96 protein-coding genes and 2 tRNA genes (1 of these 98 running past the window's edge) are annotated in these 115,343 nt (G+C 61.4%); 39 read left to right on the top strand and 59 right to left on the bottom strand.

Translation table 11 applies throughout. The features are described 5' to 3' along the window. The first annotated feature begins 29 nt into the window (after window positions 1–29). The 4 genes from DQW91_RS04095 to DQW91_RS04080 all read left to right on the top strand — a co-directional run bounded on the left by DQW91_RS04095 (window position 30) and on the right by DQW91_RS04080 (window position 3,202). On the top strand, window positions 30–344 hold the full coding sequence (locus tag DQW91_RS04095) for a 2Fe-2S iron-sulfur cluster-binding protein (RefSeq protein ID WP_112662241.1): 315 nt from the start codon (window positions 30–32) through the stop codon (window positions 342–344). A gap of 69 nt (window positions 345–413) precedes the next feature. Beyond that, the gene (locus DQW91_RS04090; RefSeq protein WP_112662240.1) at window positions 414–1,454 is read left to right on the top strand and encodes an NAD(P)/FAD-dependent oxidoreductase; all 1,041 of its coding nucleotides are present in this window, start codon (window positions 414–416) and stop codon (window positions 1,452–1,454) included. Window positions 1,455–1,526: 72 nt separating this feature from the next. Continuing rightward, the gene (locus tag DQW91_RS04085; RefSeq protein WP_112662239.1) at window positions 1,527–2,765 is read left to right on the top strand and encodes an allantoate amidohydrolase; all 1,239 of its coding nucleotides are present in this window, start codon (window positions 1,527–1,529) and stop codon (window positions 2,763–2,765) included. Then, entirely contained in the window at window positions 2,762–3,202 is a 441-nt protein-coding gene (locus tag DQW91_RS04080; RefSeq protein WP_112662238.1) for a GNAT family N-acetyltransferase, read from the top strand. The genes DQW91_RS04085 and DQW91_RS04080 overlap by 4 nt, the downstream gene beginning before the upstream one ends. Here DQW91_RS04080 and DQW91_RS04075 read toward each other — a convergent pair. From DQW91_RS04075 to DQW91_RS04040, 8 genes are all read right to left on the bottom strand, one after another. Next, window positions 3,199–3,714, bottom strand: coding sequence for a GNAT family N-acetyltransferase (locus DQW91_RS04075; protein ID WP_112662459.1), 516 nt, complete (start codon window positions 3,712–3,714; stop codon window positions 3,199–3,201). The genes DQW91_RS04080 and DQW91_RS04075 overlap by 4 nt on opposite strands. A gap of 2 nt (window positions 3,715–3,716) precedes the next feature. Further along, on the bottom strand, window positions 3,717–5,348 hold the full coding sequence (locus tag DQW91_RS04070) for an HAL/PAL/TAL family ammonia-lyase (protein ID WP_112662237.1): 1,632 nt from the start codon (window positions 5,346–5,348) through the stop codon (window positions 3,717–3,719). 190 nt (window positions 5,349–5,538) lie between these two features. Next, window positions 5,539–6,609 (bottom strand): sn-glycerol-3-phosphate import ATP-binding protein UgpC, encoded by a 1,071-nt coding sequence (locus DQW91_RS04065; protein ID WP_112662236.1) that lies wholly within the window; start codon window positions 6,607–6,609, stop codon window positions 5,539–5,541. 105 nt (window positions 6,610–6,714) lie between these two features. Further along, entirely contained in the window at window positions 6,715–7,563 is an 849-nt protein-coding gene (gene ugpE, locus DQW91_RS04060) for a sn-glycerol-3-phosphate ABC transporter permease UgpE (RefSeq protein ID WP_112662235.1), read from the bottom strand. Then, complete coding sequence (ugpA, locus tag DQW91_RS04055) at window positions 7,563–8,444, bottom strand: sn-glycerol-3-phosphate ABC transporter permease UgpA (RefSeq protein WP_112662234.1); 882 nt, start codon at window positions 8,442–8,444, stop codon at window positions 7,563–7,565. The genes ugpE and ugpA overlap by 1 nt, the downstream gene beginning before the upstream one ends. Window positions 8,445–8,564: 120 nt before the next feature. Further along, the gene (gene ugpB / locus DQW91_RS04050) at window positions 8,565–9,875 is read right to left on the bottom strand and encodes a sn-glycerol-3-phosphate ABC transporter substrate-binding protein UgpB (RefSeq protein WP_245410886.1); all 1,311 of its coding nucleotides are present in this window, start codon (window positions 9,873–9,875) and stop codon (window positions 8,565–8,567) included. Between the two features lie 334 nt (window positions 9,876–10,209). After that, the gene (locus DQW91_RS04045; protein WP_112662232.1) at window positions 10,210–11,418 is read right to left on the bottom strand and encodes an NAD(P)/FAD-dependent oxidoreductase; all 1,209 of its coding nucleotides are present in this window, start codon (window positions 11,416–11,418) and stop codon (window positions 10,210–10,212) included. After that, window positions 11,415–11,843 carry an Lrp/AsnC family transcriptional regulator gene (locus tag DQW91_RS04040; RefSeq protein WP_112662231.1) on the bottom strand — a complete coding sequence of 143 codons (429 nt, stop codon included), beginning with the start codon at window positions 11,841–11,843 and terminating at the stop codon, window positions 11,415–11,417. Before DQW91_RS04040 ends, DQW91_RS04045 begins: the two co-directional genes overlap by 4 nt. A 118-nt stretch (window positions 11,844–11,961) precedes the next feature. On the opposite strand from DQW91_RS04040, the gene DQW91_RS04035 reads away from it, so the two are divergent. From DQW91_RS04035 to DQW91_RS04025, 3 genes are all read left to right on the top strand, one after another. Next, window positions 11,962–13,092: a saccharopine dehydrogenase family protein gene (locus DQW91_RS04035; RefSeq protein ID WP_112662230.1), complete on the top strand. Its 1,131-nt coding sequence runs from the start codon at window positions 11,962–11,964 to the stop codon at window positions 13,090–13,092. A gap of 203 nt (window positions 13,093–13,295) precedes the next feature. Next, window positions 13,296–14,852, top strand: a complete 1,557-nt coding sequence (amaB, locus tag DQW91_RS04030; RefSeq protein ID WP_112662229.1) for an L-piperidine-6-carboxylate dehydrogenase — start codon at window positions 13,296–13,298, stop codon at window positions 14,850–14,852. Between the two features lie 127 nt (window positions 14,853–14,979). Beyond that, window positions 14,980–16,659 carry a thiamine pyrophosphate-binding protein gene (locus DQW91_RS04025; RefSeq protein WP_112662228.1) on the top strand — a complete coding sequence of 560 codons (1,680 nt, stop codon included), beginning with the start codon at window positions 14,980–14,982 and terminating at the stop codon, window positions 16,657–16,659. 93 nt (window positions 16,660–16,752) lie between these two features. Here the strand turns inward: DQW91_RS04025 and DQW91_RS04020 are convergent, their stop codons facing one another. From DQW91_RS04020 to DQW91_RS04010, 3 genes are all read right to left on the bottom strand, one after another. After that, window positions 16,753–17,325: a cysteine hydrolase family protein gene (locus DQW91_RS04020; protein ID WP_112662227.1), complete on the bottom strand. Its 573-nt coding sequence runs from the start codon at window positions 17,323–17,325 to the stop codon at window positions 16,753–16,755. Between the two features lies 1 nt (window position 17,326). Further along, on the bottom strand, window positions 17,327–18,298 hold the full coding sequence (gene tal, locus DQW91_RS04015; protein WP_112662226.1) for a transaldolase: 972 nt from the start codon (window positions 18,296–18,298) through the stop codon (window positions 17,327–17,329). A 144-nt stretch (window positions 18,299–18,442) separates the two neighbouring features. Beyond that, the gene (locus tag DQW91_RS04010; protein WP_112662225.1) at window positions 18,443–19,333 is read right to left on the bottom strand and encodes a LysR family transcriptional regulator; all 891 of its coding nucleotides are present in this window, start codon (window positions 19,331–19,333) and stop codon (window positions 18,443–18,445) included. Window positions 19,334–19,430: 97 nt separating this feature from the next. Here DQW91_RS04010 and DQW91_RS04005 point away from each other — a divergent pair, with 97 nt between their 5' ends. After that, a complete protein-coding gene (locus DQW91_RS04005) occupies window positions 19,431–20,927 on the top strand; it encodes a CoA-acylating methylmalonate-semialdehyde dehydrogenase (protein ID WP_112662224.1) in 1,497 nt (498 codons plus the stop codon). A 7-nt stretch (window positions 20,928–20,934) separates the two neighbouring features. Beyond that, complete coding sequence (locus DQW91_RS04000) at window positions 20,935–21,540, top strand: hypothetical protein (RefSeq protein ID WP_157961333.1); 606 nt, start codon at window positions 20,935–20,937, stop codon at window positions 21,538–21,540. 236 nt (window positions 21,541–21,776) lie between these two features. On the opposite strand, the gene DQW91_RS03995 is transcribed toward DQW91_RS04000, so the two are convergent. Together DQW91_RS03995 and DQW91_RS03990 are read right to left on the bottom strand one after the other, a co-directional pair. After that, a complete protein-coding gene (locus tag DQW91_RS03995) occupies window positions 21,777–23,912 on the bottom strand; it encodes a sulfatase-like hydrolase/transferase (protein ID WP_112662222.1) in 2,136 nt (711 codons plus the stop codon). 44 nt (window positions 23,913–23,956) lie between these two features. After that, on the bottom strand, window positions 23,957–25,810 hold the full coding sequence (locus DQW91_RS03990) for a sulfatase-like hydrolase/transferase (protein WP_157961332.1): 1,854 nt from the start codon (window positions 25,808–25,810) through the stop codon (window positions 23,957–23,959). A 364-nt stretch (window positions 25,811–26,174) separates the two neighbouring features. Between DQW91_RS03990 and DQW91_RS03985 the strand changes: the two genes are divergently transcribed. From DQW91_RS03985 to DQW91_RS03970, 4 genes are all read left to right on the top strand, one after another. Further along, window positions 26,175–27,329 carry an isobutyryl-CoA dehydrogenase gene (locus DQW91_RS03985; RefSeq protein ID WP_112662458.1) on the top strand — a complete coding sequence of 385 codons (1,155 nt, stop codon included), beginning with the start codon at window positions 26,175–26,177 and terminating at the stop codon, window positions 27,327–27,329. A 77-nt stretch (window positions 27,330–27,406) separates the two neighbouring features. Continuing rightward, window positions 27,407–28,291, top strand: a complete 885-nt coding sequence (gene mmsB, locus DQW91_RS03980) for a 3-hydroxyisobutyrate dehydrogenase (RefSeq protein ID WP_112662220.1) — start codon at window positions 27,407–27,409, stop codon at window positions 28,289–28,291. 131 nt (window positions 28,292–28,422) lie between these two features. Beyond that, window positions 28,423–29,646 carry a peptide ABC transporter permease gene (locus DQW91_RS03975; RefSeq protein ID WP_112662457.1) on the top strand — a complete coding sequence of 408 codons (1,224 nt, stop codon included), beginning with the start codon at window positions 28,423–28,425 and terminating at the stop codon, window positions 29,644–29,646. Window positions 29,647–29,688: 42 nt separating this feature from the next. After that, window positions 29,689–30,858 carry a M20 aminoacylase family protein gene (locus tag DQW91_RS03970; protein WP_112662219.1) on the top strand — a complete coding sequence of 390 codons (1,170 nt, stop codon included), beginning with the start codon at window positions 29,689–29,691 and terminating at the stop codon, window positions 30,856–30,858. A 69-nt stretch (window positions 30,859–30,927) separates the two neighbouring features. On the opposite strand, the gene DQW91_RS03965 is transcribed toward DQW91_RS03970, so the two are convergent. Together DQW91_RS03965 and ribA are read right to left on the bottom strand one after the other, a co-directional pair. Further along, complete coding sequence (locus tag DQW91_RS03965) at window positions 30,928–32,622, bottom strand: L-lactate permease (RefSeq protein ID WP_112662218.1); 1,695 nt, start codon at window positions 32,620–32,622, stop codon at window positions 30,928–30,930. A gap of 112 nt (window positions 32,623–32,734) precedes the next feature. Further along, window positions 32,735–33,850 (bottom strand): GTP cyclohydrolase II RibA, encoded by a 1,116-nt coding sequence (gene ribA / locus DQW91_RS03960; RefSeq protein ID WP_112662217.1) that lies wholly within the window; start codon window positions 33,848–33,850, stop codon window positions 32,735–32,737. A 185-nt stretch (window positions 33,851–34,035) separates the two neighbouring features. On the opposite strand from ribA, the gene DQW91_RS03955 reads away from it, so the two are divergent. Then, window positions 34,036–35,010: a hypothetical protein gene (locus DQW91_RS03955; RefSeq protein ID WP_112662216.1), complete on the top strand. Its 975-nt coding sequence runs from the start codon at window positions 34,036–34,038 to the stop codon at window positions 35,008–35,010. On the opposite strand, the gene DQW91_RS03950 is transcribed toward DQW91_RS03955, so the two are convergent. Beyond that, complete coding sequence (locus tag DQW91_RS03950; RefSeq protein WP_245410884.1) at window positions 34,955–35,908, bottom strand: DMT family transporter; 954 nt, start codon at window positions 35,906–35,908, stop codon at window positions 34,955–34,957. The genes DQW91_RS03955 and DQW91_RS03950 overlap by 56 nt on opposite strands. Window positions 35,909–36,093: 185 nt before the next feature. On the opposite strand from DQW91_RS03950, the gene DQW91_RS03945 reads away from it, so the two are divergent. Beyond that, window positions 36,094–36,369 (top strand): hypothetical protein, encoded by a 276-nt coding sequence (locus tag DQW91_RS03945; RefSeq protein ID WP_112662215.1) that lies wholly within the window; start codon window positions 36,094–36,096, stop codon window positions 36,367–36,369. A gap of 99 nt (window positions 36,370–36,468) precedes the next feature. Further along, on the top strand, window positions 36,469–37,053 hold the full coding sequence (locus DQW91_RS03940) for an NUDIX domain-containing protein (RefSeq protein WP_112662214.1): 585 nt from the start codon (window positions 36,469–36,471) through the stop codon (window positions 37,051–37,053). 12 nt (window positions 37,054–37,065) lie between these two features. Here DQW91_RS03940 and DQW91_RS03935 read toward each other — a convergent pair whose 3' ends face one another. Further along, entirely contained in the window at window positions 37,066–37,530 is a 465-nt protein-coding gene (locus tag DQW91_RS03935) for a CAP domain-containing protein (protein WP_112662213.1), read from the bottom strand. A 153-nt stretch (window positions 37,531–37,683) separates the two neighbouring features. Between DQW91_RS03935 and DQW91_RS03930 the strand changes: the two genes are divergently transcribed. Both DQW91_RS03930 and recQ read left to right on the top strand, forming a co-directional pair. Beyond that, a complete protein-coding gene (locus DQW91_RS03930) occupies window positions 37,684–38,913 on the top strand; it encodes a TIGR03862 family flavoprotein (RefSeq protein ID WP_112662212.1) in 1,230 nt (409 codons plus the stop codon). 31 nt (window positions 38,914–38,944) lie between these two features. Further along, window positions 38,945–40,747: a DNA helicase RecQ gene (gene recQ, locus DQW91_RS03925; RefSeq protein WP_112662211.1), complete on the top strand. Its 1,803-nt coding sequence runs from the start codon at window positions 38,945–38,947 to the stop codon at window positions 40,745–40,747. A gap of 15 nt (window positions 40,748–40,762) precedes the next feature. On the opposite strand, the gene DQW91_RS03920 is transcribed toward recQ, so the two are convergent. From DQW91_RS03920 to DQW91_RS03905, 4 genes are all read right to left on the bottom strand, one after another. Further along, on the bottom strand, window positions 40,763–41,899 hold the full coding sequence (locus tag DQW91_RS03920) for a Gfo/Idh/MocA family protein (protein WP_112662210.1): 1,137 nt from the start codon (window positions 41,897–41,899) through the stop codon (window positions 40,763–40,765). Between the two features lie 158 nt (window positions 41,900–42,057). Next, on the bottom strand, window positions 42,058–42,843 hold the full coding sequence (locus DQW91_RS03915; RefSeq protein WP_112662209.1) for an ATP-binding cassette domain-containing protein: 786 nt from the start codon (window positions 42,841–42,843) through the stop codon (window positions 42,058–42,060). After that, a complete protein-coding gene (locus tag DQW91_RS03910; RefSeq protein WP_112662208.1) occupies window positions 42,843–43,982 on the bottom strand; it encodes an ABC transporter permease in 1,140 nt (379 codons plus the stop codon). Before DQW91_RS03910 ends, DQW91_RS03915 begins: the two co-directional genes overlap by 1 nt. 68 nt (window positions 43,983–44,050) lie before the next feature. Next, complete coding sequence (locus DQW91_RS03905; RefSeq protein WP_112662207.1) at window positions 44,051–44,989, bottom strand: sugar ABC transporter substrate-binding protein; 939 nt, start codon at window positions 44,987–44,989, stop codon at window positions 44,051–44,053. Between the two features lie 318 nt (window positions 44,990–45,307). On the opposite strand from DQW91_RS03905, the gene DQW91_RS03900 reads away from it, so the two are divergent. Beyond that, entirely contained in the window at window positions 45,308–46,126 is an 819-nt protein-coding gene (locus tag DQW91_RS03900) for a MurR/RpiR family transcriptional regulator (RefSeq protein ID WP_112662206.1), read from the top strand. Window positions 46,127–46,313: 187 nt separating this feature from the next. On the opposite strand, the gene iolG is transcribed toward DQW91_RS03900, so the two are convergent. Then, window positions 46,314–47,303, bottom strand: a complete 990-nt coding sequence (gene iolG, locus DQW91_RS03895; RefSeq protein WP_112662205.1) for an inositol 2-dehydrogenase — start codon at window positions 47,301–47,303, stop codon at window positions 46,314–46,316. A gap of 147 nt (window positions 47,304–47,450) precedes the next feature. Between iolG and DQW91_RS03890 the strand changes: the two genes are divergently transcribed. From DQW91_RS03890 to iolB, 4 genes are all read left to right on the top strand, one after another. Further along, window positions 47,451–49,364 (top strand): bifunctional 5-dehydro-2-deoxygluconokinase/5-dehydro-2-deoxyphosphogluconate aldolase, encoded by a 1,914-nt coding sequence (locus tag DQW91_RS03890; RefSeq protein WP_198411764.1) that lies wholly within the window; start codon window positions 47,451–47,453, stop codon window positions 49,362–49,364. Between the two features lie 79 nt (window positions 49,365–49,443). Continuing rightward, the gene (gene iolD, locus DQW91_RS03885; RefSeq protein ID WP_112662203.1) at window positions 49,444–51,291 is read left to right on the top strand and encodes a 3D-(3,5/4)-trihydroxycyclohexane-1,2-dione acylhydrolase (decyclizing); all 1,848 of its coding nucleotides are present in this window, start codon (window positions 49,444–49,446) and stop codon (window positions 51,289–51,291) included. A gap of 31 nt (window positions 51,292–51,322) precedes the next feature. Next, window positions 51,323–52,207: a myo-inosose-2 dehydratase gene (gene iolE, locus DQW91_RS03880; protein ID WP_112662202.1), complete on the top strand. Its 885-nt coding sequence runs from the start codon at window positions 51,323–51,325 to the stop codon at window positions 52,205–52,207. A gap of 12 nt (window positions 52,208–52,219) precedes the next feature. Beyond that, entirely contained in the window at window positions 52,220–53,023 is an 804-nt protein-coding gene (iolB, locus tag DQW91_RS03875; RefSeq protein ID WP_112662201.1) for a 5-deoxy-glucuronate isomerase, read from the top strand. 165 nt (window positions 53,024–53,188) lie between these two features. Here the strand turns inward: iolB and DQW91_RS03870 are convergent, their stop codons facing one another. The 5 genes from DQW91_RS03870 to DQW91_RS03850 form a co-directional block, all read right to left on the bottom strand. Next, window positions 53,189–54,298 (bottom strand): branched-chain amino acid ABC transporter permease, encoded by a 1,110-nt coding sequence (locus DQW91_RS03870; RefSeq protein WP_112662200.1) that lies wholly within the window; start codon window positions 54,296–54,298, stop codon window positions 53,189–53,191. Further along, entirely contained in the window at window positions 54,295–55,314 is a 1,020-nt protein-coding gene (locus DQW91_RS03865; protein ID WP_112662199.1) for a branched-chain amino acid ABC transporter permease, read from the bottom strand. Before DQW91_RS03865 ends, DQW91_RS03870 begins: the two co-directional genes overlap by 4 nt. After that, complete coding sequence (locus DQW91_RS03860) at window positions 55,311–56,036, bottom strand: branched-chain amino acid ABC transporter ATP-binding protein (RefSeq protein WP_112662198.1); 726 nt, start codon at window positions 56,034–56,036, stop codon at window positions 55,311–55,313. The genes DQW91_RS03865 and DQW91_RS03860 overlap by 4 nt, the downstream gene beginning before the upstream one ends. Beyond that, a complete protein-coding gene (locus DQW91_RS03855) occupies window positions 56,029–56,808 on the bottom strand; it encodes an ABC transporter ATP-binding protein (RefSeq protein WP_112662197.1) in 780 nt (259 codons plus the stop codon). Before DQW91_RS03855 ends, DQW91_RS03860 begins: the two co-directional genes overlap by 8 nt. A 116-nt stretch (window positions 56,809–56,924) precedes the next feature. Further along, on the bottom strand, window positions 56,925–58,115 hold the full coding sequence (locus DQW91_RS03850) for a substrate-binding domain-containing protein (RefSeq protein ID WP_112662196.1): 1,191 nt from the start codon (window positions 58,113–58,115) through the stop codon (window positions 56,925–56,927). Between the two features lie 247 nt (window positions 58,116–58,362). On the opposite strand from DQW91_RS03850, the gene DQW91_RS03845 reads away from it, so the two are divergent. Continuing rightward, window positions 58,363–58,439: transfer RNA gene (locus DQW91_RS03845), tRNA-Arg, on the top strand. Between the two features lie 173 nt (window positions 58,440–58,612). On the opposite strand, the gene DQW91_RS03840 is transcribed toward DQW91_RS03845, so the two are convergent. Continuing rightward, window positions 58,613–59,167 (bottom strand): hypothetical protein, encoded by a 555-nt coding sequence (locus DQW91_RS03840; protein WP_112662195.1) that lies wholly within the window; start codon window positions 59,165–59,167, stop codon window positions 58,613–58,615. Between the two features lie 1,945 nt (window positions 59,168–61,112). Then, window positions 61,113–61,838 carry a hypothetical protein gene (locus DQW91_RS03825; protein WP_112662192.1) on the bottom strand — a complete coding sequence of 242 codons (726 nt, stop codon included), beginning with the start codon at window positions 61,836–61,838 and terminating at the stop codon, window positions 61,113–61,115. Between the two features lie 396 nt (window positions 61,839–62,234). Here DQW91_RS03825 and DQW91_RS03815 point away from each other — a divergent pair, with 396 nt between their 5' ends. Continuing rightward, complete coding sequence (locus DQW91_RS03815; protein WP_112662190.1) at window positions 62,235–62,498, top strand: helix-turn-helix domain-containing protein; 264 nt, start codon at window positions 62,235–62,237, stop codon at window positions 62,496–62,498. A 184-nt stretch (window positions 62,499–62,682) separates the two neighbouring features. Next, window positions 62,683–63,576 (top strand): Abi family protein, encoded by an 894-nt coding sequence (locus DQW91_RS03810; protein WP_112662189.1) that lies wholly within the window; start codon window positions 62,683–62,685, stop codon window positions 63,574–63,576. Window positions 63,577–63,608: 32 nt separating this feature from the next. On the opposite strand, the gene DQW91_RS03805 is transcribed toward DQW91_RS03810, so the two are convergent. Continuing rightward, a complete protein-coding gene (locus DQW91_RS03805) occupies window positions 63,609–63,914 on the bottom strand; it encodes a hypothetical protein (protein WP_112662188.1) in 306 nt (101 codons plus the stop codon). An 807-nt stretch (window positions 63,915–64,721) separates the two neighbouring features. After that, on the bottom strand, window positions 64,722–66,530 hold the full coding sequence (locus tag DQW91_RS03800) for a DUF4209 domain-containing protein (protein ID WP_112662187.1): 1,809 nt from the start codon (window positions 66,528–66,530) through the stop codon (window positions 64,722–64,724). Between the two features lie 103 nt (window positions 66,531–66,633). On the opposite strand from DQW91_RS03800, the gene DQW91_RS03795 reads away from it, so the two are divergent. After that, entirely contained in the window at window positions 66,634–70,785 is a 4,152-nt protein-coding gene (locus DQW91_RS03795) for a HigA family addiction module antitoxin (protein ID WP_112662186.1), read from the top strand. A gap of 311 nt (window positions 70,786–71,096) precedes the next feature. After that, window positions 71,097–72,179: a hypothetical protein gene (locus DQW91_RS16540; protein ID WP_157961331.1), complete on the top strand. Its 1,083-nt coding sequence runs from the start codon at window positions 71,097–71,099 to the stop codon at window positions 72,177–72,179. 8 nt (window positions 72,180–72,187) lie between these two features. Here the strand turns inward: DQW91_RS16540 and DQW91_RS03780 are convergent, their stop codons facing one another. Beyond that, the gene (locus DQW91_RS03780) at window positions 72,188–72,490 is read right to left on the bottom strand and encodes a helix-turn-helix domain-containing protein (RefSeq protein WP_112662183.1); all 303 of its coding nucleotides are present in this window, start codon (window positions 72,488–72,490) and stop codon (window positions 72,188–72,190) included. 115 nt (window positions 72,491–72,605) lie between these two features. Between DQW91_RS03780 and DQW91_RS03775 the strand changes: the two genes are divergently transcribed. Then, entirely contained in the window at window positions 72,606–75,182 is a 2,577-nt protein-coding gene (locus tag DQW91_RS03775; RefSeq protein ID WP_198411763.1) for an FG-GAP-like repeat-containing protein, read from the top strand. A 73-nt stretch (window positions 75,183–75,255) separates the two neighbouring features. Here DQW91_RS03775 and DQW91_RS03770 read toward each other — a convergent pair whose 3' ends face one another. Continuing rightward, the gene (locus tag DQW91_RS03770) at window positions 75,256–75,918 is read right to left on the bottom strand and encodes a hypothetical protein (protein ID WP_157961330.1); all 663 of its coding nucleotides are present in this window, start codon (window positions 75,916–75,918) and stop codon (window positions 75,256–75,258) included. Window positions 75,919–76,218: 300 nt separating this feature from the next. On the opposite strand from DQW91_RS03770, the gene DQW91_RS03765 reads away from it, so the two are divergent. Beyond that, window positions 76,219–76,821, top strand: a complete 603-nt coding sequence (locus DQW91_RS03765; protein WP_112662455.1) for a recombinase family protein — start codon at window positions 76,219–76,221, stop codon at window positions 76,819–76,821. Window positions 76,822–77,774: 953 nt separating this feature from the next. On the opposite strand, the gene DQW91_RS03760 is transcribed toward DQW91_RS03765, so the two are convergent. Beyond that, window positions 77,775–79,298, bottom strand: a complete 1,524-nt coding sequence (locus DQW91_RS03760) for a site-specific integrase (RefSeq protein WP_157961329.1) — start codon at window positions 79,296–79,298, stop codon at window positions 77,775–77,777. A gap of 82 nt (window positions 79,299–79,380) precedes the next feature. Between DQW91_RS03760 and DQW91_RS16535 the strand changes: the two genes are divergently transcribed. The 3 genes from DQW91_RS16535 to DQW91_RS03750 all read left to right on the top strand — a co-directional run bounded on the left by DQW91_RS16535 (window position 79,381) and on the right by DQW91_RS03750 (window position 82,877). Then, window positions 79,381–79,454: transfer RNA gene (locus DQW91_RS16535), tRNA-Arg, on the top strand. 152 nt (window positions 79,455–79,606) lie between these two features. Then, window positions 79,607–81,073 (top strand): AAA family ATPase, encoded by a 1,467-nt coding sequence (locus DQW91_RS03755; RefSeq protein WP_112662179.1) that lies wholly within the window; start codon window positions 79,607–79,609, stop codon window positions 81,071–81,073. Window positions 81,074–81,425: 352 nt separating this feature from the next. Next, window positions 81,426–82,877, top strand: coding sequence for an alpha/beta hydrolase (locus tag DQW91_RS03750; RefSeq protein WP_198411762.1), 1,452 nt, complete (start codon window positions 81,426–81,428; stop codon window positions 82,875–82,877). 6 nt (window positions 82,878–82,883) lie between these two features. Here DQW91_RS03750 and DQW91_RS03745 read toward each other — a convergent pair whose 3' ends face one another. Next, a complete protein-coding gene (locus DQW91_RS03745) occupies window positions 82,884–83,957 on the bottom strand; it encodes an AI-2E family transporter (RefSeq protein ID WP_112662178.1) in 1,074 nt (357 codons plus the stop codon). 165 nt (window positions 83,958–84,122) lie between these two features. Between DQW91_RS03745 and DQW91_RS03740 the strand changes: the two genes are divergently transcribed. Then, on the top strand, window positions 84,123–84,632 hold the full coding sequence (locus DQW91_RS03740) for an acyltransferase (protein ID WP_112662177.1): 510 nt from the start codon (window positions 84,123–84,125) through the stop codon (window positions 84,630–84,632). Here the strand turns inward: DQW91_RS03740 and DQW91_RS03735 are convergent, their stop codons facing one another. The 12 genes from DQW91_RS03735 to DQW91_RS03680 all read right to left on the bottom strand — a co-directional run bounded on the left by DQW91_RS03735 (window position 84,633) and on the right by DQW91_RS03680 (window position 98,195). Further along, on the bottom strand, window positions 84,633–85,547 hold the full coding sequence (locus DQW91_RS03735) for an FkbM family methyltransferase (RefSeq protein WP_112662176.1): 915 nt from the start codon (window positions 85,545–85,547) through the stop codon (window positions 84,633–84,635). Next, on the bottom strand, window positions 85,540–86,970 hold the full coding sequence (locus DQW91_RS03730) for an O-antigen ligase family protein (protein WP_112662175.1): 1,431 nt from the start codon (window positions 86,968–86,970) through the stop codon (window positions 85,540–85,542). Before DQW91_RS03730 ends, DQW91_RS03735 begins: the two co-directional genes overlap by 8 nt. After that, window positions 86,970–88,106 carry a DegT/DnrJ/EryC1/StrS family aminotransferase gene (locus tag DQW91_RS03725; RefSeq protein WP_112662174.1) on the bottom strand — a complete coding sequence of 379 codons (1,137 nt, stop codon included), beginning with the start codon at window positions 88,104–88,106 and terminating at the stop codon, window positions 86,970–86,972. The genes DQW91_RS03730 and DQW91_RS03725 overlap by 1 nt, the downstream gene beginning before the upstream one ends. Beyond that, the gene (locus DQW91_RS03720) at window positions 88,106–89,113 is read right to left on the bottom strand and encodes an NAD-dependent epimerase/dehydratase family protein (RefSeq protein WP_112662173.1); all 1,008 of its coding nucleotides are present in this window, start codon (window positions 89,111–89,113) and stop codon (window positions 88,106–88,108) included. Before DQW91_RS03720 ends, DQW91_RS03725 begins: the two co-directional genes overlap by 1 nt. 32 nt (window positions 89,114–89,145) lie before the next feature. Then, window positions 89,146–90,261, bottom strand: a complete 1,116-nt coding sequence (locus DQW91_RS03715; RefSeq protein WP_112662172.1) for a DegT/DnrJ/EryC1/StrS family aminotransferase — start codon at window positions 90,259–90,261, stop codon at window positions 89,146–89,148. Further along, entirely contained in the window at window positions 90,258–91,304 is a 1,047-nt protein-coding gene (locus DQW91_RS03710) for a Gfo/Idh/MocA family protein (protein WP_112662171.1), read from the bottom strand. The genes DQW91_RS03715 and DQW91_RS03710 overlap by 4 nt, the downstream gene beginning before the upstream one ends. A gap of 8 nt (window positions 91,305–91,312) precedes the next feature. Then, window positions 91,313–91,834, bottom strand: coding sequence for an acyltransferase (locus tag DQW91_RS03705; protein WP_112662170.1), 522 nt, complete (start codon window positions 91,832–91,834; stop codon window positions 91,313–91,315). A 226-nt stretch (window positions 91,835–92,060) separates the two neighbouring features. Then, window positions 92,061–93,311 (bottom strand): glycosyltransferase, encoded by a 1,251-nt coding sequence (locus DQW91_RS03700; RefSeq protein WP_112662169.1) that lies wholly within the window; start codon window positions 93,309–93,311, stop codon window positions 92,061–92,063. 12 nt (window positions 93,312–93,323) lie between these two features. Continuing rightward, window positions 93,324–94,820, bottom strand: coding sequence for an O-antigen translocase (locus tag DQW91_RS03695; RefSeq protein WP_112662168.1), 1,497 nt, complete (start codon window positions 94,818–94,820; stop codon window positions 93,324–93,326). Between the two features lie 34 nt (window positions 94,821–94,854). Then, window positions 94,855–95,814 (bottom strand): glycosyltransferase, encoded by a 960-nt coding sequence (locus DQW91_RS03690; RefSeq protein ID WP_245410882.1) that lies wholly within the window; start codon window positions 95,812–95,814, stop codon window positions 94,855–94,857. Window positions 95,815–95,923: 109 nt separating this feature from the next. Continuing rightward, complete coding sequence (locus DQW91_RS03685) at window positions 95,924–96,847, bottom strand: glycosyltransferase family 2 protein (protein ID WP_112662166.1); 924 nt, start codon at window positions 96,845–96,847, stop codon at window positions 95,924–95,926. Between the two features lie 40 nt (window positions 96,848–96,887). Next, entirely contained in the window at window positions 96,888–98,195 is a 1,308-nt protein-coding gene (locus DQW91_RS03680; protein ID WP_112662165.1) for a polysaccharide biosynthesis/export family protein, read from the bottom strand. 226 nt (window positions 98,196–98,421) lie between these two features. Between DQW91_RS03680 and DQW91_RS03675 the strand changes: the two genes are divergently transcribed. After that, complete coding sequence (locus DQW91_RS03675; protein WP_112662164.1) at window positions 98,422–99,888, top strand: GumC family protein; 1,467 nt, start codon at window positions 98,422–98,424, stop codon at window positions 99,886–99,888. A 9-nt stretch (window positions 99,889–99,897) separates the two neighbouring features. After that, a complete protein-coding gene (locus DQW91_RS03670) occupies window positions 99,898–100,695 on the top strand; it encodes a CpsD/CapB family tyrosine-protein kinase (RefSeq protein WP_112662163.1) in 798 nt (265 codons plus the stop codon). 3 nt (window positions 100,696–100,698) lie between these two features. Here DQW91_RS03670 and DQW91_RS03665 read toward each other — a convergent pair whose 3' ends face one another. The 3 genes from DQW91_RS03665 to DQW91_RS03655 all read right to left on the bottom strand — a co-directional run bounded on the left by DQW91_RS03665 (window position 100,699) and on the right by DQW91_RS03655 (window position 103,408). Next, a complete protein-coding gene (locus DQW91_RS03665) occupies window positions 100,699–101,604 on the bottom strand; it encodes a right-handed parallel beta-helix repeat-containing protein (protein WP_112662162.1) in 906 nt (301 codons plus the stop codon). A 27-nt stretch (window positions 101,605–101,631) separates the two neighbouring features. Then, window positions 101,632–102,306 carry a class I SAM-dependent methyltransferase gene (locus tag DQW91_RS03660; RefSeq protein ID WP_157961327.1) on the bottom strand — a complete coding sequence of 225 codons (675 nt, stop codon included), beginning with the start codon at window positions 102,304–102,306 and terminating at the stop codon, window positions 101,632–101,634. Between the two features lie 187 nt (window positions 102,307–102,493). Then, on the bottom strand, window positions 102,494–103,408 hold the full coding sequence (locus DQW91_RS03655) for a class I SAM-dependent methyltransferase (RefSeq protein WP_157961326.1): 915 nt from the start codon (window positions 103,406–103,408) through the stop codon (window positions 102,494–102,496). A gap of 572 nt (window positions 103,409–103,980) precedes the next feature. Between DQW91_RS03655 and DQW91_RS03650 the strand changes: the two genes are divergently transcribed. Next, entirely contained in the window at window positions 103,981–105,210 is a 1,230-nt protein-coding gene (locus tag DQW91_RS03650; RefSeq protein WP_198411761.1) for a right-handed parallel beta-helix repeat-containing protein, read from the top strand. Between the two features lie 81 nt (window positions 105,211–105,291). Here the strand turns inward: DQW91_RS03650 and DQW91_RS03645 are convergent, their stop codons facing one another. The 5 genes from DQW91_RS03645 to DQW91_RS03625 form a co-directional block, all read right to left on the bottom strand. Then, window positions 105,292–105,657, bottom strand: coding sequence for a VanZ family protein (locus DQW91_RS03645; protein WP_157961325.1), 366 nt, complete (start codon window positions 105,655–105,657; stop codon window positions 105,292–105,294). Window positions 105,658–105,662: 5 nt separating this feature from the next. Further along, window positions 105,663–106,142 (bottom strand): hypothetical protein, encoded by a 480-nt coding sequence (locus DQW91_RS03640; protein ID WP_112662157.1) that lies wholly within the window; start codon window positions 106,140–106,142, stop codon window positions 105,663–105,665. Then, complete coding sequence (locus tag DQW91_RS03635; RefSeq protein ID WP_112662156.1) at window positions 106,120–106,998, bottom strand: hypothetical protein; 879 nt, start codon at window positions 106,996–106,998, stop codon at window positions 106,120–106,122. Before DQW91_RS03635 ends, DQW91_RS03640 begins: the two co-directional genes overlap by 23 nt. A gap of 9 nt (window positions 106,999–107,007) precedes the next feature. Then, window positions 107,008–107,328, bottom strand: a complete 321-nt coding sequence (locus DQW91_RS03630; RefSeq protein WP_157961324.1) for a hypothetical protein — start codon at window positions 107,326–107,328, stop codon at window positions 107,008–107,010. A gap of 140 nt (window positions 107,329–107,468) precedes the next feature. After that, complete coding sequence (locus DQW91_RS03625) at window positions 107,469–108,512, bottom strand: AraC family transcriptional regulator (protein ID WP_198411760.1); 1,044 nt, start codon at window positions 108,510–108,512, stop codon at window positions 107,469–107,471. Window positions 108,513–108,703: 191 nt separating this feature from the next. On the opposite strand from DQW91_RS03625, the gene wecB reads away from it, so the two are divergent. Further along, complete coding sequence (gene wecB / locus DQW91_RS03620; protein WP_112662453.1) at window positions 108,704–109,894, top strand: non-hydrolyzing UDP-N-acetylglucosamine 2-epimerase; 1,191 nt, start codon at window positions 108,704–108,706, stop codon at window positions 109,892–109,894. Here wecB and wecC read toward each other — a convergent pair. The 4 genes from wecC to DQW91_RS03595 form a co-directional block, all read right to left on the bottom strand. Further along, window positions 109,867–111,123, bottom strand: a complete 1,257-nt coding sequence (gene wecC / locus DQW91_RS03615) for a UDP-N-acetyl-D-mannosamine dehydrogenase (protein WP_112662153.1) — start codon at window positions 111,121–111,123, stop codon at window positions 109,867–109,869. The genes wecB and wecC overlap by 28 nt on opposite strands. Beyond that, window positions 111,120–113,126 carry a WecB/TagA/CpsF family glycosyltransferase gene (locus DQW91_RS16965; protein ID WP_245410881.1) on the bottom strand — a complete coding sequence of 669 codons (2,007 nt, stop codon included), beginning with the start codon at window positions 113,124–113,126 and terminating at the stop codon, window positions 111,120–111,122. The genes wecC and DQW91_RS16965 overlap by 4 nt, the downstream gene beginning before the upstream one ends. A gap of 155 nt (window positions 113,127–113,281) precedes the next feature. After that, on the bottom strand, window positions 113,282–114,196 hold the full coding sequence (locus DQW91_RS03600; RefSeq protein ID WP_112662152.1) for a glycosyltransferase family 2 protein: 915 nt from the start codon (window positions 114,194–114,196) through the stop codon (window positions 113,282–113,284). Between the two features lie 113 nt (window positions 114,197–114,309). Beyond that, on the bottom strand, window positions 114,310–114,483 hold the full coding sequence (locus DQW91_RS03595) for a hypothetical protein (RefSeq protein ID WP_157961323.1): 174 nt from the start codon (window positions 114,481–114,483) through the stop codon (window positions 114,310–114,312). Between the two features lie 474 nt (window positions 114,484–114,957). On the opposite strand from DQW91_RS03595, the gene DQW91_RS03590 reads away from it, so the two are divergent. Further along, a protein-coding gene (locus DQW91_RS03590) for a sugar transferase (protein ID WP_245410880.1) crosses the window boundary here: on the top strand, window positions 114,958–115,343 show its 5' portion. Its footprint extends 256 nt past the window's final position; 386 of the gene's 642 nt are visible here — the first part of the coding sequence; its start codon is at window positions 114,958–114,960; its stop codon lies off the right edge, out of view.

Below are 115,343 nucleotides of genomic sequence, written 5' to 3'. Positions count from 1 at the left end.
CCCAATTTTTTTCAAGGAATTCCTAGTTCATGGGCGTTATCCATGTGACCGACCGCGAAGGCGTGCGCCACACTCTCGAAGCAGTCGAGGGCTGGCGCGTCATGGAGATCATCCGGGATTGGGGCCTGCCCATCGAGGGCCTGTGCGGTGGGGCCTGCGAATGCGCGACCTGCCATGTCTTCGTCGCCGAGGAGTGGCTGGACAAGCTCTATCCGCCGACCGAGGAAGAGGAGGACCAGCTCGACACGGTGGTGACGCGGCCCAACTCCCGCCTCTCCTGCCAGATCCTCTGGACCCCGGAGCTGGACGGGCTCGAAGTAACGCTTGCCCCCACGGGCGGCTGACCTGCGCTCAGGCGCATTGCAAAATTCGGCGGAAAGTGCTTTTCCGGGGCCTCTCGAAGGAGCCTGTTCATGACCGACAATATCGAAACGGACGTCGTCATCATCGGCGCGGGGCCAGTGGGCCTTTTCGCGGTGTTCGAGCTGGGCCTCCTCGACATCAAATGCCACCTGATCGACATTCTGCCGAAGATCGGCGGCCAATGCGCCGAGCTTTATCCGGAAAAGCCGATCTATGACATTCCGGGCTTTCCGATGGTGACGGGCCAGGGCCTCGTCGACAATCTCATGGCCCAGATCGAGCCGTTCCATCCCTCCTTCCACCTGAACGAGATGGTGGAAAGCGTCGAGCCCCTCGGCACGCCCGAGGCTCCGCTGTTCCGGGTCAAGACGGACGCTGGCACCACCTTTACCTGCAAGGCACTCATCATCGCGGCGGGCGGCGGTTCGTTCCTGCCCAAGAAGCCGCCTATCGACAACATCGAGGCCTATGAGGGCACCGGCGTGTTCTATGCCGTGCGCCATATGCACATGTTCAAGGACAAGAAGGTCCTGATCGTCGGCGGCGGCGATTCGGCCCTCGACTGGACGGTGAACCTGCAGCCGCTGGCCAAGCGCCTGACCCTTCTCCATCGCCGCGACGTCTTCCGCGCCGCCCCGCACACGGTGGAGAAAATGCGCTCCCTCGTTGCAGCCAGCGAGATGGACCTGCACCTCGGGCAGGTTGTCGAGCTCAAGGGCGAGGCTCCCTTGCTCGAAAGCGTGGTGATCCGCCGCGACGACAACACGACCTTCGAGGTCGAATGCGACGTGATGCTGCCCTTCTTCGGGCTGACCATGAAGCTCGGCCCCATCGCCGATTGGGGCCTGAACCTGCGCGAGAACCTGATCCCGGTGGATACGGAGAAGTTCGAAACGAGCGTCCCCGGCATCTTCGCCATCGGCGACATCAACACCTATCCGGGCAAGCTGAAGCTCATTCTCTCCGGCTTCCACGAGGGCGCGCTGGCCGCACAGAAGGTGCACCGCTACGTCTACCCCGAGAAGAAGCTTCTCTTCCAATACACGACCTCGTCCTCGAGCCTGCAGAAGAAGCTCGGCGTCGCTGCGTAACTAACCCCACAAGGGTGAGGGGAACGAAGCGCGCCTCTTGCGGAGGGCGCGCGTTCCTGAAACTCTGGGGGCATGAAGCCTCTTTCCGATCTTTCCCTTGGCCAGCGCGTGATGGCGCTGATCGAGGACCTTTCCCGCCATACCGACGAACCCGGGCGCCTGACGCGGCTTTACCTCTCGCCCGCACACCGCGCGGCGGCGGAAGCAACGAAAGGCATGATGCAGGCGGCCGGTCTTGCCGCCCATATCGACGCCCTCGGTTCCGTCGTCGGCCGCCTTGACGGCAAAAACCCGCAAGCGCCCGCTCTCATCATCGGCTCGCATATCGACACCGTGGTCAATGCGGGGCGCTATGACGGCAATCTCGGCGTCGTGCTCGGCATCGTGGTCGCCGAGGCGCTGAAGGCGGAAGGCATCGTGCCCTCCTGTCCCATTGAAGTCATCGCGTTCGGGGATGAGGAGAACGTGCGTTTTCCGACCACCCTTTCCACGTCGCTCGCCCTGTCGGGAAGCTACGACCTCGCCTGGCTCAACGGGAAGGATGCGCAAGGCATCACCCTTCGCGAGGCGCTGCAGAAATTCGGGGGCGATCCGGACGGCATCGCGGCGCTGAAGCGCGATCCATCGCGGTATCGCGGCTATCTCGAAGTGCATATCGAGCAGGGACCGCAGCTCGAAGCTCAGAACCTTCCTGTCGGCATCGTCACCGCCATCAACGGCGCGACACGCGCGCGGATACGCGTGACGGGCGAAGCGGGCCATGCGGGCACCGTGCCGATGGCGATGCGCCGCGACGCCTTTGCCGCCGCCGCCGAAATGACGCTCGCCATCGAGCGCATCGGTCTTCTGCATCCCGACACGGTCGCGACCGTCGGCGTCGCCACGGTGCAGCCGGGCGCGGTGAACGTCATTCCCGCTCAGGTGGATTTCGCTCTTGACGCGCGCTCGCCCGACGATGCTCAGCGCCATGCAATGGTTGAGGCTATCGCGAGCGAGTGCCGCGCCATCGCCGCGCGCCGTCGCGTCGATTTCACCTTCGAACCCTTCACGGATTCACCCGCGATGCCGATGGATCGCGGCCTCATGGGCGAGTTCGAGAAGAGCGTGAAATCGCTCGGCTTCCCGGCAAGGCTCCTGCCCTCCGGCGCGGGTCACGATGCGATGGCTGTCGCCGCGCTCTGCCCTGTCGCGATGCTCTTCGTGCGCTGCAAGGGCGGCATCAGCCACACCCCGGCGGAATCGATCACCGTCGAGGATGCGGATGTGGCGGCGCGGGCGCTGCTGGAGACAGTGAAAAGAATCGTTGCATGAGCCTGCCGCAAGAGCCGTTGCTGTCCTTCGAAAACCCAGACGAATCCGCAAAGCTGCACGAGACGATCCAGCAAGGGCTGCGTGCCTTCAACCGCGCCCTGTTTCCCGCGCATCGCAACGGGCAGGACATGACCATCGCCATTCGCGATGCTGCGACGGGGGACGCCGTCGGCGGCCTTCTCGGGCGCACATCCGGCGGGTGGCTTGGCATCGAACTGCTGTTCGTGCCGGAATCCTTGCGCGGCGGGGGACTGGCCTCACGGTTGATCGGCATGGCGGAGGAGGAGGCGCGACGGCGCGGCTGTCATTCCGCATGGCTCGATTCGCTCAACGCGAAAGCCGTCGCGCTCTATGAGAAGCTCGGTTATAGCCGCTTCGGCGAATTGCAGGACTACCCTCTCGGCAACAGCCGCGTCTTCCTGCAGAAGAAGCTTTAAGCGGCTTTCCAATCCTCCGCCAGAACCGCCCAGCGCTCATGATCGCGCCACTCGCCGCCGATCTTGAGATAACGCGGGGAGTAACCTTCGAGGCGAAAGCCGACGCGCTCGGCCAATGCGCGCGAAGCGAGGTTGTCCGGCTGGATGTTCGCCTCCAGCCGGTGCAAGTCGAACTCTCCAAAGGCTAAAGCCGCGACGTGTGACAGGCCTTCGCGCATGAGGCCGCGCCCATTCATGCTCGCGATGCCGTAATAACCGACGAAGGCATTCTGGAAGAGACCGCGCACGACTTCGTTCAAGTTGATAACGCCGGCAATGTGCCCGCTCGCGCGCTCCCGCACGATGAAGCCGAGATGGCGTTCACCGTCGCATCGGTTGAGATAGGTCATGAAGCCGACCTGATCGCGGCAGGGAAAGACCCACGGCTCGTGCAGTGCGATGCTCGCGAGGTTAGCGGCGACCAGCTCCTCGCCATCCTCGAAGCGCACCGGCTGAACCGAGACGCGGCTCATCGTCATTCCAGCGCGCCGATGGCGCTCTCGACCGCTTCGACCACGGCACCGGAGCGCACGAGATCGAGCGCCTGACGCATCTCGGCGGCATACCAGCGGTCGCCATCGAGCGCCGGCGGAATGACGGCGCGGATCGCTTCCAGCGCCGCGCGCGTGCCCTTGCCGAGCGGGAAATCCTTGGCGATGGGATCGACGAGGGTCAGCGCCTGCGCCGCCATCAGCAATTCGCCTGCGAGGATCTGCTCGACATTCTCGACGATCGTGCGCGCCTTGCGGCCGCACCATGTGGAGTTCGACACATGGTCCTCGGCGTTGGACTTGCCCGGAATGGAATCGACGGAGCCCGGCGTCGCAAGGCCCCGGTTTTCCATCACCAGCGCCGACATGGAGCACTGCACCGTGGCAAAGCCCGTGTTGAGGCCGCGCTTGCCCGCAAGCAGGTTGCGCGGCAGGCCGTAGGACATGGTGGGATCGATGAGGCGCGCGAGGCGGCGCTCCGAAATAGAGCCGAGATCGGCCATCGCGATGGCAAGAACGTCCATCGCCTGCGCAACGTATTGCCCGTGGAAGTGGCCGCCGGAGATCGAGACATAGCCGCCCTTGCCGTCATCGAAGATGAGCGGATTGTCGGTGGCGGAATTGACCTCGGTGCCGATGATGCGCTCCACATATTCCACCGCCTCGACAGCGGGGCCGTGAACTTGCGGCGTGCAGCGCAGGGAATAGACGTCCTGCACGCGCGGGCTCGCGGGCGTGCCGGGCTGGCGCGGCTCGTCGGGGAAGACGACATCGCGTGCGGCCTGCGAGCAGCGCTTCGAACCCTCGAGAATCCGCAGGAGATTGCGCGCGACGCGCGCCTGCCCCGGATGCGGACGGGCCTTGTGCACGCGCGGATCGAAGGCCGCGAGTTCGCCGCGCATCGCCTCCAGCGAAAGCGACATGGCGATGTCGGCATGCTTGAGGAGCTTTCGCGCATCGAAGGCCGCGAGAGCGCCGAGCGCCAACGATGTGGTTGAACCGTTGATCAGCGCCGAGGCGTCCTTCGCGCCAAGCTCGAAATCGGGATCGAACCCGGCCTTGGCGATGGCCTCGCGGGCGGGCAGCCGCTTGCCCTTGTAGACCATCTCCGCTTCCTGAAAACCGCAGACCGCGCCCGCCATGTGCGCGAGCGGCGCAAGATCGCCGGATGCACCGACCGAGCCCTTTTGCGGAATGATCGGATGCAGCCCCGCATTGAGAAAAGCGATGAGGCGCTCCACCAATTCGACACGCGGGCCGGAATAATTCGAGGCGAAGGCGTTGGCGCGCAACAACATCATAGCGCGGGTCACGTCCTCGGCGAAGGGCTCGCCGACGCCCGTGGCATGGGCGTAAACCGTCTTCTGCTGATAGGCCGCCATTTCGGCGATGAGAACGCGCTGATCCTTGAACAGCCCGACGCCCGTGTTGAAGGCGTACATGAGCGGCGCGTCGTCATGCATCCAGGTGCGGTCGATATAGGCCCGCGTCGCGGCGATCTTCTCCCGCGCCTCGGGATGCAGGACGGCCTTCTCGAACCGTCCCTTGCCGTTGGGCCGCGCCACGCGCGCCACGTCCCGGATCTTGAGCTTTGCCCCGTCGATCTTGACCGTCATGGTAATCCCTCGCCTTTGAACGAGGGATAGCGGGGCTCAAGGTCGCGCGCAACCGTCGCGGAACTAGGCGACGCAGCCGGAAACTGACATCGAGCACACGCTCAATCGGCCCTCTCCCCCTCAAGGGGGAGGGGATTTGTGTGCTGCGCCTCAAAGCGCGCGGCGCGCCACAAGACGCGCCGGAAGACCATCAAGCCTTGCCGAGACGCTTCGTCGTCTGCGGGTCGAAGAGGTGGACGTTCGCGGGGTCGATGGAGAGCGAGAGCTGCTTCGCATCCGCCGCAATCTGGCCGGTGGGGGCTTGGACGATGAAATCCGCCCCGCCGAGCTTGCCGTGGAAGAGCTGGGTCGCGCCGAGCTCCTCGACGAAATCAACGTTCATCGACAGCTGGCCGGTCGCGCCGGCGCGGACGTCCTCGGGGCGCAGGCCCACTTCAATGTCGCTGCCGACAGCGAGGCCGTCACGCATGTCGGAGACGGAGAGGCTCTGCCCACCGATGGAGACGCGGCCATTGCCCTCGACCTTGCCGGGCAGAATGTTCATGGGCGGGGAGCCGATGAAGGTCGCAACGAAACGGGTTTCAGGACGGCGATAGACTTCCGACGGCGAGCCGACCTGCTCGATCTGGCCGCCGCTCATGACGACGAGCTTGTCGGAAAGCGTCATCGCCTCGACCTGATCGTGCGTGACGTAGATCGAGGTCACACCGAGAGCCCTCTGCAGGCGCTTGATCTCCACGCGCATCTGCACGCGCAGCTTCGCGTCGAGGTTCGAAAGCGGCTCGTCGAACAGGAACACCTGGGGCTTGCGCACGATGGCGCGGCCCATCGCGACACGCTGGCGCTGACCGCCGGAGAGAGCGCGCGGCTTGCGCTCGAGGAACGACTCGATAGCGAGAATGCGCGCGGCTTCCTTGACGCGCTTCTCGATCTCATCCTTCGGCGTTTTGCGGTTCTTCAGGCCGTAAGCCATGTTGTCGTAAACGCTCATGTGCGGGTAGAGCGCGTAGTTCTGGAACACCATCGCGATGTCGCGATCGGCGGGCTCGATCTCGTTGACCACACGGTCGCCGATCTTCACCTCGCCGCCGGAAATCGTCTCAAGCCCCGCGATCATGCGCAGGAGGGTGGACTTGCCGCAGCCCGAAGGGCCCACGAGCACGCAGAAGGAGCCGTCCTCGATCCCGAGAGACACGCCCTTCACCGCCTCGACATTGCCCGCGTAAATCTTGCGGACGGTATCAAGCGAAACGCCTGCCATTGTTTCAATCCTTCACATCAGCTTCGCACCGGGTGCGAAATGCGATCATCTCATTGTTACAAAAAGCCCCGCACAAAAAGCGCGGGGCGGGCGCGGTTTCGCGCGTTATTTCTCGGTCTCCACGAGGCCCTTCACGAAGAAACGCTGCATAAAGATCACCACGAAGACAGGCGGCACCATCGCCAGAACCGCCGTCGTCATGGCGATCTGCCATTCGGTCAGCGCGTCCTGCGTGGTCAGCATCTTCTTGATGCCGATCACGATGGTCTGCATGTTGTCCTTGGTCGTGATCAGGAGCGGCCAGAGATACTGGTTCCAGCCGTAGATGAACTGGATCACGAACAGCGCCGCCATCGTCGTGACGGAGAGCGGCAGAAGCGTATCCTTGAAGAAGCGGAACGCCCCCGCGCCGTCGATCTTGGAAGCTTCCAGAAGCTCATCCGGAATCGTCATGAAGAACTGGCGGAAGAGCAGCGTGCCGGTGGCGGACGCGATCAGCGGCAGGATCAGGCCCGTATAGGTATCGAGCAGGCCGAGATCCGCGACGATCTTGTAGGTCGGGTAGATACGCACCTCGACCGGCAGCATGAGCGTGATGAAGATGATCCAGAACGCCGTGCGGCGAAGCGGGAACTTGTAATAGACCACCGCATAGGCCGAGAGGATCGAGATCAGGATCTTACCGATCGCAATGCCCATCGCCATGATGAAGGAATTGAGCATCATCATGCTCACCGGCTCGCGCGTTGAACGCGACGCGCCGATGAAGAGCGTGCGGTAGTAGTTCTCGCCCGCCTGGTCGCCCGGCACCAGCGGCATGTTGCCGTTGATGATCGTCGCCGCGTCGAAGGTCGAAGCGAGGATCGCCAGATAGACCGGGAAGGCGACGATGAGGACGCCTACCGCAAGAACAAGATAGGCGAGGATGTTTCTGTAACGTCTGTTCTCGACCATCAGTACTGCACCTTGCGCTCGACGAACTTGAACTGGAAGGCGGTGAGCGCGATCACGATGACCATCAGGATCACCGATTGCGCGGCGGAACCGCCGAGATCGCCGCCGACGCGACCATCGGCATAGACCTTGTAGACGAGAGTCGTGGTCTGGCCGGCAGGGCCGCCGCCCGTCACCGCGTCGATGATGCCGAAGGTCTCGAAGAAGACGTAGACGACATTGACCACGATGAGGAAGAACGTGGTCGGCGAGAGCAGCGGGAACACGATTGTCCAGAAGCGGCGGATCGGCTTGGCGCCGTCGATGGCCGCGGCCTCGATCACGCTGCGCGGGATCGATTGCAGGCCCGCGAGGAAGAAGAGGAAATTGTAGCTGATCTGCTTCCAGGTGGCGGAGAGCACCAGGAGGGTCATGGCGTGGTTGCCGTTGAGAAGCGGGTTCCAATCAAGGCCGAGGGCGCGGATCGGCTGCGAGAGCGTGCCGAGGGAGGGGTGGAACATGAAGATCCACAGCACGCCCGCAATGGCCGGAGCCACCGCGTAAGGCCAAATCAGGAGCGTCTTGAAAGCCTCGCCGCCGCGCAGCTTCTTGTCGGCCTGCGTGGCCAGCAGGAGCGCGCAGGCGAGCGAGAGAGTGCCGACGGCGAGCGAGAAGACCACCGTGGTCGACATCGCCTTGTAATATTCCGGCTGTGCGAAGAGATGGCGGTAATTGTCGAAGCCGACGAATTCGGATGAAAGCCCGAAGGCATCCTCCATCAGGAAGGATTGCCAGATGGCCTGCGAGGCCGGCCAGTAGAAAAAGATGAGCGTGATCGCGAGCTGCGGAAGAAGCAGCAGATAAGGCACGGTCTTGCTCGAAAAATGAGCCCGTTTTTCCATGTGGTTCAGCCCCCAGTGCCGGCAGAGATCGTTGTTCGACCGATCCTGCGAGGCCCTCATAATAAGATCATCCCGGGCAATCGGAGACTGCCCGGGATGAATTGTCGATGCGATTAAGTTTTAGCGGGCAACCGTGCGCTCGAACTGGCGCAGGAGCTGGTTGCCGCGGGAGACCGCCGCGTCAAGCGCGTCCTTGGCCGACTTCTGGCCGGCGAGAGCCGCCTCGAGTTCTTCCGACCACACATCGCGCATCTGCACCATGTTGCCGAGGCGCAGACCGCGGGAATTCTCGGTCGGCTCCTTGTTGGTCAGCTCGATGAGGGGGGTCTGCAGAACCGGGTTCTTCTCATAGAAGCCCGACGCCTTGGTCTTGTCGTAAGCCGCCTTGGTGATCGGGAGGTAGCCCGATTCCTGGTGCAGCTTGGCCTGACGGTCGGTGTCCGAGAGGAACGCGAAGAACTTCGCGACGCCCTTGTACTCTTCAGCGGACTTGCCGCCCATCACCCACAGCGAAGCGCCGCCGATGATCGAGTTCTGCGGAGCGCCGGCGACGTCCGGATAGTACGGCATCGGAACCGACGTGAAATCGAACTTCGCGTTGGCCTTCACGTTGCCGTAGAAGCCCGACGAGGTGAGCATGATGGCGCATTCGCCCGAGGTGAAGCGGCCTTCACCCGTGTTGGCGCGACCCGAGTAGTCGTAGGTCTTGTCCTTCTGCAGCTCGATCAGCTTCTCGAGGTGCTTGACGTGCAGCGGCGAGTTGAACTTCAGCTCGGTGTCGAAGCCGTCGAGGCCGTTGGCCTTGGTCGACAGCGGCACGTTGTGCCAGGCCGAGAACTGCTCGATCATCGCCCAGGTGGTCCAGGCCGAGGTGAAGCCGCAGGTCGAGTGGCCGGCAGCCTTGAGTTTCTTGCCCGCCTCGAACACTTCCGGCCAGGTCTTCGGAATCTCATTGACGCCAGCCTTCTTCAGCTCGTCCTTGTTGATCCACATGACCATCGAGGAAGAGTTGAACGGGAAGGAGAGCATCTCGCCCTTCGCCGTGGAGTAGTAACCGGTGATCGTCGGCAGGTAAGCCTTCGGGTCGAACTTCTCGCCCGTCTCAGCCATCAGCTGGTAGACCGGCTTGATCGCGCCCTTCGCGCCCATCATGGTCGCGGTGCCGACTTCGAAGACCTGCAGAATGTGCGGAGCGTTACCGGCGCGGTAGGCCGCGATGCCGGCGTTCATGGCGTCGGCGTAGGAGCCCTTGTAGGCGACGACGACCTTGTAGTCCTTCTGCGAGGCGTTGAACTCCTCGGCCAGCTTGTTGACCACGTCGTTGTTGGCGCCGGTCATGGCGTGCCACCACTGGATCTCGGTCTGCGCGAAGGCCGACGTGCTCGTGGCAAGCCCCATGGCCAGAGCGGCGAGGACGGTCCTCTTCATCATCGTTAGTCTCTCCCTTGTCATCCCGGCGGGATGGTCTTGTCGTTCATGCTCATCCGGACGCGAAGGGCGGATGACATTGTTATGACAAATTCATGACAAGCATAGCCGGCTCTAAAATGGAAGCCCTTTTGATAGGCAGGTCTCAACGGCTGGGGATGACGTTGTCTGGAAATTGCATCCCCTTACGGCACCCTTGAAGGATGCCTTGCTGCACCCGCCTTGCCGCCCTCTTTAAAAGAGCCTGCAACGAAAAAGGCGGCCCACCGGAAGCGGGCCGCCCATTAGTCTAAAGTCTATCCTGTCGCCCGCCTGTGTTGCAGGCGACAGACAAGGATCAGATGATGTTGCGCTCCAGGAGCGGCCGGTTGGCGGCGACTCGCTCGAAGCTGAGTTCGGACAGATCGAGCGTCCTGTAGCCGCCGTGAACAATGAGTTCGGACAGGCCGCGCCCGATGGCGGGTGCTTGCTGCAGGCCGTGGCCGGAAAAGCCGTTGCAGAGATAGAAATTCTCGATCCCGCCCGCCTTGCCGATGAAGGCGTTGTGGTCGGTCAGGCTCATGTCGTAGGGGCCCGCCCAGGCACGACCCGGCTTGATGGCCTCGAAGGCCGGAACGCGGTGTGCGAGAGCCGGCCAGATGAACTCCTCGAAGAAGGAGAAATCGATCTCCTGCGAGGCCGGATCATCGTCAGACCAATCGGGATCGACGTCAGCTTCCGGCGACGCGCCGCAGATGAAGTTGCCCTCGCCTTCCGGCCGCACATAGGCGCCGGACGTGTCGATGAGGAGCGGGCAGTTCTCCACCTTCTCGCGGCAGGTGAAGGTGAAAATGTAGCGGCGCTTGGCCTGAACCGGAATCGACACTCCCGCCGCCTTCGCAACGGCGGTTCCCCCGGAACCGGCGCAGTTGACGAGCGCGCCGCAAGGAATGCGCGTGCCGTCCTTCAGCACCACGGCGATAACGCGGTTGTCTTGCTTTTCGACGGAGACGACCTCGCCCTGCACGTATTCCGCGCCGAGCGAGCGGGCCTTCTTGCGGAACGCCTGCAGCATCCCCCAGCCGTCGAACCATCCTTCGCCGGAATGGCCCCATGTGCCGGCCCTCAGGTCCTCCACATTGAGCCAGGGGAAGCGCGCCTTCAGCGCCGGCGGATCGAGATAGAGAATGTCCGCGCCCTCGGCGGCCTGAAGGGCATGGTTCTCGGCGAGGATGGCCGCGCCCGCTTCGGTCGCGCAATAGAGATAGCCGCCTTCGCGCAGGCCGATCTCGGGCCTGTCGCCATCCACCATGAGACGCTCGCCGATGCTGCGCAGGAACTGCAGGCCGTAGAGCGAAATCCGGATGTTCACCGCGCTCGAATATTGCTGTCTGATCGAAGCCGCCGAGAGCGCCGAGGCCGAGAGCGCATAGGTCGGGTTCTTCTCGATCACGACCACACGCCCCTTGAAATTCGGGTCCGCGAGAAGGTGGTAGGCCGTGGCAGAGCCCATGACGGCCCCGCCGACGATCACGACATCGGCTGCTGCAGCGGAGGAAGAGGTCATCGTTCGAACTTCGTTGAGAGGATGATGGAGGACTGCGTGCGCTCGACGCCTTCCAGCGCGCCGATCTTGTCGATGGCGGCGTCGAGCGACGGCACATCTTCTGCCTCTACCACCGCCAGCAGGTCAAACGCACCTGCAACAGAGTAAAGAGCACGCAATTCAGGCATGCGCTGCATCGCCGCTGCAACCGCGCCCGAGGCCTTGGGGGCCACAACGATGGTGACGTGAGCCCGCACCATGCGCCGGCTCACCTCCTCGGCAAGCCGCACGGTGTAGCCGACGACGACGCCCCGCCGCTCGAGGCTCTCGACCCGGGCCTGAACGGTGGTGCGCGAGAGCCCGAGCCGCCGCGCCGCCTCGGCATGGCCGATGCGGGCATTTTCACGCAAGAGCGCGATGAGGGCGCGATCCGTATCGTCAAGCATCACTATGACCAATCATAATGGCATTTCGCCGAAATGTACTCGGCTTTCCGTCAACTTGTCTATGGCGTTCTGCAAGCCTTTATGACTTTCTGACACCACAATCCAGGGAGGGTTTTCCATGCGTTCCATTCTCGTCATCGGTGCCGGCAAGATCGGCTCCACCATTGCCGACATGCTCCACGAGACCGGCGATTACGCCGTGACCGTCGCCGACGGCTCCGCCGCGGCCCTTGCCGCGGTGGCCACCGACGGCATCAAGACGATTCAGCTCGATTTCAACGACGCCGTCGCGCTCCAGGCCGCCCTCAAGGGCCACTATGCCGTGCTGAGCGCCGCGCCGTATCACCTCACCGCCCATGTGGCGAAGGCCGCGCGCCTTGCCGGCGTGAACTACTTCGACCTCACCGAGGACGTCGCCACCACCCGCATGGTGAAGGAACTGGCCGAGGGCGCTTCCACCGCCTTCATCCCGCAATGCGGCCTGGCTCCCGGCTTCATCTCCATCGTCGCGCACGACATCGCCAGCCGCTTCGACACCCTCGACACGGTGCGCCTGCGCGTCGGCGCGCTGCCGCAATACCCCTCGAACGCCCTGTCCTATAACCTCACCTGGAGCACGGACGGCGTCATCAACGAGTATATCGAGCGCTGCGAGGCGGTGGTCGATGGCAAGTTGCGTGAAGTCCCCGCGATGGAAGAGCTCGAGGAGTTCTCCCTCGACGGCACCCGCTACGAGGCCTTCAACACCTCCGGCGGCCTCGGCACGCTCTGCGAAACCCTCGAGGGCAAGGTCCGCGCCCTGAACTACAAGACCATCCGCTACCCGGGCCATTGCGGCCTGATGCGGGTGCTGCTCAACGATCTGCAACTGCGCAACCGCCGCGAAGTCCTCAAGGACATTCTCGAGCAGGCCGTGCCCGCCACCATGCAGGACATGGTCATCGTGTTCGTGACCGTGACCGGCCAGCGCGACGGCCGCCATGTGCAGGAAACCTATGCCCGCAGCATCCTCGGCCAGAAGGTCGCGGGCAAGCTGCGCACCGCGATCCAGGTCACCACGGCTGCCGGCATCTGCGCCATGCTCGACCTTCTCGTCGAGGGCAAGCTGCAGCAGAAGGGCTTCCGCCGTCAGGAAGAAATCAGCCTCGACACCTTCCTCGCCAACCGCTTCGGCCGCGTCTATGCCGGCGAGCTCCTGAGCGAAGTGCAGGACGCGGCAGGCAACAAGGTCAAGCTCAACGCTGCCTGATCGATCCCGGAGCGTGGCCCGATACCGGGTCACGCTCCATTTTTCGGAAACGGCATGATGTTATTCCGGAAAACCGGTTCCCAGATTTCCCGATCATGCTCTAAGACGGTGGCACGAGTGGCCGCCGTCGATTTTGTTTAAAGACAAGCGACGCGGTGGGCTCGAACCAGAGCCCGAAGACCCGCCCCCAGGGAGAATTTAAGATGTCCGCCCGAGATCAAGCTGCCTTGAAGACCGTCTCCGCCTCCGTCGCGGATGAGGCGCGCGCCCTTCTGAAGCGCCTTGGCGTTCCCGACAGCGCCTTCGCGCCCACGGGACGCCCGGCCTTCTCGCCCATCACCGGCGAGGTTCTGGTCCATGTGAAAGAGACGACGCCGGATGAGGCGAAGGCCGCCATCGGCCGCGCGCATGAGGCGTTCCTCGCCTGGCGCAAGATCCCCGCGCCCCGCCGCGGCGAGTTCGTGCGCCTTCTCGGCGAAGAGCTGCGTGCTGCCAAGGACGACCTCGGCCGTCTCGTGACGCTGGAAGCCGGCAAGATCACCTCCGAAGGCCTCGGCGAAGTGCAGGAGATGATCGACATCTGCGATTTCGCGGTCGGCCTCTCCCGCCAGCTCTACGGCCTCACCATCGCCACCGAGCGCGCCGACCATCGCATGATGGAAACCTGGCACCCGCTCGGCGTCTGCGGCGTCATTTCGGCCTTCAACTTCCCCGTGGCCGTGTGGTCGTGGAACTCGGCCCTCGCCCTCGTCTGCGGCGACTCGGTGGTGTGGAAGCCTTCCGAGAAGACCCTGCTCACGGCGCTCGCCACCCACGCCATCGCCCAGCGCGCGGCCAAGCGCTTCGGCGGCGTGCCGGACGGTCTTCTCGAACTGCTCCTCGGCGGCCGTGAGATCGGCGAGATCCTCGTGGACGACCACCGCGTGCCGGTTCTCTCCGCCACCGGTTCGACCGCGATGGGCCGTCAGGTCGGCCCCAAGCTCGCCGGGCGCTTTGCCCGTGCGATCCTCGAACTCGGTGGCAACAACGCCGCCATCGTGACCCCCACCGCCGATCTCGACCTCGCGTTGCGCGGCATCGCCTTTGCGGCCATGGGTACGGCGGGCCAGCGCTGCACCACGCTGCGCCGCCTGTTCGTTCACGAGAGCGTCTACGACAAGCTCGTGCCGCAACTGAAGAAGGTCTACGGCAGCGTGGCGATCGGCGATCCCCGCGCTGAGGGCACCCTCGTCGGCCCGCTGATCGACAAGGCCGCGTTCGACGGCATGGAGCGTGCGCTTGAAGACGCCCGCGCCGCCGGCGGCACGGTGCATGGCGGCGGACGCCACGGCACGGAAGGTGGCTACTACGTCAAGCCTGCGCTCGTCGAAATGCCGGAGCAGAAGGGCCCGGTTCTGCGCGAGACCTTCGCGCCGATCCTCTACGTGATGCGCTATTCGAACTTCGATGCGGTGCTCGCCGCCCACAACGCCGTCGGCGCGGGCCTCTCCTCCTCGATCTTCACCCTCGACATGCGCGAGGCCGAGACCTTCATCTCGGCGGCGGGTTCCGATTGCGGCATTGCCAACGTCAATATCGGCCCCTCCGGCGCTGAGATCGGCGGCGCGTTCGGCGGCGAGAAGGAAACCGGCGGCGGCCGCGAGGCAGGCTCGGATGCGTGGAAGGCCTATATGCGCCGCGCCACCAACACCATCAATTACGGCAAGACACTTCCGCTCGCCCAGGGCGTGAAGTTCGACGTCGACGGCGCCATCGCGTAAAGAATGACATCAGGCGGCCGGAGCGATCCGGCCGCTTTTTCCACGCTTTCTCCCCAGGATATCCTCAAGCTGTCCTGGGCTTCGTCCCAAGCCTTTCCATAGTTCTTCCCTACGCCGTGAGGCTCTCATGACTGCGCGTTCCCGCACCGGCGGCCAGATCCTGGTCGATCAGCTTCTCGTCCACGGAGTCGATCACATTTTCTGCGTGCCGGGAGAGAGCTATCTCGCGGCGCTCGACGCGCTGCATGATGCCTCGATCGAGGTGACCATCTGCCGCCAGGAAGGCGGCGCGGCGATGATGGCTGAAGCGCACGGCAAGCTTACCGGACGTCCCGGCATCTGCTTCGTCACGCGCGGTCCCGGCGCGACCAATGCCTCGGCGGGCATCCACATCGCCAAGCAGGATTCGACGCCGATGATCCTCTTCGTCGGCCAGATCGAGCGTGGCATGCGCGAGCGTGAAGCCTTTCAGGAACTCGACTACCGCGCCGCCTTCGGCCCCCTCGCCAAATGGGCGACGGAAGTGGACGACCCGGCGCGCTTTCCCGAAATCATTTCCCGCGCCTTCCATGTGGCGACGAGCGGTCGCCCCGGCCCCGTCGTCATCGCATTGCCGGAAGATGTTCTGACGGAGATGGCGGCGGTCGCCGACGCGCCCGCCTATGCGCCGATCGAAACGCATCCCTCCCTTGGCCAGATGGCGGAACTGCAGAAGCTTCTGCATGGCGCGAAGAACCCCATCGCCCTTATCGGCGGAAGCCGCTGGTCGCCTGTCGCGGTCGAGCAGTTCGTGCGCTTCGCGGAGCGGTTCGAGCTACCCGTCGCCTGCACCTTCCGCCGCCAGATGCTCTTTCCCGCCGATCATCCTTCTTACGCGGGCGATCTCGGCCTTGGCGTGAACCCGAAGCTTCTCGCGCGCATCAAGGAAGCCGATCTTGTTCTCCTCGTCGGCGGGCGCATGTCGGAAGTGCCGAGTCAGAGCTATACGGTGCTCGACATTCCCACGCCGCAGCAGACGCTCGTTCATGTGCATCCTGACAGCGGCGAACTCGGGCGCGTCTATCGTCCGCACCTTGCCATCAACGCTTCGCCCGTCGCGTTCTCGGCGGCGCTGGAGAGCGTGCATCCGCCCGCAACGCTGGCGTGGAGCGCGGGCACGAAGACTGCGCACGACAACTATCTCGCCTGGAGCGACCCGGCGAAGATCCGCCTTCCGGGCCGCCTGCAGATGGGCGAGGTGATGACGCATCTGCGGAAGGTTCTGCCGAAGGACGCCATCTTCTGCAACGGCGCGGGCAATTTCGCGACCTGGGTTCATCGCTTCTGGCCCTTCACCGCCTACGGCACGCAGCTTGCGCCGACATCGGGCTCGATGGGTTATGGCCTGCCCGCGGGCGTCGGCGCGAAGCGCGTTCAGCCGGACAGCACGGTTGTCGTCTTTGCGGGCGACGGCGATTTCCTCATGCACGGGCAGGAATTCGCCACCGCCGTGCAATATGACCTCCCCATCCTCGTCGTACTTCTCGACAACGGCATGTACGGCACCATCCGCATGCATCAGGAGCGCGAGTATCCGGGCCGCGTTTCGGCGACGATGCTCAAGAACCCCGACTTCGCAGCCTACGCAAAGGCCTTCGGCGGCTATGGCGAGCGCGTCGAGACGACAGAGGAATTCGGCCCCGCGCTTGAACGCGCGCTGACCTCCGGCAAGCCGGCGATCCTCCACTGCATCCTCGATCCGGAAGCCATCACGCCGAGCCTGTCGCTAAGCCAAATCCGCGAGCAGGCGCAGGCGAAGAAGAAGTGACCGGCGAAAGCAGGACGAATACACAGCCTCATCCTGAGGAGGGCCGCAAGACGAGCACTCCGCGACCTTCTCAGGACTGAAGCGGCACCACTCTTAAGCCGCCGCTCCGTTGTGGACGAAGGTCACATCCTTCGCAGGCATGACGGAAATCGTCGCCGCACCTGCACTGAACCCGTCGAGAAGCGCGTTATGATGCTCCACGAGCTGCTCGACAGTGAATACCCCGCTGTCACCTGTCGTATGCCCATCTGCGACGAGCGTCACGTCGTATCCAAGGCTGACGGCTCGACGACAGGTCGTATCGACGCAGTACTGCGTCATGAGCCCGACGATCATGAGATGGGTGATGCCCTGTCGTGCCAGGACCGATTGAAGATCCGTTTCATAAAACGAATCGCAGGCCGCCTTGCGAACAACCGTATCGCTCGAAACCCGGCCCAGATCCTCACAGATTTCCCATCCCGGTAAGCCGGTTTCAAGCCTGTGCCCCTGTGCCCCGTCATGCTGAATGAAGATGACCGGCGCGTCCGCGTGCCGCGCGGCATCGACCAGCCCCGCGATGCGCGCACGCACCGCGTCGAACCGGTCAAGAACCACTGGACGCTCCCCGCCGGGTCTGGCCAGAATGTTTTTCTGGACGTCGATGACGATGAGCGCCGTTGCCATTTTACGCCGCCTTCGCCGTGTCGAGGTGCTTCGCGACGAGCGCGCGGAGCGAGCGCAAATCCTTCACGAAAGCACGGATGCCTTCGCTGAGCTTTTCCGTCGCCATCGCATCCTCGTTCAATGCGAAGCGGAACGCCTTCTCGTCGAGGCGCGGCAATGGCGCGATCTTTGCCACGTTGTCGGCGGAGAGCTTGCGCGGCAACTCACCTTGCGCATTCGCCAGTTCGTCGATGAGCGCGGGCGAAATGGTGAGGCGGTCGCAACCCGCCAGCGCTTCGATCTCACCGATGTTACGGAAGGATGCGCCCATCACCACCGTCTTGATGCCTTGCGCCTTGTAGGACGCGTAGATGTTGCGCACGGAGAGCACGCCGGGATCGGTCTCGCCCGTGTAGGGGCCGCCGCCCGCCTTCACGTGCCAGTCGAGAATGCGACCGACGAAGGGCGAGATGAGGAAGACGCCCGCTTCCGCGCAGGCCTGTGCCTGCACCTGCGCGAAGAGCAGCGTGAGATTGCAGTCGATGCCTTCCTTCTGCAGAACCTCCGCCGCGCGGATGCCCTCCCAGGTGGAGGCGATCTTGATGAGGATGCGCTCGCGCCCGATGCCGTGCTCCTCGTAAGCCTTGATGATGGCCCGTGCTTTCTCCACGCTCGCCTGCGTGTCGAAGGACAGGTCGGCGTCGACCTCCGTCGAGACGCGGCCCGGCACGATCTTGGCAAGTTCCGCTCCAAAGGCGACGGCAAGCCGGTCGCAGATCGCCGCGACGACACCCTCCTTGGAACCGCCCTGCTTGCGCCCCCAGGCCAGCGCCTCCTCGACGATGGCGGCATAGGCCGGATTTTCGACCGCCTTGAGCAGCAGCGTCGGGTTTGTGGTGCAATCCTGCGGTTTCAGGCGGCGCACCGCGTCGAGATCGCCGGTATCGGCGACGACGACGGTCATGGCGCGCAATTGGTCAAGCTTGGAAGCCATCGGGGAACTCCATTTTTCTGCGACAGACTTAGACCGTTCGGCCCGGAAGGTGAAGTACTGCGTGCCCGAATGCGGCGCGACACTCATTCTCCCTCCTTGTGGGAAGAAGGCAGGCCGAGCGCCTCATGCAAGTTTTCGCAAACCTCACACAAACAACGCCCGGTTCGCCTTCACCCGCTCCAGCATGAACGCATGAACGGTCTCGATGCGGTGAAGGCTGCGCACGTCCGCGTGGGTGACAATCCAATAGGTGCGGGTGAAGGAAACCTCGGGCAACACGAGCTTCAGTTCCGGGTGCTGCCGCGCCGCGTAATCGTGGAGGATGCCGATACCGACGCCCGCGCGCACGGCCTCGAGCTGGGCGACCACGCTGGCGCATTCGTAGTGGCGCGGGCCGAATTTTTCGAGACCGACGGCATAATGCAGAACGGGGCTGTAAACGAGATCGGCCACATAAGTCACAAGCAGCCGACCCCCGAGATCCTCGAGCGTGCGCGGCTCGCCGTGGCGCTCCAGATATTGCGCGGAGGCGTACATGCGCAGGCGGTAATCGGTGAGCTTGCGCGAGACGAGCCGCCCTTCCGTCGGCTGTTCCACCGTCACGGCAATATCAGCCTCGCGCTTGGAGAGCGAGAAGGTGCGCGGCAGCGCGACGAGCTGGATCGTCAGTTCGGGGTGCCGCTCGGCGAGGCCCCCAAGCTCGGCGGCGAGAAAATACGTGCCCAGCCCGTCCGGCGCGCCGACGCGCACGGTGCCGCTGACGGCGAGGTCCGCCCCGCCGATCTCGCTGGCGGCGCTCAGGGCCTGGCTCTCCATGCTCTCGGCCCTGGCGAGCAGCCGCTCCCCCTGCTCCGTCAGGCTGTAGCCTTGGGGCCTGCGCTCGAAGAGCTTGGTTTGGAGCGCCTCCTCCAGCGCGGAAAGGCGGCGGGAAACCGTGGTATGGTCCGCCTCAAGGCGGCGCGCCGCCACCGTCAGCCGCCCGGTGCGGGCGACGGCGAGGAAGAAGCGGAGATCGTCCCAATCGAAGTGGCTCATATTGGCATTTTTGCACAGCGTCGCTTCGTTTTCACCTATGGAAGTGCGTTTTCGACAAAGGTAAAACAGAGCACCAACAATTCCGGAGGAGTATGCCATGCGCGAAGTAGGACATTTCATCGGCGGCAAGCACGTTGCCGGCAAGTCGGGCCGCACGACCGACGTCTTTCAGCCGATGACCGGCGAGGTGATCGCCAAGGTCGCGCTGGCCACCAAGGACGAGCTGCGCCAGGCGGTGGAGAACGCCAAGGCCGCGCAACCCGCCTGGGCCGCCACCAACCCGCAGCGCCGCGCCCGCGTGCTGATGAAGTTCCTCGAACTCATCGCCAAGGAAAACGACTCTCTGGCGGAGCTCCTCGCCCGCGAGCATGGCAAGACCATCGTCGACGCCAAGGGCGACATTCAGCGCGGCGTGGAAGTGGCCGAGTTCTGCACCGGCATTCCGCACCTGATGAAGGGTGAGTACACGGAAGGCGCGGGCCCCGGCATCGACATGTATTCGATGCGCCAGGCGCTCGGCGTCGTCGCCGGCATCACGCCGTTCAACTTCCCGGCCATGATCCCGCTGTGGAAGCTCGCACCCGCCATCGCCTGCGGCAACGCCTTCATCCTCAAGCCCTCCGAGCGCGCGCCCGGCGTGCCGATGCGCCTTGCCGAACTGATGATGGAAGCGGGCCTTCCCGCCGGCATTCTCAACGTCGTCAACGGCGACAAGGAAGCGGTGGATGCGATCCTCGACGACCGTGACATCAAGGCCGTCGGCTTCGTCGGCTCCTCGGCGATTGCGGAATACGTTTATTCCCGCGCGACCGCGACGGGCAAGCGCGCGCAGTGCTTCGGCGGCGCGAAGAACCACATGATCATCATGCCCGATGCCGATCTCGACCAGGCAGCCGATGCGCTGATCGGCGCGGGCTACGGCTCGGCGGGCGAGCGCTGCATGGCGATCTCGGTCGCGGTTCCCGTCGGCAAGGCCACGGCGGACGCGCTGATGAGCAAGCTCATTCCGCGCGTCGAGAGCCTGAAGGTCGGCCCCTCCACCGATCCGTCCGCCGATTTCGGCCCTCTCGTCACCAAGGCCCATCTCGACAAGGTGCGCGGCTATGTCGACACCGGCGTCAAGGAAGGCGCGAAGCTCGTGGTCGATGGCCGTAACTTCAAGATGCAGGGCTACGAGAACGGCTTCTACATGGGCGGCTGCCTCTTCGACGAGGTGAAGACCGACATGACGATCTACAAGGAAGAGATCTTCGGCCCCGTTCTCTCGGTCGTGCGCGCCAAGGATTACGAAGAGGCGCTGCGCCTGCCGACCGACCACGAATACGGCAACGGCGTTGCGATCTACACCCGCGACGGCGACGCCGCCCGCGATTTCGCGGCGCGCGTGAATGTCGGCATGGTCGGCATCAACGTGCCGATCCCGGTACCGCTGGCCTATTACACCTTCGGCGGCTGGAAGCGCTCCGGCTTCGGCGACCTCAACCAGCACGGCCCCGACGCGATCCGCTTCTACACCAAGACCAAGACGGTCACCTCGCGCTGGCCGTCCGGCATCAAGGAAGGCGCGGAATTCTCCATTCCGACGATGAAGTGAGTTGGGTTTGAAGACCCTGTCACGACATTCTCTCGCCGCCGCTCTCACCCTGGGAGCGGCGGTTTTCGCATGGCCGGTTCAGGCGTTGCAATGTCCGATCCCACCCTACTCGAGAGAGCTCAAATCCTTCGGGCAAGCCCCCAAGGCAGCTTCGGTATATGCCCGGGAACGCATTGCGGGAATGCAATCGATCTTTCTCGGCCGCGTTGCTTCTGCTGAATACATCCCCTTCGCGAACCGAGGTGGTGTCTATGCGATCACGTACGACGTCTTCGAATGGTTCAAGGGAGATGGCGGGCCCCATACCAAGATCGTCTGGTATCCCTCCATTCCCTGCGCGGAAGATTGCCCAGTTGAAGAGACGATCCGAAACTTTGAGGCGAGCAAAGCGACAGCTGTGTTTTTCGCGGCTTCAGTGAGCAAGATCATCAAGAGTGCGACAGGTGAAAAAACCGATTGGGATGGCGAAATCCCTCCCTGTTGGGACTTGCCCCCGCTGCAGCTGACTGATGAAGCTTTGCCAAGCCGCTCCGAGCTTGATTACGATTACGCGCTCTTCAGAAACGCGCTGAGACGGGAAATCAGAGCCCTCAAGAAGGCTCGGCGGCCTTGACCGGTCGCATCCGGCATCAAGGAAGGCGCGGAAGTCTCCATTCCGACGATGAAGTGAGAAAGGCCTGAAAGCCTTCTTAGGGAGTTTCTTCACCGCCGCTCTCACACCGGGAGCGGCGGTTTTCGTATCACTGGTCCGGGCTTTGCCGAGAACCTTCCGGGCAGGCAGTCATGTGACCGTACCGGAGCTGCCGAACCTGCAAGGTCCGACGCGATGCGCAGGCGCTTAAAGGCTGCCTATCGCGGCTTAACGATTATCTCTTGCACCTTGAATCCGGATTCCTTGTTCGGCTCGCTTGGGCCGCTCAAAGGTTCCAGAGACAACAGGATCTTATCGCCCTCACTCAGCGTCTCGCGCGGTAAGGCAACGGAAAATTCCTTGGCCCCTGCCTCATCGAAGGTCATGGTGCCAATCTTCGTTCCATTGACCCGCATCGAGACTTTCAGACCGGGTATTTTGCTCATAGCTGCGAGACGCAAGACAAGGTCGTCCTCATCGGCATCCGTCAGGCGGAACAGAATTTCCGATTTGGGGCCTCGCGCTGTCATTCCATCGTTGTCCATCCGGTAAGCCCAGCCTCGGCCTACGAATGCGCGCGCATTGCCGCCATTGCTGAAAAGAACGCGCTCATTGAGTGCGAGAGGATTTACGATCCGCTCCCAATTGGCGACGTCGAACAACGGCCCATCAATCTTGTACAAAACGATGTCGTTAAGAGCGTCCGCTCCCGTCAGCCCGCGCGCCCAGGTATAGGACAGGAACTGCCGCACCCGCGGAGCGTCATCCTCCGCGAAAACAGAGCGTCCAAAATCCGCCTCGCAATCCGACATCAGATCGCAAGCCGTCGCGGCGATATCGGTCAGGCTGGCCTGCCGGTTCGAAGTCTTCATCGGTCCCGTCGCACGAAGCGGCTTCACCGCCAGCGCCGGATTCGCGACACCAACGAGATAGGACCTGATATCCTCACTTCCCGGAGCCGAAGGATGCGGCCAGCCGCCGTGCGCCCCATGATCGGCGAGAAGGATGATTGCCGTGCGGTCGAACTGACCGTCGCGCTTCAGGTCCTCGACCAGAGAGGCAAAAGAGAGAAGCCCACATCTGACCTGGTTTTTGAAATTGCCGCGCCGTATCGGAAGCGGCTCTGAAACGAGCTCACATTTATCGTTATAAATGATCGGCAGATGCGTGCTCATCAGGTGGAAGAACTTCGCCGTCGGCACAGGCGAGTCCATTGCGGCGCTCTCACCCAGCTTTTCCATGATCCGGTTGCCGATAACAGCCTCTTGTGTGCTCTCCTGGGAATCGCCTTGCCCAAATGAGACACGCCAGTTGCCGCCGTTGTAGATGTACTCCTTCAGGGCGAGCGGCGCGGCACGGAACAGACTCAAGTTCAACAGCTTGGCTGCCTCGCCAAGCTTCTCGCTTTCCCAGCCATGCAGCGCGGCCGCGGATCCCACGCATAGGGCGGCCTCTTGCGGACATGTGCCGAGAAGGGGGCCGATCATGCTGGTCCTGTAACCCGCTTTCGCAAACCGATTGATGAAGGACCCCTCGACGACCGACTCTTTATAATGCTCGCTGATCGACGCCCCAATCGCGTATTCCGCGCCAGAATGGATGGTTGGTACGGCAAGATAGGTCGATGATGAGACGCCGGTCGTATCGGGGAAGTGGGTGAACCCTTCAAGCGCCTTTCCAATACGGATGTCTTCGACGGCCAGTTCTCCGAGAAAATCGGACTGCATCGAATCCAGCAAAATCACCAGCAGGTTCTTCTCGGGAGAAAAACTGTAAAGGCTCCCGGTTTGCGTCGATGTTCTCTCCTGCTTTGTTGCAACGCCGGTTTGAGCAAAGATTGCCGACACAAAAATCGCGGCAGCAAGAGCGCCAAGCCCGACAGCGAAAGGACCCGGGCGCCTTCTCGCAACGAGGATGGAAACCGCAAAGAGAAGAATCACACCGGCCGTTTCCACGACAAGGCGAGGCGTTGCCACCTCCATTGACCAGGATTGGCCGTCGAGGATGCCGAAATCATGGAGAAGGAAAGCGCTTTGAACCCAAACCATCGCGGACAAGGCGGCAATCGCCGCCGCAAGCCAGGGCATGACCCGGCGCGGCATCGCCAGAACCAAGGCCGATGGAACGAGCAGGCACGCCAATCCCCAAGGCACGAAGATCTCAAAGGACGAAGAAAGCGAATATGTAAATTCTTCCGCATTGCCGCCGTAAAGATCGGCCGGGCCTTGAAAGAACACGATCGTGCAGGCCAAGGCTGCACCCGACAAGGCCAAAGCGAAATATACCAGTCTATCCATGAAGTAGCGTCGCAATATTCTCACCTCGATCCGATTTTCGAGCTGTTCTCTCGACATGGCGATGATCTGAGCCCGGCGGCTTCTTGGATTGAAGTTCTTGACTACGTCCCCGAGAGCATCATCCAGCGCATCTTCAATCCCGAAGTCGCGCCGGCATCGTTCGGCCTGAGCTGAATGAACAGTTCGGCGTTCTCCTTTAAGGCTCCTACGGGTACGGTGAATTGAAACTCTTGCTCGTCAGTCGTATCGGCGAACCGCACCTCGCCGATCGCCTCGCCATTGACAGAGACGCTGAACCGTTGCCCCGGTTCTCCTCTCGCGGCGCGGAAATGCAAGCTGAGATTCTCTTTGGGGCTTTGCGCGAGGCGAAACATGACGTCAGACCTCGGCCCGTTCATGCGATAGCCTTTGAACGATGCATCTAAGACCCACCCTCGGCCGATGAATGCGCGAGCGTTCCCATCCTTCGCGAAGGAAATCTTGTCTCCCGGCGAGTACGGGTTCAAAAGCCGTGTCCAATTCGCAACGTCGAGCAACGGGCCCCGGATCTCGTACGTGACCATATCGGCAACCTCGTCCGCGTCGCCCATGTTCCGCGCCCAGGTATAGGACAGGAAGCGGCGAGTGCGGGGCGAGCCGTCCTTCAAGGCAGACCAGCCGAAATCCATTGTGCAGGCGGACATGAGATCGCAAGCGGTGGCCGCCACATCGATCATGCTGGCGGAATGGTCCGAGACCCGCATCGCTCCTTGAGCCTTCATCGGCTTTACGGCAAGCGTCGGGTTGGCGACGCCGACGAGATGCGAGGGAATGTCCTCGCTTCCATCGCTCTTCGTGTGATGCCATCCGCCATGCGATCCGTGATCGGAAAGCAGAATGATCGCTGTTTTATCGAAGATACCCTCCCGTTTCAGACCCTCCACCAGAGTCGAGAAGGCGAACAGCGCACAGCGGACCTGATCCTTGAAGTTGGCGCGTGTGACGGGTTGGGGCTTGGAGGTGTACTCGCAGCGGCCGTTAAGCACGATCGGCAGGTGCGTGCTCATGAGATGAATGAACTTGACCGTCGGTGCACCGTCATCGACTCGAAGACCGCCGCCGATCCCGGTCATGATACGATTACCGACAATGGCCGACTGGTAATCGGCGCCGGACAGCCCGCTCTCGAAGGCCAAACGCCAATTGCCGTCATTGTAGACGGCTGTCTTGAGCGGGAGGGGCGCGATTCTCAGAAGGCTCAAATTCAACAAAGTCGCGGCCTCTTCCCGCGCTTTGCTCTCCGCTCCATAGAGAGCGCTGCGCGTATCCGTGCAGCTTTTCGCCTCGCTGGGGCAGGCCCCCTTGTATGTGCCGACCACTGAAGATCGAAAACCTTCCCTCGCCAGTTTGTTGATGAAGGAGCCTTCGACGATCGTCTTGCGGTAATGCTCCGTGATCGACGCTCCTTCCGCATATTCCTGCCCGGAATGAATCGTCGGAACGGCAAGGTAAGTGGACGTGGAGACCCCGGCCGTATCAGGAAAGTACGTGAACCCCTCCAAGGCCGTCTTGATTCTGGGATCCTCCTCCGCAAGCTCCGCCAGAAAGTCGGATTGCATGGAATCGAGCAGGACCACCAGGAGATTCCGATCCCGCGAGAAGTTGTAAACTGCCTCCCGACCGTCGTCGGTCTTCCGGGAGGAAAGATCCTGCCGCCCGAGGCTGAGGATGGTGGTGGCAAGGGACGCCAAAAACAATGCCGAAAGTGCAATCGCGACGGGCCGTGGCCGCGCCTTCGCCAGGAAGAACCCGCCAATCAACGCCAGGACAAAGCCGAGCGTTTCCATCGCAAAGACGACAACCGGAACGTCCAGCGACCAGTTTTGACCGTCGAGCCTCCCGAAATCATTCACAAAGAAGGAATTCTGGATCCAGAACGCAATGGCCAGGCCCGCAAGAACGGACGCGGCCCACAAGGCCAGCCTCCGCGGGAGAAAAAACACCGCTAATAGGGGCGCAGAAACGAAAAGAGCGGCCCAATACAGGTAAAATTTAATCGCCGCGAGAACTGGATGAACAAACTCGGAGCTATTTCCGAGATAGAGCTCGACCGGGTTCTGAAAGAAGAACAGAGCCGCGATCAGTCCAGAACTTGAAAAAACCAGAAATGCCGGAACCAGGCGATTGCAAATGAATAGTCGAATCATAGCCCCTCGAAACCGATTCGCTATAGTATAGCTAGTTTATCCGACTACCCACATAAAAACTTCGTGGTTCCCTGCCCTAGATCCAAAGTCGGGGTGCCCGAACCGCCCATGTCGGGACGATTTTAGAACCATGATCCAGTTCTCTCTCACCGACGATCAAATCGCCATTCGCGACATGGCTCTCGCCTTCGCGGCGGACAACATTGCTCCTTACGCCCTCGAATGGGACGAGAAGAAGCACTTTCCCGTCGATGTGATGCGCGAGGCGGCGGCGCTCGGCATGGCGGCGATCTATACCCGCGAGGATGTCGGTGGCTCAGGCATGACGCGGCTCGATGCGGCCCTGATCTTCGAGGCGCTCGCGACGGGCTGCCCCGCCGTGTCGGCGTATCTGTCCATCCACAACATGGTCTCGTGGATGATCGACCGCTACGGTTCGGAAGAACAGCGCCAGCGCTTCCTGCCGACGTTGTGCACGATGGAGAAGATCGGCAGCTACTGCCTGACGGAGCCAGGCTCCGGCTCGGACGCGGCCGCCTTGAAGACGCGCGCGGTGCGCGACGGCGATCATTACATCGTCAACGGCGTCAAGCAGTTCATCTCCGGCGCAGGCGTCTCCGACATCTACGTGACGATGGTGCGCACGGGCGAGGATGGCCCTTCCGGCATCTCGACTCTCGTGATCGAGAAGGACACGCCCGGCGTCTCCTTCGGCGCGAATGAGAAGAAGATGGGCTGGAACGCGCAGCCCACCCGCGCTGTGATCTTCGAGAATGTGCGCGTGCCCGTCGAAAACCGCCTGTCAGAGGAAGGCATGGGCTTCAAGATCGCCATGTCCGGGCTCGATGGCGGGCGTCTCAACATCGGCGCGTGCTCGCTCGGCGGTGCGCAGGCGGCGCTCGACAAGGCGCTGACCTACACCGCCGAACGCAAGGCTTTTGGCAAGCGAATCGCGGACTTTCAGGCACTCCAGTTCCGCCTCGCCGACATGGCGACGGAACTTGAAGCGGCGCGCACCTTCCTGTGGCGCGCCGCCTCCGCGCTCGATGCCAAGACGCCAGATGCGACGAAGCTTTGCGCAATGGCGAAACGCCTCGCCACCGACACCGGCTTTACCGTCGCCAACGAAGCGCTGCAGCTTCACGGCGGCTACGGCTATCTTGCCGATTACGGCATCGAAAAGATCGTGCGCGACTTGCGCGTTCATCAAATTCTGGAAGGCACCAACGAGATCATGCGGCTGATCGTGGCGCGCGATCTCATAGGACGGGGGAACACTCCGCGATAACAACAAAGCGCTCATCCCTCCCTTTTGCGGGGAGGAAGCTGCGCAAAGACTCAACGCCATCAGCCCGGGAGGAAAGTGTGACCACCATCGCGTTCATCGGCCTCGGCAACATGGGCGGACCCATGGCCGCCAATCTCGTGAAAGCAGATCATGAGGTGATCGGGTTCGATCTCTCGCCCGCCTCGTGCGATCAGGCGCGGGCGGATGGGGTCACGGTCGTCGGCTCGGCGCTCGATGCCGTGCGCAATGCGGATGTCGTCATCACCATGTTGCCCGCGGGCACGCATGTACTCTCGGTGTGGTCCACCATCATCCCTATCGTTAAGGATGATGTGCTCCTGATCGATTGCTCGACCGTCGATGTGGACAGCGCCCGCAAGGCGCACGCTCTGGCGCGAGAGCGAAACCTTCTATCGCTCGATGCGCCGGTTTCCGGCGGTGTCGGCGGCGCGAAGGGCGCGACGCTCACCTTCATGGCGGGCGGCTCCGAGGCAGCCTTCGAGCGCGCGAAGCCTTTTCTCTCGCACATGGGCAAAAGGATCGTGCATTGTGGCGAGGCCGGAGCGGGGCAGGCCGCCAAGATCTGCAACAACATGATCCTCGGCATTTCCATGATCGGCGTCGCGGAAGCGTTCGTGCTTGGAGAGAAGCTGGGCCTCTCCCACCAGGCACTGTTCGACGTAGCTTCGACCTCGTCCGGCCAGTGCTGGTCGCTCACCACCTATTGCCCCGTGCCGGGGCCGGTGCCTACATCGCCCGCCAACAATAACTACCAGCCGGGCTTTGCGGCGGCGCTGATGCTCAAGGACCTCAAGCTCGCGCAGGACGCGGCCCTCGATACCGGCGCGGTGACCCCTCTGGGGGCCGAGGCGGCCCAACTCTATGCCCTCTTCAACGGCGACGGTCACGGGGGCGAGGATTTCTCCGCCATCATCAATTTCCTGCGGGGCCGCACGGCCTGAGATATTCGCTTCGGCGGTTGCGCTGGGAGGAATAAGGTCCCGGGAGTGTTGCAGCGCTCCTACAGCTTTCAGAGCGCGTCTCCTCTACGCTCGATTGAAGTCGCGTTCTAAAACCCATTTTGCTTCATCCGATGCCTCGTATTCCTTCCCAGGCCGACCCTTCCAGCGATGCCGCAGCGATCCTGCGGCGGCTCGGATTCGCGCTGCTGTTCTTCGTCGGACCGGTCGCCGTGCTGTTTGCGCGGCGCGCCATCGTCATTCTCGGGCCGGTCGCGATCATCCTTCTCGTGCTGGCGGCCCTTCTCGACGGGTCGTCGCGGGCCTCGCGCCAGCACCTCGCCCGCCTTGTCCGCTCCCCCGGCGGCATTGCGGGATTTGTCCTCCTGCTCTGGACGGCGCTGTCACTGATCTGGACGCCGTTCCTGCCCGAGGCCACGGAGCGGCTCTTCAACCTCATCGGCATGGTGGTGCTGGCCGCAGCCGGCTATCTCGCCCTGCCGGACAGGATGCGCTCGGCGAACCTTTACATGCTCTCCGTCGGCATCGCCGTCGCGGCCATCGCGGCGAGTATCGTCCCCCTGCTCGGCATGCCGCACACGGATCTGGACGAGCAAAACTTCGAGCGCGGCCTGACCCTTCTCACCCTCTTCGCCTGGCCCGCCGTCACATGGCTGCATTCGCGCGACCGCAATCTCGAAGCGATCCTGCTTGCCGTCGCCGTGGCGGTGGCAACCGTGCTCGCGCCTGGCGCGCTGCCCCTGCAGGGCCTCGCCGCGGGCGCCGCGATCTTCGCCGTGACGGCGATCAGCCCCGCCTTCGGCGCGCGCTTCACGGCTCTCGTCATGACAGGGCTCGTGCTGCTCGCGCCTGCGATCCCGTTCTTGCTCAAGCCTTTCGCGGGCCCGCTCGATCACGAATCCTCCCTCGCCATCTGGCGTTCGGTGATCATCGACGAGCCGCTTCGGCTGGTGACGGGGCACGGGCTCGAAACGGCCCTGCGCGGGCGCTTCGCCGGCCTGCTCGCGCCTTCCGCCCCCAGCACGTTCCTGTTCGAGGTGTGGTATGAACTCGGCCTCGTCGGCGCTGCCGCCAGCGCCATCGTGCTCTACACGTCCGCAACGGGTGCGGTCGGCGAGCGGCCGCTGCTGGTGCCCGGCATCATGGCGACCTTCGCTTCGGCTTTCGCGCTGGGATGCCTCGGCATCGGCACGGCGCAGGCCTGGTGGTTCACGGCGCTCGTGGTGACGATGCTCATGTTCGTCGCCATCGAGCGCGGCCAGTTCCGCACGCGGCGCCCGAAGGCGACCTTCCTGCGCCGCGAGCGCCCGCTCGTGCCGACCCGCAACCCGGCATGACGGGCGCACCTACGCTCCCTTCCCGCCTCGAAAAGGTTCATCATGCCCATCATAAACCGCATTGCCGATTTTGCCGACGAGATCACGAGCTGGCGTCGTGATTTTCACGAGAACCCGGAGCTGCAGTTCGACGTGCACCGCACGGCGGGCATCGTCGCGGAAAAGCTCAAGGCCTTCGGCTGCGATGAGGTCGTCACCGGCATCGGGCGCACCGGCGTCGTCGGCGTCATCAAGGGACGCCTGAACGGCTCCAAAAAAGTCATCGGCCTGCGTGCCGACATGGATGCGCTGCCCATCGAGGAAGCGACGGACGTTCCCTACAAGTCGAAAGTGCCGGGCAAGATGCACGCCTGTGGCCATGACGGCCACACCTCGATGCTGCTCGGCGCGGCGAAGTATCTCGCCGAGACGCGCAATTTCGACGGCATCGCGATCGTGATCTTCCAGCCTGCGGAAGAAGGCGGCGGCGGCGCGGATGTCATGGTGAAGGACGGCCTGATGGAGCGCTTCGGCATTCAGGAGGTCTACGGCATGCACAACATGCCGGGTATTCCCGTCGGCCATTTCGCCATCCGCCCCGGCCCGACCGCTGCCGCCGCCGACCGCTTCACGCTCGTCATCGAAGGCAAAGGCGGCCATGCCGCGCAGCCGCACAATTCGGTGGACCCCATTCTCGTGGCGAGCCACGTCATCACCGCGCTCCAATCGGTGGTCTCGCGCACCGTCGACCCGCTCGATTCCGCCGTCGTCTCGGTCTGCACCGTCAAGGCAGGCGAGGCTTACAACGTCATTCCGCACCAGGCCACGCTGCTCGGCACCGTGCGCTCGCTGACGCCGCAAGTGCGTGACTTGAGCGAGGCGCGCGTGCGCACCATCATCGAAAGCGTCTGCACCGCCTTCGGCGCGACCGCGAAGCTCGACTATGATCGCGGCTACCCTGTGACCGTGAACGACCCCGAGAAGACCGTCTTCATGGCGGAGGCGGCCCGCGCCATCGTCGGCGACACAGCCGTCGACACGAGCGTTCTGCCGATGATGGGCGCGGAGGATTTCTCCTACATGCTCGAGCAGCGCCCGGGCGCTTACATCTTCCTCGGCAACGGCGACACGCCGGGCTGCCACCATCCCGCTTACGATTTCAACGACAGTGCCACGCCCTACGGCGTCTCGCTCTGGGTCAAGATCATTGAGACGGGAATGCCTGCCCGCTGAGGTGAGCAACACATCAAAATAGAAACGCCGCCGGCTTTCGCACCGGCGGCGTTTTTTTGTCACAACGCTTCAGTGCACGACCATTGCCGTGAACGGGTGCACATAGGCCTGCAGCATCACGAGGCCGCCGACGAGTGAGGCCAGCGCGATGGAGTGCCAGAACACGAAGCGCAAAATCTCCCCTTCATGCCCGAACCAGTTGGTGGCGGTCGAGGCGACGACGATGGATTGGGCATCGATCATCTTGCCCATGACGCCACCGCTCGAATTCGAAGCGCACATCAGGATCTCGGACAGGCCCAATTGTCCCGCGGTGATTTTCTGCAATCCGCCGAACAGCACGTTCGAGGCCGTGTCGGAGCCGGTCAAGGCCACGCCGAGCCAGCCGAGGAGCGCCGCGAAGAACGGATAGAAGAATCCCGTCTGCGCGAAAGCGAGACCGAGCGTCGCATCGACGCCCGAATAGCGGGTGAGCGTGCCGAGCGCGAGCATCGCCGCGATGGTGATGAGCGAATAGCGCACCACCCAGAACGTCTCGCCATAGGCCTTAATGAGACGCAAGGGCGAATACCTCATCACGAAGCCGGAGACGATAGCGGCGAGGAGAATGCCGCTACCCGTCATGGTGAGAATGTTGAAGCCGAACACGGCGGCCTCCGGCGTCGGCTTCGCGACGACGGGTGGCACCTTCTGCACCAGGTTGTGCAGGCCCTCGAAGATCCACTTCGGGAAGTAGAGCGGATTGACGAGATCCTTGAAGGTCTGCGTGCCCCAGATGAACACGAACACGCACAGGATGATCCAGGGCAGCCAGGCCTTGAACACATCACCGCCGCTGTGTTTCGTGACGCCAAGGTGAGACGGCGTCGCGGCTGCACCGAGCGGCGAGGGATGCGCGGTCGGCGCGGGCGCGCCGCCGCTGCGCATGCTTGGGCTCGTCCAAATCTGCGTCGGACGCCAGATCCTCAGAAACAGGACGAGACACCCCATCGAGACGAGTGAGGCGACCACGTCCACGAGCCAAGGTCCGTGAAAATTCGAGACCAGGAATTGCGGCACCGCGAAGGCCACGCCGCACACGAGGATCGCAGGCCAGATCTGCAGCATCCCGCGCCAGCCCGCGAAGGTCCAGATCAGCCAGAACGGCACGATCAGCGAGAAGAACGGCAATTGCCGCCCCGTCATTGCACCGAGCGCGATGGGATCGAGGCCCGTCACCGCGCCGAGCGTCACGATGGGCGTGCCGAGCGCGCCATAGGCCACCGGAGCCGTGTTCGCGATCAAGGAGAGGCCGGAGGCCGCAAGCGGCGAGAAGCCAAGGCCGATGAGGATTGCCCCCGTCACCGCGACAGGCGTGCCGAACCCGGCCGCACCCTCGAAGAACGCACCGAAAGCAAAGGCGACGAGAAGGAGCTGCAAGCGCCGGTCCGCCGTGATGCCGGCAATCGAGTCCTGCAGGATCTGGAACGACCCGTTCTCCACCGTGAGCCGGTAGAGAAAGATGACGTTGAGGATGATCCACCCGATGGGGAACAACCCCGTGAGCGCGCCAAGACCGGCGGCCCTGAAAGCCATGCCCGTGGGCATGCCGAAAGCGACGATGGCGACGAGTAGCGAAACGACGAGCGCGAGCAACGCCGCCAGATGCGCCTGCATTCTGGCAAAGGCGATGAGACCGAGAAGACACAGGATCGGCAGCGTCGCAATGAGTGTCGAGAGCACCGGGCTCCCGAATGGATCGTAGACCTGACTCCACATGGGCATTCCCCCTTAACCCTAACGGTTGAGGCGGGCAGGCCGAAACGCTCTCTCCGCCACGGGGGGAGCTAGGTGAGTGTTTCGATGTGACAATATCGACTTGAGGAGAATACCGCGTTCAATCGGGCTTCGAGCAGGCCAGAGCGCCCTCAAGGTCGATGTAGTGGCCCGCGCGGTCGCGCTTAGCGGCGAGGTAGCGCACGTTCTCCGCCGTGCGGCGACCGATGACGCGATGGTCGGAGACGACCTCGATCCCGGCCTCGCGGACGGCGCTGATCTTTTCCGGATTGTTGGTCATCAACCGCACCGAAGCGACGCCGAGTTGCTTGAGCATCGCCGCCGCGAAATCGAAACGGCGCTGGTCCGAATCGAAACCGAGAACTTCATCGGCGTCATACGTGTCGTAACCTTGCGCCTGCAGCTTGTAGGCGCGGATCTTGTTGGCGAGGCCGTTTCCGCGCCCTTCCTGATCGAGATAGAGCAGAATGCCGCCCTCGTTCTCGGCCATGAAGCGCACCGTCTCGCGCAACTGGTCGCCGCAATCGCATTTGAGGCTGCCGAAGAGATCGCCCGTCAGGCAGGCCGAGTGCAGGCGCACCGGCACGGGTTTTTGGAAATCCGGCGCACCGACGACGATGGCGACCTGATCGCGCAGGCCCTCGCCGCCGCGAAAGACAATGAACTCAGTTTGCGGCGCACCTTCGAGGGGCACCGGCGCGCGGCTGACGATCTTGAGATCGGCGGCCTGCGCGCGGCGGTAGGCCCGCAGCGCCTCGCCCGAAACGCGCACGAGAGCGGGGTCGATTTCAGCTTCCCTGTCGAGGGGAACGACGATGACGCTCGGCAGGACGAGGGCAAGGCGGGCAAGCTCCAGCGCCTCCTCGTCGAGGCGGCCCACGGGGCTCACGGGGGCGTCGATCCGCCCTTCGACCTTCAGGGCCAGGTTTTCGATCCGCGCATGGTCCACGACCGGCAGCGCCACGACGCCGGGCGCGGCCCGTTCGATGCCGAGACGGCGAAGCCTTGCCGGCGGCAGAACGAGATGGGCCTTGCCGCTAGCCGCGGCTTCGATCTGCCGGCAGGTCGCCGCGTCGAGATCCTCCACCCCGATCACGAACGCGCGAGACTCATCACCGTCGATCACGACCGGGCGAGCGCTGCGAAATTCCATGATCGCCCGCTCGACCGCCACGATCGAGGGGTTCCCGGAAGGATTTAAGGCAAGAGGCGTCATCAATCGAACAACTGGACCGAATTGGAAGAGGGACCTTATCACAGGCCGGCGGCGAACCCTAACCCCAGATGGGATGGCAGCCATGCCGCATCAATGACCGAAGCCCAAGCTCGACGCCGGGACCGTGCCGGAGTATTTCTGCGGCGATCTTTGTGCCCGGTCCACTCTTTGAAGCCATTTTCGTGATGCGTCAGTCTTTCATCCTCCTTGCCGCCCTCGGCTGGCTTTCCGCCACCCCGGCCTTCGCCGCCACCCTCGATGGCCTCGCCGTCGACGTGACGAACACGAGCGAGCCCATCCTGTGCGCGGAAAAGGACAACGTGGCGATCAATTTCGCCTCGCCCGAGGTGCACAATTTCCAGATCGAGGCGGTGCACCCGGCCTATATCGGCAACCTCAGGCAGGACCGCTGGGAGCCGGACTGGACGGCCTGCGAGGACATTTCCGAGGAGACCTCCAAGGGGTCGCCGCCGCGCAAGGTGACGTTCTACGAGAGCGTCGACATGTGGCTGACGGGCTTCTCATTCCCCACGTTCTGGCGGCCGAGCGACGTGACCATGCGCATCGGCGACAGGGTCGAGCGCAATCTTCACATGGTGCAGCTCTGGGTGCGCCGGAACGAGCGTGTCGAGGAAGTGCTGGTGCTTTACCCCGCCGACGGCTACTGGCGCATCCGCCCGCTGCCGCCGCAGCATCTGGGCTGGAGCGCCTACGGCTCCTCGTTCCTGGTCGGGCCGGTGGAGTTCGATCAGCGCCCGGTGGTAAACCTCAAGGACGTCGCCTTCGATCCCAGGACCATGACCTTCACGCTGACCTTCGCCAATGGCGGTAAGGCCACGGTTTCCATCAAGACCCTCGACGACGAGCGCATGACGCTGGACGTCACCTTCGATCAGGCGGTGAAGGACAAACCCTTCGCAGCGCTTCGCTCGATGTACGTGACCGAGTTCAATGCCGACGTGGCGCGCCTCGCCGTGCGGGAGGAAAAAGCCAAGGCCTGGCGTGAGGAACGGATCATGGATTTCCGCAATGCTCGCGCCACCGATGTCTGGGCGGGCCGCCTCGTGCCTTCACGGCACAACACCAGCGCCCCGGACATGGTGTTCAACCGTTTCCGCCCGGCAAAGGACGCGCACCCGAAAGCCGCGCCAAAGCTTTGAGAACGCGCCCGTCCATCACCAGCAGCCCTGCGCCGATCAACGCCATGCCGATGTAGTGCTTGGGCTGCAGCACCTCTCCAAGGAAGAGCACGCCGAAGAGAATCGCGCTCACCGGGATGAGGAAGGTGACAAGGCCGGTATTCGTCGCCCCTGCGCTTGCAAGAAGCCGGAAATAGAGAATGTAGGCGAAAGCCGACGAGACGAGAGCAAGGCCGAGGATCGCAAAAACGGTGCCCAGATGCGGCGCGGGCAGGGTCCAGGGCTGATCGACCAGGAGCGCAATGGGAACGAGCAGCAGGCTCGACCCGGTGAGCTGCCCGGCCGCCGTCACGAAAGGCGGCACGCCCATGACCTTGAAGCGACGCCCGAACACGCCGGCAAAGGCATAGGAGATGGCCGCGCCGAGAATCGCGAGCTGCGCCAGCACGTCCGCGTTCAGCGCCTGCAAGGCCGTTCCCCCGATCATCACCGCGACGCCGATGAAACCGACGATGACGCCCGCCAGGCGGCGTCCGCTCAGGCGCTCGTCGCTTGTCAGGAAATGCGCGACGATCACGGTGAAAAGAGGCGTGGTCGCATTGAGGATCGATGCAAGCCCGCTGGCGATGTGCCGCTGCCCCCACACGATCAAAAGGAAGGGGATGAGATTGTTCAAGATCCCCATGCCGAGGAACGCGGCCCACACGCGGCGCTCGCGCGGGAAGGGCAGGCCCATGATGCGCAGTACGCCGAGCAAAGCCAGGGCAGCAATGGAAACCCGCAAAGCCACAATGGTGAAGGGGGGCAGCTCCTTCACGGCGATGCCGACGAAGAAGAACGAGCCGCCCCAGACGATGGAGAGGATAATGAGCATCGCCCAGTCGCGGGCGTTCATGGTGGAGCGGACAGTAGAGGTCATGCGGATCACCGGGCCATGCTTTCGAGCCCTTGTGTCGCCTATCCGGTCCGGGAGCGCCACCCGTTTTCTGCGGCTTGCCGGAAAGGTTTGATTTACCGCGATTTCAGGTCTCGCGGGCGCTTTACCTCCCGTTCACACCCCGGGTCCAAGACTGGCTGCGCAAGAACACCACCGCTCCTGAAACCATGCGCCCGACCAGCACCCTCCACCACCAAGCCGTCTCGATTCGGCCCGCCGACAGGCGAAAAGGACGGCCCCTGCCGGAAAGCACCATCCGTTTCGTGCATGTGGGCACGCCCGTCGACCGCAAGCGCGGCGCGGGGCTGGAAGAGCGTAGCGTGCGCACGCGCTCCATGCTGATCCTCCTTGAGCCCGACCGGCTGCATTGCTGGGCGCTGATCGTAGCGCTCGCCTCGTCGTTCACCGGCATGGCGCTTCTCATCTCGTCAGCTTTGAACTGAGTGCTCTTCGTCTGCGAACGAGTACTATCCAATTTTTTGAGGGTGCACCGCGCCGCGCCCCACTGTTCACTCCGGGCAGTGAACGAAGGCTTCTTGTCCATGACCCATCCGCATATCCGCAATCACACCTCCGAAATCCTGTCGGACGATTGGGCGATCCTGAAGAAGCATCGCTTCGAGTATTTGCGCCGGGACGGAACCTGGGAAAGCCAGGTGCGGCAGACCTACGATCGCGGCAACGGCGCGGTGATCCTACCCTACGATCCGGCCCGCGGCACCGTTCTGCTCACGCGCCAGTTCCGCCTGCCGGCTTATGTGAACGGCCATTCCGAGCCGCTCATCGAGGCGTGTGCGGGGCTCCTCGACAAAGACGACCCCGAAACCTGCATCATGCGCGAGGCGGAGGAAGAGCTGGGCTATCGCCTGCGCGAGCCGCAGCGGGTGTTCGAGGTCTTCATGAGCCCCGGCAGCGTGACCGAGCAGCTCGTGTTCTTCATCGCCTGCTACGCGCCCACAGACCGGATCGGCAGCGGCGGTGGAAACAGCGAGGAGGGTGAGGACATCGACGTAATCGAAACCACCCTCGACAACGCTCTTTCCATGATCCGCCGTGGCGAGATCATCGACGGCAAGACGATCATGCTGCTCCAGCACATCAAGCTCGCAGGCCTGATGGAGCGCTGATCGCGGCGCGCCTTACTGCCCGAGCACGAGCGCCCAGTAGCTTCCGTAGCCGCCGTCCGAATTGGCGCGGGCAAAGCCGATCTTGCGGGCCTGCGGCATCAGAAGATTGCTGTTGTGCCCGGACGAGTTTTTCCAGCGCACGATGATGCCTTCCAGATTCTCCCCACCGGCGGAGAGGTTCTCGGCGGAATAGCCGCGAATGCCGAACTCATCCATGCGCCCACTGAAATCGCCATGGCTGAGCTTGCCCGCTCCGGCCACGACCCGCGCCTGATGCTCCGCCGCCTCGTTGAGGCGCGAATCGACCGTGACCGCGCTCAAGCCCCGCGAGGCGCGGTAGGCCGAGATCAGGTTTGCAGCCGCGTAGGCATCCTTTGTCGAGCTGGCGAGAACCTTGTGGGTGGTCGGGAGCGACGATTGGGAGGCGCAACCCGCGAGCGCCAGCGCCGCAAGAGCGCATAATAACAGATGTCTCATAAAATCCCCTTCAGGCAATGGCGGCTTTAAGAATCGCCGCTCCTCTTGAAAAAGACGGTCCGGGCGGTCATGCAAGGACCCTCCCGTTCGAAGGACGTTGCATGGCACGCCAGCCAAGCTACGTCCATAAACAGATCCGCGTCAGCTCATCGCATGTCCGAAGCCCCCTCAACCTACGACGTTGCCGTGATCGGCGGCGGACCCGCCGGATTGATCGCGGCGGAGATCTTGAGCGGAGCGGGGCTCAAAGTCACGGTCTATGAGCGTATGCCCTCCGTCGGGCGAAAATTCCTCATGGCCGGTCGCGGCGGCCTGAACCTGACCCACAGCGAGGAATTTTCTCGGTTCATCACGCGTTATGGCAAGGCCGCGCCGCGCCTGAAACCGCTCCTCGAAGCCTTCGACCCCATAGCCTTGCGGGCATGGAGCGAGGGCTTGGGACAGGAAACCTTCATCGGCACGAGCGGGCGGGTTTTTCCCAAGGCCTTCAAGGCCTCCCCGCTCTTGCGCGCCTGGCTTTCCCGGCTGGAGCGGAACGGCGTGCGCTTTGCCCTGCGCCATGAATGGCAAGGGTGGGATGAGGAAGGCCGCCTCGTCTTCGCTCACGGGGGCGAATCACTGCGCGTGAAGGCCGATGCGACGATCCTCGCGCTGGGCGGCGCGAGCTGGCCGCGCCTCGGCTCGGACGGACGCTGGGTCCGGCCCCTGACCGCGCAGGGCATCGCCGTCGCGCCGCTGCAGCCCGCCAATATGGGCTTCACCATTTCCTGGTCGGATTATCTCAGGGATCGTTTCGCGGGTGAGCCGCTGAAGCCCCTAGCACTGACCTTCGACGGCAAGACCCTGCGCGGCGAGGCCATGATAACCCGGGACGGCATCGAGGGCGGCGCGATCTATGCCCTCTCCGCGCCCTTGCGCGAGGCCATCGCCCGCGATGGGCAGGCAACGCTTCTGGCGGATCTGCGGCCCGATGTTTCCCTCGCGACGCTGGCGCAAAGGCTCGCGACGCCGCGCAAGGGGCAATCGACCGCCACCTTCCTGCGCAAGGCGGCGGGATTGGGGCCGCTCGCCGTCGCCCTGTTGCGCGAAGGCGGACAACCCTTGCCCACCGAGCCGGAGGCGTTGGCCCGCCGTATCAAGGCACTGCCGCTCGTGTTGACGGGCGCAAAACCTCTGGAACGGGCGATTTCCTCGGCGGGCGGCATCGCCCTCGATGAGCTCGACGAGCACCTGATGCTGCGCCGCCTCCCTGGCGTGTTCGCCGCGGGCGAGATGCTGGACTGGGAGGCCCCGACCGGCGGCTATCTCCTGCAGGCCACCTTCGCCACCGGAATCGCTGCGGCAAAAGGCGTTCTCAACCACCTGATGCCAGCACGCGATTGACCGAATCTTGCGGCTCGGCCACAGGAGAATCGTGAGCGATCCCCGCAAAATCCTGCATGACGTCTTCGGCTTCTCCTCCTTCCGTGAGGGGCAGGAGGAGATTGTCCGCGCGGTGCTCGCCGGGGAAGACGTTCTCGCCATCATGCCGACCGGGGCGGGCAAGTCGCTGTGCTATCAGCTGCCGACGCTCGCGCGGGAAGGCCTTACCGTCGTGGTCTCGCCGCTCATCGCCCTCATGCGCGATCAGGTGGCGGCGCTGCGCCATTTCGGCATCGAGGCGGGGAGCCTGAATTCCGCAAACGACGCGGAAGAGAATCGCCGCGTGGTCGATGCGGTGCGCGACCGGACGATGCGGCTTCTCTATGCCTCACCCGAGCGCCTCGCCAATACGGGCACGACAGAATGGCTCGCCCGCTCCGGCGTCAGCCTCCTCGCCATCGACGAGGCCCACTGCGTTTCTCAATGGGGACATGACTTTCGCCCCGAATACGCGCTTCTCGGCGAGGTGCGCCAGCGCCTCGGCAATGTGCAGACCATCGCGCTCACCGCCACCGCCGACGTGGCGACGCGCGAGGATATCGCGCAGCGCCTCTTCGAGCGCGAGCCGCGCGCATTCATCCACGGCTTCGACAGGCCGAACCTTCGCCTCGCCATGCAGGCGAAGGAGCAGACCCGGCGTCAGCTCTTCACCTTTCTCGACAAGCACCGGCACGAAAGCGGCATCGTCTACTGCTCCTCGCGCAACGCGACGGAAAAGCTCGCCGATTCTTTAAGCCAGGCGGGCTACCGCGCGCTGCCCTATCATGCCGGCATGCCGCAGGCAGAGCGCGCGAAGAACCAGGACATCTTCCTGCAGGAAGACGGCATCGTGATGGTCGCGACCGTCGCCTTCGGCATGGGCATCGACAAGCCGGACGTGCGTTTCGTCGCCCATGCGGCTTTGCCGAAATCCATCGAAGCGTATTATCAGGAGATCGGCCGCGCGGGGCGCGACGGCGCGCCTGCCGATACGCTGACCCTCTACGGCCTCGACGACATGCGCCTGCGCCGTTCGCAGATCGAGGACAGCGACGCCTCCGACGAGCAGAAGCGCATCGAGCGCCAGCGCCTCAACGCGCTCGTCGCGTTGTGCGAAGCGCCGCGCTGCCGCCGCCAGACGCTTCTTGCCTATTTCGGCGAGACAACGGAACCGTGCGGCAATTGCGATCTGTGCATCGACGGCGTGATGTCCTTCGACGGCACCGTTGAGGCGCAAAAGCTCCTTTCCGCCATTGCCCGAACCGGCGAGCGCTTCGGCACGGAGCATCTCATCACCATATTGATGGGCGAAGAGACCGATGCGGTTCTGCGCTTCGGCCATAACAAGCTGAAAACCTTCGGCGTCGGCAAGGATCGCTCGAAGACCGAGTGGCGCTCGCTCCTGCGCCAGATTTACGCCGCCGGTCTCGTGGCGCTCGAACTCTCCGAATACGGGCGCTGGACCATTACCGATGCGGGCGATGCCGTCCTGCGCGGGCAGGAGCGGATCGAGCTTCGTTCTGATGTGCTGATGCAACCGCGCGAGCGCCGCCGCAAGCGCACGGCAATGGAAGCCCACGCCGTTGTGCCGGGAGACGATCCGCTACTTCTCGCGCTGAAAGGCCTGCGCACGACACTCGCGAAGGAGGAGGCCGTTCCGGCCTACGTCATCTTCTCCGACCGCAGCCTCATCGACATGGCCGCGAAGAAGCCGACATCGCGAGCCGGGTTTGGCGAGATCCACGGCGTGGGGCAGGCGAAACTGGAACGCTACGCGGATGCGTTTCTGGATTTGATCAAGGAACACGCGGCATAGCACCGCCGTTCCAGATCAACCCGTAAGCACCCTATCCCTCCTCACCTCGACCCAACGCCCCTCATGGGCGCTGCGCGCAATCGCATCCACCGTGCGCTCGATGCGGATACCATTCTCGAAGTCGATGAGCCGGGCCGTTTCTCCCGCAATGCGCCCGATCAATTGGCGGCATTCGATGATCTTCAATTCGTTGAAGCCGAGGCCGTGGCCGGGCGCTGGAAGAAACTTGTCGTAAGGCGGATGATGCGGGGCGGTGAGGATGGTGCGGAAGCCCTGTTCTTCTCTCGCCCCTTCCGCCACATAAAGCTGCACCTCGTTCATGCGCTCCTGATCATAGACGAGCGTGCCTTTCGATCCAAAGATCTGCACGAAGATGCGGCCCTTGCGGCCCCAGGCGGAACGGTTGAGGCAGATGATGCCGGACGCGCCGTTCTCCAGTTCCAGCATCGTCGTGGCGATGTCGTAGGTTTCGACGGCGCGGCGACCGCCATTCTTCAGCGGCCGATCCACATAAGGCTTCGCCATGTGGCCGCACACGCGCGCGACACCGCCGAAGAGGACCCAGAGAAGGCTCAGCGCGTGGACCCCGAAATCGTCGAGAGCGCCGTGGCCGGACGTCGCTTCGCTCTTCCAATAGAAAAGCTCCTCCGGATCGGCCATGAAGTCCTCGTCCATCTCGATGCGGACGTGGTTGACGGTGCCGATGCGGCCTTCCTCGATCGCCCGGCGCATGAGGCCGACGAGGGGGTTCTGGATGTAGTTGTAGCCGAGCGCCGCGACCTTTCCCGAGGCGTGTGCCGCAGCCAGCATGCGCTCCGCGTCAGTGAGCCTCACTGCCATCGGCTTCTCGCACCAGACGTGCTTTCCGGCCTCCAACGCCGCAATCGCCATCTCGGGATGAAAAGCGTTCGGCGTCGTGATCGACACCACATCGACGGCGGGATCGGCGACGAGAGAACGCCAGTCACCTGTCGCGCGCTCGAAGCCGAGTTCGCGCGCCTTTGTCTCGGCAAGTTCCTGCGAAGCCTCGGCCAGCATGGCGAGACGCGGACGCGGAACATCCCCGAACACAGAAGCGACCGCATTCCAGGCAAGCGCATGGCACTTGCCCATGTAGCCGGTGCCGATGAGGCCGACGCCGAGAGATTTCATGCGCCATTCTCCTGAATTCCTGACAAATCCACCGCCCTCATCCTGAGGAGCAGACGCAGTCTGCGTCTCGAAGGAGTTTTCGTGTGCGCTGGATCCTCCTTCGAGGCGGTCGCTCTCGCGACCTCCTCAGGATGAGGGCAACGCCATTCGAGAAGCGGCTACACCATCCCACCGAGTTCCTCCGACACGGCCTGCAATTCCTTGCCGCCCGCCATGAGGTTCTGCAATTCGTCGATGGCGATTTCTGATTTGCCGTAGGTGCCGAGTGTCTTGCCGCGATTGAGCACCGTGAACCGGTCACCCACCGCATAGGCGTGGCGCACGTTGTGCGTGATGAAGATGACGCCGAGCCCTTTCTGGCGCACCTGATGGATGTATTTGAGCACCATCGAAGTCTGCGCGACGCCAAGCGCCGAGGTCGGCTCGTCGAGGATCAGCACCTTTGCGCCGAAATAGACCGCACGCGCAATCGCCACGCATTGCCGCTCGCCGCCCGAGAGCGTGCCGACGGCCTGGTTGGGATCGCGCACGTCGATGCCGATCCTGTGCATCTCCTCCCGAGTCACTTCAGCGCAATGGTCGAAATCTACATAGCGGAAGGGCCACACGCCTTTCATGGGCTCGCGACCCATGAAGAAATTGCGCGTCACCGACATGAGCGGGATCATCGCAAGATCCTGATAGACGGTGGCGATGCCGGCATCGAGGGCATCGCGCGGGCTCGTAAAGTCCACCAGCTTGCCTTCGACATAATACTCGCCCGTCGTGGGCCTGTGGACGCCGGAGAGGGTCTTGATGAGCGTGGACTTGCCCGCGCCGTTATCGCCGAGAAGGCACATCACCTCACCGCGATTGACGGTCATCGAGATGCCGGAGAGCGCGATGACGGAGCCGAAATGCTTGACGACATCGCGCACGTCGATGAGTGGAGCTTGGCTAGACATCAGCGTTCTCCCGTCACTTTCTTGCGGATGAAGTTGTTGAACAGCACCGCGAGGAGCAGCATGGCCCCCAGGAAAACCTGGAACCAGTCGGAGTCGAAGCGGGTGTAGGTGAGGCCGATGGACACCATGCCGAAGATGATGGCGCCGAAGAACGCGCCGATGGCAGAGCCGTAGCCGCCGGTGAGCAGGCACCCGCCGATGACCGCCGCGATGATGGCCTCGAACTCCTTCTGGAAACCGCGCCGGGAATCGGTCGATCCCGCATCGAGCACGGTGAGGATGGCGACGAGCGTTGCCGCGCAGGCGGTGAGCATGAAGAGGCCCGTCTTCACCCGATCCACCGGCACGCCGGAATTACGCGCGGCGTTGGCGTCTCCGCCGACGGCGAAGATCCAGTTGCCGAGGCGGGTGCGCAGCAACAGCCATGTCGCCACAAGGGCAAAGAGAACGAACCAGACGATGGAGACGGGAATGCCCGTCACCGTCGGCACGCCGTTCGCGAATTTCGCGATGTAGTCATGCGCGGCGAGCCATGAGAACAGACCCTCCAAGGCATTGCCGGAAAAGATCTCGCGCACGATGCCCTCGCCCGCCGCATCGCCGATGCCGCGCATCTGCGTCGAGCCGCCCGTCGCCCATTTCAGGCCAACGAGGGAAAGGCCGCGCAGAATGAACAGGAAGGCGAGCGTGACGATGAAGGACGGCAGCCGCGTGCGGATGACGATCTGCCCGTTCAGGCCGCCGAGGAGCGCCGCAACGACGAAGGTCGCTGCGATGGCCAGAAGCAGGGGCCAGCCGGTCATGACGAGGAAGGAGCCGAAGATCAGACCGGAGAACGCCACCATCGAACCGATGGAAAGATCGAACTCGCCGCCGATCATGAGAAGCGCCGCCGCAATGGCGAGAATGCCGAGCTGCGAGGCGGGCGAGAGAATGTTCATCATGCCCGCCAGGGTGAACATCGACGGGTCGGCGGTGGCGATGAAGAAGATCGTCACGAGGATGAGGCCCGCCAGCGCGCCGAGTTCCGGGCGCCGCATGACCTTTGTGATGAAGGAAACTTCCCTCAGCCGCTCGTCCTGGATCTTCTTGATCTCTTCCGCAGGCGTGTGGCCCGCGACATGAGAAATGTCCGTCATGGAGCGCCTCCTTCAAACGCAACCGAAAAAGCGTGCCCGCGACTTGAGCGCGGGCACGCGGGTCATTTTTAGCGAATGCCCTTCGCGGAAAGATCGACCACCTGAGCGGCCTTGTCCTTCGTCACGAGGTTCGGGCCGGAGGGCACGTTGCCGCCGGGGATCAGGCCGTATTTCGCGTTGAGCGCCAGGAACACCACCGGCAGGTAGCCCTGCAGGTATTGCTGCTGATCCACCGCGAAGGCGGCCTCACCGGCTGCGATGCTCTTGAGGAAATTGGCGGACATGTCGAAGGACGCCACGCGGACGCCGGACTTGCCGGATTCCTTGACGGCGGCGGCAGAGGGCTCGCCCGCGAGCGCCGCGCCAAGCGCCATCACCGTGTCGATAGTGCCGTCAGCGGCAAGAGCCGCCTTCACCTTGGCGCGCACATCCGCCGGGTCGTTGGAGACGGGAAGCACCGTCACCTTGCCGCCGAAGCCTTCCGCAAAGCCCTTGCAACGCATGTCGAGCGAGACGTTGCCGACCTCGTGATTGACGCAAAGCCCGACCTTTCCGCCCATTTCCTTGAGTTTCGCACCCGCCGCGCGGCCGGCATCGACTTCGTCTTGCCCGACGTGCAGCAGCGCGCCGAGGCCCTTCGAGACGTCCGAGCCGGAATTCATGGAGATCACCGGAATGCCGGCGGCCACCGCCTTCTTGATCGACGGGCCGAGCGCCGAGGCGTCGGGGATCGAGACGATGAGGCCGGCGGGCTTCTGGTTCACGGCAGCGTCGATGAGCTGGCCCATCGCGACCATGTCGAAGGTCTCGGGGGCGCGGTAATCGACCTGGACATTCATGTCCTTGCCCGCCGCCGTCACACCGTTCTTCACCACCGACCAGAACGGGTCGTTGGCCTGGCCGTGGCTGACGACGATGATGCGGCCCTGCTGTTGCGCCATGGCGGGAACGGCGAGGCTGAGGGTCATAGCCGCTGCGGCGGCGAGACCGGTAACGAACGACTTCATTGGTTTTCCTCCCATAGGGTTCTCTTCGTTCGAACGACGGCGCGCTTCCGGCGCATCCGGCGGTCGCTTGCGGCGAGGGCCGCACGACGAGTTGGGCAGGAGGAAAGAGGCAGCGGGGCCAGCCTTTCGACCCCGTGGCGTCGCGACGTTTCCTCTGCCGATCCATCCACCGTTAAAACGGAATAGGCGGATCTTTTTCTTTTCATTTATGGAATATTTGTTCCATTTCCTGAAACAGGATGTCAAGATCCCGTTCACCACATCTAAGGTAGGGCGAAGCGACACAGGACAACGGGGGCAAAGGACGTGGCGTTGAGTATGGCACCGGCGGATTACGAGGGTTTGCGCAGCCTGCTTGCGAGCCGGCACGAGACCCTGCCGAAGCGTCTCAAGCAGATCGCCGCCTTCGCCCTGGAGCACCCGGAAGAGGTTGCCTTCGGCACGGTCGCCGAGATCGCCGAGCACGCGGGCGTGCAGCCCTCGACCCTGATCCGTTTCGCCAAGAGCCTCGGCTACGACGGCTTCTCGCACCTTCAGCAGATTTTCCGCGACCGCTTACGCGAGCGCTTTCCCGATTATCGCGAGCGCCTGCGCTCCTTACGTGAGACGGAAGGGCACCACGACCACGCCGCCTCCCTTCTGGAAGGCTTCGCGGAGGCCGCCGCCCTCTCCCTCGACCGGATGCGGGAATCGGTGCGGCTCGATGAATTCTCCCGCGCCATCGACACGCTCGCCAAGGCTGATACGATCTACCTCCTTGGCGCGCGGCGCGTTTTCCCCATCGCCGTCTATTGCGCCTATGCCTTCGGCAAGCTCGGCATCCGCGCGATCCTGATCGACCACATCGCCCAGCTCGGGCCTGAGCAACTGGCGAGCGCCGGCGAGCGGGATGCGGTTCTCGCCATCAGCTTCACGCCCTATGCGCCGGTGACGGCCGACCTCGCGGCATCGGCGGCGCGGCGCGGCATCCCGGTGGTGGCCATCACCGATTCAGCTTTCAGCCCGTTGGTCACGAGCGCCGATGTGTGGCTCGAAGTCGCGGAAGCCGATTTCGCCGCTTTCCGCTCCCTCGCAGCCTCCTTCGCACTCGCGATGGCGCTCGCCGTCGGCACGGCGGAGAAGCGCGCGGAGGGGTAGGCACTGCCCGCCACCTCTCCCTTGAGGGAGAGGTCGAGCGAAGCGAGGGTGAGGGGTTACAAGTCCCCCGGATCACGCACCCCCTCACCCCCAAGGGGGAGGTGGGCGAGCAGCCTTTCATTCGCTCATGCCGACGCAAAAATGGCCGGGACGAGCCCGGCCATCTCATACAAATTCCGATTGCCCTTTAGAGCTTCACCGGCTTGCCCGTCTTGGCGGACTCCGTCGCCGCATCAGCGAGGCGCTGGGCCTTGAGGCCGTCGACGCCGGTGGGGTCGCAGGCCTTGCCCGCCTTCACCGCGATGAGGAAGGCGTCGAGCTCGTCCTTATAGGCATCCGCGTAACGCTCGAGGAAGAAGTCCTGCACCGGATCGGCGGTGACGCCGGCAGCGTTCGCCACTTCCACCGTCGTGCGGTGGATGTTGCCCGCGCGGATCATGCCCTTCGAGCCATGCACCTCGATGCGCTGGTCATAGCCGTAAGTCGCGCGGCGGGAATTGGAGATCTGGACGATGCGCCCCTTGGCGGTCTTGAGTAGCACCGCCGCCGTATCGACATCCCCCGCCTGGCCGATGGCCGGATCGACGAGGGAGGAGCCGACCGCGTGAACCTCCACCGGCTCGTCGCCGAGGAGCAGGAAGCGCGCCATGTCGAGATCGTGAATCATCATGTCCCGGAACAGGCCGCCGGACGTGGCGATGTAGCTCACCGGCGGGGGGCCGGGATCGCGCGAGAGAATCGTCACAAGCTCGACCTCGCCCACCTCGCCGTCAGCGAGGCGCTTGCGCAGACTTGCGAAATTGGGATCGAAGCGGCGGTTGAAGCCGATCATCAGGGGCGTGCCGGCCTTCTCGACCACGGAGAGGCAGGCCTCGATGCGCGGGCTCGAAAGATCGACCGGCTTTTCGCAGAACACCGCCTTGCCGGCCTTCGCGCCACGCTCGATCAGATCCGCATGGGTGGTCGTCGGCGTGCAGATGAGAATGGCGTCCACGTCGGAACGCTCGACGATGCTCTCGAGGGAAGCGACCTCGGCGCCGGTCGCCGCCGCCAGTTCCTGCGCGGAGGGGGCGTGCGGATCGGCCACTGCCACGAGGCGGGCGTCCTTATGGTTGGCGGCGTTGCGCCCGTGAATGCGGCCGATGCGGCCCGCGCCCAAGACAGCGATCCTGATCATGTTTCCCCCGGATTGTTTTGCCGGCTCACGGCAAATTTGGAATTGATGTTCCAGCTCAAGATGCTAATAGAATAAACATTCTATAGCTGCAAGAGCCGCGAAACAGGCTCGATCACGACGGGACTGTTCCCTCGTGGGAGGAATATCATGAAGCCGACCCTTGATGTGATCACCATCGGCCGCGCCTCCGTGGACCTTTACGGTCAGCAGGTGGGCGGACGGCTGGAGGATATGGCCTCCTTCTCCAAGGCTGTCGGCGGTTGCCCGGCCAACATCGCCATCGGCACGGCAAGGCTCGGCCTGAAATCCGGCCTCGTGACCCGGGTGGGCGATGAGGCCATGGGCCGCTTCATCCGCGAGCAGATGGAGCGAGAGGGCGTCTCGACGAAGGGAATCGTCACCGACGAAAAGCGGCTCACCGCCCTCGTCATCCTCGGCGTGCGCGACGAGGAATCCTTCCCGCTGATCTTCTACCGCGCCGACTGCGCCGACATGGCCTTGACCGAGGCCGATATCGACGAGGCCTTCATCGCCTCCGCGGGCGCCATTGTCGTCACCGGCACGCATTTCTCCCGGCAAGAGACCGCCGCCGCACAGAAGAAGGCGATCGCCATTGCCAAGGCGCATGGCCGCAAAGTCGTTTTCGATGTCGATTACCGCCCGAACCTCTGGGGCCTCCTCGGCCACGGCGCGGGCGAATCCCGCTACGTGCGCTCGGATGCGGTGACGGAACATCTCAAGCCCATCTTAAGCGAGTGCGATCTTATCGTCGGCACGGAAGAGGAATTGCACATCGCAGGCGGGTCGGAGGAGACCTTGCAGGCGCTCCGCAACATCCGCGCCGTGTCGAAGGGCACCATCGTCTGCAAGCGCGGGCCGATGGGCTGCGTGGTGTTTCCCGGCGACATTCCCGACAGCCTCGACAAGGGCATCAGGGGACCGGGCTTTCCGGTCGAGGTCTACAATGTGCTCGGCGCGGGCGATGCGTTCCTCTCCGGTTTCCTGCGCGGCTGGCTGAAGGACGAGGCATTGGAGACCTGCTGCGCTTATGCCAATGCGAGCGGCGCCTTCGCTGTCTCGCGCCTGCTCTGCTCGCCGGAAATTCCGACCTTCCCTGAATTGCAGCACTTCCTGAAACACGGCAGCCGCCACAAGGCGCTGCGTTTCGATGAAGACCTCAACCACATTCACTGGGCAACGACGCGCCGTCCCGGACCTGAGACGCTCATGGCGCTCGCCATCGACCATCGCATGCAGCTCGAAGCGATGGCGAAGGAGGTCGGCGCTTCCGTCGACCGCATTCCCGATTTCAAGGTGCTCGCCGTCAAGGCCGCTGCGAAAGTGGCCGATGGCCGCCCCGGCTTCGGCATGCTGCTCGACGGCACTTACGGCCGCGAGGCCCTGTTCCGCGCGGCGGATCACGACTTCTGGATCGGCCGTCCGGTGGAGCTTCCCGGCTCGCGCCCGCTCGATTTCGAAGACGGCGGCAGCCTTGGCGCGAAGCTGATCGAATGGCCTGTCGGCCACACCATCAAGTGCCTGTGCTTCTACCATCCAGACGATCCACCGGAGATGAAGGCGCGGCAGGAGCGTGATTTGCTGCGCCTCTATGACGCCGCGCAGCGCGTGGGGCGCGAATTGCTCGTCGAGATCATCGCGGGCAAGAACGGGCCGTTGAAGACCGACACCATCCCCACCGTGCTGCAACGCCTCTATGATCTCGGCATCAAGCCGGATTGGTGGAAGCTCGAGCCGCAAAAGGACACAGCCGCGTGGAACGCCATCGGCGCGGTCATCACGACAAACGACCCGCTCTGCCGGGGCATCGTTCTGCTTGGCCTCGAAGCGCCGGAGGATGAGCTGGAAGCCGCTTTCGCGGCGGCTGCAGCCGAACCGCAGGTGAAGGGCTTTGCCGTCGGGCGCACCATCTTCAACGATGCGGCGCGCCGCTGGTTGAAGGGCGAGATCACGGACGAGGCCGCCATTGCCGACATGGCGGGACGCTTCCAGCGCCTCGTGGACGCCTGGCAGCGCGTTTCCGCGAACGTGAAAGCCGCCTGACGGCCCTTGACCGGTTGCAAGACTTGCCTTCGATGACGATGCCCACACAATTTGCTGACGCCCTTCGACAGGAGCCCGCATGAGCACGATCCGCCTTACGATGGCGCAAGCCGTCGCCCGCTTTCTCGCCGCGCAGAAGACCGAGATCGACGGCAAGGTGCTGCCGCTCTTCGGCGGCGTCTTCGCCATCTTCGGCCACGGCAACGTGGCTGGCCTTGGCGAAGCGCTCTACGGCGTGCGCGACAGCCTGCCGACCTACCGCGCCCATAACGAGCAGGGCATGGCGCATGCGGCCATCGCTTTCGCGAAAGCCTCGCGCCGCCGCCGCATGATGGCCTGCACCACCTCCATTGGGCCCGGCGCGACGAACATGGTGACGGCTGCCGCCGTCGCGCATGTGAACCGCCTGCCGGTTCTGCTCCTCCCCGGCGATGTGTTCGCGAACCGCCTGCCCGATCCCGTTCTGCAGCAGATCGAAAATTTTTCCGACGGCACGGTTTCGGCCAATGACTGCTTCAAGCCGGTCTCGCGCTATTTCGACCGCATCACGCGGCCCGAGCAGATCATCCCCGCGCTGCACCGCGCCATGAGCGTCCTCACCGATCCCGCCGATTGCGGGCCCGTAACGCTCGCGCTCTGCCAGGACGTGCAGGCCGAGGCTTACGATTATCCGGAGAGTTTCTTCGCGGAAAAGATCTGGACGCCGCGCCGCGTGCGGCCCGATGAGAGCGAATTGGCGAAGGCCGCCGAGATCATCCGCAACGCGAAGAAGCCTTTCATCGTCGCAGGCGGCGGCGTGCTCTATTCCGGCGCGGAGAAGGCGCTCGGCGAATTCGCGCAGCGCCACGGCGTCTTCGTCGGGGAGACGCAAGCCGGCAAATCGAGCCTGCCCCACGATCACGCCGCCAATCTCGGCGCCATCGGCGTCACCGGCACGGCTGCTGCGAATGCGCTCGCGGAAGAAGCCGATGTGGTGATCGCGGTCGGCACGCGCCTGCAGGATTTCACCACCGGCTCATGGGCCCTGTTCAAGAACCCGAACCGCAAGATCGTCGGCCTCAACGTTCAGGCCTTCGACGCGACAAAGCACAATGCGCAACCGCTCGTGACGGATGCGAAGGTCGGGCTCGATGAATTGAGCAAGGCGCTCGGCAACTGGAAGGCTCCCGACGTCTGGACGGCGAAAGCGAAAGACGAAAAGACCCGCTGGTTCGGGAGTTCCGCGCGTTTCACCGATCCGACGAATGCCGAACTTCCCTCCGACGCGCAGGTCATCGGCGCGGTGCAGCGCACGTCCTCGCCGACCGATGTGGTGGTATGCGCGGCGGGCGGCTTGCCCGGCGAGTTGCACAAGCACTGGAAGGCGAGCGCCGCTCTCGGCTACCACATGGAATACGGCTATTCCTGCATGGGCTACGAGATCGCGGGCGGGCTCGGCGTGAAGATGGCCGATCCTTCCCGCGAGGTGATCGTGATGGTGGGCGACGGCTCCTACCTCATGATGAATTCCGAACTCGCGACCTCCGTGATGCTAGGCCAGAAGCTCACGGTGGTTCTCCTCGACAATCGCGGCTACGGCTGCATCAACCGCCTGCAACGTGCGACCGGTGGCGAGAGCTTCAACAATCTGTTGCAGCACACCAACCACGTCACCTTGCCGAACATCGACTTCGCCGCCCACGCGGCGAGCCTCGGCGCGGACGCGGTGAAGGTGAAGAGCATCGCAGAACTCGAGGACGCGCTGAAGAAAGCGCGCGCCGCCACCCGCAGCACCGTGATCCTCATCGATACCGACCCGCTGATCTCGACTGACGTGGGCGGGCACTGGTGGGACGTGGCGGTTCCGGAAGTGTCCTCGCGCGATGAGGTGAACACGGCGCGCAAGAACTATGAAACCGCCCTCGGCGCGCAGCGCGTGGGCGATTGATCCGACAAACGCACAACGAGAGAAAACGCACATGACGATCCGTATCGGGGCCAATCCTATCGGCTGGTCGAATGACGACATGCAGGAACTCGGCGGCGAGACGCCGCTGGAGGTCTGTCTCGCGGAAGCTCGCCAAGTCGGCTTCGAGGGCATGGAGCTCGGCCACAAGTTTCCGCGCGAGCCGGAAGCGTTGAAGAAGGCGCTCGCGCCCTTCGGCATGGCTTGCGTCTCCGGCTGGTATTCCGCCGAGCTTCTCAAGCGCGATGCGGATGAGGAGATGAAGCACCTACGTGCGCATCTCGATCTCCTGAAGGCGATGGGCTCGAACGTCCTCGTCTTCGCTGAGACCTCGAACGCCATTCATGGTGACCGTTCGAAGCCGCTCTCGCAGCGCCCAGTGATGAAGGAGAGCGACTGGGCCGAATTTGGCCGCCGCATCACGCAAGTGGCGGAAGCGACGCTGAAGGAAGGCGTGCGCCTCGTCTATCACCACCACATGGGCACCATCGTCGAATCGGAGAACGACATCGACGCCTTCATGCGCTCGACGGGCCCTGCCGCGCATCTTCTCCTCGATACCGGCCACGCCACCTGGGGCGGCGCGAACCCGGCAGCGCTGGCGCGCCGCTACAAGGATCGCATCAGCCACGTCCACACCAAGGATGTGCGCAAGGCCGTGATGGAAGAATCCAAGGCGAAGAACTGGAGCTTCCTCGATTCCGTCATCGAGGGCGTTTACACGGTGCCCGGCGACGGCATGGTGGATTTCGTCTCCGTGTTCAAGGAACTGCCGAACTACAGCGGCTGGGTCGTCATCGAAGCCGAGCAGGACCCGAAGAAGGCGAACCCGCTGAAATATGCCACGATAGGCTATGCCAACCTCACGCGCTTCCTGAAGGAAGCGGGCCTCCGGTAAGGATCGAGCATCATGTCGAAACTCCTGGTCAAACCGAGCAAGCCCGATTCCAACGGGCGCATTCATGCGATCACGCCGGCTTCCGCCGGGTGGACCTATGTCGGCTTCGAGGTCTATCGCCTCAAGGCAGGGCAAAGCGTGAAGCAGGCGACGGGAGACCGGGAGGCTTGCCTCGTCATGCTCTCCGGCAAGGCGAGGGTCGCCTCAGGCGGCCAGGATTTCGGCGTGATCGGCGGTCGCGCCTCGCCGTTCGAACCGGACCCGTGGTCGTTCTACGCACCCGCGAAATCCGACTGGTCGCTCACCGCCGAGACGGATTGCGAAGTCGCCTTATGCACCGCGCCGGGCACCGGCACATTGCCTGCGCGGGTCATCCGCCCCGATCAGGTGGGGCAGGAAACCCGCGGAAAGGGCACGAACACGCGCCATGTCCGCAACATCCTGCCCGAGACGGAACCGGCGGAAAGCCTGCTCGTGGTGGAGGTCATCACGCCCTCCGGCCACTGGTCGAGCTACCCGCCGCACAAGCACGACCGGGACGCGCTGCCAAACGAGTCGCTGCTGGAAGAGACCTATTATCACCGCCTCAACCCGCCGCAGGGTTACGCGCTGCAGCGGGTCTACACGGACGACCGCAGCCTCGACGAGACGCTCGCGGCCTCCGACGGCGACGTGGTGTTGGTGCCCAAGGGCTACCACCCCGTCGGCGCGCCGCACGGCTATGAGCTCTACTATCTCAACGTGATGGCGGGGCCGAAGCGGGTCTGGAAATTCCACAACGATCCAGATCACGAGTGGATGCTGAAGCAGGCGTGAGCGCCTTCACCTCAACAACACACCGCACCCTTCACCTCTCCCCGGCGGGGAGAGGTCGAGCGAAGCGAGGGAGAGGGGGATGCGGAGGGTTCTCCGGCAAGGGCGGAACCCCTCACCCCAACCCTCTCCCTAAGGGAGAGGGGGGAAGCGCGGCGGTTCCCGCGCTTAAGACGTCTTCCGCAAACGGCCCACGATGCCGCCCGGGAACGCATAGACGCTCGCCACGAACAGGATGCCGAGCCAGAGCAGCCAGCGGTCCGGATGCGTGAGGCTGGCGAGCAGCGGCACCGCGGCGAGCGATTCGCTGATCGAACCCATGAGCACCTGCAGATAGCTCTGCGCCAGCACGAAGAGCGCAGCGCCGATCACCGCGCCATACATCGTGCCCATGCCGCCGATGACGACCATCAGCAGCACGTCGATCATGATCGCGAAGGAGAGCGTGGTGTCCGGGCCGTTGTAGCGCAGCCACAGCGCCAGCAGCGCGCCGGCCACCGTCGCCGCGAGCGCGGAGATGACGGACGCCGCGATGCGGTAGGAGACGACGCGATAGCCCAACGCCTCGGCGCGGAACTCGTTTTCGCGGATCGCCTGCAACACGCGCCCGAACGGCGAGTTCACGATGCGCAAGAGCAGCAGGAACATGCCGAGCGCGACGAAGAACACGAGGTAATAGGCGAGAAGCCGCCCGTTGATCGCCGTGTCGAGGAACGTGCCAAGCTTGAAGGCCGGGCGAAGCTCCGGCGGAAGCTGAAACGACATGCCGTCCTCACCGCCCGTGATGCCGGACATCTGCGAGGCAAGCACCAGCACGGCGGAGGCGACCGCGAGCGTAATCATCGAAAAGAAGATCGCGCGCACACGCAGCGACACCAGGCCGATGATGAAGGCGAGCGCTGCCGAGAGCGCCAGCGCCGCGACGAGCCCGATGAACACCGAGCTCCAGGTCGCGCCGAGCTTGTTCAGCGCAATCGCGATGCCATACCCACCGATGCCAAAGAACATGGTGTGGGCGAAGGAGACGATACCGGTATAGCCGAGCAGAAGATCGTAGCTCGCCGCGAGGAGGATGAAGATGCAGATCTTCGCCGCCGTGCCGAGGGGCTGGCTTCCCGGCAGCGCGAAGGGCGTCGCCACGAGCGCAAGCAGCACGACGAGCAGCAGGAGCGACAGAGCCTTCGAGCGCGGCGGATCAGCGGAAAGGATCGTGCGCAACAGGCCGCCCTGCCGGGGCAGGGAAGAGACCGGGAGGGAAGAGAGCGTGGCGTCCGTCATTGGCGCGTCACCGGAAAGAGGCCCTGCGGACGCCAGACGAGAACCAGCGCCATGACAAGGATGTTGGAGACAAGAGCGAGTTTCGGCGCAAGAAAGCCGACATAGTTGGCGACCAGCGCCACGAGGAGCGAACCGACGAAGCACCCGCCGATGGAGCCGAGGCCGCCGACGATGATGACGATGAACACGAGCACCATCACTTCCATGCCCATGCCCGCCGTCAGCGTCTGGCGGTAGAACGCCCACATGACGCCGCCGAGACCGGCAAGTGCCGAACCGGCGACGAACACGCCGACGAAAAGGCGGCGGATGCGGTAGCCGAGCGATTCCACCATCTCAGGGTTCTCAACGCCCGCGCGGATGAGAAGGCCGATGCGCGTGCGGTTGAGGACTAGATACATAACCGCGAAGACACTCAGGCCCACGCCGATGGCGAAGACGCGGTAGCGCTCGATGGCGGCATCGCCGAAGACGAAAGCGCCGCGCAGCGTCTCGGGCAGCGCGATGGTGATGGGCGACGCACCCCAGATCGCATGGATCATCTGCTCGGCGACGATGAGGCCGCCGACGGTGACGAGGATCTGCTTCAGGTGGCTGCCGTAAACGGGGCGCACGATGATGCGTTCGAACAGCGCCCCGATCACGCCCGTGGTGAGCATCGCCACGAGAATGCACAGGCCAAGAAGGCCCAGGTTCAGCCACACCGAATCCGCCTTCGCCCAGCCGGCGAGCGGCCCGAGCACGATGAGCGTGGCGTAGGCCCCGAGCGAGATGAAGACGCCGTGGCCGAAGTTGATCACGTCCATCAGGCCGAACACGAGGGTCATGCCTGAGGCCATGAGAAAGATCATCATGCCCATCGCAAGGCCCGCCACCGTGAGCGTGACCCAGGAGGAGAGATTGCCGAAAAGCGGCGCGGAGAGAACGATCAGTGCCGGCACGAGAAGCAGCGGCACGAGATCGCGCGGCGTGCGCGGCAGATCGGGAAGAGCGTTATCTGTCGTTTGAGACGTCATTGATGCGCATCCAGGCTGAGGCCGAGCAGGTTCTGCTGAAGGGTCCGGTCCGTGACGAGTTCCGCCATCGCGCCGCGATGCACGACCTTGCCGTCGTCGATCACCACGACGCTGTCGCCAAGCACGGACGCCGCGTGAAAATTCTGCTCGACGAGAAGAATGGTCTCGCCCGCCTCCTTCAAGGCCTTGAAGGCCTCGATCATGGAGCGGATCATCACCGGCGCGAGACCCTTGGTGGGCTCGTCGATGAGAAGAAGGCTGCGCGGCTCGATGATGGCGCGGCTGATCGCCAGCATCTGCTTCTGCCCGCCGGAGAGATTGCCCGCAGGCAGCGACCAGAAACGCTTGAGCGCCGGAAAGAGGCTCAAGATCCAGTCGAGCCGGTTCTTGTCGATGGCGCCGCTGCGGGCGGCGAGCACAAGATTTTCCTGCACGGTGAGACCGGCGAAGATGCCCATCGATTCCGGCACGTAGGCAATGCCGCTGCGCGAGATGTCCGGCGTTTCCTGCCGCGTGATCTCGCGGCCTTCGAACAGGATCTTGCCGGCGGAAGCCTGCCACAGGCCCATGATGGTGCGCAAAGTCGTCGACTTGCCCGCGCCGTTGCGGCCGAGCAGCATCGTCAGTTCGCCCTTCGGCACCGCGAATGAGACGCCGTGGAGAATGTGATAGGGGCCGATATGCGTGTGGACGCCATCGAGAACGAGGGTCGCGTCAGTCATGAGCGGCCTCCAGACCGAGATAGGCCTCCTGCACGATGGGCGAGGCGATCACGCTCGCAGGTTCGCCATCCGCGACGAGCGCGCCGTTGTGCAGAACGATGATGCGGTCGGCGAGCGAGCGCACCACGTCCATCTTGTGCTCCACGAGCAGGATGGTGCGATCGCCTCGCGCCTTGATCTGGTGGATGAGTTCGAGAACGGTCGGAACCTCGTCCACGCTCATGCCCGCCGTCGGCTCGTCGAACATGTAGATCTTCGGATCGAGCGCCATGAGCAGCGCCACTTCGAGCTTGCGCTGGTCGCCGTGCGAGAGGGTCTTGGGCGAAAGGTGCCGCTTGTCGGCAAGATGCACCGTCTCGAGCATGGCCTCCGCTTCCTCGATGAGGTCGCGGCGCGTGTCCCAGATGTTGAACATGGACCAGCCGGCGCCCGCGCGGCTCTGGATCGCGAGCCGCACGTTCTCGAGCGCGGTCAATTGCGGAAAGAGATTGGTGAGCTGGAACGCGCGCCCGAGCCCGCGATGAGTGCGGGCGGAGGCGGGCAGGCGCGTGATGTCGCGGCCATCCACCAGCACCGAGCCCGCGGTCGCCTTCAACTGGCCGGAGATCAGGTTGAAATAGGTAGTCTTGCCCGCACCGTTCGGGCCAACGATGGCCGTGAGCGTGCCGGGCTGAAATGCGCATGAAACGGCATTGACGGCCACATGGCCGCCGAAGCGAATCGTAAGCCCGCGCGTTTCCAGCGCGGGCGTCGGGTTTGATGCAGAAGCCATGAGCTTCCCTTGGTAAGCTATCCCTCGGATAGGGCGGAAAAACCCGACCGGCATTCAGCCGGCCGGGTTCTTTTGTTTCTTGCACGTGCGCATGGCTTGAAGCCCTGCGCAACGGATCAGCGCTTGTTGCGCACCGGAATCGGCAGCTTCTCGGCCGGGATGGTGGCGACGAGGTCGAGCAGGTCGTTCTCGTCCTTGCCGTCCGCCTTGACCTTGAAGTGGTACATCACCTGCAGGGCCTGGTGATCCTCCTTGCGGAAGGTCATGGGGCCCTTCGGCGTTTCGAAGGTCATGCCTTCCATCGCCGAAATCAGCTTGTCCGTGTCGGTGCCGCCCGCCTTTTCGATGGCGGTGAGCGCGGCGGAGGCCGCCGAGAAGCCGCCCGCCGTGAAGAAGTCCGGCGGCGCGCCGTAGCGCTTCTTGTGCTCGGCGACGAACCACTCGTTCATCGGATTCTTCGGGAAGTCGGCGTAGTAATAGACTGCGCCTTCCATGCCCGGATAGTTCTTGTAGAGCTTCATGACCGGCAGGATGTTGCCGCCGGGCGCGATCTCGATGCCGTAACGCTCGGGCTTGAGATCCGCGATCTTCGGCAGCGGGTGCGGGCCCGCCCAGATGATCTCGATGATCTTGCGGCCGGGCTTGTCCTTCAGCGCGTCGAAGAGGCGCTGCGCGGAAGCCGTGAAATCCGTCGTGTTCTGGGGCGCGTATTCCTCGAACACCACCTTCGCGTTCGGGCGGATGGCGGCGAGCGCGCTCTTCAAAGCACCGACGCCGTCCTTGCCGAAGGCATAGTCCTGCGCCAGCGTCGCGATGGTGACATCGCCCGTCTCCGGCACAGCGGCGGCAGCGGCGTAAGCGTCCTGCGTGGAGTTGCGGCCGGTGCGGAAGATGAACTTGTTCCACTTCTCGCCCGTGATGGCATCGGCCACCGCCGGCTCGACGATGAGGACCTTGCCGCTCTCTTCGGCGACCGGAAGCATGGCGAGCGCCGCAGCCGAGGAGGTGGTGCCGACGGCGAGATCCACCTTGTCGTCGTTATAGGCCTGCTCGAGCAGGGTCTTGGCGAGGTCGGCCTTGAGCTGGTCGTCCTTGACGATCACGGAGACCTTGCGGCCCTGCCAGTTCATGGTGCCCTTGGTCAGGTACTCAAGGCCCATCATGAAACCGATCTCGGTCTGCTTGGCATAGGCCTCGAGCGGCCCGGTTTTGCCCGCGATCAGCGCAATCTTGATATCGGCGGCCGAGACGGCCGTGGCGGTGACAAGGCCGGCAAAAGCGCCGACCATGACGTATGGTAACCGCATCCTGATTTCCCCCAACAATCTGTGAAATTATGGTGCGGCATTGAGTCGGGGCCGGCCGCCCCTGTCAAGAGGTCGCCCCCGGCTTGCCACCCCCTACCTTGGGGTTACACGGTTGAGACGGCCACACCCCGGCCCGGCCCATCCCGTCAGAAAATCCGCGCTTGCCAAGGCGTTAGCGACCCTCCCCTTGCGAGGTTGCCCTTGCGCCCTCAATCGGCTAGTGAATTCACAAGGCCGTGCGCCGCAAGCACCCGTAGCTCAGCTGGATAGAGCGTTGCCCTCCGAAGGCAAAGGTCACACGTTCGAATCGTGTCGGGTGCGCCATTTTTCCAAGGATTTCAGTGTTTAGCTCGCTCCGCTCCGAATGCGCGGGGTAAGCGATAGGTAAGCAACAAATAGGATTTCGAATGTCACCCGCCGCGCTTGGCGCTGCTTCTGGACGCCGTTACGCTTCCTTGTAAGCAAGGTTCGTTCGCGCTCGCGTTTGGCTCAATGCTTCAAAAAGGGCGGTGATTCAGCGCTGTTTCAGAGAATCGATAGGCAGCCCGTTGCATTTGCTCTATCTGTTCCCGAAACTTCGGGTCATCCATCTTCTCAAGAAGTTGTTTAATGGCGGGGCTATTCGCTAACTCCTGCATGCGTTGGAATTGGGGGCCTTCAACGAACGCCCGCGCCTGTCCAACCAGTCTGTGCATGTTCGGACTGTTCATATACTCTTGAAGTCGCTCCACGGCAGGAGCCAAATAGCTCGTCACATCCCGCACCCCTCTCACAAGAGAGGTCACAACGTGCTGCGAAGATAAGATGGCATTCTGCCGTCTTTTCTTGGCTGCCTCTAGGCACTGCGGACCACTTTTCTTCCATTTGCGCTGGAGCCGGCGAGTATCCGCCTCGCCGTATATGCTCAGCCGCCGCATAGCCGTTGTTGGCCGCATGGGATTGGCCACGATCAAGTCCGCAATCTTTGACAGCGTTAGGCTGTCAGCTCCATTCAGACGGGAAGCGCCCTTAGGACGTCCGCGTCCACGCTTGAACTCATTAAACTCAGTCATTGTGGCCTCTCGGGTTATATGAACCTATATCGACCTGTTTCTAAAGCGGGATCCAGAGTCTTAAATTCCTGTGGTCAAGTTTTCGAGCGACATAAATTCGAGCACAATAAGCAAGACGTGACGTAATTTCCTATTTTATGCCGCTGAAAGACCTCCCCAGTGCCCTACACGTCCCCCCACTGACGCAGCGGGCTGCGCAGGGCTGCTTGGAGAGACATAGCGTTGGCGTACGAAAAATGGTCGCCTTGGCTGCACGGCTCCCCCCAGAGAACCCAAGAGCTAAGCGGTTTCACTCGAGGTTTGATTTGCTTTGATTGTTTTTCAAACTGCCCAGGGTGCGAGGCCCAACTGTCTATACTCGCGCGCGCGTACTGCTCCGAAAAACTCGGGAGGCTACGATTGACTACGCCGCCGTTGCTTCCTCACAAGCCACTGTTGATACGCAGCTTCCTCGGTAATGCCCTGTTCTCTAGCATTCCGTCTTATAGTGCGCATCGCATTGCGAGAGGGGCCGGAGACGCCTGTTTCCTCACGATGGGCTTTATTACTTGCGCTGAGAATCCACCAAGCCAACGGCATTAGGATCACGCCGATAAGTACGCTGATTTCCATATTCTGGCCTCACGAGCGTTGCGGGGTTAGCGTAACTTAGGCACCCTCGTATCGGAAGCGGAGCGACTTAGATTCCTTCGCTTTTTAGGGGCTGACAAAACTTCCTCGCAACTCTCCCCGTTATTTCGCTCGCGAGCTTGAAGAGCTCTTCCCGGTCTTCTGTTTCCTTTTAGTGGAAGGCGGAGAATGGAACGCTCGGGCCTTTTCCTGAGCCAATTCAAAGGCACGAACGCCCGACATCAATTCGCTGTCTCCGCGTTGTTGTTGGACTAGCTGATCTACGAGCATGGAGGCTACAGCTTGTAATGCACCCTTTCGGATAGTCTGTAGAGCGTCTGACCTATCGGCGGTTCCGTCCTCATCCCATCTAGTTCGGGTTGCCTCATCTATTTCGGTTACCCAAGGGCGATGCTCCTCAAATGCCTTTTCAGGATTCAGACACGCCTGAACTTCATGAAAGGGCGGATAGTGTCCATGTGAATCGAAATAGCCGCTGTAAGCCTTGGTGCATTCGACCAGTTGCTGAGCCAAAAGGGGAGAACCAGCGCCCCGCACAATTCGAAGCAGGTTGGCAGCCAACTCCCTCAGGCAGGCTTTGAGGTGCTCAGCGTCCGCCCGCCTTCGAAGCTCTATCTCCGTCTGTTCACTGACGACCTGGAGGGGCATGTATCGCTCCAAAACTTGATCCGCCGATTGCCTCCCACTTTAGGGCCTTCCCGAGGCAGCTCAAGCCTAGGAGAAGAACCTGCCCGAAAGTGCCCCAGTGTTAAGCATCACTGATGTAGTGGCAGTTTCAACGAGCCCGCCCAGGCCGCTCTTATGGCCTATACTCGCACGTATGCGCGTACTGCTCCGAAAACGCAGTATGGTTTTTGCGCTCTTCGGCCTTCGAAACTCCAATAACTTCCCCTTTTTAGGGACTCAAGAAACTCAAAGAGAGCGAGATAGGTCCTCCTTCTGGCTCATAAAGGCGGAAAGGCTCTGAAGGGTGCGCAGAAGCGGAAACGTAGGATCGCTCTCCTCTGACGCGAGCTGCGTTTCCTCATGCCATTTCACCACGTAGGTGAGAAGCGCGTTCGCTCCAGCATGAGTGGTCGGACACGTCGTTACCAAACGGCGAAGGGCGCGGTACTCAGACCAAGCCATCCGGTCTCGCCATGTCTCGGCAGTCGATAGACCACACTCGCCTGCGGAAGCACTTGTGTCCCTAATTAGGCTCTCAAGCTCGGAGCACGCGGACACAGCGGCCTCATGACGAGCGGCGGCCAATACATGCTCCCGAATAGCGTCGAGTATCGGATCTGATGAGCTGCGAGATATCGCAGAGAGCATTCTAGACATGAGCGCCCCCTTCCTGCGAGACGAGAGCAAGGACGCCATCAATCAACAGCACCAAATTGTGTGCAATGCCATCTTCGGCTGGTGCGTCTTGCTTCGTCCATAGGTAGGGAAAGCCCCATTGCTTAGTTGCGTGGGCGTGCACCGCCAAACCTTCGACGGTCTTTGGAATCAAACTTCTGATGTCATCCACCAAGTCGCTGAGCGGACCACAGAACGAGTCTTGTTGCTCGTACCAATAGGAAAGCCTGCTTTCGATACGCGCCTTCGCCTTTGCGGTCTCCCATCGCTCTGCGATGATAAGAAGGTTGCGCGCCTTGCTGACTAGATCGGCATATTCCGCGCCCGTCGCCTCCCAGCGCGGGACAAGTCGCTGGAGACCATCGACCGTCCACTGGTCCGAGCTCTGAGATGACACCCCGTCCCAAGGGACAGTGCGCTTTTCTAGACGGTGAGGGCCATTCCAACGCCAGACAATAGGCTCGGCAAGCTCGCGAGGCATGGGGCCGCAGAGACGTTGATAGGTAGCCTTTGCTTCGACGTATTTTGCGTCTGCTGCCTGGAAGGCAGTAAGCACCTCGTCGAAATGCCCCTTGAGGTTAAGTAGCTGCGCGTCAGGGTGAGGCTCTGAGGCTAACACCGAGACCGGAACGCAACCGACCGGCAGGGCAGCCGCCGAAGCAATCGAGACTAGGGCACGGCGAGAGATAGCTTTGGTCATGGGAAAGCTCCTTACATTCCGACTGCAGAGTGGGGGAGAGATGGATGGGCTGCGACGGCCCAAAGCTCAAAGGTGTCGGCATATTCGCCGGGGCTTGTCACAGTGCCCGGTGTGACAGCTGCAGCGGTAAGGCAGCGCATTTCATAAATCTGCGCTTCGCCCTTCGCTTCGGACCAGACAGCACGGAGAGCAAGACGAAGCTCGTTCCGGTAGCTCGATCCAAATTTGGATTGGTCGCGACGAGCGCGGCGGTGAGCTTCTCGCATGATGGCCGAGACATTGAATCGACCTGAGGAGATGAAGAGAAGGCGGTCGGTGAGAACGGCGGGTGACATTGGGAACCTTGTGATTTCATCCAATGTCAGATAAAATATCTTACGTTAAATCAAAGTCAAGATGAAATATCTCATGTCATATAAAATATCAAACATCAGCCCTCATCAAAGCCGCGCCGCTCGTGCCTTGTTAGACTGGAGCCGAGGCGATCTAGCTGAACGATCTAAGGTCTCGAATGCGACGCTAGCCGACTTTGAGGCGGGCAAGCGGGTGCCCTATGACCGCACGATTGCGGATATTGTGAAGGCATTCGAAGATGCGGGCCTTCAGTTCATCCCCGAGAACGGAGGAGGGGCCGGTGTACGGTTTAGAGATAGGAAATAGCCAACGCGCCAGGCAGGAAATTGTGGCTTGACGCCACGCGTTACATGGCACATATAAGAAACAACACGGCCGGCCCCTCTGCAATGCAAGGGTCGGCCTTCTTGTATCTGGACGTGTCTTGGCTATCTACAACAAGCCATATCTCTCAGTTCCCGATCAAATAGCGCTCCTTCGGAGCCGTGGGATGGAGATTCCCGACACGCAAAAGGCCCACGAGTACCTTACTCGAATCGGCTATTATCGTCTCAGCGCATATTGGTATCCGTTTCGGGAAACGGTCCTCAAGGCCGACGGTACCGTGCAAGCTCTTGATACCTTCAAGCCCGACACTTCTTTCAAAACTGCGGTTGATCTCTACGCCTTTGATAAGGCATTGCGGCTCCAATTGTTAGATGTCTTAGAGCGGATTGAAATTGCTGTAAGGACAAGCGTTTCCCTTAGACTAGGGGCCTACGATCCATTCGCGCATCGCAACGGCGCATTCTTGGACGGTCGTTTCGCGAGACCTGATCCCAAGACGGGAAGGGTTAAGCACAGCGAATGGCTTCAAAAACTGGACGACAAAGAAGTGAGCTCAAAGGAAGAGTTCGCCGATCACTTCCGCACTAAGTACCATGGTTCACATATGCCCGTATGGATTGCGGTTGAGTTGCTCGACTTCGGTCCACTCTCACATTTTCTAGCAGGCATGCGGTGGGTCGATAAATCGGCTATCGCAACTCAATATGGCGTTCCTAAGCCCGACCTCTTTGTGAGTTGGATCCGCGCCTTGTCCGTCGCCCGGAATGTGTGTGCGCATCATGCGCGTCTTTGGAATAAGCCGCTCGTTGATCAACCGAAGATGCCTGCGCACAATGAAATCCCAATTCTGGACCACCTAGTTCGTAGTCCGTATCGAAATACTCGCCTCTATGCCGCCTGTGCCCTGGCGCGTTATATGTTGCTGGTCGTCAATCCTCGGACGAAGTGGCCATCGAGGTTAAAGGAACATCTCAAAACTTTTCCTCGGAATCCTCACATCTCTCTACAGTCCAGCGGATTCCCGAGAGACTGGGAAAATCTCCCCCTTTGGCAATAAATCACTTTTTATGACCACGCAGGAATTCGGATTTAGGGCTTAGCGCTGCCCTTGGCCCGAAGCTGCTTGAGGGCTGGGCTATCACCATACCTCACTTCGCCGCACGCCGTGCGGGCATAAGCCCATCCTATCGGGTCGGAAGGATCAGGAAGGTAGAAGTAAAGGGATACGGATTCCCGCGCCTCTAACCGCCGGGGCCACGGCTTCCCATCGATGATGATGGGCTTTGTGATTGCAGCCCGTTCCCCCTTCTTGATCGTGTTTCCGTTGAGTGTGAAACCCACCTCATCGACCGTTAGTGCGAAGTTGCTCGAGTTGAGGACTTCAATGGCGAACATCGGCTCACCTGATGCCGGGAGCGCATGGACCGGCCGAACAGAGAGACGCACTCGCCGAGCACTCATGGCGTTCCATGTGTTCATGATGCCAAGGCCTGCACCAAGGACGGCGGCACTAAGGGTGATGTAGTCCTTCCAAGGAAGTGCGTTCAGATCAATCACAGAAGAGCCAGAGCACAGTAGTGGAGCTTATTCGAGCCTAGAGGCCCGAGAGGACACTCTGCAAGGGCCATCGCGTTCAATCCACGGTTAGTGACGCGCTATCCCCCTCGTTGTTCTTATCAAAGGATACCTCGGGGCGCGCCATTGGTCGGCGATTCTAAGTCGAAACCACCTTCCCCCCCATCCGCCAAGACCACAGAGACCCCTTAATTGTCCATGTTGTTCAAGGCGTCACGCACATCGTGGCGAGAGACCAGTCGCCCCAATCAACCAATCCTCTTGCTGTAGGTGCCGCCTGTCATGCCGGAGCCCGAAATACTCGCAGAGGCCACGGAATCCGCCGAACATGCCCTGGAGTGTGCCCGCGTGCCGTTGAGGCGCTCCCAGTGCCGCGCCTGGAACTCTACCCGCAATGCCGCCCAACTGTGCTGCGAGGTTCACCAATGCATTCGGCCATATGAACTGTCTGCGCTAGAGCGTACTGGGAACGTATCCCATCTAACAATCCAAACTGGGAATATCTGGTGCCCGAAGCACGCGTCCTTGAACTCGTGCAGTCATGACCGAGTGAGTCGGCGACCCTCGCATCTTAAATCGTAGAAGGGTGTCTCCTCTCCCTTTCTGAGCAAACTCGGTCAATATCTATCAACCTTCGTTCTTGAATTCTCGGTTGCGCTCTGCAAATGCAGCCATACCGTTCGTAGTTGACGCCACCAGCCGCAGAAGAACCCACCAGAGATAAAAGCCCATTTCTCCATTCAATGATCTCTCATCGAGCAGGCCGTGGGCAATGGAGTTGCGCAGATTCGGTCCGAGCCGCCCCGCCAGTAGCGTGCGTAGCTCGTAAAGCATGTCTTCACCCAGAACTTCCAGCAACTTCTCATGTTCGAGAATCTTTCCAAGCAACCAGACATCCTCAACGCCATTCGCATCGAAGTTCCGAGTGACAACACCGTGTTGTTCCAGGACGTGCCGAAGACCATTCTCAGCCTGCGGGACAAGGATATGAAGAGCCGTCGAGAAGTCGAATTGAAAACCAGCAACGATCCCCTTTACGAAGAGTGACAGACGATCTTCAGGAATGATTCGGCTGTCTTTGATGAGAGGTTCGATAGCGTCCTCATCAACTATGTGCTCATCACGGATGACGCGTACGGCGGGTGCAAGTACAGCATGGACATGAAAGTGCCTGTGTATGCGGGCCTGCTCGTCCATGAACCCCTCAACAGCCTGATCCTCCTGCTTAGGATCGCCTGTTCCAACAGGAGGTCGCACAGCGATCTTACGCCCTGCCGCATCGAATATGTCAGCTTGGAATAGCGACTGGAGGGGATAAGCTCTCATCCGTTCGAGAGCGTCCTCTCGCAGCTTGACTGGATCAAGTAGCGAGAGTGCCATCGCGAATTGGAAGAATGCGTCATCCAGAGTTAGGTCCCGAAAGTGCTTCTGCACAAGCTCGACCTCGGCGCGAATGTCGATCTCATCCGTCGAGGCAGTCTTCATTTCTTGGAGCGTCTGTCGCCCCGCTTCGGCAAGATGCGCCTGAAGCTCTGGCACACGAGCGCGGAGGGATGCCCGCTCACGAAACGCCTTAACAGCCTCCTGCCAGAAGTGGTGTGCGCTGATGAACGATCCAGCGGCCTCCAGCGCTTCTGCGTCCGCCACAAAGCTTTCAGCGCGAGAGCAAAGGGCTGCTTCTGCATCCTCTGACCGCCCAGCGCGGCGAAGGAGGCGTGCTTGAATGGCAAAGTGACTTCGCGCTCGCTCGCTGTCTCCTGATGCTCGGGCCGTCTGTGCGATCTTGCCCGCGATCTCAGCAAGGGTCCCAAAGTTCCCGAACCGGAACTCCTCCAGAAGCTTCATAGCCTTCAGACTGAAATAGAGCGGGTCCTGACCATCATAATATAGAATACGAGCCTCTATGTGAGCGAGTACCTGCTCCGGAAGCTCTCCTTTCGGCTCGATCTGGCGGGCCAACCGTACGGCCCGCTCGTAACGCTCCATAGCAGGAACCCAATGCTTGGGGTCTTCCAGGCGGGTAGCCGAAGCCACATAGGCATCCACCGCACTGCGAGCCGCAGTAATGTCACGGCGGCGAAGCCAGAGCACATCGCCTATACGTGCGCGGTACTCAGAATCATCGACTACCCCGAGGGTCTCGGCCAGTCCTTCAAGGTGATCCGCCGTGATGTCGTCGGGAATCATGCTTCGTTTGCCATCCATTACAAGCATCGGATGGAAGGGCTCAACAGCATCACCAGGGCGAAAGTGGAAACCAAAGATTTGACTCAGGACATCCCATCCGGAGTTCGGCATTGCCGAATGCCGCTCCTGAAATCCAGCGGCATACGTATGGCACTCCAGTTTCATCGAAGAAGAGACAACCTCTGCGATGGCCCCACCGGCAGGCAGGGGTACAACATGGTTTTCGCCCGAGTCGCTGATGGTGCTCATAAGCCCTAGTCCAAACTGGCCCACTTTAGTGTAATGTGACACTTTACAGTTAATATGTAAAGTGTCACATTACAGGCTGTGATCTCTAGCAAGGCCCGTTGCGATGTCAGACAAATCAACCACAAAGATTAAAGCAGCAGCATCGAGAGCCGCCCCTCACATTCATCCAGGCCAGTATGTTCGGGATACTATTCTAACTCCGAGGGCTATGTCCGTGACGGCTGCGGCAGACCTTGTTGGTGTCAGTCGACCGGCCTTCTCCAACTTCCTCAATGGCAAGGTTGCCACTACGCAGGAAATGGCATCGCGAATTGAGCGCGCCTTTAATTTGCCCGCCCAGACGATTTTGGACATGCAGGCTGCCTACGACGCAGCCCAAACCAAAGCCAAGGGAGCGCCAGCCAACACGAAGGCGTACGTTCCGCCATTCTTGACCATAAAAGCGAACGACATCGAGACATGGGCCTCGCAGAATATCTCCGCGCGCACGCGCCTTTCAGTCCTACTCCGTACCCTCGCCCATTCGACAGGGGTTGGATTGAAGAAAGTCGATTTTCCCGGCAACGACGATGCTCAGCGGCCTGGATGGGATGGCTTTGTCGAGGCCACTGAAGGCACACCTTGGATTCCTGATGGCACTTCAGGTTGGGAGTTTGGCGTCAACGTAGATATCAAGGGCAAAGCGGACAGCGACTTCGCAAAGAGCGTGAAGGCAACCAAGAAGGCCGACAGAGACAACACGACCTTCATGTTTGTCACGCCACGACGATGGGCAGGAAAGAGTGCTTGGGTAGAGGAGATGAAGGCTAAGGGGCTCTGGAGGGACGTGCGGGCGTACGACTCCAGCGATCTGGAGCAATGGTTAGAGCAGTCACTGTCAGGCCAAGCGTGGTTCGCGAATGAGACAATGCGCCCATCTGAGGGAGTTCGCTCCCTCGATCAGTGCTGGTCCGACTGGGTAGGTGCAACCAATCCACCGCTCGTGCCGGACTTGTTCGACTCCGCAATCTCCGCTGCCAAGAAAACAGCAGTTTCGCGTCTGTCAAAGGAACCTGAAGGGCCAACAATCATCGGAGCGGATTCTGTTGAAGAAGCCCTGGCGTTTCTCTCCCAGTTGTTCAGTGATAGAGGCGGCGAGGAACTGGCACTTCACCGTGACCGTGTCCTTGTCTTTGATCAACCCGGCATTCTTCCCCGATTGGCACAAGGTGCTCAGAACTTCATTCCTGTGGCTTTTACCCGTGATGTTGAACGTGAATTGGCACCTCTTGCTCGTTCCGTTCATACCATTATCATCTATCCGCGAAATGCCGCGCCTGACCCCCACATCGTACTTGAACCCTTGAGTCACGAGGCATTTGGCTCAGCTTTGGAAGGTATGGGATTTAATCGTGACGACGTTGCTAGGTACAGCAACGCTTCCGGTCGTTCGCTCACGGTCCTTCGACGGCAACTCTCGACAACCCCGGCAGTTCGGAAGCCCGAATGGGCTGTAGATCATACAACTGCCGGGAAGCTGATCCCATTCCTGTTGGCTGGCGCGTGGAACTCTCGGACTCAAGCCGACCAAACCGTGTTGACGCTACTGACCAATGACGAGCCGTATGAGGTGCTGGAGAAGGAGTGCCAACGCTTAGCGCAGATTAATGACGCACCACTCTGGTCTGTCGGAACGTATCGGGGTGTAATCTCAAAAATTGACCTGTTGTTTGCCATTGCTGGATCAATCACAGCCCAAGACTTAACTCGGTACTTCGAAACAGCGAAGATCGTTTTGGGCGAAGATGATCCCAGTCTGGACCTACCTGAGAGCGCCCGTTGGGCAGCTTCAATTTACGGCACGTCGCGCGAAATGTCTGCGGCACTCCGGGACGGCATATCCGAAACTTTGGTATTGCTCGCTGTGCATGGCAACCATCTCTTTAAAACTCGTCTCGGGATAGACGTGGAAGCATTAGCGGCACAGTTTGTCCGTGATCTCCTCACACCACTGACGTTACGTATCCTTGAAGCGCACGACCGGGACCTTCCTACCTATGCGGAGGTTGCCCCCGAGGAGTTCCTGTCAATCCTTGAACGCGATCTAAGAAGTGAGGAGGCTGCTGCGCTTCGGTTGATGCGCCCTGTCAATGCTGACACAGGTTTTTTCGGAAGTTGCCCCCGAACCGGCCTGCTCTGGGCACTTGAAGGGCTGGCCTGGAATCCGGAGACACTCCCACGGTCTGCTCTTATTCTGGCTCAACTCGCCCAAGTTGAGATCAACGATAACTGGGTCAATAAACCGATAAACTCCTTGTTGTCGATTTTCAGAGTGTGGATGCCACAGACAGCAGCTAATCGCGACATACGCCTAAACGTAATCAAACTCCTGACAGAAAAGTATCCTGCTGTTGCCTGGAAAATCTGCATTGAGCAGTTGAATACGGGCGATAAGTTCGGCGACTACAGCCATAAACCCCGGTGGCGCCCTGATGGATATGGCTTCGGTGAGCCTTTCACAGCATGGGAACCTATTATGGAATTTATGAGCGAGATGGTCGCCCTGGTTCTAGGTTGGAAGAATCATTCACGTGAGATGCTTTGCGACCTCATCGAGCATCTGCACGATCTTTCCGAAGGTGATCAAGCAAAAGTATGGGAGTTAATTCTATCGTGGGCCAACGCTGGAGCTTCCGATTCAGATAGAGCAATTGTGCGAGAGAAAATACGCGTCACGGTTATGTCGCGACGAGGTCTGAAGCGATCCAAAGAAACGAATTTTGCAAGCCTAACTAAAGCAGCCAAGGCTGCCTACCAGACGCTTGAGCCTGCCGATCTTCTCACTAAGCACGCATGGCTGTTCCGAACACAGTGGGTAGACGAGTCGGCTGACGAACTCCTCGATGAAAATATGGACCTTCAACTGCGCGAGGAGCGCATCAAGCAACTACGTATCGAAGCGCTGCGCGAGATCATACAACAACAGGAGCTACCCGGAGTTCTTGAACTTGCCGGTATGGGTGAGGCATCGTCTACAATTGGATGGCTTTTAGCAAAGGATATCTTACCCCAGGAAGGGATAAACAATCTTCTCCTTATGGCACTACCATTGGCTGCGATCAAGAAATCTGGCGGCATAAAAGACCTAATTGCTGGAGCTTTAGGGGGCCTCGCTGATGAGGCGAAACGTGTGAGTGTGCTGAAGTCAGTCAAGGAGCAAATATCAGACTCAGAAATGGTTCAACTGCTGCTGCTTGCGCCATTCTGTCGAAGAACGTGGCAGATAGTTGATGAGTTGGAGGATACCTATCAGCAGGCATACTGGAATGATGTTCCAGCGGGCTGGCCTCTCGAATCTGACGAGGAAAACCGGGAGGCTGTTGAGCGTCTGCTTGCAGCGCAGCGACCTCGGGCGGCCTTCGCATTTATTAAACGGCGGCTAGAGGTCGCTCCAACTTCCGTCTTGTTCCAGGTACTTTCCGAATGTTTGAAGGATGGAAAGGATCAGCCAGGGCATTATCAGCTTGATCAATACCACCTTGAAGAGGCTTTCACGCTTATCGACAAGGACCCAGAACTCACATTGGAGCAGAAGGCCAGTCTCGAATTTTCTTTCATTGACGTTCTTGCAAAACCGGGAAGCAGGCGGAAAAGCTACGGAATTCCCAACCTTGAGAGATATGTCGAGGTTCACCCTGAATTCTTCGTGCGGGCGATTGTTTTGAGATACAAACGGCGGGATCGTGATGAGGACCCGCAGGAATGGAGAGTTGATCCAGAGACTGCTGAACAATTCGCCAAGAAGGCTTACAAGTTGCTCGATGGCATCGAGCGCGTCCCTGGCCACAACAATCTCGGCGAACTCGATTCTGTACTCCTGGCTAAGTGGGTAAAATCTGTTCGAGATGCCTGCTCGGAGCTTAGTAGGTCAGAAATCGGAGACGTTTGCCTAGGCAAGCTATTTTCCTATGCTCCCGTAGGTCAGGATGGTATCTGGCCGTGCGAGCCTGTGCGAGATGTCATGGAAGACATCCAATCGGAAAGTATTTCCGAAGGTGCATATACCGGCTTGTATAACGCGCGAGGAATGCACTGGCGCGGTGAAGGTGGAGATCAAGAGCGGGAGTTGGCTAGAAAATATCGGGCTTGGGCTAACGCTCTGCATTACTCCCATCCCTTTGTGGCCTCTACAGTGCTGACCAATCTCGCAAAGACCTATGAGGATCAAGCGAGCCGAGAAGACGCGGAAGCTGGCATCAGAAGACGCCTCCGTTGAATGCCCAAGAGGGCTCCAAATCCTTACGATGCATTGCGAATTTAACGTACCAGAGGACTACCTATTGGCCCCGATAGGTCGCACAAATTATTTGCGTGATACGTAATCTATACACACATCGCTCCGATAAGGCTTTCAATAGAGATTGTCGAAGAAGCTTAGGCTTCTGAACCGAGGGTTGGGTTCCACCCTCGGCTCAGAAATTATTTGACAGATTTCGATTCCATGAGACCGTCGTCCAGTATGCAATTGCATCGGAGACGCTCTTGGGTCCAGCGCTGCCACGAAACACGCTCCGTCGACAACGTCCAGTGCAAGGGTGGGTTCTGAGTAAGCTCCTTGCTTGTGACGAGGCATTTCCAGGCACTCTCCGTCGCTACATCACAGCTTCGCCTCTTCGTGCGCAACTCATTGCACTCGTACTGTGCGAACTTGATTTGGGTTGCTCTGATATTATCGCATCACGCCTTCGTTCTCTGAGCAACCTGACAGGATTGGCGTTCACTGAGTCCCTGGCGCTCATTGCTTACACAATCTTGCACCGCCGGGTTCGAGATATCGTCCGGCACCTCTATCCGAATGCCGAGGGACTTGTGGGTGTCCTTGCAAAGATTGGAGACGAACCTCTTTCCGAAGAGAACTATCGTCTCATGGTCGAAATACACACGCAGCCTCAACATCGTGCTCGTCTTTCGGCTCTGCGGCATGTTCCGCGTGTTCCCGCTCGCGCATTTGCTATTTTAATGGCTCTTGAGCCGCCCTACGTGTCTATCAAGCTGGTGAAGCGGCTTGCTTCCATCCATCAGGTCAAAGATTTTCAGCGCTCCATTGAATTGATTAAGCGCGTCGTACCAACAGCCAACGATGATGTGCTTGTTGCCTCACTTGAGAGTTTAGAAACCGGGGAAAACCTTGGGAACTGGATTCAGCGCTGGCTTGATCGCGCATCGCACTTTTGGATTGAGCCGCCCTTGCTGGACACTTCCGAATTCGCTGTACTCGCAAATGCTGACGCGATGAGAGAAGCAGGCCACCGGTTCGAAAACTGTTTGGTGACAAAAGTTGCTTTTGTAGCTCTCGGACGCAGTTTATTCCTGGAGTATCTCGCCCATCCCTGCATCATCGAGCTTGAGCATCTCGACATTGGTTGGGCATTCCATGCAATTCATGAAAAATCCAACCTTCCGGTCAATCCTGCAATCACACGACAGGTGCTCAAGAAGTTAAATACGGCAGGAATTCGCATCCCGGCCCGCCATTTTCAGGCATCTTGCTACAATCGGGTTGCGGAATTGGCTAACATTTTCGACCTGAGCCGTGACGATTTTGGAGTGGGCGATGAAGAGGATGAATTCGCGCACAAACTTGCTTTTGATGTATCTTACGCTGCGTAAGAGCGTTCTCACCCATCAGCCTGCTTATCGTTCAGCGTCCTTCTAGGTCCCCTGCGCTTGCTGGCACGCTTCCTTGTCAGCGTGTCGCTGTCCGGTCGGGAAGGGAAATCGCGAAAAAGAGCAGTGATCTCAATATCAAGTGCCAATGCAAGATGCCAAAGCGTGACAATCGTAGGGTTTCGATTTCCCGCTTCGAGAGCGCTTATATGAGCCCGATCCACGCCAATTCGGTCGGCGACCTCTTGCTGAGTCAAGTTTGCGTCTAAACGCAATTGCCTGACGTTCTCACCAATTTTCTGCCGCACATCCATTCCGGGATGTGACGGCTTTGTGCGCTTTATTGCGACGCGATATAATGCACGTTATAAGATGCTATATATTGCACCTATCCCATCAAGGAGAGGGGCAAAGCTATCTGGAGCGCCGATGATCACCACATCACCTAAAGTCATCGCCATTGGCCTCTTCAGGTTCACTATTTTTCCGGGCGACCAAATCAACTCCGGTTACCACTTTGGCGATCTCGACGGAGACGGTCGCTTGGATATGGTCATCGGCGGATGGGCTTATGGCAGCGACCCGACTGGTCCGGACAACGCTGCCACACGCCTTTTGGTGCTGAAGCAGGACGCATCGGGTGGTTTCACGGAGTTTAGCGGCCTTTCCGGCACTGTCATCGCTGGGACATGGCAGCCCCTGGTCGCTGATTTCAACGGAGACGGAAAGGGCGACATCGGTGTTGCCGGATTCACCGACTTCCCAGTTACACCTGTGCGCTCGACCTTCCTCATCTCTGGTGCGTCCGGCTATACGCGCGTGGATTATGAGGACCGCATCTCGGCACATGGTGCCAATCTTGCCGACGTAAATGGCGACGGGCTGATGGATGTCATCACGGCAACCTACAGCGCTGTCGATTCAGCAACAGGAAACCCTCGCACCTCCGACCAGTATTTCCTCAGCCAGAACGGCGCAAACCCGATTGCGATCTGGAACACTCCCGACGCCAATCCGGTCAATCGCTCACCCGGTGGATCGGCGGTAGCGGCAGGCGATCTGGACAACGATGGTCAGGTGGACTTCGTGATCGGTGATGCCATCGATACCAGCATCCCGCTCTATGATGATGCTGGCTACTTCCAGCGTGCCGACATTCTAATCATGAAGGGCAATGGTACGGGGATGGTGAATGGCACAAAGGTTGCCAAGATCACCCCTTACTTCGAGACCCATCACGATGGTCTCTCGCCCATCGACTTCGGCACTGGCGAATTGTTTCAGGAGACGTATAGCCACGATGTCCGCACCATGATTGCGGACTTTGACGGGGATGGCCTGAATGACATCCTGACTCTGAGCACCAACTATTCGCTCGGTGAGAATGCCTCGGCTATCCGTATCTACAAGAACCAGGGTAGCTTCAACTTCGTTGATATAACGGACACTTGGCTGCCGGAGTACCAGAACAACTGGACTGCCGACTACAGCCTTCAGGTTCGTGATTTCGACGGCAATGGGACCATCGATTTGGCGATTGCCGAGGAAGGCAATGGAGCCACACATGGCAATGCGATCTTCCTTAATGACGGATCGGGTCGCCTGCACCTTGCTGTTCGGGACGAGTACCTGACATGGGCGAACACGTTTAAGAACGCCGCTGGCGTCTGGATCGACAATGTCCCGCGCTTCATCCCATACCTGACCGCGAATGGGACAGTGAACTTCCAAGTCCTGCGTGACAACGTCTTCCTGCCGGATGGAACCCGGTCGAGCGTCTATGGCACCCTGAACACGAACATCAACTTCAATAGCGACTTCACCACTGCCATCACAGCGAATGGGACGGCTGGAGGCGACCGTCTCACAGGGTGGGCGGGAGACGACACCTTCCTGGGTCTTGCCGGGGCCGATACCCTCAACGGTGGCTTGGGAAGCGACACGGCTTCCTACGCCGGAGCCACTGCGGGCGTGACCGCCAACCTGTCCAACTCGACTACAAATACTGGGAACGCGGCTGGAGATCAGTACATTAGCATCGAGAATCTGACTGGAAGCTCGTTCGCTGACATTCTGGTTGGGGACAACGCCAACAACGTTCTGAATGGCGGGGCGGGGGACGACCACCTCGAAGGCGGGCTCGGCGATGATACCTATTATGTCGATGGCGCTGGAGATCAAGTGGTTGAGACCGCGACCGCCGGAAACGCGGACACCGTTTATACGACGGTCAGCTACACGTTGGGAGCTTATGTTGAGCGGCTCTTCGCTCAAGGTTCGGATGCGGTCAGTCTCGTTGGCAACGACCTGAACAACACCATCACCGGCAACGCTGCTGTCAATACCCTTTATGGTCAAGCCGGAAACGATACTCTCAATGGCGGGGCAGGCGCTGACCTGATGAACGGCGGGATCGGCAATGACACGTACTACGTGGACAATGCCGGGGATCGGGTGATCGAGACCTCTACTGGGGGTGCTGCCGACACCATTTACAGCAGCGTTAGTCTGACCTTGGCGTCTTACGTTGAACGGCTTTACAGTTCTGGCACAGGAGCGGTCAATCTCACCGGCAACAGCCTTAACAACGTGATCACTGGAAATGCTGGCGCTAACCGCATCAACGGCGGCACTGGTAATGATACGATCAATGGTGGGCTTGGTAACGACCGTCTGACTGGCGGATCAGGTTCGGACAAATTCGTATTCAATACGACGCTGAACAAGTACTCAAACGTGGACACGATCACCGACTTTAGTGTGAAATACGATACGATCTACCTGGAGAACGCCATCTTCACCAAGCTAGGGAAGAATGGAACGCTCAGGTCCGGCTATTTCTGGATCGGCACAAAGGCGCATGATGGTGATGATCGGATCATCTACAACAAGGGCACGGGTGCACTCTACTATGATCCGGACGGCACCGGTCGTGCAGCCATGGTGAAGATCGCGAGCCTCTCGAAGGGGCTGAAGATGACCTATGCGGATTTCTACGTCATCTAAAGAATCGCAAACTGTCACTGATAAGCGACATCTTAGCTACTTGCACCTAGGAGGGAGTGGCTAAGAGCCACTCTCAGTTGCCAAGTGCTACCCTAGCCATTTCGGCAAGCTGCTCGTTGGTGTTGAAGGCTCTGCCACTGAAATGAGGAGCCAAGACAATGCGAGTGCCTTTGTCATCTGCAATCTCAAAGAGTCCTTGCTTTCGCCAAGGCGTCCCTTCGAAGAGCTTCTTATAGTGATCCCAGCGCTCCTTGCCATAGCACACTATGATTTCCCGCCGGAATTGCTGGATCAGGTCTCGAAGCATTGCTATCCGTTTGGGAAGCATGCCTTTGAGATACTCGTCCCGGTTTGAATATCTGCCGTAAGGAGAGTAGAGCCAATCAGTCGCTTTGTTGTGCGGATAGGGCAAGAGTTCAGTGAGTAACGTATCACCATTGGCAATGCCCAATTTTTTGGCTTGATACTCATTACGTTTACCGGAACTCAGGTCGATTATGCCTTCACGCCGAAGCATGAGGTCACACATGGCTCGCCATGTGCGCTGCCCTTTCCGAGCGCCACCCTGTAGCTCTATGACTGGGTCATAAGTTGAGCGGCGGATCAGGTCCTCTTCCAAGTCCTGGTCAGAAGCCAGTCCCTCCTCCATGCCAATAAAAACGACCGGCGCATCATGCCTGCCATATCCAATGAATGACTCGATCCTGTCCCAGTCGATCTGCGGTTTAGTGCTCAAGTCTTTACTCCCTTTAGAACCAGTATTGCACATGGTTCGCGCCTCTCAAGAGTCGGACTGTTCTCTGAGTCAAATCAGGAGATTGCTTCGGGATTCACTCTGCACCTTCTGCTTACAGTTAGTTTCCGAAAGACAAGCTGTTCGTACTCCGATTGCGTTGGTCGGCTTTCGCTAGAAGCTATTAACTGTTGCCAAAAATTCTTCAATTTTTGGACTGCTGATCGGGTGATGGAAATACAAATTGTTTGACGTGCAAAAAGTCCGTGCGAGAATTGTTCTTAATTGCACGGGAGTTTTTGGATGGATGCAGGTCGGAAGTTCGGGTATTCGCGAGTATCAACTTCCGACCAGGACTGGTCTCTTCAACTCGATGCCTTGATCAAGGCTGGTGTGGATGACCGGGACATCTACCGAGAGAAAGCGTCGGGCGCGAAGCGGGATCGGACCGAACTGCGTCGCATGATCGATCAGCTTCGCCCAGGGGATCAGGCGACGGTCTACCGTCTCGACCGGCTTGCACGTTCCCAGCTTCACTTGCTCCAAATCGTTGAAGAGATCGAGGCGAGGGGAGCAAAGTTAGTTTCGGTCATGGACAACATCGACACGAGCACTGCAACCGGAAAGATGGTTGTCGGTGTGTTGGCTGTCTTGGCCGAATTCGAGCGCAACCTTCTTCTCGAACGCAGTGCGGCAGGTCGAGCCATCGCCCGGCAGCGCCAAACTCGCTTTGGCCGACCTCCCAAAATCACTGATGCTCTGATCCGGCAGGTGATGCTTGCCCATGACGATCCGGCCACCACTGTCCCAGAGACATGTCGGATTTTGGGCATCAGCAGGTCTAGCTACTATGCGGCTCTCAGGGCAGGGCAGCGCGAAGCCATGGAACCGGCAGAAGCCGCATAATTGGGTCCAAACTAACTTTGGAAAGTTAGTTTGGACGGTTCAGACGGTCCAGGAGGCCGTCTCAGCCCTTGATCCAGTGGCCAGAAACTAAGTTTGAGGGCCAGAGGCTAATGCCTCCAGCCCTGCTGATTGGCCTTCCATCGCTCTCAATCACTCGATCCTCTCGTGATTGCTTGCATTTCAGGCCATCAGCGGTGATCTAATTTTGCTCATTATGCAGATCACTTCATTCTGCTTCACATCCTAGATGGCCCTCTCTCTCCCCCTCCACCGCGTGGCAAGAACGTGCAGTGGAAGAGGAGATGAGGTTCACATCCTGAGTGGAATTCTAACCTTCTAGGTCAGCCACGCGGCCTTTTTACAGGCGGCTGGAGGTTGCCCGGTCCCAGCATGTAGCGGCTTCTTCTCGGCCAGTCCCGCCTAGTTGTGAGAGTTTGGGATGGTCAACTCAATGTGTGTTTGTGCGGCCCAATGATCTTCTTCGAGATCATAGCCGGGTTTCAGAGCACCTTTTGCATTGGCTGGTCTTGCCTCCCGGGCGGACTTATAGCCCAACGGTTGGCGATCATGTAATCGCTGCTCATGCCCCTGACCGACCTAGAAGATCAGGGACATGCGAAGAGGCGTCAGATTGGTCAGGACGCACTTCTCCTCTTTTTAGATGCCTTCTTGCAAAGCGGCTTTTCAGCCCTTTGCCGAGCAGCCGTTACTCATCTGCCATCATGGGCGATGATGTCCGTCTCGGTCGGTCACTCTCCTCGCGTCTGGTCTGCGGCTTATGGCAGTGCGCCATGCCTCGTATGTTGTCCCAGATAGCGGCTTCGGGGTGGAGTCGCCCCTGTAACTCCTGAGTGATATGAAGGAGAAGCTGCTTCGAAAGCGTATCTCCTATATATTTATTCTCTCATAGAGCTATCGCAAAAAGCAATTTTCTTGATCTTTGTTTCAAGGGCTTATGTTGCCTTTGCCAGCACCATTTTGCCGTCCGATCTAAGTTCCAGTCTGTGCTGACTTCCGTTCGGCAGTGCTAATTCGCTGCCAAATCGGGATGAATTGATCCGGGGAACCAATGCATCGCGCAGGCTTTCTGCCTTGAGGTGCTTATAGTGCTTCTCGATCATTTCGACTGACGTGCCGCAGTTCGTCGCGATGATGTCCGAGCTAATACCTGCCTTGAGTAGGTGCGTGATATAGGTATGACGGCAAATATAAAGAGGCTCTGAACTAAGCTCCTGGCCAAACTTAAGTCGTCGCATCACGCCTTTGAAGCTGTTGTTCATATCATTCACAATCCCGCCCCCAACATGAGGCCAGAGCGATGCCTCGCCTTCAATAGGAAAGCCAAACTCTGTGAGCATGGAGCGCAAAGATGCGATGACTTTAACTGACTCGGGAAGACAATTTACGACCCTTGGGCCCGTCTTACCGCTTCCACAAGGGGTGATGACAATGATCTCTCGACCATCTGAGAGGCGCGCGGTTTGAATGTCCTTCCACTTGAGGTCATTAACCTCAGCGCCCGGCCTCAGACCGGAAGCCAGCATCAATTTGACTCTATGTGCCATGAGCCTTCGCTCGTAGTTCCGGCCTTTTCCCTGCTCTCCGTGTTTAGAAACGCGGGCTTTTTCCTTTTCTTCCCAAGCATAAAACTCGCGATTCAGGATTGTCGTTTGCTCGTCCGTAAGGGCTGCGCGCTTCCAGTCGTTTTCCGCTTGCGCCTTTTTGTTTGATCGACGGCGAGGGAGGTGCCTGATTTCAGCGACCACCTCATCACTGACCCACTTTTCAATTTGATTGCTGCCCCAGGTAAGAGCACCCACAAAGTAAGTTTTCTCTCTTTGCAGTGTGCTAACGGTCGGCGGCTTCTCCTTCGTGGGGGCCGTAATCGTGGCAGTGCCCCTCTTATAGGTGCGGAACGCTGGTGCTTCGATATGCTTAGATTTCCGCCATTCCTCCCATCGGTAGAAGGTTTGGCGGTTAAGTTGACCCAAAGAGATCGTGCGCCAAAAAGGAACTAAATTCCTCATTATGGCGGAAATCTCTGGTTTCACACTTTTATCGCCCAAAGCCAGTTTTTGGTTCAGTCCCTCAAGATATGCTTCGAGCAAATCGCTGACACTGGGACCGGAGATGTGGATCGGTGCGCCTTGTTGCACTCTGTGCAGAAGGTCCTTGTGTTGCCGCTGAGCAATATCCTTGGCAAGCCAATAACTATCTGTTCGTGTTGAGTTACGAACCCTCTCCTTGGGCGAAAAGACATGATCTGCATAAATGAAACGTGACCTTGGATTTTTGTACAAGGCAAGGCCGGGCTTAATTTGAAATCGCCCAGTCTGATGGAAGTGCATTTCTTCAACAGAGCGGCTTTTTGAGCTTTTGGCGCTGGTTCTGGGCATCAGGGCGGCAGGTTGATTAGGTGTGCCAGGAGTGTGCCATGTCGATTTTGGGGAGTGTTTATTCGTTAATTGATGCTTCATAAAAAGGGATTTCAGTAAACATGTTGTTTCCCTTAGAACTTAAGAAGTTCAATCTAATGTTGTCTATAAATAAAATCCGACGGCATGCAAAGTAATACTGTATGTATTACGCTCCGAAGGCAAAGGTCACACGTTCGAATCGTGTCGGGTGCGCCATTACCAAGCCCTTGTCGAGCTTAGGTTTTAAGCGCTAAGGTCAAGCTTCGGAATCTGATTTAGCAAGCCCCTTCACAACCTTCATTGTCGAAACGCTAGACCTGTGAGCTAGCGTTGATAGGATATTATGCTCAGCAACAGGCAGGATCCGGATGAAGCTGAGCTTCCAGTTATCACATCTTTCCATTACCGACTTCCCAACCATTGAGGTGCCGAAGTTTTCTCTGATCACCGGCCTAAATGGCTCTGGGAAAAGTCATCTGCTGCAAGCCATCCTAGCCGGGGCGGTCACAACTGATGCTGCACCACATCACCGAGCGGGTCAGACCACAGAGATTAGGTATTTCGATGCGTCATCTGGCGCTCAGGTGAATACCCTGACTGACGCGGAGTTCACGCAACAATATGGGCCTGCCCCATGGGACTTTGTGAACCAAGCACTTGAGAGTGCCGGCGTAGATTTTATGATAAATGCCCCAAATCTAGACAACTACATTCCCTATGAACCACACCTAACGAAGAAATCATCAGGCATTGAAGTCAAATTTCAACACCTTTCGTCGGGCGAAAAGGTGCTCATGTCTTTCGCGTTCTGTGTCTATTACGCATCAGATCGGCGGCAGGTCGCCGTGTATCCTAAAGTCATCCTGCTGGATGAAATCGACGCGCCCCTGCATCCGTCGATGTCCAAGAGTGTAGTAGGTACGATCATCAACATTCTGGTCGATCAGTTTGAAATCCATGTGATTGCAACCACGCATTCTCCCTCAACCGTTGCAATAGCACCTGAAGAATCCATCTACATTATGCGTCCCGGTGTGCCCGGACTTCATAAGACCAGCAAAGCTGAAGCCTTGAATGCTCTTACAGTAGGAGTTCCGACCCTTTCCATCTCATTTGATGGTCGCAGGCAAGTCTTTGTCGAAAGCCCCGCTGACGCGATCACGTATGAACTGCTTTACAAGGTTCTTAAACCGACGCTTGCCTCTCAGAGGTCTTTAGAATTCATATCAACCGTGAGCAAAGATGGTGCCGCGGTCAACACAGGATGCGACGTTGTAGTGCGGCTTGTGAATGAGCTGAGCGATGCCGGGAACACCTCTGTGTTCGGGCTTCTCGACTGGGACGGCAGGAGAACCTCTGACACTAGATTGCACGTGCTTGCAGAGGGGCGGCGAAACGGGCTTGAGAATGTCATTCTTGACCCGTTGTTGATTGCGGCACTTATTGCGCGATCAACACCGAACTTAAAGACGGCAATCGGGATCGACGCTCAAGCGAGTTATTTAACGTTCATATCTTATGATCAGCAGCAGCTACAGTCTGTGGTTAGGTGTGTTTGCCAAGCTGTTCTCGGTGAGAAACCTACAAGTGAGATCGAATGCGAGTACGTTGGTGGCATAAAGCTGATGATCGACGAACGGTATCTTACGACCGATGATCACGCCCTTGAGGAAATGATACTAACCGCGTTTCCCAAACTAAACAGTGTCGCAAAAAGGCAGGCAGGCAAGCTCATGCAGTACGTGATCGAGCACATCTTGTCAGATAAGCGCGATTTTATGCCAATTGAAGTGAAGCAACTTTTTGAGCGCCTGCTAGATCTGCCGGCACATTAGGCTTCGGCCCACCCGGATAGTTTTTCGCGTAGCCAAGCCTGCGTTACTCAGGTGCCAAACGCGATAGCCTGCACCGGTATAAGCTTCAACGACTTTGCCCCCTATTCCGCCGGCGTAACCTTCACCGCCCCTCCCGGCGCTCCGAACCGCACGGGCCGGAAGACGAAGTAGGCGAAAAAGGAGGGCGGCGACGGCGAGCGTCAGGACGGCGGTGCAGATGGTTCGGAGGACAACCGGCGCCAGAAGACCACTGGCATCCCGACAAGAGCCGCCCGCCCTACATGAACATAATACAGCCGCGGTTCATGGCCCGCAGTGATCGAAACTGCCGAGGGGCGAAAGGTTCAGCAACATGAAATGGATGGCGTGGTCCCTCATCCTCATCGCGCTCACGCTCTTCGGGGTGCGCGCCTACGATTCCCAGCGCGGCGCGCCGCTCGCGCCGTGGCACACCTTCGTGCCGGAGGAGTTGGGCAAGGAGGATCTCGATCATGCCGATTGGGCCGCTTACCTGAAGGCCGAGCAATCCATTTTCGACAGCGTGCGGAGCGAGGTGACGCAAAAGCTCGACCCGCAGGAGCGGATTGCGGACAATCGCTATTTCGACGGCAGCCCCGTTCATCCCGGACGCTTCGCCAAAGATTGGAACCGCTCCTTCATTCTCGAGCCCGAAGGCGCGCCGAGGGGAGCGGTTGTCCTGCTGCACGGCCTGACGGATGCGCCCTACAGCCTGCGCCATGTCGCGCGGCTCTATCGCGAGCACGGCTTCGTATCGGTGGGGATCAGGCTTCCCGCACACGGCACCGTGCCCGGCGCGCTGACGGATGTGGAGTGGGAGGACTGGCTTGCGGCGACGCGGCTTGCGGTGCGTGAGGCGCGGCGGAACATCGGCCCGTCAAAGCCGCTTCACATCGTCGGCTATTCCAACGGCGGCGCGCTCACGCTGAAATACGCGCTCGATGCTCTCGACGATGACAGGCTCACCCGGGCGGACAGGCTGGTTTTGATTTCGCCGATGGTCGGCGTCACGGCCTTCGCGCGCTTTGCGGGGCTCGCTGGCTTACCCGCTTACTTCCCGCGCTTCGCGAAAGCGGCGTGGCTCAGCGTTCTGCCGGAGTTCAACCCGTTCAAGTACAACTCCTTTCCCGTCAACGCGGCGCGCCAATCCTACCTCCTGACGGCGGCGTTGCAGGAACGGCTTTCCGCGAAGGCGAAAGAGGGCCGTTTGCGGGAACTGCCGCCTATCCTCACCTTCCAATCGGTGATGGATTTCACGGTGAGCACGCGCGCGGTCGTCTCCGCGCTCTACGATCTTCTGCCTGTGAACGACAACGAGATCGTTCTGTTCGATCTCAACCGCGCGGCGGATCTTGGACCGCTTCTCAGCCCTTCCGCCGAGACCGCCCTCTCACGCATTCTGCCGCCGGCGCCAAGGCGCTATGGCACCATCGTCGTTACCAATGCCGGCCCCGGCGATACGAACGCCGTCGCGCAGATCACGCCGGCAGGTGCGACGGAAACGAGCGTCCACCCTCTCGGTCTTGCCTATCCGCGCGACATCTATTCGCTTTCGCATGTGGCGCTGCCGTTTCCAGTCGACGATTCCCTCTACGGCCTTGCGCCCGAGGGCGATGCCGATTTCGGGCTGCATTTGGGAACGCTGGCCGCGCGGGGCGAGCGCGGAGTGCTGGTGAGCGATCTCGACACGCTGATGCGGATCAACTCCAATCCGTTCTATCCGCAGATGGCCGCGCGTATCGCGCAAACCATCGCCGCCGATCTTGCCCGAAAGAACGCGCCCTGAAATCCATCAAGCCGCCGGGCGGTCGCCGAGCCAGTCCTCGACATAGAACCGCAGCACGCCGACGCGGGCGATGGCGAGGAGCGGCGTCGCAAGCGCCATACCCATGACGCCGAAGGCCGCGCCGAGAATGACGACGCCGACCAATGTCCATGCGGGCGGTACCTGCACGGCCTCCCGGTGCACGAGGGGGCCGATGACATAGCCGTCGAGATTTTGAATCACGAAGTAGATCGCCATCGCCCAGGCGAGCATCGGCGTTCCGAGCGGCATGGCCACGAGCGCCACGGGTACGCCCGCAACGAGCGGCCCGATATAGGGAATGAAATTCGACAGGCCCGCCTGCAGCGCAAGCAGGAACGCACTGGGCAAACCCAGGAGGTAGAAGGCGAGCCACAGGGTGAGCATCACGAGCGCCGTGCGCACGAGCTGGCCGAGAAGCCAGCCGCGCATGACATAACCCATCTCGCCCATGATCTCGCGCACCCGCCCGCGATAGCTCACGGGCACGAGGCAGAGAAGACCGGCGCGATAACCTTCCGGATGGGCCGCGAGGAACAGGCCGAGAAACGCGATGAAGATCGTGTTTACGAGGATGGCCGAGGCAGTGCCGAGCGCCGTCTGCGCATGACCGAAGAGAATGCCCGGCTCGGGCAGCAGGTGGAAGAAATCGCGTGCGCCCTCCGGCCCGAGAATGTCGATGCCGTAACTCTCGAACTTCTTCTGCAGCACGTCGAGCTGGGCATCCATGACGCGCAGGAGCATGCGCGCCTGCTCGGGCACCTGCCCGATGCCCCGCACGAGCGCGAACACCACGAGGCCGGTGAGGGCGGTGACCACGAGGGACAGCCGCCACGCCCTGCCGATGGGCAGCACCGGCGCGAGCGCGCGCGTGCAGGCATCGAGGAAGGTGGCGAAAAGGGCGGCGGCGAAAATCAGGAGCAGGCTGCCCGCGTTGAGCCAGGCAAACGCAAGACCGAGCAACACCACGATGACCGTGAGAGGCGTCGAGAGGCCGCTCCATAAAGACTTGCCGCGCGGGGCAGCGTCCGTCGAAGCCGGCTGTCGAATGTCGGTCTGCATGAATGCGCCTCCAGCCCCTCTGTCCTATCAACATAAGGCGATCCGCCGCATTCGCACCAGCCCCGGGCTGCGAGGACAGGCGGCATGCTCACTCGTCCCCGCTTTGGCTTGCGGCCAAACTTTGTGTAGCATGGCCCTCTCCAGCTTTTGCGGGTGGGGTTGGCGATGCTCGAAGCGTTGAGGCGACTGCAGAAGACCCTGCAGGTGGAAAAGCTCCGGGAATTCAAACGGCGCGTCTCCTTCGGGGACCTCATCACCGACCGCTGGGAGAACGCGCGCGAATACGGCTTCGGGGAAGGCTCCTCCTGCTACGACAATGTCCTGATCCTCGGCGACGTCGCGGTGGGGGCGCACACCTGGATCGGCCCGAACGTCATTCTGGACGGTACGGGCGGGCTGAGCATCGGCGATCATTGCTCGATCTCGGCGGGCGTGCAGATCTACTCCCACGATACCGTCCGGCGCAGCGTCACGTTAGGCCGCGAGCCCATCGCCTACGCGCAGACGACGATCGGCCACGGCGTCTATATCGGCCCCAACACGATCATCACGAAGGGCGTCACCATCGGCGATGCCGCCGTCATCGGGGCAATGTCCTTCGTCAACAAGGATGTTCCGGCCCGCACGAAAGTCTGGGGCGCGCCTGCACAAGTCGTCGGCGAGGTCGATGTTTGATCACGCCACGCGGATCCTGACCCCCGACAACGCCCCGTTCGCGATGGCTGCATTGCTGACGGCGATAATGTGGCGCGCGGGCCAGGGGCGGTGATCGAGAACCGAATGCTCGTCGAACGCCGTCACCTCGTAGAGCGCGTTCTCCTGCGGGTGATAGTAGAAGAACCGGTATCCGTAAGCCGCGATCTTCGCGTACCACGGCAGGGAGGGAAGGCCGAGCAGCAGGATCAGGATGTCCGCGCGGCCTTCGGCAAGGAAGCTCTCCGCGCCTTCCAGAACCTGCGGCTCGAAACCGGAAACGTTCACCTTCAGCACGGAGAGATGGCCAACGCCCGCGCGTTCAAGCTCTCCTGACAACGTGCGGACCGCAACGCGCTCACCGGTTCCACTTGCATTGCCGAGGTGGCCCATCCAGGTGCATCCTGCGGTCTCAAAAATCGATTCCCCATCGGCGTTCGACAAGGCGAGGCGATGGACCTTCACGCGCTCGGTGATGCCGTTGCGCGCGATGTTGTGCTCAAGCGTTGCGACATTGGCGGCGCTCGGCTCGAAGGCGTGCACCATCGCAACAGGCAGGCGCGCCGCGAAAACGGCGAACTGCCCGATGGCCGCGCCCACATCCGCGACGACCCAATCAGGCCGCGAAACCTTTCGCAGGAAGGCGTATTCAGGATCGATCAGATCCCCGAACATGACGAGGATCGGTGGGAACTGGCTGGGATAGGCAAAGTCCAGAACCGGCCCCGAACGGAGCGCGACGCTCGCGTGGGCAGGGCGCCACAAGCGCAACGCCGTGAGCCTTGCCGCGCCTCTGATGGTCTCTTTCAAGCCGACGGCGCGCAGGCCCCAGCGCAGCTTGTAGGCAGCGGATTGCAGGCGGGCGGAGGTGGTCGCAAGCCGTACCTGTTCAGTCATGACCTCCTCCAACTGCGGCGGGATGGTCCTTGGGCGTTGCTCTGCCTGTGCCGCGCCTTTTCACGCGCGAATCCCCTTCGGTTTTCGCGTCCAGAATCCAGGCCCCGCTGCCGAGGAGAAACAGGAACAGCACGTAGACCGCGTTCCAGAAATGAACCGTCCATCCCACCAGAAAGAACCCGGTCATGGAAATGAGGTAGGCCGTCCTGTACTCGGTGAGTCTGTCGCCAAGACCCTTCTTGAGGCCGACGGTCACGAAAAGCGAGATGAACGCGAGCATCATCATGAACGCGGCGGGCAGACCGTAGATGATGGCGTGATAGAGCCAGAACATGTCGATGCTCGGCGGCATCCAGGAGGGTCGCTCCCAACGCTCAAAGCCGACACCGAAAACCGGATGACTAAGCGCCGATGCGGAACCGAACCGCCAGATGAGAACGCGGTAATAGGCCGAGACTTCATCGAACGAGAAATGCGTCATGAAGAATTCGGGCACGGACTGGTTGGAGACCACTTCGACGAAAAGGTACATCACCAGAACCAGTCCCCACATCACCTTCCAGCGGTCCTTGAACTTGTGGAGAACGCGGTTCCAGGTGAGCAGCATGCCCTGCGCGACAACGGCGCTCGTGGGCCCCGCCGACATCGAAAGGAAGGATGTGATGATGACTATCATCGACCGCCAGGAGCGTTGCCACACCGGCTTCTGATAACCGAGCACGAGATAGACCGGGGCGAGGATGCAGCCTGTCGCGACACCGAACAGGATCGGATGCTCGTAATACCCCTGCACGCGGCGCATGCCCCAGCGCGGATCGTAATTCGTATCCACCGGCGTCGGCATCACCATGCCGAATAATTCCAGCGCGATGTTGCGGCTCGTCACCGATTCGATGACCGCGAACGGGAAGGTGAAGGCGACGATTTTGAAGAGAAGCGAGATGACGTTGTAGAAATCGTCCGCATCGCGAATATAGCAGCGGGCCAGGAGATACGAGCCCGCCGTCTCGATGAACAGGATGGCGCTGGGTTGCAGGGTCGCGCTGACCCCGTAGTTGGCCGCAAGACTGAGCCCGCACCAGAGCGCATAGGCGATGAGCGCGAAATCGGCAGTCCTGATCCTTCCGGCTTTTCCCGAAAGCCACATGATCAGCGTCGGCACGAGAGTCGCAAGCAACACCAGACGGTAGGCCGAGGCCCGCACGGGGCCGAGCTGAATGATCCAGGGGATGACCAGCGACACAAGGAAAAGAGTAACGGGCCAGGGCAGCTTCTTTCGCCGGCGCGCCTGTTCGTGCCGAACCTCTTCCGCGGCGCCGCCCCTTCTCGGCCTGCCGGTCCGGCGGTTCGCTTTTTGTGTCCGCTCCGGCTTTGCGCGGATCGAGGGCGAGTCCATCTCTTTCCCATCGATCCGGGGGCGCATCACGACAAGGCTTTCCTGAGCGCGGAGACGACTTCGTCCTGCATCTCCTCCGTCATCTGGTGGAACAGCGGCAGGAGGATGCTGCCTTTGTGGGCGCGCTCGGACTCAGGCAGGGGAAAGCGCAGCTCGGCATCGGCATAGGCGGGCTCGAGATGAATGCACATGATGCCGCGGCGGGTGGCGACGCCCCGGTCGAGCATCTCCTGCATCACATGGGCCTGCTGCGCGCCCTCGGGCAGGCGCACGCAATAGCTCTGCCAGTTCGTCCTCGCCCAGTCCGGCTCCTCGGGCGCGATGACGCCGGGAACATCTGCGAGCATTTCACGATAAGTGTCGGCAAGTTCGCGCCTGCGGGCGACGATGTCGTCGAGCTTTTTGAGCTGCGCCCGCCCGATAGCGGCCTGCACGTCGGTGAGGCGGTAGTTGAAGCCCGTGACCGGATATTCCTCGAAGATCACCTTGGGACTGTTGTGGCGCACCGAGTCGGGCACGCTCATGCCGTGTTGCCGCCACAGGCGAAACCGGCGGTCGAATTCGACATTCGAGGTCGTCAGCACGCCGCCGTCGCCGACCGTGAGCAATTTGCGCGGATGCAGCGAGAAGCAGGCAACGTCTCCGAGCGGCTGCCCGATCCTTTGCCATTCTCCATCGATGAGGATTTCGGAGCCGATGGCGCAGGCGGCATCCTCCACGATTGCAAGCCCATGCTCGCGGGCCAGCGGCAGGAAAGCCTCCATGTCACAGGGCATGCCCATCTGATGGATGCACATGATGGCCTTGGTGCGCTCTGTAATGGCGGCCTCGACCTTTTCCGGGTCCATCGTGAAGGTCGCCGGGTCGATATCCACGAAAACCGGCACGGCCCCGCACTGACGCGCCGCGTTCGCGCAGGCGATGAAGGTGTGGCTCGCCATGATGACCTCGTCGCCCGGACCGACGCCGACGGCGAGCAGCGCGAGGTGAAGGGCGACCGTGCAGTTCGAAACCGCGCAAGCGTGGTCCGCCCCCACCGCCGTCGCGAATTCGTTCTCGAAAGCGGCGACTTCGGGCCCTTGCGAGAGCCATCCGGACATCACCACGGCGGCGGCCGCATCGGCCTCGCTCTGCCCGATATAGGGAGCCATGATCGGGATCATCAGGCGACACCCCTTTCGTCCTGCCGGAGTGCGCCCCCTTGCCCGCGCCACCACTCGACGAGTTCGCCAAGGCTCGCCGCAACGTCGAGATCCGCTTTGAAGCCGATGAGCTGCGCGGCGGCGCTAGGGTCGCAAAGACGACGCGGCACCGGATTGACGGCGCGCTCCGCCTCGTGAATCGGAACGAGGGCGGGACGTCCCATCGTCTGGGCGAGCATGCGGGCGAGATCGAGAAGCGAGGTTTCCGTTCCGCTTCCTACATTGAGCGCCACATCGGTCGCGGGCGAGATCGCGGCGAGGATGTTGGCGCGCGCCACGTCCCGCACATGCACGAGGTCCATCGTCTGCAGGCCATTGCCGAAGATGATGGGCGCAAGGCCCGCATCGAGCCGCTCCATCCAGCGGATCATCACCTCCGTATAGCGGCCGTGAATATCCATGCGCGGGCCGAATACGTTGAAGTAGCGCAAGGCGACATAGTCGAGGCCGTACATGTCGTTGAACGAACGCAGGAGACCCTCGCCGAATGTCTTCGCCGCGCCGTAAAGCGTGCGGTTGTTATAAGGGTGCTGCCGCTCCGTGGTGGGGAACTCCTCGGCCATTCCATAGATGGAGGCCGAGGATGCCATGACCACCTTGCGCACCTTGCTCTGCACGCAGAGTTCGAGAAGATCGAACGTGGCGTCGACCATCACTTCCATCGCGGCGCGAGGTTCCGCCGCGCAATGGGTGATGCGCAGGGCGGCCTGATGGAACACGGTGTCGATACCATCGACCGCCGTTCTCATCAGCTCCCTGTCGCGGATGTCCCCGACGATCAGGCGGGCGCGTCCGCTCGCGAGCGCGCGGGAGAGATTCTCCGGCCTGCCGCGCACCATGTCGTCGATCACCACGACTTCGCGGCAACCGGCATCGACCAGAAGATCGACGATATGCGACCCGACGAAACCCGCGCCCCCGGTGACGAGGATGCGCTTTCCGCTCAAGACGCTGTGAGAAGGAACCATGGCGATCTCCGATCTTTCGAAAAGACTTTCCTTCAGGCAACCGCGACCTGGTTACGCGCCACGACGCGGGAGAGCGCCTCGACCACCGCGCCCACCTGCTGCTCGGTCATCTCCGGATAAATCGGCAGCGATACGAAATGATCCGCGAGCCATTCGGAAACCGGGAAGCGGGCGGGGCCGGAGACAAGTGCCGCATAGGCGCGCTGCGTATGCACGGGCCGGGGATAGTGAATGCCGGTGGAAACGCCTGCGGAAGACAATTCCGCGCGAACCCTGTCGCGCTCTTCAACGCATATGGCATAGACGTGATAGACGTGATCGCGCCCGGTGGGTTGCGGCGTGCGCACGGGCGTCTTCGCCAGGAGACCGTCATAGAGCGCGGCAATCTGCTGCCGCGCCTGCGTCCAGGCGGGGAGGAAGCGCAGCTTCACCTCCAGAGCCGCCGCCTGAAGGGTATCCATCCTGTAATTGAAGCCGTGGCGAACGTGATTGTACTTGCCGTCCTGCCCCCAGTCGCGCAGGCAACGGAGCGTTGCGGCAAGGTCTGGATCGTCCGTGACGATGGCACCGCCCTCGCCGCATGCGCCGAGGTTCTTGCCGGGGTAGAAGCTGAAGCAACCCATCGTTCCGAAGGTGCCGGCCCTGCGGCCGCCGCACTCGGCCCCGTGGGCCTGCGCCGCATCCTCGATGATGAGAATGCCGTGCCTGTCCGCGATCTCGGAAATCGCATCCATGTCGGCGAGCCGCCCGTGCAGGTGGACAGGCATCACGGCGCGCGTGCGGGGCGTGATTGCCGCCTCGAAGGTCATCGGGTCCATCGTGAAGGTGTCGGGATCGACATCCACGAGAACCGGCGTCGCACCGGCATAGAGAATGGCCGCGACGGTCGCCACGAACGTCATCGGCACCGTTATGACCTCATCGCCGGGCCCAATCCCCGCCGCGAGAAGCGCGAGATGGAGGGCGGACGTGCCGCTGTTGACGGCGATGGCCTCGCGCGCACCACAGAACTGCGCGAAAGCGGTCTCGAAATTCCGGACCGGCTCGCCGAGCACGTAGTCGCAGCTTCTCAGCACATCGAGAACCGCCTCTTCGAGCGGGTCCTGAACGGAACGGTATTGGGCCTTGAGATCGAGAAATGGGATCATGACGCTTCCCTCATGCCTGCGAATTCCACGGGTTGGCCGCGCCGTCCAAGAGATTGGGTCGCCCCTTCGAGAAGCGTCACGACGCGCAGGCCGCTCAGGCCGCTCGTCATGGGCTTCACGCGGTTTTCGACGCATTGGACGAAGTGTTCCACTTCGCTCAGCAGCGCCTCCTTCACGGAGAGCTGCGGCGTCCAGATATCGCCCATGCGATAGTTGAGCCGCATACGGTTGAGCGCTTCCGTGCTGCCGGGAAGATCCGTCTCCCCATCGATGGAAACGCCGCGGTCGTAGACCTTCACCTTTTCGCTCGGCTCAACATCGTCATAGACTATCATGCGGCGGCTTCCGCCGATGAGCGTCTGGCGGATCTTCACCGGCGCGAGCCAGTTCACATTGAAATGCGCCGTCGCGCCGCCTTCGAGGTAATAGGTGATGTGCGCCATGTTCTCGGGGCTGCCCTTGATGTGCCCGGCGCCGGTGGCGGAGACGGCAAGAGGACAAGTGTCGAGCACGAAATCGAGAATGGCGAGATCGTGCACGGCGAGATCCCAGATCACGTTCACGTCCGACTGGAAAAGACCGAGATTGATGCGCGTCGAATCGTAGTAAAAGATTTCGCCCACCGCGCCGCTCGTCACGAGCTCCCTGATCTTCTGCACCGCGCCGGTGTAGACGAAGGTGTGATCGACCATAAGGACGAGCCCGCGCTTCTCCGCCTCTTCGATCAGAATGACCGCCTCCCGCGAGGAGGACGCCATCGGCTTTTCGACGAGAACGTGCTTGCCCGCCCGCAATGCAGCGAGTGCGATGTCGAAATGCTGGCGTGTAGGGGTGGCGACGACAACGGCATCGACCTGCGGATCGGCGATCAGGTCGCCCCAAGTCTCCACGATCTCGGCGGCAGGATAGCGCCCCGCCGCCCTTTTTCGTGCGGCGGGGGAAAAGTCCGCTATCGATGCGAGGCGGCACCCATCCGTTTCCGAAATGCAGCGCGCGAGGTTTGGACCCCAATAACCATAACCGACAACGCCAATCCCGATCATAGCGCCCCTCAGCGTTTTGCGGCCATGCCTGCAAGAGAAAGCTCTGTTGCGGCCCTCATGCGGTCGCGCGCATCCCCGATGATCCGCGCCGGAACACCGGCCACGATGGCGTGGTCGGGAACATCACGCGTGACCACCGCCCCGCAGCCGACAATCGCTCCCTCGCCAATCGTCACGCCGCAAAGGATCGTCGCGTTGGAGCCGATGGAAGCCCGCCGCCGCACCAGGGTCGGCACGAGCTCCCAATCGCTGTCCGTCAGCATCGCTCCGCTTTCGCTCGCGGCGCGTGGATAAAGATCGTTGGTGAACATGACGCCATGCGCGACCATGACCTCGTCCTCGATGACGACTCCTTCGCAGATGAAGGAGTGCGAGGAGATCTTGCATCGCTCGCCGATGGCGCTGTTCTTCTGAATTTCGACAAAGGGCCCGACGCGCGTTCCGGAGCCGACGATACAACCGTAGAGATTGACGAGATCGGGATGTGTGATGACCACATCCTCGCCGAGCGTCACGTTCACTAGAGGCATTCCGTTCACCCGCTTTTGCTTGGTTTCAAGCTAGCTCATCGGCCTGCGAGCGGAAGCATTCATGCGGCTTACTCACTTAGGCGCACGGTGATCCCGTGCCGCCCGTCTCACCCTTAGGTGGTAAGGGTTCCCATCTTGCCGACAGCGATTACGTGCCCAAGCGGAGCAGTTAGAGTGGGCTTCCATGACAAAAGCCAACACGAGCCTACACCGTAAAGGCGATGCCTCAGCGCGAGAATGTTGGTGGCGGCCATGCGCCCTGGCGCGCGGCATCCAGCAACGCGGTTTCCCAACGGCGGCGCTCGCGCTTCCTCGCCGGGAGATGATTGTCGATTTCGAGCTTCAGGGCATGAAAGCCGGAGCGCACTGCATCCGCAAGATTGCGGCGCCCCGGCGCGGCAAGCACTTGCCGGTAGATATCGAGCTGCACCTGCACCGCACGCTCGAGGCTGAAGCGACGGACAACCGTTTCCCGCCCGAACCGGCCAAGAGCTTCGCGGCGGGCAGGGTCGGCAAACAGCGTCTCGATCTGCACGGCAAGGCGCGATGCTCCCGGCGCACTGTCGGCAAGACCATAAAAGCCCTGCCGTAGAAAAAGGTCGAGCGTTGCGGGTTCGAACACCTCCGAGAACGCCTCTTCGCCCTGCACGACGACAGGGCGTCCGATGGAGAGCGCGCGCAGAGCGGAACTGCCCATGCCGATGACGACATCGGCGGCGGCATAAGCGGCGCGCGGGTCTGCTTCTGGCCCGGGCAGCGCGATCACCTCATACCCCCATCGCGCATTGACCGCGCGGGCGCGCTCCATCAACGCCCCGTGAGCCGGCCCACCACCGACAAGGATGAGTTTCACCGGATAGCGCGCCGCCAGCAGATCCGCCGCGTCGATGGCGCGCACGAGGGCGTCGAGCTTGAGGTCGAGAGCAAGGCGGGACACGCTGACGACGAGAAGATCGTCTTTCCCGATCGCATGTTTCTTTCGAAACTCCGACCCGTCGATGCCGGGATGATCGCGCTCGACATCGATGGGCGGCTCGATCACCCAGACATCGCCGCGCTGCACCTTGCGCGCCTCGTCTCCCAGATCTTCCGTGCCCATGATCAGCGGCACCGAGGCGGGCACATAGGGCATCACCGCCATGCTGAGCACCGTGCAAAGCAGCGGAACGCCCAAGGCAAGCCCTGCGCCGTAATGCGCCTCAAGGCAGGTCGACCACTCATAGGCGTGGATCAGATCGATGCGCTCCCGCGCCGCAATGCTCGCAATCTGCGCGATGCGCATGGGCGCGGGCCGCTGGCGCTGCTGATGCGCGGGAAGGAACTTCAGGCCGCGCTCCTCGATATAATCGACCAGCGGTCCCTCGATGCCATAGACCATCACCTCATGACCGGCAACGGCAATGCCGGCAGCAAGATCGATGGCGTTGATCTGGCTGCCGCCGATGGCAAGGTCATGCGGATAGACGAGAATGCGCATGTGCCCCCCCGCTCATGCGACCCAGCGCCGGATGGGAACCGGCAGCAGGTGGGACGGGAAAAACCTGAGAAGGTTGCGCAAGGAATAGAGACCGGTGAGCAAGACACCCGCAACGCCAAGGCCTGTCGCCGGCCATGCGGGCAGGAACAGGAAGCCGCAGAACACCACCGTAGTGGCGGACACGAAAATCGCACCGACCCGCACATTCGCGGACGACCAACGAAAGCCGCTGATCTTGCGCACGATCACGTAGACGAAGGCGGTGTGCCAGACATAAAGCAGACAAAAGGCTGCACCCGCGCCGTCAATTCCAAGGATGTTCACGAGGGGCCAGGCGAGCCCCACATGCACGAACGTTGCCGCCACCTCCGTCGCGAGAAAGAGTTTCTGCTCGCCTTTTGCCAGAAGGATCAGGCCCATCGGCCAGGAGACGACGCGCAGCATCATGCCAAGGCTGACCCAGCGCAACAGGCCCACCGCCGCACGGAACTCGGCGGAATAGAAGATCTCCATCACCAGCGGAGCGAAAACGAGCGTGGCAATCACACCCGGACCCGCGAGCAGCACGCTGACCTGCGCCTGTTCGTTGACAAGGCGGTTGCACTCGGGATTGTCCTTCGCTACCGCCGCGAGGCGCGGATAGAAATCCGCACCAAGCGCCTGCAGGATCACGCCGGTGTAAAGCCCCGCCAGGGCCCAGGCCGCCTGATACATGCCCGCCGCCTCGACCCCATCATGCCGAAGCACGATGATGCGGACGACGTAAGTCGTGCCGAGAGAGAGAAAGCCGGTCAGCATGAAGGCGATGCCGAGCTTCAGGAGCATCGCCGTCTCCGGCAGCATCTGCGAGAGCGGCATCGGCAGGGAATTGATCTTGATCTTGCGGCTGTACCACCATGACGTGAGGATCGAGGCGGCGGCCATCGCGATGAGGGAGGGGACGATGCCGTCCTCACCAAGGAAGTAGATCAACGGAACGGTGAACACCGTGCTGAAGAACGCCGCCAGAATGTTCATGCGGGCAAGGTCCGAGATGCGCCGCATGCCCTGGATCAGCGCGCCCTGCCCGGTCGAGATCAACTTGAAGAACACGGCGATGGCAAGCAGCGCGACGCCGGCGGCCTGCTGCTCGTCTCCAAAAGTGAGCCGGGACACCGGCGCGGCAAACGCCACAAGAAGAGCGCCGCCGAGAAGGCCGAGAATGATTGAGACCCGGCGCAGAACTGTGGCCGTCCGCGCGATCTTCTCCATATCCCCGGAACCCGCCGCTTCCGCGATCTGCCGCACGCCGCTGTTTTGAATGCCCAATCCGGCAAGGCTTTGCGCCAGATCGAAGATTGCGCCGTAGAGACTGATGAGACCGACGCCCGCAGGCCCAAGCAGAACCGCAATCGCCTTGTTGCGAATGATCGAAAAAGCGATGTTCACGACGGAAGAGCCGCCGATCTGCGCCGTCGACTTCAGGATCTGACCATAGGTCTGCCGACCGGGGGTATCTTCCAATGTCATGCGCTGGTGCACCGCCTGTTGGGTTTCGCGACAATCAAACCTGTCCTCCCGCACCTGTGGGGATTTCGAAAGGCGGCTTTGCGGGCGCAAGAGCCGCCCGCAGAACGGCGCGATGGGTCGGGCCCAACATGGCGCGCATGGCTGCGCCAATGACGATGCTGAACTGAAAAGCCGCCGTCGCGAGAGGCCCATGATGGCGGCGGAAATAGCGGATGCGGTTATGCGCCAAAAGCGCCGACAGGCGAGGATTGTCGAGATAATCCCCGCCGATATGCATCATCTCGGCCGAAGGGACGGCGAGAACGAAAAATCCGCTGTCACGCACCTTGCGCAGGTAATCGACCTCTTCGCTGTAGAGAAAGAACGATTCATCCCAATCGCCGACGATGCGTCGCGCTTGCGGTGAGACGGCCAGCGCCGCGCCCGTCACCCATTCGACCGGACCGCCCTTCGCGTAAAGCGCCGGATCGGAGATGACCTCGCTCAGACCCATGCGGATCGCAAGCCCGCCGAGGAGAGCCTCCGACCACCCCGTCAGCACCGACGGCTCCCGGCGCAGAGAAAAAGCGGTGCTGCCGTCCTCATTCAGGATGCGGGGCGCTGTGACGCCCACGGATGGGTCGTTCAGCGGCTCCAGCAACGTGCGCGCCGCGCCCGGTTGCAGGCGGATGTCCGGATTGAGGATCAGCACGCTGCGATCCGGCGCGATGGTCGCTGTCGCGGCATTGATGCCGGCGGCATAACCGGCGTTACGCCCCGTGCTGATGATGCGCGGACGGATCGGATGCGCGCGCGCAATCTCCACGGAGCGATCGGCGGAATCGTTGTCGACGACGACAACCTCGGCATCGTCAATACCCGCAAGGCCCGCAGGCAAAGAATCCAGCAACCCCGCAAGAACCCTGGCGCTGTTGTAGGTGACGATGACGATGGAAATCGGAGAGCAAGGGCGCAGCTCCGGGGGTGACAAACTTGCAAGGTGCTGCGCCGGCACTGCGGCCTCCCTTTCAAAGCTGATGGGACAGGCGTGAAAGAGCGTACCCGCCGCCTTTTGCGGAAGTCCAGAACCCTTCCGGACTATCCGCCACCCGGTCCCTTAGGCACTAATCCCGGTTCCAGCTCCCGACCATGCGAGAGGCATCCCCCGAGTGACACAAGGCCAGCATCTTGCCCGCGCGATAGAACCGGACACGGGTGAGGCAGGAAAAAGCAAGCCACCGCTCATAAAGACCGGAAACCTTGTCGGACCGCATGATGGTGACGATCTCCGCCAACGGCGAGGCCGCCATGACGAGGCTGCGTACGATCCATTTAGCCAAGCCGAAAGCACTGCCATCGACCTTCTCGAATTCGTGCGCGATATGCCTGTCCCATCGCCTGATGAGTTCCGGGAAGGTTCGGCATGACGGCGTGAGCACTCGCACCTCCGGCACGTAGGCGATGGTAACGCCCTGCGCTGTCGCCCGTTGCCCCCACTCGGCATCTTCCATTACCGCAATGCCACCAAAAGGCCCGACTGCTTCGAACACCTCCCGGCGGACAGCCATGTTTCCGGTGGCGGCATAATGGTGCCGTTCAACATAAAGCTGCACGCGATAGCTGAAGACACTCTCGAAAGCCTCGATGGCGGTGAGGTGGTCGGGATCGGCGCGCGCCACGCCGACATCGCCTGCAAGGCAGCCCACATGCGGATTGCGTTCGAAGAAGGAGACGATTCCGCGAAGCCATCCAGCATCGGCCAGGCAATCGGCATCGATGAAAGCGATGATGTCTCCCCGCGCCATGCGCGCGCCGAGATTGCGCGCCGGGCCGGGACCGGGCGTGAGTTCGCGCACCAGGCGCACATCGGCGCAAATTGCCTCCGGCAGTTCATGCGAGCCGTTATCGGAGACGATGATCTCGAACGGAATGCCATCGGCCTCTTGTGCTTTCAGGGCGGCAAGGCATCGGCGGAGGTCATCCGGCTCGTTGAGATGCGGGATGACTACGCTCACCTTCGGGAGCGGAGAGGTTGCCGCCTCCATCATCAGATCGCCGGCATTTGCGAATTGGGGAGAAAGGCTGCGCTCATTGCACGGCCCCGACGGTCGATGAGCCGGTGACCTGCTTCTTCGGTGGCGGCGCGGTGATTGCGACCTTCACCACATCACCCGGCATGAGAGCCGTCGATTCAGACGCGGTGAATTCCTCGGTCTTGTCCTGGCCCTGTCTGACGATGGTGAACGAAAGCTCGGGCTCGACCGCATTCTCGTCCCGCTTCTCGCCGGACGAGGGAATGTCGCTGATGATGAGCACTTTCTTGGCGACGTCTTCCTTGATCTTCAACCGCTCGAGATTAGCCTGCGCGTCCTGCAATTCGGTGGAGACTTCCGTCTGGTGCCTGTCGCGCAAGCTCAGCGCATTGCGCTGGGCCTCGCTCAAATTCTGCCGCGCCCGCATGACGGCGGTTACCTCATCGAGGCGGTTCGATTGCAGATTGGCAACGGCGAACTCCAGCTCGGAACGCCGCGAAACCGTCGCGATGCCGCGCTCCACCAGGGATTTGACGCCCGCAAGTTCTTCACCCACGGTCTTGAGGCGGCTGTCCAGCATCTCCGTCTTCTTGTCGAGAACGCCGATCTCCGCCGTGAACAGGGTCTGCAACTCGGCGAGGTTGTCCAGTTGCCGCTGCAGGCCGTTCCTGCGCGCCTCGAAGATGACCCGCTCCTGAGCCATCACTTCGGCGGCGGTTTTCTCCTTCTCGTGCGAAGTCAGTTCGGTGGGAAAGGTGATCTCGGCAGCGCCCGCGCGCTCGGCCTGCAAGCGGGCGACACGGCCGACGGTCCGCAGGATTTCATCGCGCAGGTTCTGCAATTCGCCCAGCAACCCGATCTCGCCCTTGCCGCCGCCGTCCTGCGCGGCGCGGAACCGGCCTCCGCTCAGGGCCAGAGCCTGAAGGACCGTCATTCCGGGGCGAAACTTGTATTCCCCGGGCGTGGTGATGCTTCCCACCATGTAGATCGGTGGGTACTCCAGAATTTCCACCGTCGCGTCGGGCGTGTTGATGAGCCCGGTCCTGGCCTTGATCTGCTCGGCGATCTTCGCGCCCAGCTCCGCACCGTCGAGCTCGCTGACATTCAGCGCCCCGACCAGAGGCAGCGAAATGGTTCCATTGGCGGCAACGGTGAAGTCCCCGCCGACTGCTTCCCATCGCTGATACTCACCCTTGGAGGGAACCCATTGCACCACGCTCACGCGCAGTTTGGTGTGCGGAGCGAGCCGCTCACCTTCGGCGCGCGCGGAAGGCGGCAATGCGAGAGCGGCAAAGCTTAGCAAAGCCGCTCCTGCGGACTTCCATCCGAATTCACGCGTCACGCACATCTTGCTCGCACTCATTCTGACCGGGCTTCGGCTCCATTATTGGGCGGGGGTTTCTTTTGACAACTCTATCGAAATCGTCATGTGGCGAGCAGTGGCGTAATACTTTCGCGTCAACTGCTTCGCTAGAACTTGGCTTTCAACGCGGGTATTCTCTCCTTTATCAGCAAGGGCAATTTCGAATTTCTGCGGGACTGTCCCTGCTCACGGATTGATGGTTCTGACCTGAGCGAGTGAGCGTGCAATGGGAAATATCGACTTCCGCTTCTACCGATCGATCTTCCTCCGACGCTTCCCCTATTTCGCTGCCATCGCCCTCACCATCGCCTTGATCGGGTTCATCGTCGCCTCCATGCTGCCGCCCGTTTATCGCGCGGAAGCGCAAATCATGGTGGAATCGCCGCAAATTTCGATGGAACTCGCGCGCTCGACCGTGCCGACCGAGATCGTCAAGCAGGTGCAGCTCATCGAATTGCAGATGAAGACCCGCGCGAACCTCCTCGCCATCGCCGACCGCTTCAGCCTTTACGGCGATCGCACGGGGCTTTCCGAGAACGATATTGCCGACGACATGCGCGCGCGAATGAATTTCGAACAGATCCGCTTCGAGACGCAGCGCGCCAGCGACGCGGCAACCGCCTTTGCCGTGACCTTCAAGGCGAAGGACCCGGTTCTCGCGGCTGAGGTCGTGAACGAGTTCGTCAAACTGATCCTGGAAAGGAACACGCTCCAGCGCACGCAGCAGGCCACGGAAACTTCGGCATTCTTCCAGCAGGAAACGGAACGCCTCGGCGCGAAGCTCGGTCAGTTGGAACGCGAAATCCTGGACTTCAAGAGCAATAACAAGGATGCCCTGCCCGAGAGCCTCAGCTTCCGGCGCACGCAGCAGATCGGCCAGCAGGAACGGCTGACGCAGCTTTCCCGAGAAGAAGCGTCGCTGCGCGACGGGCGTTCCAGACTCACGGAAATGTTCTCGGGCACCGGGCGCGTCGCCAGCGCGGCCATGACGCCCGCCGAGCAAACCCTGCAGCAACTGCGCCGGGTCTTGACTGAGCAACGCACGATCTTCTCCGAAGCGAGTCCCGGCCTCGTCGCCCTTCAAGAGCAGATCGCCGCCCTCGAAAAGGCCGTGCAGGCCGAGAGGACGGGCGGCTCCGAAGGCACGACCGGCAAGGCCGTTCCGACGGAACTCGACCTTCAGATTGCCGACATCGACCGGCGGCTGGCCCTCATCGCGGAAGAAAGATCCACCCTCAGCCAGAGCCTGACTGACCTCAACCAGTCGATTGCGGCAACCCCGGCGAACGAAACCGCGCTGAATGCGCTCGAGCGGCAACACCAGAACGTTCAGACGCAATACAACATGGCCGTCGCCAGGCTCGGAGACGCCTCGACCGGGCAACGGATCGAACAGCGCGCCAAGGGCGAGCGGCTGTCGGTGCTGGAGCTGGCGACCCCGCCGCAGCGCCCCATCGGTCCCAAGCGGCTCGCCATCGCGGGCGGCAGCGTGATCGGCGGGCTGGTTCTGGGGCTCGCTTTCATCGTTCTGCTCGAAATCACCAACAAGGGCATCCGCCGGCCCGCGGAACTCATCGAGACGCTGGACATCGAGCCGCTGGCGACGATCCCCTATATCCCCGTGAGAGGTGAAACGTATCCGAGGCGATTGCCGTTAATACCTTCGACACTTCGTCGTTCACTGCGAATGTAGGCGCGGATCATGGATCGCATCACTCAGGCTGCACGCGAAAAGCTGGAACGGGAAAGCGCCCTGGTGACTTTTCCGGATGGAACGATGTCGCATTCAGCGGGGAACGGCGAGCTCTGGACGAAACTTCCACAGATGACGCTCGACCGAAAGCGGGTCGCCCAACGGCGGATCGTCACCATTGACAGGACGGACAAGGCGACGTTCACCTTCGACATTTTGCGCACGAAAATCCTCAAAATCATGCGCCAGAACAACTGGACCTCGATCGCCATCACCTCTCCGACGCAAGGCTGCGGCAAGACGCTGGTTTCCATCAACCTCGCCTTCAGCTTCGCCAACCTGAAGGATTGCCGCACGGTTCTCGTGGATCTCGACCTGCGTCGCCCGCAAGTGGGCAACGTTCTCGGCGCTGAGAAGATCTATTCGATGGAGCGCTTCCTGAAAGGGGAAGCCGCCATCGAGGAATCACTCCTGCGGTGCGGCGAGAACATCGCTGTCGGCACGAATTCGCACCCGGTATCCTATGCCGCCGAGTTGCTGCAGGGCCCCAACACGGCGCCGATTCTCACGAACCTGAAAGAGAAGCTGAAGCCCGACATTCTTCTCTTCGATCTGCCGCCGATGCTCGCCAACGATGACGTTATCGCCTTCCTCCCCAATGTCGATTGCGTGATCCTGGTGGTGGCGGCGGAGACGAGCACGCTTGGCGAGGTGGATGTGTGCGAGCGCAGCCTCGCGCAGGAGACCAACGTTCTCGGCGTCGTGCTGAACAAGTGCGAACACGGGCCCGAGAAGTACGGTTATTGATCCCTAGAAAGGCTTTCCGGTATCGTCCCACACATTCGTGCCGGCCCACCCGGCTCCGATGCGCTCGCAATAGGCGGCGGGGCCGAAAGCGCCGCCACGGGGAAAATACGTCCGCGCGAACCGGTTGCCGGAAACCGTCTCGTCCTTGATGGTGCCGGTGGCCGCGGCGCAATAGAGCGCCCATCCGCCGCCGGCGATCAGGTTGTCGACGATCCGCACATTCACGATGGGGGCGCTGTTCGTGCCCATGATGATCGCCGAGGTCTGCCCGTTGGGATTGCGGATCGTGTTGTGCCGGAGCGTGATGCCGTTGCCGCCGTCCGACTGGAAGCCGTCCGCATGGACCGTCGCCCCATCGGGAAGGGGAGCGACATCGCAGAACGAATCCTCAATCGTCACATTCGTGCCGAAATGCGCGCAATCGGCCCCGTTGTGGAAGTGCACGCGGGTCGCGGTGTAGCCATCGAACGCGATGCCTTTGGTATCGAGATTGCCGCGAAGGTCGATTTCCACATCCGTAATATTCACGCCCGTTACCGAGCGCGAGGCCGTGAAGGTGCGAATCGCATAATAGGGACACCCACCGCGCACCCGCGAGCGCTTGAGGGTGACGTTGTCGGCCTCGATGTAGACACAACCGACAATGTCGAGACCGTCCACCACCGCGCCGGGCTGTGTGATGTGCAGGTCGCCCTCATGGAGAGACAGGACGGTTCCGGGCGGAACGCCTGTATTGGTCGCATCGGGAAAGCCGCAGGCGGAGGGCTTGGGCATGCAATTATTGGTCTGGCGAGCGCTCGGATCGGCGAGGATGGGCGCGGTGCAGAGGATCGAGAGGCCGAGGACCAGCATCGCTTGCGTCATGATCAAGCGGCGACGTCCCGTCTCGGCGCGCTTGCCGCCATTCATGCCGACGCTTTCCTCCTCACAGTTCTCTCAGTGCCCGTTGCCGACCACCATGAAGGATTTCGTCAAAGGACCGATGCGCTCCCGCAGCAGTGCCGCTTCCGGGAAGAGGCCGCGCAGTTGCGATGCGGTGAGCAGCTTGACGCTCTCCACCAGATCCATCGCGTCGTCCCAATTCTTGGCAGGTCCACGAAAGCCGCGCTGACGTTTCATCAACATCGACGCGCGGGTCGATTCCGGCAGCCATTGAAACCCCACTGAGCGGAAATGCGGCTCGACGGGGAACCAGTAATTCGGCGTCTGAATGTAGTAAGCGCGCTGTGATGCGCGAATATGATCCGCCATCGCCTTGACCTTCGGCCATGCGCCCACATGCTCGATGACGGAATTCGAGTGGATCAGGTCATAGTCGTAAGATTCATAGATGTCCTGCGCCGTCGCATCGCCGACGACATATTCGCAAAGTTCGTTCTTCTCCTCGGTCGGCTCGTCGACATTGGCGACGATGATCGTGACCTTGCCGCGCCGCTCGTTGAGATAATCGTCGTCCAGGGCCCAGTAATAGTGCGTTCCGCCAATATCCAGAATGCGGCAAGAGCCTTTCTTGTCGATGATATCCTGAATGAGCCGGTTGACGATCTGGAATCGCCGCCGCCGCATGATCGAAGGAATAGAATTGCGGTTGTTGTAGGGTAGTTCGGTCATGTGAGGCTCCCGCACTGGAAGCACCAGTCCGAGCATGCCGCGACCCGATGATCTGTCATGCCTTCCAACCCTCCGACGCCTTTCGCCCAAAGCAGATCCTCCGGGCATTCACCACTCAAAGCTGTGCCTGATGACGGGCCGAGGCAAGCGGCCCAAAAGTGGTAACCACGCGGTCTTCTGTTTCGGATCACCCGTCACGACCGTTCTTCTTGCTCCATGACACGCGCAGCTCGTGAGTGAGGAGTTCCTCCAGGGTGTAATCCCTCAACTCCCCCATCCGGTGCAGAGATTGCGCCAACGGCTCCAGCGCCTCCGCCTTCGGTTGGCTCAGTTCAATTGTCGGGTCAAAGAGGTTTGCGCCGACATGCTCGCGCCACTCGCTCAGGCGCAGCTTGTTGAGCCATGCGTTACCAGCGACCTTGCTCGCCTCTGTGGGGCGCAGATGCGCCCAATAGGGAATGTCGCTCCGGTCGCCGCCGTAAAGACGCGGGTCGAGGGAACCGGTTTCGCTGCTGTAGAGCTGCACCGTGAAATACCCGACGCCGCCGGGCTTCAGAACCCGGTTCATTTCCTCAAGCGCGCGCGGAACATCGGGAACGCATTGCAGCACCGAGGAGCAATACACGAAATCGAAACTGCCCGATGCTAGCCGAATGTCCATGACATCCATTTGCTGTACGGACAAATCATTGGCCGTGCGGCCAAGTTCGTCGAACAGGGCCCGGCTGTACATCGCATCGAGGCCAAGCGCCTTGCGAGCCAGAGTCTTGACCGTGCGGTTGGCGCCGTTCTCGCGCGCCATCTTCAGGTAGGGCCAGGGCGACCAACCCTTGGCGATGACATCGAGATCGATGCCCGTGACGCGGTTCCGGCGGGCGAGCCATGCCGATTGGATCTGCTGCTGACCCGTGCCGATGTCGAGGACGTCGAGGCCTTCCAGCGCCAGACCGTAGCGGGCGCGCAAAGTTTCTTCGAGCTCATCCATCACCTCGATGACCTGTTTTACCCGCGAGGCGGCGTTCGTGGCGTGCCACTGGCGCAAACGCCAGGCCTCCCGCGCTTTAGTCATCAAAGTCGTGTTGCTGGTGTAGGACTTCGACATGGGCGCATTGGTCCTCAGCGGCGGCATGACGACATGACCGGTCAATCTTGCGAGCCGCCCCCTGCCGAGACAAGCATCCCAAAGGAGGTAGCCTGAGCGCAGCTGCTTCAGCCCTGCTCACGCGGCTACGCAGTAAAGCGCAGTAATTGGCTTTTTGAAGGGGTTAACATTTCTGCGGTTTTTAAACCAACATCGCGACGAATATTCGCCACGATGTCGCCATTATTGCTGTTTCGCTTCACGAAACCCTCGATTCCGGCCAAGCTGGCCTGGAATCACAAAGAACTGTCCATTCATCACAAGACCCGACGGTCAAGCCGTGTGTATTCCGGACTACCACTTTAGAGCTTGGCTTTGAGATTTTGAGTTCTTCGGTGGTCTCATCGGTCGTCGGGTCGTCCAACGATAGTCAGCTCGTGTTGTGTGCCAGCTGGCGGTCCCTCCTTACGGCTCGTCCGACTTAAAGTCATTTTCGAATAGCTTACGTAAGGTAAGGATTTATTATGGCAACTGTTTCGACTTCGGCGCTTTCGGGGTTTCCTAACGCGACTAATACTGGTGTTCCCGCCGGCGTGACTTTGACCCCCTCGGGCGGCCTCGTCATCAACACTCCCGGCGTGACCATCAAGAACCTCGACATCAAGGGCATGGTGACCATCAATGCCCAGAACGTGACGCTGGAAAACTGCAAGATCACGGCCAGCAGCTGGGCAGTGGTCAACATCCTGGCGTCAGGCGCCACCATCAAGAATTGCGAAATCGACGGCATGGCTGCCGAGGGCATTCGCGGCATCAGCGGCGGCGGCACCTTCATCGGCAACAACATCCACAATGTGGAAGACGGTATTTACGTCAACAAGTCGGGCACGGTGATCCAGGATAATTACATCCACGATCTGCAGTCCAACTGGTCCGGCCCGCATTACGACGGCATCCAGATCGACGGCGGCGTTTCGAACGTCACGATCAAGCACAACACCGTCATCAACGATCACACCGACACGTCGGCGATCATGATCGACAACTACTTCGGCTCGACCACGAACATCACGATCGACGGCAACTACCTCGCCGGCGGCGGTTACACCGTCTACTCCGACGCTCAGTTCAACAGCGGCGGCACGGTCAGCGGCGTCTCCCTGACCAACAACTATCTCGGCAAGGGCCACTGGGGTTACTACTCCTTCCAGAAGAACTCGCCGTACCTCTCGGGCAACACCGAAGGCGTTCTCGGCGGCACGCCCGACTCGACGCCGTCCACGCCCACCAACCCGACGACACCCACGACGCCGACCACCCCGGACCCGACGACACCCGATCCGGTCCCGTCGACGCCCGATACGCCCGGAACGGTCACCAAGGTCATCAAGGGCACCAATGGCGCCAATGTCCTGACGGGCACCTCCGGCCTCGACAAGATCCTTGCCTACGGTGGAAACGACACGCTGAACGGCAAGGGCGGGAACGACATTCTCAGCGGCGGCACGGGTCGTGACACCTTCGTCTTCGACACCAAGCCGAACAAGACCACGAATGTCGACACGATCACGGACTTCAACCCGAAGTACGACACGATCCACCTTCAGGACTCTGTCTTCACGGGTCTCAAGGCCGGCGCGCTGGCCGCGAGCGAGTTCCGGATCGGAACCAAGGCTCTCGATGCCAACGACCACATCATCTACAACAACAAGACCGGCGCGCTTCTCTACGACGCGGACGGCAACGGTTCGGGCGCTGCGGTTCAGTTCGCAACGGTCAGCAACCTCGCCAAGCTCACGGCAGCCGACTTCTTCGTGATCTAAAGATCCGATTGGCTTAACGACTAAGAACGGCCCCGGTTCACGCCGGGGCCGTTCTTTTTGTAGAAGCGGAGCGCTCGCTTCTCAGCGGCGGATGAAGGCCCATTCCGCAAGCCGTGCCAAAAGCGTCCCGATCAGAACTCCTGTCGCCTTGACGAAATAATCGTGCCAATGTCCATGACGGCCCGGGACGATGTTCTGCAGAACCTCGAGCAGGCCGGCGATGCCGATGACGAGAAGCACGAAGCCGATGTGATGCCGGGGATAGCCGATGTAGAACGCTCCCCCGATGAGCACGAAGGCCACGAAACGCTCCAGGTCCGCAGGCGCCGCCGTGACGGGGCGAATGCCGATCGGCGCGAGCGTGAAAACCATCACAGCGGCGATAAGCAGCCACCCGACAAGGCGCGACAGCCCTCTCACCGTTTCCGAGGAGTTCCGTTGAAGCATCCGCATCACCGGGCCGACAAAGCGGCAAGTTCATCGACAGGCACATTCTCGCAGCCAGGCGTGGCGATGACGGCGATGACGGGGCGGGTCACGGGGCTCAGGCCGAGATAGCGATTGAACTTGCTCCAGTAATAATGCGCCCGCGTTCGCAGAATCGGCTGCTCGGCATAAATCTGGCCCTCGAAGACGTAAAAGACCCGCTTGTCACCCGCGAGCTTCGCGATGAGGGAGCGGTGCCAACCTTGCGGCGCGACCGGCGCGATGAGAACGCTGCAGGTTCCCGCCCTTCCCGAAACCCATCTCAGATCGGTATCCGGCGCATCCTGCCGCACTTCAAAGTCATGACGTTCGAGAAGCGTGGCGATATCGCGCGGCGTCGTGCCGGCCGTGGCCACGGCGATATCCGCTATGCCCGGAAACTTGAGCGACAAACTGACGACCAGGGCAATGCCAAGGATGGCGCTAAGAACGAGCCGGTAGATCACGCCGCACCCCCAAAAGACAGATCCCAACGGTCGCGCCGAGAATAGCCCAGCTCGTTATCGTCGCGCCCACAGGGCCGTGGATCAGCTCGAACTGCTCGCGGTGCAGACCGATCAAGCTGATGCGGGTGACGTTGATCGCGATGACCGCGATGCAGGCGAGCGAAATCCACGCCGCATCCCCCCACGACCCCGCGCGGTTCAGAACCTTGCTGATCGTCACCCAGCACAGGATGGCGAGCGAAACATTGGCCAGCGATGAGCAGGCCGGCGCGATCCACAAGTAGCCCGACCCGTCCGCGAACTCGACGGCATTGCCGAGGCGGTGCGTTCCCACGAGCCAGCCGACAAGCGTGGCGTCTGCGCGCAAAATGACATCGCTGAAGGTTGCGAACAGAAGGCGCCCCCAGAACATCGGGATCGTCAGGGCAAGAAGAATCCAGGCCCCGCGGTGCGTGAAGCTCGCGCGCTCCGACGTGCGCAGAACGTGAGAGGCAAGGCCCGAGATCGCGAGCCAACTCAGAGGGACGACAGGCACCATAAAGCCCGCGAAGGTAACGGCGGCGACAATCCAGTCCGCCCTCCCCGGCGAAGCCGATGGCTCTCGCAGCAGGTAAGCGACGCCGATGGCAAAAGCGCCCCAGACAATAATGCTGATGTCGAATGTCCCGATCAGCGCCGCCGTGATGCCGTTCTCGGCGACAGCCACAGCCACGCGCTCGCTGATCCCGTTGATGAAGCCGAGGAAGAAGAGCGCAACAAAGAGGTCGTTCCGCGACAAGACTGCCGTGCCCCGGTCAGCGACCGGGGCTTTCCGCTCCACCAGGTCAGGCTGCAAAAGGTGCGCGCCGCCCGGCATGTCGTTCGATCATTGCGCTTTGTTGCGGTTGCGGTGCCGACGAACCAGGACGTAGCCGCCCGCCAGGATAATGAAGGGAAGGCCCGCACCAGCTATGGGAGCCGGCACGCCGACGGATCCGCCACCGCCGTGGCCACCACCGCCGCCCCAACCACCACCGCCCCAGCCACCGCCTCCGCCGCCGTGGTGCCCGGGTTTATTGCCCCAGCCCTGGCTCCACCAGGAGCCAAAGAACGACCCTCCGTGAGAGGAGGGAAGCGCCATCGATGCCGCTGCCGCTGCCGCGCAGAACGAAATCGTCACTGCAAGAACTTTGGTCCACGTAAACATACCGGCCTCCAAGACCTACAACCAGTTTTGGTCCGATTGTTACATCGTGCGCCCGTAGCAGCCTCTTGAAAACCGTTCAAAGGGAGTACGAAACGGCGCTTCCGATATATTGCGCTTCCCCGAATTCACGTTCCTGAGAGCTAGGAATGGCGAATGGAGCGTCTCGCATCAGTCGGCGATTTTCCCGCCCAGCGCTGGAATGCGTGAACGAAGGAGCTGATCTCCGTGTATCCCAACAGCCAAGCTATCTGTGAAATCGAGAGCTCGTAGTTTCGCAGATACTGCAAAGCCAGATCGAAGCGCAGCTCATCGAGAATGGTGCTGAACGTCAGCCCTTCCGCCGCCAACTTTCGCGACAAGGTGCGAATGCTCAAGCCGAGGTCGCTTGCCACAGCGCCTACGCTCGCGGTGCCCTCCGACAAGCGGGGAACGATGGCGTTCTCCACTCTGGTGCGGATCGGGTTTTCCGAGCGAGCTCGCTGAACGGACGCGTGGTTGCAGTAAGCGACCATGAACCTGTTCAGGAAAAGATCCTCTGTCAGGAAGTGTAGTTCCGTGATCTGCGGATCAAAGGAGATACGATCCCGCGGGACGCCGAATTTGAGCGGGCATTCGAAATAGCGCTCCATTTCCGAATTATCGGCCTCGCTTTGGTGAACGAAGCCGACATAGGTCGGCGTGAGGGCGCGGTTGGTCAGGGCGCGCGCCGCCCGTAATGTATAGGTGATCCAGAACACGATCTGGTGCCGGTCGAGATGCCGTTCGATGCCGACATATTCGTAATCGATCGAAAATGTTGCCGCGCTGCGGGCCACGGAAACCCGAACCGCCTCGTTCACGACGGCGCTGTAACGGGCCGCATTGTCGAGTGCATCGCCCAGCTTCGAGGATGACGCCATCAGATAATAGAGTGGCGCTAGCTCGCGCATATCCATATCCCTTGCAAGATGGAAGCCGAGCAGCGGATCCTGCAACGCGTTAGCGACGAGATCGAGAAAGACGATCTGGCTCTTCGATGTGACGCGAAGGCTCTCATCATTGGTCAGGGATAGGGGAAGATCGGCCTTGCGGAGCAACGGCGCGATCCTGATTCCCGCCTGCGCGGCATGTTCGGCGGCAAGCCGACAGAGCACGCCGCTCGCTGTTGGAAGAGAAGCGGCGGTCTTTTCCGTGGATCGGCTCACCTTCTCCTGCGGCATTGGCTTGTGCCCCGTCGGATCGCCAAAATTATCTGACGTCGCAACGGAGCTTGGCAAACCTGCGGGCGCGGTCCGATAGGCGTACCTCTCATGCGCCAGCGTGGCCGCCGGTGGGAGGATAGATCGAGATTGCGCATCACCTAGATGCCGGAATGCGGCATCAGGTTCATTCGACAATGCGCAAGATTCTTTTTGTCTACGGCACGCGTCCCGAAGCCATCAAGGTTGCTCCGCTCGTCGCAGCTCTTGAGCGCTGCGCGCACATCACGGCTGTTGTCGCGGTCACGGGGCAACACAGGGCGATGCTCGATCAAGTCAACAGCCTGTTCGGTATCCGCCCAAGCCACGATCTCGACATCATCACCGAGCGGCAGCGGCTGCAGGACATCACGACGCGCGCCCTCAACGGCGTGTCCGATGTCATCGCCGCCGAGGAGCCGGACGCCGTTCTCGTCCAGGGCGATACGACCACATGTCTTGCGGCGGCGCTCGCCGCATTCTATCAACGCGTGCCCGTCATCCATCTCGAAGCGGGCCTGCGCACGCGCGATCCCAACAATCCGTTCCCGGAAGAGATCAACCGTTGCCTGACGACACAGCTGACGAGCGTGCATCTGGCACCAACGCCGACATCGAAGGCGAACCTTCTGGCGGACGGCGTTCCGGAAGAAAAGATTTACGTGACCGGCAACACCGTCATCGACGCGTTGCTCGATGTAGTGGCCCGCGACCTCCCGATCGAGAACGCGGACCTTGCGAAGCTCAAGGGTCGGAAGACCGTTCTGATTACCGCGCATCGCCGCGAATCCTGGGGGGAGCCGATGGCCCGCACCGCGCGCGCCATCGTGCGCATCGCGAAAGCGTTCCCCGATGTTTTGTTCTTCCTGCCGGCCCATCTCAACCCCGTGGTGCGAGATGTGCTGCTGCCGCCGCTCGCGGGACTCGACAATGTCGTCATCACCGCGCCGCTCGCCTATTGCGATTTCGCGCGGGCGATGAACGAGGCGAGCGTCGTTCTCACCGACAGCGGCGGCGTGCAGGAAGAAGCGCCGAGCCTCGGCAAGCCTGTTCTGGTGATGCGCGAGACCACCGAGCGGCCCGAGGCGGTGGCCGCCGGAACCGTGAAGCTGGTCGGCACGGACGAGAACACCATCGTCGATGAGGTCACGGCCCTCTTGACGGACCACAACGCCCATCAGGCAATGGCGCGGGCTGTGAATCCTTATGGCGATGGCCATGCCGCGATGCGTTGCATGCGCGCCATCGAGCATTTCTTCGGCCTCGCCGAACGACCCATCGAATTCGATCCGTTTATCGGGCTGCCGCGCGCCGTACCGCTTCAGGTCCACGCGCCGCGGGTGTCGTAGACCACCTTGCCGCCAAGCCGCGTCCTGCCCAGGGTCTTGAACTGGTCGTGCTCGACAAGCAGCACGACGATATCGGCCTGCTCCACGGCCTCGATCGCCCGTTCCATACGCAAGTTCGAATAGCCGGCGAGCGCAGGCGGCAGGCGGTCCGTGTAGGGATCGACGGCGATGACAGCGGTCTCGGGCAGCCCCTTGGCGATCAGCTCCACCACTTCGACGGCGGGGCTTTCGCGAATATCGTCCACGTTCGCCTTGAAGGTCAGGCCAAGGCACGCGATGGTCGGGGAGTTGAACCGCGCAGCTTTGGCGATCACCTGCCGCGCCACATGATGCGGCTTGTCGTCGTTGACCGCGCGCGCGGCGCGCAGGAGCCGCGCGGATTCAGGCGCGGCGGCGATGATGAACCAGGGATCGACTGGAATACAATGTCCGCCCACGCCCGGACCGGGCTTCAGGATCTCCACGCGCGGATGCCGGTTCGCCAGGCGGATGACCTCCCAGATATCGAGATGCAGCGCCTCGCTGATCATCGAGAGCTCATTGGCGAATGCGATGTTCACGTCGCGGTAGGCGTTTTCGACGAGCTTCGCCATCTCCGCGCTCGCGGCATCGGTGAGCAGGATTTCGCCTTGCGCGAACACCCGGTAGATCGAAGCGGCGCGCTCCGCGCAGCGTGGCGTCACCCCGCCGACGACGCGATCATTGGTGATGATCTCGATCATGATACGCCCCGGCAGCACGCGCTCGGGGCAATGGGCGACGTGGATCTCGGCAACGCCATCCGAATCATGCGGCATCCTCAAATCGGGACGCAGCGCGCCGATCCAGCGGCTGACCTGTTCGGTGGTTCCGGGCGGCGATGTGGATTCGAGAATGACGATGGCGCCCCGCTTCAGCTTTGGCGCAACCTGCTCGGCGGCGGCCTTTACGTAAGAGAGATTGGCCGTGCGGTCCTCATTGAAGGGTGTTGGCACGGCGATGATGTAGGCATCCGCCTCGGGCGTTTCCGACACCGCGCTCAAGCGGCCCATCGCCACCGCGCCGCTGACGGCGACCGCAAGGTCGGGTTCCGTGAAGGGAACCTTGCCCTGCGCAACGGCGGCGACGATGTCCTCGTTGATATCGACACCGATCACCTCGACCCCGCGCGTCGCAAGCGCCGCTGCCGTTGGTAGACCGATATATCCCAAGCCGAGAATCGCCAGACGGCCAGAGAAGAGATCGGTCATTGCAACGGCTCCCGGTTACCTTGAAGAACTACGTGCGTGACGGCCCCCCGAAACGGTGGCGACGGGCCGAAGAATTCCCGCGCGGTCAAGAGCAGGAATTCAGCATTCGTGGACAGATACCGCCAGGCCATGCGGCGCGGCTCCTGCAACAGGCGGAACGCCCATTCCATGCCGAACCGCTGCCAACCCACCGGCGCGCGTTTGGTGATGCCGGCGAGAATGTCGAACGATCCGCCGACCCCGTGCAGGACAGGAACGTCGAGACTGTCCTTGAAGGAGCCGAGAAAGATCTCCTTCTTCGGAGAACTCATGCCGAGAAACAGCATGTCCGCACCCGACTTGCGGATGTCGGCGGCGATCCGCGAGCCGTCTTCGTCGGCGAAATAGCCGTCGTTGCGGCCGGCGATCTTCAGCCCCGGATAACGCTCCTGCAGCCGCTCCTCGAGCGTGCGCAAGACATCCGGTTTCGCCCCGAGAAGATAAATCGACCATCCTTCCCGATGCGCGAGACCCAGAAGCCGCTCGAAGATATCGATGCCGGTGACCCGCTCGGGAAGCGGACGGCCGAGCAGCTTGCTTGCCCACACGACGGATTGCCCGTCGGCGAGAAGCAGGTCGCATTCGAGAAGAGAGGTGCGCAGGGCCGGGTCTTTCCGCAGCTTGACCACCTTGGCGGCGTTGAGCACGCCGAGCAGGAGCGGGCTGCGGGCGGTGAGGGCCGCGCGGCAACGCTCGACGACTTCCTCCATTCTCAACGGATCGATGTAGAGCCCAAACAGAAGCCGCCTGTTGTCGTTCTGCGCAACGGGCTGCGGCGCGCGGGCATGTATCCGCACAGTCTCGTCGCCCCGCAATTTCTGCACCACTCCGCCCGAGAGCCAGGCATAGAGAAGCCAGCCGAGCTCGTAGGGGCGGCACTCATAATCGATCCGCGTCGGTGGAAAGATCGCCTCAAGGCCGGACAGGTGCAGGCCGGGGCTCAGCGCCGTCGTGACGGCGGAGATCTTCCGCACGGCCTTCGCCGGTTCGCGCCGCCCGACCTTGCGCCAGATGACGCCGCTCTCCTCGCAGATCAGATCGCCGCTCACCTCCGGGTGCTCATAGAGCCACATCAGCCCGCTGCCGATGGCCTGCCGGTGATCATGTCCTCCGGCCTCCGCGAGATCGAGCAGCGCCATCGGCGCCATCGCGTGCTGATGAACGCTGTAGACCGGGTAGCCTTCGACCACGGTTCCATCGCGCGTGTCGTAGTGCCACCACCATTGGCCCGCCGGCCCCTGGCATGCGCAGATACGGGCGGCGCACGAATCCGCCGCCGCCAACGCGGCCTTGTCGCCATAGGCGACCGAGAAGCGGGCAAGTGCCTGGATCGGATAAACTTGATCCGCGAAACAGCCCACATGCGCGCGAAACCGCCCACTTGCCTCGGCGGGCAGCATGTGCGGAAAGAGCCCGCTCGGGCTTTGCGCCAGCCGCAGGCGGTTCGCCGCCGCAAGACACAGATCGTCCGTGTCCGCGAGGTGCCGCGCCGCGAGCGCCGCGATCACGGTCCACGCGCATTCCACGGTGGAGACCGGCTCGTTCGCCGCGAGCACGGCGCGAAGCCGTGCGAAAAGGTCCGCCGCGTGAAACCCGGCGACTTCGGCTGCCGCCCATGCGGTCAGCGCAATCGCGCCGGTATCTTCGCTCAGCGCCGCCAGCCCCACGATGGATCGCGCGAACTCCGCTGCGTTGCGCCCGCCGAGAATGCGCCGCTGGTCATCGTGATCGACGAACGCCGCGCCCAGCGCGACGATGGCGGCATATCGAAGGTTCTCGCCTTCCGGCCGTACCGACATGTCCATGTCAGGGTGAACGGCGCGAACGGTGTGAACAAAGCTGCCATCCGCATACATTTGCGGCAGCCCACGCAGCGCAAGCGAGACCAGCCGTGCGGTGCGCTCGCGCAGGTTCTTTGTGTGAGATTGCAGGACGTCCAGCCGCGCGGGAGGATCGTCTTGCATAAAAGGCTGATGAGTTTTGTGAGTCGACGCGTCGTGCGGGTCCATGTCTTGCTCTTTGAAGCGTCTTGCTCTTTGCAGCGACCGGACCGCGACCTTACTTCAAATCGCACCGCATCCCGTCTGCGATTGCGACTTACTCCCATCATCGCAAAGGGTTAGCGGCGGGCTCTCCGAAAGATCCGCGCGTAAGACTTTCTCAGGAGGGACTGCGCCACCCAGGTCACCGCGCCGGGATAGCGCGCAATGCTCGCCAGCAGAAATCTGCGGCCCGCCCGCTTTCTACGGGCCCTGTAAAGCGAACGGCTCACATCCATGAGAAGAGCCGCGTGCTGCCTGCGGTATCGCTCCAGAATGCGTCTGTTTTTCTTCAGAACGCGCACGATCCCGATGCCTTCCTTGCGGAAATTGGAGGAGATGCTGTCCGGCGAAATGAAGGCCAGCACCACGGGTTCCGCATCCTCGAAGATCGTGGTGTGTTGCGCGAGCCTGATCGCAAATTCCCAATCCTCGTTCGCCCGCGCCTTGCTGTCGAACCACGTGAAAGAGGGAAAGCAATCGCGGCGGAACAGGGCGTTCTGCAGGCTCACCCTGTTCTCGCTCAGGAGATGCCCAAGCTGATCCTCATCGAGCTTCAGCCGCCCGTGGGCAGGCGGCGCGTAGGCGATCCGGCCGGGCCCGTAATTGAAATGATCGTCGCGCCCGTAAATGATCTTCGCGCCGGTGACGACGCCGACATGCGCGGGCAGCCGCGCGAAAAGGTCGAGCTGCATCTGCAACTTGTTCGGCAGCCAAAGGTCGTCGCTGTCCTGAAAGGCGATGAATTCGCCCTTCGCTTCGGCAAGGCCAGTATTGCGCGCCGCCGCCGCCCCGCCATTGACCGGCCGCCGGACATAGCGCACGCGGTTGTCGCCGATGGCACGGACAGGAGTTTCGACATCCTCCCGCGAGCCATCATCGACGACGATCAGTTCGAGGTCCCGGAACGATTGCGTCAGAACGCTCGTGCAGGCCGCCACGATGCTGTGCGAGCGGTTGAATGTCGGGAGGATGACGGAAACCTTCACAGGCATGACGAAGCTTTCTGCGCCGCGCACTCATTGCACGGACTTCAGCCATCATGATGCAGGCAGGGCGCAAATCAATAAACTGGGCCGCTTCAAACGGAGTAGGCGCGCAGCACAGCTCAGATCACGGCGTAGCCGATGACGATCCAGACAAGGAGACAGAAGACGACGAAGGCGACGATCAGGACCCTGCGGGAAAACCGGTCGGCGACAGCCTGACCGCGCGCCCCGCCAAGCTTTGCGAGAAACGTCTCGGCCCGGAGAACCTCGGCATCGTCCTTTGAAGTTTCCATCGGCATCGGTGCCTGTGTCCGCCGTCCTGCTGCGCTTAAAGGGTTTGCCGCGCGAACGTACCGCTTGCGGAGTAAGGCCGTCCAGCCGGAAATCGCTCAAGCCCAGCCGGCCCATCGTCGCACGTCTGATCGCGCAATGCTTTTTCATCGGCTCACAGCGGCGATGAAGCCCTTATGAGAACCGTAGATTGGCTTACTCCGAAATAGTGAGCGGGCAAGTGAGGCGGGCTGCCTATAGTAATTGCTCCAGGCCGTCGCGATGCCGCGTTCTCGAGTGCTCAGGCTTGGCTGCGTTCCATAAAAATAATCTGTTCGCATTGGGGGATGGACTGATCGCGAGGAACCGATATGGAACCAGAACGAGCGTCGCGTCGCCCAATGTCCGGCTTGCCGTTTGACCTGAGGCCGTTCCCTCGCCCGGTTCCTCACGCGGAGCGCAGGGCTTATCCTGCGCCACACCCCGTTCGCATCGCGGTGGGCCAAAGACCCGCCAGGCGTCTCACTGACCGTCATCTTGAGCTTGCGGGCAAGCGCGCGCTCGATGTCACGGTTGCTCTTGTCCTCATTTGCCTGCTCGCACCCGGCCTCATTCTCATCGCGGCGGCGATCAGGCTCACATCGCCGGGACCCGCCATCTTCAGGCAGAAACGTTATGGGCTTGGCGGCGCGCCGTTCGAGATTTTCAAATTCCGCACCATGAGCGTGCACGCCTGCGATCCGAGCGGGCGCACCCAGACATGTCAGGGCGATATGCGGCTGACGTCCATCGGGCGTTTCCTGCGCAAGTCGAGCCTCGACGAACTGCCCCAGCTCATCAACGTGCTGCGGGGAGACATGTCCCTCGTCGGCCCGCGTCCGCA

It is taken from the genome of Microvirga flavescens (assembly GCF_003290125.1).
GTDB classification, from domain to species: domain Bacteria; phylum Pseudomonadota; class Alphaproteobacteria; order Rhizobiales; family Beijerinckiaceae; genus Microvirga; species Microvirga flavescens.
The sequence above is the reverse complement of the archived record's forward strand: the minus strand, read 5'-3'. Positions and strand labels throughout refer to the sequence as shown.

Coding starts and splice junctions, on each gene's coding strand:
- DQW91_RS04095 (WP_112662241.1), top strand. CDS start 30: ATGGGCGTTATCCATGTGACCGACCGCGAAGGCGTGCGCCACACTCTC.
- DQW91_RS04090 (WP_112662240.1), top strand. CDS start 414: ATGACCGACAATATCGAAACGGACGTCGTCATCATCGGCGCGGGGCCA.
- DQW91_RS04085 (WP_112662239.1), top strand. CDS start 1,527: ATGAAGCCTCTTTCCGATCTTTCCCTTGGCCAGCGCGTGATGGCGCTG.
- DQW91_RS04080 (WP_112662238.1), top strand. CDS start 2,762: ATGAGCCTGCCGCAAGAGCCGTTGCTGTCCTTCGAAAACCCAGACGAA.
- DQW91_RS04075 (WP_112662459.1), bottom strand. CDS start 3,714: ATGAGCCGCGTCTCGGTTCAGCCGGTGCGCTTCGAGGATGGCGAGGAG.
- DQW91_RS04070 (WP_112662237.1), bottom strand. CDS start 5,348: ATGACGGTCAAGATCGACGGGGCAAAGCTCAAGATCCGGGACGTGGCG.
- DQW91_RS04065 (WP_112662236.1), bottom strand. CDS start 6,609: ATGGCAGGCGTTTCGCTTGATACCGTCCGCAAGATTTACGCGGGCAAT.
- ugpE (WP_112662235.1), bottom strand. CDS start 7,563: ATGGTCGAGAACAGACGTTACAGAAACATCCTCGCCTATCTTGTTCTT.
- ugpA (WP_112662234.1), bottom strand. CDS start 8,444: ATGGAAAAACGGGCTCATTTTTCGAGCAAGACCGTGCCTTATCTGCTG.
- ugpB (WP_245410886.1), bottom strand. CDS start 9,875: ATGATGAAGAGGACCGTCCTCGCCGCTCTGGCCATGGGGCTTGCCACG.
- DQW91_RS04045 (WP_112662232.1), bottom strand. CDS start 11,418: ATGACCTCTTCCTCCGCTGCAGCAGCCGATGTCGTGATCGTCGGCGGG.
- DQW91_RS04040 (WP_112662231.1), bottom strand. CDS start 11,843: ATGCTTGACGATACGGATCGCGCCCTCATCGCGCTCTTGCGTGAAAAT.
- DQW91_RS04035 (WP_112662230.1), top strand. CDS start 11,962: ATGCGTTCCATTCTCGTCATCGGTGCCGGCAAGATCGGCTCCACCATT.
- amaB (WP_112662229.1), top strand. CDS start 13,296: ATGTCCGCCCGAGATCAAGCTGCCTTGAAGACCGTCTCCGCCTCCGTC.
- DQW91_RS04025 (WP_112662228.1), top strand. CDS start 14,980: ATGACTGCGCGTTCCCGCACCGGCGGCCAGATCCTGGTCGATCAGCTT.
- DQW91_RS04020 (WP_112662227.1), bottom strand. CDS start 17,325: ATGGCAACGGCGCTCATCGTCATCGACGTCCAGAAAAACATTCTGGCC.
- tal (WP_112662226.1), bottom strand. CDS start 18,298: ATGGCTTCCAAGCTTGACCAATTGCGCGCCATGACCGTCGTCGTCGCC.
- DQW91_RS04010 (WP_112662225.1), bottom strand. CDS start 19,333: ATGAGCCACTTCGATTGGGACGATCTCCGCTTCTTCCTCGCCGTCGCC.
- DQW91_RS04005 (WP_112662224.1), top strand. CDS start 19,431: ATGCGCGAAGTAGGACATTTCATCGGCGGCAAGCACGTTGCCGGCAAG.
- DQW91_RS03995 (WP_112662222.1), bottom strand. CDS start 23,912: ATGTCGAGAGAACAGCTCGAAAATCGGATCGAGGTGAGAATATTGCGA.
- DQW91_RS03975 (WP_112662457.1), top strand. CDS start 28,423: ATGCCTCGTATTCCTTCCCAGGCCGACCCTTCCAGCGATGCCGCAGCG.
- DQW91_RS03970 (WP_112662219.1), top strand. CDS start 29,689: ATGCCCATCATAAACCGCATTGCCGATTTTGCCGACGAGATCACGAGC.
- DQW91_RS03965 (WP_112662218.1), bottom strand. CDS start 32,622: ATGCCCATGTGGAGTCAGGTCTACGATCCATTCGGGAGCCCGGTGCTC.
- ribA (WP_112662217.1), bottom strand. CDS start 33,850: ATGACGCCTCTTGCCTTAAATCCTTCCGGGAACCCCTCGATCGTGGCG.
- DQW91_RS03955 (WP_112662216.1), top strand. CDS start 34,036: ATGCGTCAGTCTTTCATCCTCCTTGCCGCCCTCGGCTGGCTTTCCGCC.
- DQW91_RS03950 (WP_245410884.1), bottom strand. CDS start 35,908: ATGACCTCTACTGTCCGCTCCACCATGAACGCCCGCGACTGGGCGATG.
- DQW91_RS03945 (WP_112662215.1), top strand. CDS start 36,094: ATGCGCCCGACCAGCACCCTCCACCACCAAGCCGTCTCGATTCGGCCC.
- DQW91_RS03940 (WP_112662214.1), top strand. CDS start 36,469: ATGACCCATCCGCATATCCGCAATCACACCTCCGAAATCCTGTCGGAC.
- DQW91_RS03935 (WP_112662213.1), bottom strand. CDS start 37,530: ATGAGACATCTGTTATTATGCGCTCTTGCGGCGCTGGCGCTCGCGGGT.
- DQW91_RS03930 (WP_112662212.1), top strand. CDS start 37,684: ATGTCCGAAGCCCCCTCAACCTACGACGTTGCCGTGATCGGCGGCGGA.
- DQW91_RS03920 (WP_112662210.1), bottom strand. CDS start 41,899: ATGAAATCTCTCGGCGTCGGCCTCATCGGCACCGGCTACATGGGCAAG.
- DQW91_RS03915 (WP_112662209.1), bottom strand. CDS start 42,843: ATGTCTAGCCAAGCTCCACTCATCGACGTGCGCGATGTCGTCAAGCAT.
- DQW91_RS03910 (WP_112662208.1), bottom strand. CDS start 43,982: ATGACGGACATTTCTCATGTCGCGGGCCACACGCCTGCGGAAGAGATC.
- DQW91_RS03905 (WP_112662207.1), bottom strand. CDS start 44,989: ATGAAGTCGTTCGTTACCGGTCTCGCCGCCGCAGCGGCTATGACCCTC.
- DQW91_RS03900 (WP_112662206.1), top strand. CDS start 45,308: ATGGCACCGGCGGATTACGAGGGTTTGCGCAGCCTGCTTGCGAGCCGG.
- iolG (WP_112662205.1), bottom strand. CDS start 47,303: ATGATCAGGATCGCTGTCTTGGGCGCGGGCCGCATCGGCCGCATTCAC.
- DQW91_RS03890 (WP_198411764.1), top strand. CDS start 47,451: ATGAAGCCGACCCTTGATGTGATCACCATCGGCCGCGCCTCCGTGGAC.
- iolD (WP_112662203.1), top strand. CDS start 49,444: ATGAGCACGATCCGCCTTACGATGGCGCAAGCCGTCGCCCGCTTTCTC.
- iolE (WP_112662202.1), top strand. CDS start 51,323: ATGACGATCCGTATCGGGGCCAATCCTATCGGCTGGTCGAATGACGAC.
- iolB (WP_112662201.1), top strand. CDS start 52,220: ATGTCGAAACTCCTGGTCAAACCGAGCAAGCCCGATTCCAACGGGCGC.
- DQW91_RS03870 (WP_112662200.1), bottom strand. CDS start 54,298: ATGACGGACGCCACGCTCTCTTCCCTCCCGGTCTCTTCCCTGCCCCGG.
- DQW91_RS03865 (WP_112662199.1), bottom strand. CDS start 55,314: ATGACGTCTCAAACGACAGATAACGCTCTTCCCGATCTGCCGCGCACG.
- DQW91_RS03860 (WP_112662198.1), bottom strand. CDS start 56,036: ATGACTGACGCGACCCTCGTTCTCGATGGCGTCCACACGCATATCGGC.
- DQW91_RS03855 (WP_112662197.1), bottom strand. CDS start 56,808: ATGGCTTCTGCATCAAACCCGACGCCCGCGCTGGAAACGCGCGGGCTT.
- DQW91_RS03850 (WP_112662196.1), bottom strand. CDS start 58,115: ATGCGGTTACCATACGTCATGGTCGGCGCTTTTGCCGGCCTTGTCACC.
- DQW91_RS03840 (WP_112662195.1), bottom strand. CDS start 59,167: ATGACTGAGTTTAATGAGTTCAAGCGTGGACGCGGACGTCCTAAGGGC.
- DQW91_RS03825 (WP_112662192.1), bottom strand. CDS start 61,838: ATGACCAAAGCTATCTCTCGCCGTGCCCTAGTCTCGATTGCTTCGGCG.
- DQW91_RS03815 (WP_112662190.1), top strand. CDS start 62,235: ATGAAATATCTCATGTCATATAAAATATCAAACATCAGCCCTCATCAA.
- DQW91_RS03810 (WP_112662189.1), top strand. CDS start 62,683: ATGGAGATTCCCGACACGCAAAAGGCCCACGAGTACCTTACTCGAATC.
- DQW91_RS03805 (WP_112662188.1), bottom strand. CDS start 63,914: ATGTTCGCCATTGAAGTCCTCAACTCGAGCAACTTCGCACTAACGGTC.
- DQW91_RS03800 (WP_112662187.1), bottom strand. CDS start 66,530: ATGAGCACCATCAGCGACTCGGGCGAAAACCATGTTGTACCCCTGCCT.
- DQW91_RS03795 (WP_112662186.1), top strand. CDS start 66,634: ATGTCAGACAAATCAACCACAAAGATTAAAGCAGCAGCATCGAGAGCC.
- DQW91_RS03780 (WP_112662183.1), bottom strand. CDS start 72,490: ATGGATGTGCGGCAGAAAATTGGTGAGAACGTCAGGCAATTGCGTTTA.
- DQW91_RS03775 (WP_198411763.1), top strand. CDS start 72,606: ATGATCACCACATCACCTAAAGTCATCGCCATTGGCCTCTTCAGGTTC.
- DQW91_RS03765 (WP_112662455.1), top strand. CDS start 76,219: ATGGATGCAGGTCGGAAGTTCGGGTATTCGCGAGTATCAACTTCCGAC.
- DQW91_RS03760 (WP_157961329.1), bottom strand. CDS start 79,298: ATGAAGCATCAATTAACGAATAAACACTCCCCAAAATCGACATGGCAC.
- DQW91_RS03755 (WP_112662179.1), top strand. CDS start 79,607: ATGAAGCTGAGCTTCCAGTTATCACATCTTTCCATTACCGACTTCCCA.
- DQW91_RS03750 (WP_198411762.1), top strand. CDS start 81,426: ATGAAATGGATGGCGTGGTCCCTCATCCTCATCGCGCTCACGCTCTTC.
- DQW91_RS03745 (WP_112662178.1), bottom strand. CDS start 83,957: ATGCAGACCGACATTCGACAGCCGGCTTCGACGGACGCTGCCCCGCGC.
- DQW91_RS03740 (WP_112662177.1), top strand. CDS start 84,123: ATGCTCGAAGCGTTGAGGCGACTGCAGAAGACCCTGCAGGTGGAAAAG.
- DQW91_RS03735 (WP_112662176.1), bottom strand. CDS start 85,547: ATGACTGAACAGGTACGGCTTGCGACCACCTCCGCCCGCCTGCAATCC.
- DQW91_RS03730 (WP_112662175.1), bottom strand. CDS start 86,970: ATGCGCCCCCGGATCGATGGGAAAGAGATGGACTCGCCCTCGATCCGC.
- DQW91_RS03725 (WP_112662174.1), bottom strand. CDS start 88,106: ATGATCCCGATCATGGCTCCCTATATCGGGCAGAGCGAGGCCGATGCG.
- DQW91_RS03720 (WP_112662173.1), bottom strand. CDS start 89,113: ATGGTTCCTTCTCACAGCGTCTTGAGCGGAAAGCGCATCCTCGTCACC.
- DQW91_RS03715 (WP_112662172.1), bottom strand. CDS start 90,261: ATGATCCCATTTCTCGATCTCAAGGCCCAATACCGTTCCGTTCAGGAC.
- DQW91_RS03710 (WP_112662171.1), bottom strand. CDS start 91,304: ATGATCGGGATTGGCGTTGTCGGTTATGGTTATTGGGGTCCAAACCTC.
- DQW91_RS03705 (WP_112662170.1), bottom strand. CDS start 91,834: ATGCCTCTAGTGAACGTGACGCTCGGCGAGGATGTGGTCATCACACAT.
- DQW91_RS03700 (WP_112662169.1), bottom strand. CDS start 93,311: ATGCGCATTCTCGTCTATCCGCATGACCTTGCCATCGGCGGCAGCCAG.
- DQW91_RS03695 (WP_112662168.1), bottom strand. CDS start 94,820: ATGACATTGGAAGATACCCCCGGTCGGCAGACCTATGGTCAGATCCTG.
- DQW91_RS03685 (WP_112662166.1), bottom strand. CDS start 96,847: ATGATGGAGGCGGCAACCTCTCCGCTCCCGAAGGTGAGCGTAGTCATC.
- DQW91_RS03680 (WP_112662165.1), bottom strand. CDS start 98,195: ATGAGTGCGAGCAAGATGTGCGTGACGCGTGAATTCGGATGGAAGTCC.
- DQW91_RS03675 (WP_112662164.1), top strand. CDS start 98,422: ATGGGAAATATCGACTTCCGCTTCTACCGATCGATCTTCCTCCGACGC.
- DQW91_RS03670 (WP_112662163.1), top strand. CDS start 99,898: ATGGATCGCATCACTCAGGCTGCACGCGAAAAGCTGGAACGGGAAAGC.
- DQW91_RS03665 (WP_112662162.1), bottom strand. CDS start 101,604: ATGAATGGCGGCAAGCGCGCCGAGACGGGACGTCGCCGCTTGATCATG.
- DQW91_RS03660 (WP_157961327.1), bottom strand. CDS start 102,306: ATGACCGAACTACCCTACAACAACCGCAATTCTATTCCTTCGATCATG.
- DQW91_RS03655 (WP_157961326.1), bottom strand. CDS start 103,408: ATGTCGAAGTCCTACACCAGCAACACGACTTTGATGACTAAAGCGCGG.
- DQW91_RS03645 (WP_157961325.1), bottom strand. CDS start 105,657: ATGCTTCAACGGAACTCCTCGGAAACGGTGAGAGGGCTGTCGCGCCTT.
- DQW91_RS03635 (WP_112662156.1), bottom strand. CDS start 106,998: ATGCCGGGCGGCGCGCACCTTTTGCAGCCTGACCTGGTGGAGCGGAAA.
- DQW91_RS03630 (WP_157961324.1), bottom strand. CDS start 107,328: ATGTTTACGTGGACCAAAGTTCTTGCAGTGACGATTTCGTTCTGCGCG.
- wecB (WP_112662453.1), top strand. CDS start 108,704: ATGCGCAAGATTCTTTTTGTCTACGGCACGCGTCCCGAAGCCATCAAG.
- wecC (WP_112662153.1), bottom strand. CDS start 111,123: ATGACCGATCTCTTCTCTGGCCGTCTGGCGATTCTCGGCTTGGGATAT.
- DQW91_RS16965 (WP_245410881.1), bottom strand. CDS start 113,126: ATGCAAGACGATCCTCCCGCGCGGCTGGACGTCCTGCAATCTCACACA.
- DQW91_RS03600 (WP_112662152.1), bottom strand. CDS start 114,196: ATGCCTGTGAAGGTTTCCGTCATCCTCCCGACATTCAACCGCTCGCAC.
- DQW91_RS03595 (WP_157961323.1), bottom strand. CDS start 114,483: ATGGAAACTTCAAAGGACGATGCCGAGGTTCTCCGGGCCGAGACGTTT.